Origin of the sequence: Marinobacterium sp. MBR-111, assembly GCF_040547585.1 — a bacterium.
In the GTDB taxonomy this organism is placed as follows: Bacteria; Pseudomonadota; Gammaproteobacteria; order Pseudomonadales; family Balneatricaceae; genus Marinobacterium; species Marinobacterium iners.
This window is the reverse complement of sequence record NZ_JBEPQA010000011.1, coordinates 1-115343: the sequence shown is the minus strand read 5'-3', so window position 1 is coordinate 115343 and position 115343 is coordinate 1. Positions and strand designations below refer to the sequence as shown.

At 54.1% G+C, this 115343-nt stretch carries 101 protein-coding genes, 4 tRNA genes, 1 other RNA gene and 1 pseudogene (1 of these 107 running past the window's edge); 68 read left to right on the top strand and 39 right to left on the bottom strand.

The features are described 5' to 3' along the window. From ABIE61_RS09955 to ABIE61_RS09925, 7 genes are all read right to left on the bottom strand, one after another. A protein-coding gene (locus ABIE61_RS09955) for a type I restriction endonuclease subunit R (RefSeq protein ID WP_354409009.1) crosses the window boundary here: on the bottom strand, window positions 1-2310 show its 5' portion. It extends 840 nt beyond the left edge of the window; 2310 of the gene's 3150 nt are visible here — the first part of the coding sequence; its start codon is at window positions 2308-2310; its stop codon lies beyond the left edge, outside the window. A gap of 242 nt (window positions 2311-2552) precedes the next feature. Next, window positions 2553-3911, bottom strand: a complete 1359-nt coding sequence (locus ABIE61_RS09950; RefSeq protein WP_354409006.1) for a restriction endonuclease subunit S — start codon at window positions 3909-3911, stop codon at window positions 2553-2555. Then, on the bottom strand, window positions 3908-4210 hold the full coding sequence (locus ABIE61_RS09945; RefSeq protein ID WP_354409003.1) for a hypothetical protein: 303 nt from the start codon (window positions 4208-4210) through the stop codon (window positions 3908-3910). The genes ABIE61_RS09950 and ABIE61_RS09945 overlap by 4 nt, the downstream gene beginning before the upstream one ends. Further along, window positions 4207-6132 carry an ATP-binding protein gene (locus ABIE61_RS09940; RefSeq protein WP_354409000.1) on the bottom strand — a complete coding sequence of 642 codons (1926 nt, stop codon included), beginning with the start codon at window positions 6130-6132 and terminating at the stop codon, window positions 4207-4209. The genes ABIE61_RS09945 and ABIE61_RS09940 overlap by 4 nt, the downstream gene beginning before the upstream one ends. Continuing rightward, on the bottom strand, window positions 6129-8144 hold the full coding sequence (locus ABIE61_RS09935; protein ID WP_354408997.1) for a type I restriction-modification system subunit M: 2016 nt from the start codon (window positions 8142-8144) through the stop codon (window positions 6129-6131). Before ABIE61_RS09935 ends, ABIE61_RS09940 begins: the two co-directional genes overlap by 4 nt. 133 nt (window positions 8145-8277) lie before the next feature. Further along, window positions 8278-8401: non-coding RNA, RtT sRNA (locus ABIE61_RS09930), on the bottom strand. Between the two features lie 46 nt (window positions 8402-8447). Continuing rightward, window positions 8448-8524, bottom strand: a tRNA-Arg gene (locus ABIE61_RS09925). A 288-nt stretch (window positions 8525-8812) separates the two neighbouring features. Between ABIE61_RS09925 and ABIE61_RS09920 the strand changes: the two genes are divergently transcribed. The 5 genes from ABIE61_RS09920 to ABIE61_RS09900 all read left to right on the top strand — a co-directional run bounded on the left by ABIE61_RS09920 (window position 8813) and on the right by ABIE61_RS09900 (window position 14214). After that, window positions 8813-9250, top strand: a complete 438-nt coding sequence (locus ABIE61_RS09920; RefSeq protein ID WP_242530064.1) for a c-type cytochrome — start codon at window positions 8813-8815, stop codon at window positions 9248-9250. Between the two features lie 101 nt (window positions 9251-9351). Continuing rightward, on the top strand, window positions 9352-10203 hold the full coding sequence (locus ABIE61_RS09915; protein WP_354408994.1) for a DNA ligase: 852 nt from the start codon (window positions 9352-9354) through the stop codon (window positions 10201-10203). Window positions 10204-10298: 95 nt separating this feature from the next. Next, on the top strand, window positions 10299-11195 hold the full coding sequence (locus ABIE61_RS09910) for a phosphate/phosphite/phosphonate ABC transporter substrate-binding protein (protein WP_354408991.1): 897 nt from the start codon (window positions 10299-10301) through the stop codon (window positions 11193-11195). Continuing rightward, window positions 11192-13324 carry a putative bifunctional diguanylate cyclase/phosphodiesterase gene (locus ABIE61_RS09905; protein WP_354408989.1) on the top strand — a complete coding sequence of 711 codons (2133 nt, stop codon included), beginning with the start codon at window positions 11192-11194 and terminating at the stop codon, window positions 13322-13324. The genes ABIE61_RS09910 and ABIE61_RS09905 overlap by 4 nt, the downstream gene beginning before the upstream one ends. After that, window positions 13303-14214: a hypothetical protein gene (locus tag ABIE61_RS09900; protein ID WP_354408987.1), complete on the top strand. Its 912-nt coding sequence runs from the start codon at window positions 13303-13305 to the stop codon at window positions 14212-14214. The genes ABIE61_RS09905 and ABIE61_RS09900 overlap by 22 nt, the downstream gene beginning before the upstream one ends. A 21-nt stretch (window positions 14215-14235) precedes the next feature. Here ABIE61_RS09900 and hisF read toward each other — a convergent pair whose 3' ends face one another. Genes hisF through hisB form a run of 4 tightly spaced genes read right to left on the bottom strand, consistent with a single transcriptional unit; the run spans window position 14236 to window position 17059 of the window. Further along, the gene (hisF, locus tag ABIE61_RS09895) at window positions 14236-15009 is read right to left on the bottom strand and encodes an imidazole glycerol phosphate synthase subunit HisF (RefSeq protein ID WP_091827487.1); all 774 of its coding nucleotides are present in this window, start codon (window positions 15007-15009) and stop codon (window positions 14236-14238) included. Window positions 15010-15020: 11 nt separating this feature from the next. After that, on the bottom strand, window positions 15021-15761 hold the full coding sequence (gene hisA / locus ABIE61_RS09890; protein WP_354408985.1) for a 1-(5-phosphoribosyl)-5-[(5-phosphoribosylamino)methylideneamino]imidazole-4-carboxamide isomerase: 741 nt from the start codon (window positions 15759-15761) through the stop codon (window positions 15021-15023). Between the two features lie 53 nt (window positions 15762-15814). Then, complete coding sequence (gene hisH, locus ABIE61_RS09885) at window positions 15815-16462, bottom strand: imidazole glycerol phosphate synthase subunit HisH (protein ID WP_354408983.1); 648 nt, start codon at window positions 16460-16462, stop codon at window positions 15815-15817. Between the two features lie 3 nt (window positions 16463-16465). After that, window positions 16466-17059: an imidazoleglycerol-phosphate dehydratase HisB gene (gene hisB / locus ABIE61_RS09880; RefSeq protein WP_354408982.1), complete on the bottom strand. Its 594-nt coding sequence runs from the start codon at window positions 17057-17059 to the stop codon at window positions 16466-16468. Window positions 17060-17208: 149 nt separating this feature from the next. On the opposite strand from hisB, the gene ABIE61_RS09875 reads away from it, so the two are divergent. From ABIE61_RS09875 to ABIE61_RS09860, 4 genes are all read left to right on the top strand, one after another. Next, a complete protein-coding gene (locus ABIE61_RS09875; RefSeq protein ID WP_354408980.1) occupies window positions 17209-19365 on the top strand; it encodes an AsmA family protein in 2157 nt (718 codons plus the stop codon). Further along, window positions 19362-20405, top strand: coding sequence for an A/G-specific adenine glycosylase (gene mutY, locus ABIE61_RS09870; RefSeq protein WP_354408977.1), 1044 nt, complete (start codon window positions 19362-19364; stop codon window positions 20403-20405). The genes ABIE61_RS09875 and mutY overlap by 4 nt, the downstream gene beginning before the upstream one ends. 15 nt (window positions 20406-20420) lie before the next feature. Then, window positions 20421-20693: an oxidative damage protection protein gene (locus tag ABIE61_RS09865; protein ID WP_354408975.1), complete on the top strand. Its 273-nt coding sequence runs from the start codon at window positions 20421-20423 to the stop codon at window positions 20691-20693. Window positions 20694-20748: 55 nt separating this feature from the next. After that, window positions 20749-20824: transfer RNA gene (locus ABIE61_RS09860), tRNA-Phe, on the top strand. Between the two features lie 65 nt (window positions 20825-20889). Here the strand turns inward: ABIE61_RS09860 and ABIE61_RS09855 are convergent. Further along, window positions 20890-23244, bottom strand: a complete 2355-nt coding sequence (locus ABIE61_RS09855) for an EAL domain-containing protein (protein ID WP_354408972.1) — start codon at window positions 23242-23244, stop codon at window positions 20890-20892. 200 nt (window positions 23245-23444) lie between these two features. Between ABIE61_RS09855 and ABIE61_RS09850 the strand changes: the two genes are divergently transcribed. The 7 genes from ABIE61_RS09850 to ABIE61_RS09820 all read left to right on the top strand — a co-directional run bounded on the left by ABIE61_RS09850 (window position 23445) and on the right by ABIE61_RS09820 (window position 30119). Then, a complete protein-coding gene (locus tag ABIE61_RS09850) occupies window positions 23445-24068 on the top strand; it encodes a cation efflux transmembrane domain-containing protein (protein WP_354408969.1) in 624 nt (207 codons plus the stop codon). Between the two features lie 459 nt (window positions 24069-24527). After that, window positions 24528-25976 (top strand): COG3014 family protein, encoded by a 1449-nt coding sequence (locus ABIE61_RS09845; protein ID WP_354408967.1) that lies wholly within the window; start codon window positions 24528-24530, stop codon window positions 25974-25976. An 18-nt stretch (window positions 25977-25994) separates the two neighbouring features. Further along, the gene (locus tag ABIE61_RS09840) at window positions 25995-26411 is read left to right on the top strand and encodes a DUF1425 domain-containing protein (RefSeq protein ID WP_354408964.1); all 417 of its coding nucleotides are present in this window, start codon (window positions 25995-25997) and stop codon (window positions 26409-26411) included. Next, entirely contained in the window at window positions 26408-27031 is a 624-nt protein-coding gene (lpoB, locus tag ABIE61_RS09835; RefSeq protein ID WP_354408962.1) for a penicillin-binding protein activator LpoB, read from the top strand. The genes ABIE61_RS09840 and lpoB overlap by 4 nt, the downstream gene beginning before the upstream one ends. Window positions 27032-27052: 21 nt before the next feature. Continuing rightward, a complete protein-coding gene (locus tag ABIE61_RS09830; protein ID WP_354408959.1) occupies window positions 27053-28477 on the top strand; it encodes a DUF6844 domain-containing protein in 1425 nt (474 codons plus the stop codon). A 10-nt stretch (window positions 28478-28487) separates the two neighbouring features. Beyond that, window positions 28488-29681 (top strand): hypothetical protein, encoded by a 1194-nt coding sequence (locus ABIE61_RS09825; protein ID WP_354408956.1) that lies wholly within the window; start codon window positions 28488-28490, stop codon window positions 29679-29681. 306 nt (window positions 29682-29987) lie between these two features. Beyond that, a complete protein-coding gene (locus ABIE61_RS09820; protein WP_302847906.1) occupies window positions 29988-30119 on the top strand; it encodes a hypothetical protein in 132 nt (43 codons plus the stop codon). A gap of 103 nt (window positions 30120-30222) precedes the next feature. Here ABIE61_RS09820 and ABIE61_RS09815 read toward each other — a convergent pair. The 3 genes from ABIE61_RS09815 to znuA form a co-directional block, all read right to left on the bottom strand. Beyond that, window positions 30223-30309, bottom strand: a tRNA-Leu gene (locus ABIE61_RS09815). Window positions 30310-30384: 75 nt separating this feature from the next. Then, window positions 30385-30471, bottom strand: a tRNA-Leu gene (locus ABIE61_RS09810). A gap of 60 nt (window positions 30472-30531) precedes the next feature. Then, window positions 30532-31500 carry a zinc ABC transporter substrate-binding protein ZnuA gene (znuA, locus tag ABIE61_RS09805; protein WP_354408953.1) on the bottom strand — a complete coding sequence of 323 codons (969 nt, stop codon included), beginning with the start codon at window positions 31498-31500 and terminating at the stop codon, window positions 30532-30534. A 68-nt stretch (window positions 31501-31568) separates the two neighbouring features. On the opposite strand from znuA, the gene ABIE61_RS09800 reads away from it, so the two are divergent. Genes ABIE61_RS09800 through ABIE61_RS09780 form a run of 5 tightly spaced genes read left to right on the top strand, consistent with a single transcriptional unit; the run spans window position 31569 to window position 36138 of the window. Then, entirely contained in the window at window positions 31569-32066 is a 498-nt protein-coding gene (locus ABIE61_RS09800) for a Fur family transcriptional regulator (protein WP_354408950.1), read from the top strand. Continuing rightward, entirely contained in the window at window positions 32059-32847 is a 789-nt protein-coding gene (znuC, locus tag ABIE61_RS09795) for a zinc ABC transporter ATP-binding protein ZnuC (RefSeq protein WP_354408947.1), read from the top strand. Before ABIE61_RS09800 ends, znuC begins: the two co-directional genes overlap by 8 nt. Continuing rightward, window positions 32786-33637, top strand: a complete 852-nt coding sequence (znuB, locus tag ABIE61_RS09790) for a zinc ABC transporter permease subunit ZnuB (RefSeq protein ID WP_502915050.1) — start codon at window positions 32786-32788, stop codon at window positions 33635-33637. The genes znuC and znuB overlap by 62 nt, the downstream gene beginning before the upstream one ends. Further along, window positions 33634-34971 carry an MATE family efflux transporter gene (locus ABIE61_RS09785; protein ID WP_354408944.1) on the top strand — a complete coding sequence of 446 codons (1338 nt, stop codon included), beginning with the start codon at window positions 33634-33636 and terminating at the stop codon, window positions 34969-34971. Before znuB ends, ABIE61_RS09785 begins: the two co-directional genes overlap by 4 nt. Before the next feature lie 60 nt (window positions 34972-35031). Further along, complete coding sequence (locus ABIE61_RS09780; RefSeq protein ID WP_354408941.1) at window positions 35032-36138, top strand: PQQ-dependent sugar dehydrogenase; 1107 nt, start codon at window positions 35032-35034, stop codon at window positions 36136-36138. Window positions 36139-36156: 18 nt separating this feature from the next. On the opposite strand, the gene ABIE61_RS09775 is transcribed toward ABIE61_RS09780, so the two are convergent. Genes ABIE61_RS09775 through prlC form a run of 3 tightly spaced genes read right to left on the bottom strand, consistent with a single transcriptional unit; the run spans window position 36157 to window position 39056 of the window. Next, window positions 36157-36720: a DNA-3-methyladenine glycosylase I gene (locus ABIE61_RS09775; protein ID WP_354408938.1), complete on the bottom strand. Its 564-nt coding sequence runs from the start codon at window positions 36718-36720 to the stop codon at window positions 36157-36159. An 18-nt stretch (window positions 36721-36738) separates the two neighbouring features. After that, window positions 36739-37014, bottom strand: coding sequence for a YheV family putative zinc ribbon protein (locus tag ABIE61_RS09770; protein ID WP_091827500.1), 276 nt, complete (start codon window positions 37012-37014; stop codon window positions 36739-36741). Window positions 37015-37025: 11 nt separating this feature from the next. Then, a complete protein-coding gene (gene prlC / locus ABIE61_RS09765; RefSeq protein ID WP_354408935.1) occupies window positions 37026-39056 on the bottom strand; it encodes an oligopeptidase A in 2031 nt (676 codons plus the stop codon). 116 nt (window positions 39057-39172) lie between these two features. Here prlC and ABIE61_RS09760 point away from each other — a divergent pair, with 116 nt between their 5' ends. Further along, window positions 39173-39712 (top strand): gamma carbonic anhydrase family protein, encoded by a 540-nt coding sequence (locus ABIE61_RS09760; RefSeq protein ID WP_206837696.1) that lies wholly within the window; start codon window positions 39173-39175, stop codon window positions 39710-39712. A 6-nt stretch (window positions 39713-39718) separates the two neighbouring features. On the opposite strand, the gene ABIE61_RS09755 is transcribed toward ABIE61_RS09760, so the two are convergent. The 7 genes from ABIE61_RS09755 to ABIE61_RS09725 all read right to left on the bottom strand — a co-directional run bounded on the left by ABIE61_RS09755 (window position 39719) and on the right by ABIE61_RS09725 (window position 47975). Further along, the gene (locus ABIE61_RS09755; protein ID WP_091827504.1) at window positions 39719-42091 is read right to left on the bottom strand and encodes a Lon protease family protein; all 2373 of its coding nucleotides are present in this window, start codon (window positions 42089-42091) and stop codon (window positions 39719-39721) included. Between the two features lie 89 nt (window positions 42092-42180). Further along, window positions 42181-43011 carry a shikimate dehydrogenase gene (gene aroE, locus ABIE61_RS09750; RefSeq protein ID WP_354408931.1) on the bottom strand — a complete coding sequence of 277 codons (831 nt, stop codon included), beginning with the start codon at window positions 43009-43011 and terminating at the stop codon, window positions 42181-42183. Window position 43012: 1 nt separating this feature from the next. After that, window positions 43013-43927, bottom strand: coding sequence for an oxygen-dependent coproporphyrinogen oxidase (gene hemF / locus ABIE61_RS09745; RefSeq protein WP_354408928.1), 915 nt, complete (start codon window positions 43925-43927; stop codon window positions 43013-43015). 187 nt (window positions 43928-44114) lie between these two features. Next, window positions 44115-45179 (bottom strand): 5-(carboxyamino)imidazole ribonucleotide synthase, encoded by a 1065-nt coding sequence (purK, locus tag ABIE61_RS09740; protein ID WP_354408925.1) that lies wholly within the window; start codon window positions 45177-45179, stop codon window positions 44115-44117. A gap of 3 nt (window positions 45180-45182) precedes the next feature. After that, a complete protein-coding gene (gene purE / locus ABIE61_RS09735) occupies window positions 45183-45671 on the bottom strand; it encodes a 5-(carboxyamino)imidazole ribonucleotide mutase (RefSeq protein WP_354408923.1) in 489 nt (162 codons plus the stop codon). A 138-nt stretch (window positions 45672-45809) separates the two neighbouring features. Next, window positions 45810-46922, bottom strand: coding sequence for a DNA-processing protein DprA (gene dprA / locus ABIE61_RS09730; protein ID WP_354408920.1), 1113 nt, complete (start codon window positions 46920-46922; stop codon window positions 45810-45812). A gap of 12 nt (window positions 46923-46934) precedes the next feature. Further along, a complete protein-coding gene (locus ABIE61_RS09725; RefSeq protein ID WP_091827510.1) occupies window positions 46935-47975 on the bottom strand; it encodes a LysM peptidoglycan-binding domain-containing protein in 1041 nt (346 codons plus the stop codon). 162 nt (window positions 47976-48137) lie between these two features. Here ABIE61_RS09725 and def point away from each other — a divergent pair, with 162 nt between their 5' ends. The 5 genes from def (at window position 48138) to ABIE61_RS09700 (ending at window position 53824) form a co-directional block, all read left to right on the top strand. Beyond that, complete coding sequence (gene def / locus ABIE61_RS09720; RefSeq protein ID WP_091827511.1) at window positions 48138-48653, top strand: peptide deformylase; 516 nt, start codon at window positions 48138-48140, stop codon at window positions 48651-48653. 62 nt (window positions 48654-48715) lie between these two features. Next, the gene (gene fmt, locus ABIE61_RS09715; protein WP_206837680.1) at window positions 48716-49669 is read left to right on the top strand and encodes a methionyl-tRNA formyltransferase; all 954 of its coding nucleotides are present in this window, start codon (window positions 48716-48718) and stop codon (window positions 49667-49669) included. Then, entirely contained in the window at window positions 49662-50990 is a 1329-nt protein-coding gene (gene rsmB, locus ABIE61_RS09710; protein WP_354408915.1) for a 16S rRNA (cytosine(967)-C(5))-methyltransferase RsmB, read from the top strand. The genes fmt and rsmB overlap by 8 nt, the downstream gene beginning before the upstream one ends. Next, window positions 50987-52366: a Trk system potassium transporter TrkA gene (trkA, locus tag ABIE61_RS09705; protein ID WP_206837675.1), complete on the top strand. Its 1380-nt coding sequence runs from the start codon at window positions 50987-50989 to the stop codon at window positions 52364-52366. The genes rsmB and trkA overlap by 4 nt, the downstream gene beginning before the upstream one ends. 9 nt (window positions 52367-52375) lie before the next feature. After that, the gene (locus ABIE61_RS09700) at window positions 52376-53824 is read left to right on the top strand and encodes a TrkH family potassium uptake protein (protein ID WP_354408911.1); all 1449 of its coding nucleotides are present in this window, start codon (window positions 52376-52378) and stop codon (window positions 53822-53824) included. Here ABIE61_RS09700 and ABIE61_RS09695 read toward each other — a convergent pair whose 3' ends face one another. Continuing rightward, the gene (locus ABIE61_RS09695; protein WP_354408908.1) at window positions 53825-54721 is read right to left on the bottom strand and encodes a lysophospholipid acyltransferase family protein; all 897 of its coding nucleotides are present in this window, start codon (window positions 54719-54721) and stop codon (window positions 53825-53827) included. A gap of 176 nt (window positions 54722-54897) precedes the next feature. On the opposite strand from ABIE61_RS09695, the gene glyQ reads away from it, so the two are divergent. The 3 genes from glyQ to ABIE61_RS09680 all read left to right on the top strand — a co-directional run bounded on the left by glyQ (window position 54898) and on the right by ABIE61_RS09680 (window position 61082). After that, window positions 54898-55863, top strand: coding sequence for a glycine--tRNA ligase subunit alpha (glyQ, locus tag ABIE61_RS09690; RefSeq protein WP_091827515.1), 966 nt, complete (start codon window positions 54898-54900; stop codon window positions 55861-55863). After that, a complete protein-coding gene (gene glyS / locus ABIE61_RS09685; protein WP_354408905.1) occupies window positions 55863-57911 on the top strand; it encodes a glycine--tRNA ligase subunit beta in 2049 nt (682 codons plus the stop codon). The genes glyQ and glyS overlap by 1 nt, the downstream gene beginning before the upstream one ends. Before the next feature lie 2244 nt (window positions 57912-60155). After that, window positions 60156-61082: a DUF6216 family protein gene (locus ABIE61_RS09680; protein WP_354408902.1), complete on the top strand. Its 927-nt coding sequence runs from the start codon at window positions 60156-60158 to the stop codon at window positions 61080-61082. Here the strand turns inward: ABIE61_RS09680 and ABIE61_RS09675 are convergent. From ABIE61_RS09675 to ABIE61_RS09645, 7 genes and pseudogenes are all read right to left on the bottom strand, one after another. Then, a complete protein-coding gene (locus ABIE61_RS09675; RefSeq protein WP_354409019.1) occupies window positions 61020-62282 on the bottom strand; it encodes a hypothetical protein in 1263 nt (420 codons plus the stop codon). The genes ABIE61_RS09680 and ABIE61_RS09675 overlap by 63 nt on opposite strands. 216 nt (window positions 62283-62498) lie before the next feature. Next, window positions 62499-62861, bottom strand: a pseudogene (locus ABIE61_RS09670) (TniQ family protein); the annotation flags it as partial. Between the two features lie 13 nt (window positions 62862-62874). Next, window positions 62875-63804: a TniQ family protein gene (locus tag ABIE61_RS09665; protein ID WP_354408899.1), complete on the bottom strand. Its 930-nt coding sequence runs from the start codon at window positions 63802-63804 to the stop codon at window positions 62875-62877. Next, on the bottom strand, window positions 63795-64775 hold the full coding sequence (locus ABIE61_RS09660; protein ID WP_354408896.1) for a TniB family NTP-binding protein: 981 nt from the start codon (window positions 64773-64775) through the stop codon (window positions 63795-63797). The genes ABIE61_RS09665 and ABIE61_RS09660 overlap by 10 nt, the downstream gene beginning before the upstream one ends. Further along, complete coding sequence (locus tag ABIE61_RS09655) at window positions 64768-66726, bottom strand: TnsB C-terminal domain-containing protein (protein ID WP_354408894.1); 1959 nt, start codon at window positions 66724-66726, stop codon at window positions 64768-64770. Before ABIE61_RS09655 ends, ABIE61_RS09660 begins: the two co-directional genes overlap by 8 nt. Then, a complete protein-coding gene (locus ABIE61_RS09650) occupies window positions 66680-67429 on the bottom strand; it encodes a TnsA endonuclease N-terminal domain-containing protein (protein ID WP_354408893.1) in 750 nt (249 codons plus the stop codon). Before ABIE61_RS09650 ends, ABIE61_RS09655 begins: the two co-directional genes overlap by 47 nt. Before the next feature lie 164 nt (window positions 67430-67593). After that, window positions 67594-67977 (bottom strand): helix-turn-helix domain-containing protein, encoded by a 384-nt coding sequence (locus tag ABIE61_RS09645; protein WP_354408891.1) that lies wholly within the window; start codon window positions 67975-67977, stop codon window positions 67594-67596. A gap of 188 nt (window positions 67978-68165) precedes the next feature. Between ABIE61_RS09645 and ABIE61_RS09640 the strand changes: the two genes are divergently transcribed. The 4 genes from ABIE61_RS09640 to ABIE61_RS09625 are packed head-to-tail and all read left to right on the top strand — an operon-like array spanning window position 68166 to window position 72924. Beyond that, complete coding sequence (locus tag ABIE61_RS09640; protein ID WP_354408888.1) at window positions 68166-69050, top strand: phosphoribosyltransferase-like protein; 885 nt, start codon at window positions 68166-68168, stop codon at window positions 69048-69050. Beyond that, window positions 69037-70923 carry an ORC-CDC6 family AAA ATPase gene (locus tag ABIE61_RS09635; RefSeq protein WP_354408886.1) on the top strand — a complete coding sequence of 629 codons (1887 nt, stop codon included), beginning with the start codon at window positions 69037-69039 and terminating at the stop codon, window positions 70921-70923. Before ABIE61_RS09640 ends, ABIE61_RS09635 begins: the two co-directional genes overlap by 14 nt. Further along, on the top strand, window positions 70920-71855 hold the full coding sequence (locus tag ABIE61_RS09630) for a hypothetical protein (protein ID WP_354408883.1): 936 nt from the start codon (window positions 70920-70922) through the stop codon (window positions 71853-71855). Before ABIE61_RS09635 ends, ABIE61_RS09630 begins: the two co-directional genes overlap by 4 nt. Before the next feature lie 4 nt (window positions 71856-71859). Further along, the gene (locus tag ABIE61_RS09625) at window positions 71860-72924 is read left to right on the top strand and encodes an N-6 DNA methylase (protein WP_354408880.1); all 1065 of its coding nucleotides are present in this window, start codon (window positions 71860-71862) and stop codon (window positions 72922-72924) included. 100 nt (window positions 72925-73024) lie between these two features. On the opposite strand, the gene gyrB is transcribed toward ABIE61_RS09625, so the two are convergent. Genes gyrB through dnaA form a run of 4 tightly spaced genes read right to left on the bottom strand, consistent with a single transcriptional unit; the run spans window position 73025 to window position 79330 of the window. Then, complete coding sequence (gene gyrB, locus ABIE61_RS09620; protein ID WP_354408877.1) at window positions 73025-75445, bottom strand: DNA topoisomerase (ATP-hydrolyzing) subunit B; 2421 nt, start codon at window positions 75443-75445, stop codon at window positions 73025-73027. After that, entirely contained in the window at window positions 75442-76551 is a 1110-nt protein-coding gene (gene recF / locus ABIE61_RS09615; RefSeq protein WP_354408874.1) for a DNA replication/repair protein RecF, read from the bottom strand. Before recF ends, gyrB begins: the two co-directional genes overlap by 4 nt. Before the next feature lie 41 nt (window positions 76552-76592). After that, complete coding sequence (dnaN, locus tag ABIE61_RS09610; protein WP_354408871.1) at window positions 76593-77696, bottom strand: DNA polymerase III subunit beta; 1104 nt, start codon at window positions 77694-77696, stop codon at window positions 76593-76595. Between the two features lie 29 nt (window positions 77697-77725). After that, window positions 77726-79330 carry a chromosomal replication initiator protein DnaA gene (gene dnaA, locus ABIE61_RS09605; protein WP_354408868.1) on the bottom strand — a complete coding sequence of 535 codons (1605 nt, stop codon included), beginning with the start codon at window positions 79328-79330 and terminating at the stop codon, window positions 77726-77728. 501 nt (window positions 79331-79831) lie between these two features. On the opposite strand from dnaA, the gene rpmH reads away from it, so the two are divergent. From rpmH to ABIE61_RS09490, 23 genes are all read left to right on the top strand, one after another. Continuing rightward, entirely contained in the window at window positions 79832-79966 is a 135-nt protein-coding gene (gene rpmH, locus ABIE61_RS09600; protein ID WP_091827522.1) for a 50S ribosomal protein L34, read from the top strand. Between the two features lie 30 nt (window positions 79967-79996). Next, window positions 79997-80362, top strand: a complete 366-nt coding sequence (gene rnpA, locus ABIE61_RS09595; protein ID WP_091827523.1) for a ribonuclease P protein component — start codon at window positions 79997-79999, stop codon at window positions 80360-80362. Window positions 80363-80383: 21 nt separating this feature from the next. After that, complete coding sequence (gene yidC / locus ABIE61_RS09590; RefSeq protein ID WP_354408865.1) at window positions 80384-82060, top strand: membrane protein insertase YidC; 1677 nt, start codon at window positions 80384-80386, stop codon at window positions 82058-82060. Between the two features lie 69 nt (window positions 82061-82129). Beyond that, on the top strand, window positions 82130-83497 hold the full coding sequence (gene mnmE, locus ABIE61_RS09585) for a tRNA uridine-5-carboxymethylaminomethyl(34) synthesis GTPase MnmE (protein WP_354408862.1): 1368 nt from the start codon (window positions 82130-82132) through the stop codon (window positions 83495-83497). 85 nt (window positions 83498-83582) lie between these two features. Next, window positions 83583-84230, top strand: coding sequence for a hypothetical protein (locus ABIE61_RS09580; RefSeq protein WP_354408859.1), 648 nt, complete (start codon window positions 83583-83585; stop codon window positions 84228-84230). Window positions 84231-84437: 207 nt separating this feature from the next. Beyond that, on the top strand, window positions 84438-85385 hold the full coding sequence (locus tag ABIE61_RS09575; protein WP_354408857.1) for a hypothetical protein: 948 nt from the start codon (window positions 84438-84440) through the stop codon (window positions 85383-85385). A gap of 119 nt (window positions 85386-85504) precedes the next feature. Then, the gene (locus tag ABIE61_RS09570) at window positions 85505-86086 is read left to right on the top strand and encodes a hypothetical protein (protein WP_354408855.1); all 582 of its coding nucleotides are present in this window, start codon (window positions 85505-85507) and stop codon (window positions 86084-86086) included. 14 nt (window positions 86087-86100) lie between these two features. Continuing rightward, window positions 86101-86289, top strand: coding sequence for a hypothetical protein (locus ABIE61_RS09565; protein ID WP_091827885.1), 189 nt, complete (start codon window positions 86101-86103; stop codon window positions 86287-86289). 96 nt (window positions 86290-86385) lie between these two features. After that, entirely contained in the window at window positions 86386-86967 is a 582-nt protein-coding gene (locus tag ABIE61_RS09560; protein ID WP_354408852.1) for a cytochrome b, read from the top strand. After that, window positions 86960-87538 (top strand): YceI family protein, encoded by a 579-nt coding sequence (locus ABIE61_RS09555; protein ID WP_354408849.1) that lies wholly within the window; start codon window positions 86960-86962, stop codon window positions 87536-87538. The genes ABIE61_RS09560 and ABIE61_RS09555 overlap by 8 nt, the downstream gene beginning before the upstream one ends. Before the next feature lie 870 nt (window positions 87539-88408). Continuing rightward, on the top strand, window positions 88409-90304 hold the full coding sequence (mnmG, locus tag ABIE61_RS09550) for a tRNA uridine-5-carboxymethylaminomethyl(34) synthesis enzyme MnmG (RefSeq protein ID WP_354408847.1): 1896 nt from the start codon (window positions 88409-88411) through the stop codon (window positions 90302-90304). After that, a complete protein-coding gene (rsmG, locus tag ABIE61_RS09545) occupies window positions 90304-90927 on the top strand; it encodes a 16S rRNA (guanine(527)-N(7))-methyltransferase RsmG (RefSeq protein WP_354408845.1) in 624 nt (207 codons plus the stop codon). Before mnmG ends, rsmG begins: the two co-directional genes overlap by 1 nt. Window positions 90928-90929: 2 nt before the next feature. Continuing rightward, window positions 90930-91742, top strand: a complete 813-nt coding sequence (locus ABIE61_RS09540; RefSeq protein WP_091827881.1) for a ParA family protein — start codon at window positions 90930-90932, stop codon at window positions 91740-91742. Further along, on the top strand, window positions 91742-92635 hold the full coding sequence (locus tag ABIE61_RS09535; protein ID WP_354409013.1) for a ParB/RepB/Spo0J family partition protein: 894 nt from the start codon (window positions 91742-91744) through the stop codon (window positions 92633-92635). The genes ABIE61_RS09540 and ABIE61_RS09535 overlap by 1 nt, the downstream gene beginning before the upstream one ends. 142 nt (window positions 92636-92777) lie before the next feature. Continuing rightward, complete coding sequence (locus tag ABIE61_RS09530) at window positions 92778-93203, top strand: ATP synthase subunit I (protein ID WP_354408843.1); 426 nt, start codon at window positions 92778-92780, stop codon at window positions 93201-93203. Between the two features lie 24 nt (window positions 93204-93227). Continuing rightward, complete coding sequence (atpB, locus tag ABIE61_RS09525; protein WP_091827879.1) at window positions 93228-94049, top strand: F0F1 ATP synthase subunit A; 822 nt, start codon at window positions 93228-93230, stop codon at window positions 94047-94049. An 85-nt stretch (window positions 94050-94134) separates the two neighbouring features. After that, complete coding sequence (gene atpE, locus ABIE61_RS09520; RefSeq protein WP_091827878.1) at window positions 94135-94362, top strand: F0F1 ATP synthase subunit C; 228 nt, start codon at window positions 94135-94137, stop codon at window positions 94360-94362. Between the two features lie 72 nt (window positions 94363-94434). Beyond that, complete coding sequence (locus ABIE61_RS09515) at window positions 94435-94905, top strand: F0F1 ATP synthase subunit B (RefSeq protein WP_091827877.1); 471 nt, start codon at window positions 94435-94437, stop codon at window positions 94903-94905. A gap of 12 nt (window positions 94906-94917) precedes the next feature. Then, window positions 94918-95454, top strand: a complete 537-nt coding sequence (locus tag ABIE61_RS09510; RefSeq protein ID WP_091827876.1) for a F0F1 ATP synthase subunit delta — start codon at window positions 94918-94920, stop codon at window positions 95452-95454. A gap of 15 nt (window positions 95455-95469) precedes the next feature. Beyond that, window positions 95470-97014 (top strand): F0F1 ATP synthase subunit alpha, encoded by a 1545-nt coding sequence (atpA, locus tag ABIE61_RS09505; RefSeq protein WP_354408838.1) that lies wholly within the window; start codon window positions 95470-95472, stop codon window positions 97012-97014. Window positions 97015-97088: 74 nt separating this feature from the next. Beyond that, window positions 97089-97952, top strand: a complete 864-nt coding sequence (gene atpG, locus ABIE61_RS09500; protein WP_091827874.1) for a F0F1 ATP synthase subunit gamma — start codon at window positions 97089-97091, stop codon at window positions 97950-97952. 37 nt (window positions 97953-97989) lie between these two features. Then, complete coding sequence (gene atpD, locus ABIE61_RS09495; RefSeq protein ID WP_091827873.1) at window positions 97990-99387, top strand: F0F1 ATP synthase subunit beta; 1398 nt, start codon at window positions 97990-97992, stop codon at window positions 99385-99387. A 33-nt stretch (window positions 99388-99420) separates the two neighbouring features. Beyond that, window positions 99421-99846, top strand: coding sequence for a F0F1 ATP synthase subunit epsilon (locus ABIE61_RS09490; protein ID WP_091827872.1), 426 nt, complete (start codon window positions 99421-99423; stop codon window positions 99844-99846). Between the two features lie 66 nt (window positions 99847-99912). Here ABIE61_RS09490 and ABIE61_RS09485 read toward each other — a convergent pair whose 3' ends face one another. Beyond that, on the bottom strand, window positions 99913-100437 hold the full coding sequence (locus ABIE61_RS09485; RefSeq protein WP_354408835.1) for a flagellar basal body L-ring protein FlgH: 525 nt from the start codon (window positions 100435-100437) through the stop codon (window positions 99913-99915). 92 nt (window positions 100438-100529) lie between these two features. Next, window positions 100530-101270 carry a TrmB family transcriptional regulator gene (locus tag ABIE61_RS09480; RefSeq protein ID WP_091827871.1) on the bottom strand — a complete coding sequence of 247 codons (741 nt, stop codon included), beginning with the start codon at window positions 101268-101270 and terminating at the stop codon, window positions 100530-100532. Between the two features lie 123 nt (window positions 101271-101393). Here ABIE61_RS09480 and glmU point away from each other — a divergent pair, with 123 nt between their 5' ends. The 11 genes from glmU (at window position 101394) to ABIE61_RS09425 (ending at window position 115175) form a co-directional block, all read left to right on the top strand. After that, window positions 101394-102761 carry a bifunctional UDP-N-acetylglucosamine diphosphorylase/glucosamine-1-phosphate N-acetyltransferase GlmU gene (gene glmU, locus ABIE61_RS09475; RefSeq protein ID WP_354408833.1) on the top strand — a complete coding sequence of 456 codons (1368 nt, stop codon included), beginning with the start codon at window positions 101394-101396 and terminating at the stop codon, window positions 102759-102761. Window positions 102762-102763: 2 nt separating this feature from the next. Beyond that, the gene (gene glmS / locus ABIE61_RS09470; protein WP_354408830.1) at window positions 102764-104590 is read left to right on the top strand and encodes a glutamine--fructose-6-phosphate transaminase (isomerizing); all 1827 of its coding nucleotides are present in this window, start codon (window positions 102764-102766) and stop codon (window positions 104588-104590) included. A gap of 126 nt (window positions 104591-104716) precedes the next feature. Then, the gene (locus ABIE61_RS09465; protein ID WP_027853441.1) at window positions 104717-105544 is read left to right on the top strand and encodes a heteromeric transposase endonuclease subunit TnsA; all 828 of its coding nucleotides are present in this window, start codon (window positions 104717-104719) and stop codon (window positions 105542-105544) included. Further along, window positions 105534-107600: a TnsB C-terminal domain-containing protein gene (locus ABIE61_RS09460; RefSeq protein ID WP_232912178.1), complete on the top strand. Its 2067-nt coding sequence runs from the start codon at window positions 105534-105536 to the stop codon at window positions 107598-107600. The genes ABIE61_RS09465 and ABIE61_RS09460 overlap by 11 nt, the downstream gene beginning before the upstream one ends. Then, on the top strand, window positions 107593-109173 hold the full coding sequence (locus tag ABIE61_RS09455; protein ID WP_027853439.1) for an ATP-binding protein: 1581 nt from the start codon (window positions 107593-107595) through the stop codon (window positions 109171-109173). Before ABIE61_RS09460 ends, ABIE61_RS09455 begins: the two co-directional genes overlap by 8 nt. A gap of 110 nt (window positions 109174-109283) precedes the next feature. After that, window positions 109284-110312 carry an IS630 family transposase gene (locus ABIE61_RS09450; RefSeq protein WP_054645368.1) on the top strand — a complete coding sequence of 343 codons (1029 nt, stop codon included), beginning with the start codon at window positions 109284-109286 and terminating at the stop codon, window positions 110310-110312. Between the two features lie 469 nt (window positions 110313-110781). Then, window positions 110782-111600, top strand: a complete 819-nt coding sequence (gene phnC, locus ABIE61_RS09445; protein WP_020833797.1) for a phosphonate ABC transporter ATP-binding protein — start codon at window positions 110782-110784, stop codon at window positions 111598-111600. Continuing rightward, a complete protein-coding gene (phnD, locus tag ABIE61_RS09440; protein ID WP_058579628.1) occupies window positions 111597-112460 on the top strand; it encodes a phosphate/phosphite/phosphonate ABC transporter substrate-binding protein in 864 nt (287 codons plus the stop codon). The genes phnC and phnD overlap by 4 nt, the downstream gene beginning before the upstream one ends. 10 nt (window positions 112461-112470) lie before the next feature. Then, window positions 112471-113301: a phosphonate ABC transporter, permease protein PhnE gene (phnE, locus tag ABIE61_RS09435; protein ID WP_020833798.1), complete on the top strand. Its 831-nt coding sequence runs from the start codon at window positions 112471-112473 to the stop codon at window positions 113299-113301. A gap of 9 nt (window positions 113302-113310) precedes the next feature. Continuing rightward, window positions 113311-114321: a phosphonate dehydrogenase gene (locus ABIE61_RS09430; RefSeq protein ID WP_011783502.1), complete on the top strand. Its 1011-nt coding sequence runs from the start codon at window positions 113311-113313 to the stop codon at window positions 114319-114321. Then, a complete protein-coding gene (locus ABIE61_RS09425; RefSeq protein ID WP_011783503.1) occupies window positions 114315-115175 on the top strand; it encodes a LysR family transcriptional regulator in 861 nt (286 codons plus the stop codon). Before ABIE61_RS09430 ends, ABIE61_RS09425 begins: the two co-directional genes overlap by 7 nt. Window positions 115176-115343 lie beyond the last annotated feature (168 nt).

Below are 115343 nucleotides of genomic sequence, written 5' to 3'. Positions count from 1 at the left end.
AAAGGCTTCCACTTCATGCCACTGGAGGATGCTGTTCTCCAGCAGCTTGTGCTGCAGGTCATAGACCAGGTTCGGGTCCGAGGTTTGATCGAGCTGGGCGGTTTCAAAGTATTTCTGGAACTCGGCCAGCACCTCCTGCGGGTCGTTGGTGAAGTCCAGCACATAGGTGGTGTCCTTACCCGGATAGGTGCGGTTGAGCCGTGACAGAGTCTGGATGCAGTCTACGCCGGTCAGTTTCTTGTCCACGTACATGGCGCAGAGCTTGGGCTGGTCGAAACCGGTCTGGAACTTGTTCGCCACCAGCATCACCTGATAGTCGTCGGTATCGAACGCCTTGCGCATATCACGCCCCTTGAGGTCGGGGTTCATGTTGCGCTCGGTGAAGGGCTCGGGGCCGCTTTCCAGATCGTTGACCTCGCCGGAGAAGGCCACCATCGCCTGTATCCGTTCATAGCCCTGATCCCGAACGTATTTATCGAACGCCAGCTTGTAGCGCACCGCTTCCATGCGGCTGCCGGTGACCACCATCGCCTTGGCTTCACCTGCCAGCAGGTGCATCACGTTCTCGCGGAAGTGCTCGATGATCACCTGCACCTTCTGACCGATGTTGTGCGGGTGCAGGCGCACCCAGCGTGACAGGCGGGTTTTGGCTTTCTTGCTGTCCACCTCCTGATCGGCTTCCTGCTGCATCGCCAGCTTGTAGGCCAGCGCGTAACTGGTGTAGTTGCGCAGCACATCGAGGATAAAGCCCTCTTCTATCGCCTGGCGCATGGAGTACACATGGAAGGGATGGGGCGGGTTGTCATCGCTGATCGGCATGCTCGGATCTTCGGGGCGGCCGAACAGCTCCAGCGTTTTGGCCTTGGGCGTGGCGGTAAAGGCGAAATAGCTGATCTTGTCGGAACCGCCACGGGCCGCCAGCGTGGCGTTCATCACGTCTTCGGCAGACAGTTCATCCTCGTCCTTCAGCTGTTCGGCCATCAACACCTCACGCAGCTGGCGCGCGGTGCTGCCGGTCTGGCTGGAGTGGGCTTCATCGGCGATCACGGCAAAGGTGCGCTCCTGCAGGCCGGTGCTTTCCTGTATCGCCTTGAGCACATGGGGGAAGGTCTGGATGGTGACGATGATGATCGGCGTGCCCCGGCTCAGGGCATCAGCCAGCTGAGCCGACTTGCTGCCGTCGCCTTCTTCGCGGTTGATGCGGCTGACCACACCGGACTTGTGCTCAAACTGGGAGATGGTTTCCTGCAACTGGCTGTCCAGCACGGTGCGGTCGGTAATCACGATCACCGAGTTGAACACCTTGTTGCCCTCGGCATCGCACAGGCTGGAGGCTTGATGCGCCAGCCAGGCGATGGAGTTGGACTTGCCGGAGCCAGCCGAATGCTGGATCAGGTACTTTTGGCCGGTGCCTTCCATGCGCACGGTATTGAGCAGGGTCTGCACTACCGCCCACTGGTGGTAACGCGGGAAGATCATGGTCTCTTTGGTATGGAGATGGCCCAGCTCGTCGAACACCTCTTTCGACTCCAGGTGCACAAAGCGATGCAGCAACTTGAGCCAGTTGTCGGGCTGGAACACCTCGTTCCACAGATACTCGGTGGCGTAGCCATCGGCTGGCTGATCGTTACCGGCACCACCGGCTGCCGTGCCTCGGTTGAAGGGCAGGAAGAAGGTATCCTTGCCCGCCAGCTTGGTGGTCATCGCCACTTCAAACTGATTCACGGCAAAGTGCACCAGCGCCCCACGCTTGAACTTCAGCAGCGGTTCGTCCTTGCCGTTGGTTTTCGGCTTGCGGTCATAGCGGTACTGCTTCTTGGCGTTTTCAAGGCTCTGCTTGAAACAGGATTTCAGTTCCAGCGTGGCTACCGGCAGGCCATTGACGAACAGGGTCAGGTCGATGCGGCCATCGTAGCCGTGCGGGCTGTAGATCAGCTCCGGCACCACACGCAGTCGGTTGGCGGCATAACGCTGCTCCAACTCGGGATTGAGGCTGTTGTCCGGCTTGAAAGTGGCGACCTTGAGGCGCACGCCACGATCTTCGATCTGGTTACGCAGCAGCCAGAGAGTGCCCTTGCGGCTCAGACTGCGCTCGGCAGCGTTGAGCAAGTGATGCTCCGATTCGCGGCCATAGATTTTGCAGAACTTGGCCCAGGCATCGGGCTGGGTTTCCTGCACATAGGCGATCAGGTCGTCCGGGTAGAGGGCGCGTTTGCGGTCATACTGGCTCGACTGTCCCACCTGCCAGCCCTGTGCCTGCAGGGCGGCGATGATGTCGTTCTGAAATGCCAGTTCGCGGCTGTCAGCCATGACGGTTCCTCTTCCATGTATCGGTTTTTGATTGTTTTTTATTACTCTGTACTGATCATCACAGTGGCTTCAGCCAGCTTTGCGATGGCGCGTCTGCCCGGATTCCGTGTGCCGACACGCCGTAAATCCGTCCCTGGAGGCTCCACGGCGCCATCCATGGCGCCGAGGGTCGGCCCCCGGAACACCGTGCAGGCGCTGATGTTTGAGTGCTGCCCTTTGGATGCATCGACTGAATGCCTTGGTTAAACATGGTAGCGCCCGGCTTGCTCGGCGGCCATAGGCAGATCGGGTTCACCGGATTGGGTGCTGGTGTTTGGCTGCCAGTTGCGTACATCGATTTTTCCGGTGACGGCGGCGGATATTAGGGCGGTGCGGCGTTCCTGGAGTAGGCCAACCGCCTCTTCAGCTTTGGATACTCCTTGTTGCAGCTGCTTTATTTTCTGAAATGCCCAATGAACGATTGCCCTTTGCTCAGCCAGAGGGGGGAAACTCGCTGACAGAGATCGAACATCATCCATTCCAATGGTCTTTATAGTCGCACCGAATGTGTAGCGTTCAAACTCTTTCTCCATGCCGTAGAACACTAGCAGGAGATACTCGGGTAATAGCTTCTGGCTTTTGCACAACCACGCAATGAGATGCTGAGAAACGGCCATCGGCCTTGTTGTTATGGCGCTTAACCCGATGGAGGCATCACGGGTAAAGACAACTGCTTGAGCAGGCAATAGACGGGCCGATGAGTTAGCTATACCAAGCTCATTAACCTTGTAAGCAGTGTCATCGATGTAGTCCACCACTTTCAGCGTCTTAGAGTCATTCAGTGAAACCCAGGGAATGTCACAATCAGTCCAGTACTCAGCCTTTTTCTTGTCTGGAGTATGTCCACTTTCGATCTTCGCGTAGTTCTTGATTCTGGATACTTTCCAATGCTCCGGCACCTGCCCCAGCCACTCTATGCCGGAGTCTTTCATCGGCATATGGGGGTCAAGGCCCTTGGTGACGGCATGGGAGATCACAGCCTGCCGCTTTTCCTTCAGCAACTCGATCAGCCGCTGCTGCTTTTCGATCAGCCGGTCGATACGGGCAGTTTCGTGGTCGAGGAAGGCGGCGATGGTGCGTTGTTCAATCAAGCTAGGGCGAGAGCAGGTAAGGTTTCCCATGAACTCCCAGCTGGCTCTGGGCATTTTTGCGCCGTAGGTTGATCCATCAACAATGGATATAAACTCCCTTGTGAGCATCTGGTACTGAAGGTAGCGACTGTCATTATGTAAAGGCCGCAACACGTGGAAATCACCCACTGCTTCCCCTTCAGATTGCGCTAGAAGCACTTTCGCCAAGTAAGGACGTAACTTGCCAAACAAAAGATCACCCGCAATAAACCTGGTCCCATCGCCTTGAAATTCACTATCTGTTACCTGCAACTTACCTGTCCAGCTCTCAATATTTTCCAGACCTAAAGGGTTTCGACGATCAGTAGCTTTCTCCGTTACGATGGGAGCAAGGTACTTTAATCTGACGCCACCCCAATTTGTTGGTAGCTTACCCAACCACTCAACCCCCGAATCCTTATACTCCGGATACGCCTGATATTTACCGCTCATGCCCGATCTCCTTTCAGTGCGTTCAGGGGATAAAAATTCCGACCTGATGGGCGTTTGCTTCGGCTGGAAGTGACCTGACGATGAGCTTTAGGCAGATGTGACAGCAGGGCTGCAGAAATAAAAAACCCGCACGATTTGAGCATACCAACCGGGGAGGGCATAGGCTTGGCGGATGTATTAACCGGGAAAGAGTAACCCGCCGGTTTGAGGGTGCTGCAGGCAGCATAGCCTTGGCGGGTGTTGTTGTAGAGCATTCTGGCCTGCAAGGTGCGGAAAGTAAACGGTCGAGTAGTCATCATGAGTCTACCTCTGCCAGCAGTCGTCGGCCCTTATCGCTTATGAAGTAGGCCTGATGTGGATGGTTTTTAACGCTTGGATAGCGTCGTTCGATCCATCCCTCGTTCAGCATTGGCATAAGATAGTGACTCATCAAATACTTTTTATTCCGGCCTCCCAGCAGTGCTGCCAATTGTTCAGCTGTATAGGCTTGATGGACGCACAAGCGGAGTACCAACTTACGAACCTGTTCGCTGGGTGGGCGCTGCCCGAGCTGCGGCAACATTTGAGCCAATTGATCAGGTAAGCCGGCAAAGAGGTTGTCAGGTTGAGCCTCGAGGTTGTCAGGTTGAGCCTCGAGGTTGTCAGGTTGAGCCTCGAGGTTGTCAGGTTGAGCCTCGAGGTTGTCAGGTTCGCAGGTTGGTGTTGTATGACATGTCGGAAATACCGGTCCTGGAAGGTAATAAGTGGCCGAACCTTTCCCACCTTGAGCCAGCAAGCCAAGCTGTCGGAGTTTGGCCAGTTGCTGGCTGGCTGCAAGTGGGTCGATCACGTTGATATCCCGGAAGGCGGCGTTATCAATGGCACCTTGCTCACGTACGAACAACAGTGCCATTTTTTGCCCATCCGTCAGCTCAAGTGCCTTGAACTGTTCCAGCCATTGCAAATCACCATCTGAAAGAAAGTGATGGAACAAAAAGGTACCACGAAAGGTATCCGCCCCTCGGCGCGAAGCAAACAGGGGTGCGCTCAAACCGGCTTCTTTGAGCAGTCGACGCATGACGCGGATGCCGGTCCCTTTGGTTTCAGCAAAATTCAGTTCATACAACACCTGCGCCAGCACCGGGTTACGCAAGCGGGAGCGTGACTCGCCCAGCTCGTCTTCCGGCTTGAGTGAAAACCCCGGGTTGCTGATCTCGATACGATTGCTGTAGCGGATAATTTGAATGGGTTCATGCAGATGGTAGTCACGGTGCATCAGGGCGTTGACGACCATTTCACGTACCACTCGCTGTGGCAGCAGTGGAATGTCCTGACGTTGTAATTGCCCCTCGGGAAGATAAAAGCGCTTGGGCAGATCATCCAGTATGGCGGCCTCAGCTCGGGGGATCAGTCGTAACAGTGGAGCACGCATATCAATGCTGTCGTAACGATGATCCGGGTCTTCGACCCACTCTTTACCCGGAACACGGATATAGTCAACTCGATGGACAGGCAGCAAGCGGCGCAGTGATAGTGTTTTGCCCAACAGCAATAAGCCCGCCAGGTTGGGTACCCAGCCCTGCTCGGTCTTTTCCACCAGATGCAAAGCACGCAGCATCTCTTCATCACTGGCTTGCAGCTCTTCCGCACCAGGCCTGATGTCCGCACGCCGCTGGCGATACAGGGCGATCATGTCGGGATCTATATCATCCCATTCCGCCCCCGGCAGTATTGTCTGATCATAACTGCGACCATTTTTGGCTCGAATCAGTGGTTCCAGTTCGGACTCATGGCATTCATAGTCACCATTGATACCTCGCCGCCATGCGCCGGTCTTGCGTTTATTCTTGTTTTTGCCGCCGGGTATCCCTTTGAAGCGTATCGGCTTGGTCGCATCATCAGCTTCTTCTACTCTGATCGCTACCAGCATATTTCCGTCAATACGGCCACTTTCCGCCTGAATGGCAATTGATGCGGTAAACTGATCTCGACAGTTGGTTTGCAGGGTGTTAAGCAGCGTATCAATATCGTTCACGCCAACAGGCACAAAGCCTGCTTCATCTTGATCGCTTTCCCTGACGCCCAGCAGCAGATAACCACCACCCAGGCCGGGCTCGTTGGCAAAGGCGCAGATGCTTTGCATGATGGAGTCACCAATACCGCCTTGCGCTTCCTTGGCTTCCAGCCGGTCGCTTTCGCCTTCTTCAATCAGCTGTAGCCACAAGGATTCAACATCAATCACGAATGCACCTCCGCCAGCAATTCCATGATCTCCCGGCTGACCTTATCAAGATCGGCATCGATCGCTTCCAGTGAGCGCGGCGGTTGGTACTGGTAGAAGTGGCGGTTGAACGGAATCTCATAGCCGACGATGCCCACCTGGCCATCCTTCTCGTCGCATTTGCTCTCGTCGATCCAGGCATCCGGCACGTGGGGCAGTACTTCGCGGGCAAAGTAATCATGAATATCTTCGCCCAGCGGCACGTTTTCGTTGTCGCGCAGGTCCGGGTTGGGCTCAGGTTCACCCTTTGTCTTGCAGACTTCCGCTTCGTCATCCTGTTCGCCGATCTGCTTGCACAGCAGTTTGAACGCTGGCGCAGGCAGTTTGATCTCACCCAGCAGCGCAGTGAGCTGCTTCTTGAACTGGGTGCGTGACAGCAGCCGGTCCTGATCGAATCGGTTCAGGGCGTCCAGAATCGCACTCTGCAGGGTACCGTCCAGCTTCTCCCAGGCTTTGTCGGCCTGCAGGGCGGCAATGCGCTCGGCATCTTTCGGGTAGAACGCCAGTTTCAGCGGACGCTCGACGGTGATGCGGCGGTAGCCGAAGTCAGTGGTGTTGAACACCTTGGCGATGCCGGAGGCTTCCAGCTCGGCGCTATCGTAACGGCTGTAGAGGCCGACGATCTTTTCCAGCGCCTCATCATTGAGCTGCTTGCGCTTGGAACCCAGTGACTTGCGCATGGGGCTGTGCAGATTGGTAGCGTTGATCAGCAGCACCTTGCCCTTGCGCTCCACCGGCTTGTGATTGGACAGCACCCAGATATAGGTGGCGATGCCGGTGTTGTAGAACATATCCGTGGGCAACGCGACGATGGTATCGAGCAGGTCATGTTCCAGCACATAGCGGCGAATCTCGCTCTCACCACTGCCCGCACCGCCGGTAAACAGCGGCGAGCCGTTGAGGATAATGCCGATGCGGCCACCGGGGTTGGTCTCTGTCTTGGGTGCCATCTTGCTGATCAGGTGAAGCAGGAACAGCAGAGAGCCATCGGACACACGGGGCAGACCCGGACCAAAGCGGCCGTTGAAGCCCTGCAGCTTGTTCTCGTCCTTGATCACTTTTTCGACCTTCTTCCAGTCCACGCCGAACGGCGGGTTGGAAAGGCAGTAATCGAAGGTGTGGCCACGCAACTGGTCGTTGGAGAGGGTGTTGCCCAACTTGATGTTGTCGATCTCCTGCCCCTTGATCAGCATATCCGCCTTACAGATGGCGTAGGACTCGGGGTTCAGTTCCTGACCGAAGGTTTTCAGGCTGGCGCGTTCGTTCAGCTCCAGCAGATACTCCATGCCGCTGGAGAGGAAGCCGCCCGTTCCCGCTGTCGGGTCGTAGATCGTTTTGATGATGCCCGGCTTGGTCAGCGCCTCGTCATCACCGCTGAACACCAGCGAGGTGGTCAGGCGCACGATGTCACGCGGGGTAAAGTGCTCACCGGCGGTATCGTTGGCACTTTCCGCAAAGCGGCGGATCAGGTCTTCGAACACCAGGCCCATCTGGTAGTTGCTCACCGCCTCCGGCGACAGGTCGAAGTGGGCGAACTCCTGCACCACGCGATACAGCAGGTCGGCCTCATCCAGCTTGTCGAGGCTGCTTTCAAAACTGAAATGCTCGAAGATCTCCCGCGCATCTTTGGAGAAGGCCCGCACGTAGCTGTCCAGGTTGTCAAAGATGTGAGTCTCGCCCAGGTGCGCCAGATCCAGCTTCGAGGTGTTGTAAAACGCCTTGTCGGCGGCATTGAGCAGCAGCTTGTGCCGTGCTTCATCCGGCATGGAGGCACTGGTTTCGGCCAGCGCCAGCACCTTGTCCTTGGTCGGCGCCAGTACGCACTCAAGGCGGCGCAGTACGGTAAACGGCAGGATGATGCGGCCATACTGCGACTGCTTGAAGTCACCGCGCAGCAGATCGGCCACGGACCAGATCAGGCCAGCCAGCGAGGCGGTGGAGGTGTTCATGGAAGCAGGGTCTTTGGGCAGCATGCGGCGATCCTTGCAACAGGTAAAAGGCCTGTTTGGTTGACGGTTGATTTGGCTATGGGCGAAATCATATCAACAAATCGAGCGACATGGGTGCAGCGGGCAGTGAAGCAGAGCAGAGAAGAAAGGTAAAAAATGGCGCGCCTGGAGGGATTACTCGGCTATGCCTCGCCCTGCGGGTCGTTGCCTTCGGCAACGCGGTCTCGCTTCGCTCGGCTCGAACCCATCGGGGGTTCTCACCCTCCAGGCGATAAGGCTCTGTTTGAAGCTGTAGAGAAACTGGAAGGGTGTTGCAATAAGAAAAAATGGCGCGCCTGGAGGGATTCGAACCCCCGACCAACAGGATCGGAACCTGCTACTCTATCCAGCTGAGCTACAGGCGCGTAATAGAAGTGTTTGCGGGCCATATAGTACGGATCAGAACCGTGTTTGCCAAGTGAATTCTAACGCCTCTGCAGCCCGCCGGGTGATCCTTGCGACTAAAAGGCAGGTATAAAGTGGCGCGGGAATGCTTCAACTCAATTTCCGTATGGGCTTTTTTGCCGGTATAATCCCGGGTCAGATTTTTGTGTGCGCAGTCATGTCTGCATCAGGTCCTGCCGCTACGGCATCTTCGACCATCAGCCAGGCATCGCTGCCCAGCCAACTTACCAAGTGATGAGGTCGTGACTGTGAATAAATTTGCTGCAAAAGCTGCATCTGCACTCTGCGCGTTTGGTCTGGGCATGGCCCTGACTGTATCGGTTCAGGCTGCTACTCCTGCTGAAGAACAAATCATCGAGCGCATCAAGCCTGTCGGTTCAGTTTGCGTTGAAGGTGACGAGAACTGTGGCGGTGCTGCAGCTGTTGCCGCAGCTGGCAGTTCTGCCGGTGGCCGCTCTGGTGAAGATGTGTACAAGGCCAGCTGTGCAGCCTGTCACGGCACCGGTGTACTGGGCGCGCCCAAGTTTGGCACCAATGAGCTGCAGCTGCGCCTTGACGAAAAGGGCATGGAAACCCTGCTGACTCACGCTCTTAATGGTTTCAATGCCATGCCACCGCGCGGCACCTGCTCTAGCTGCTCCGACGAAGAGATTCAGGCCAGCATCGACTACATGCTGGAAAACTGATACCTCTCGAGTACTTGTTTTGGACAGGGGCTGCTTCGGCGGCCCTTGTTGTTTCTGGTCGGCACGGATAGCCGACCCAATCTGACTCAAGGATGACACTCATGTTCAAACCCGCATCAGCCTTGTTGCTGCTTGGGCTTCCTTTCGCCCTGCAGGCAGCCCCGGCTTCTTCGCACACTCCCATGCTTGCCACCTCAATTGGTCCTGACGTAGTGCAACCTGAAAGTTTGCATGACTGGCTGGTCAGTGAAAAATATGATGGTGTGCGTGCCTACTGGGATGGTCGTCAGCTCTACAGCCGCAGTGGCTATCCGATCAACCCGCCCGCCACAATTACGCAGAACTGGCCCAACACGCCACTGGAAGGCGAGTTATGGATTGGCTATGGCCGTTACAGCGAGGTAGCAGCCCTGATCAATCGCCACCAGACAACCGCTGATGACTGGAAGAATGTGCGCTTCATGCTGTTTGATCTTCCGCACTGGCCCGGCAATTTCCGCCAGCGCTTAACCCGGCTTGAGGCCCTGATTTCGACAACTGAAGCCGACAACCTCGTGACAATTCGCCAGCACAGCGGGTTGGACCAGCCGGCTCTGGAACGATTGCTGGACGCAACGATCAGCCGCGGTGGTGAAGGACTGATGCTGCACCGGGCCAGTGCCTTGTATCAATTCAGCCGCAGCACTGATCTGCGCAAGCTGAAACGGCACCAGGATGCCGAAGCCGTTGTAGTGGCTCACCTGCCGGGCAAGGGCAAATACTCAGGCATGCTGGGTGCCTTGCTGGTCGAGCTGGAGGATGGCCGTCGTTTTCGCCTCGGTACCGGCTTCAGTGATACCGAACGGGCCGAGCCGCCTCCCATTGGCAGTCAGGTCACCTTCCGTTATAACGGGTTGACCACGCATGGGCTGCCACGGTTTGCCCGTTTTCTGCGAATACGTCGATCGGAATGACATCACTCAAGCTCAGGGTATGCCTGGATATGGTTTTCATTCACGGGGTAACGTAGGATCAGTGTCTGTAAGCCCGACCTCTGAATGCGATAGCCATGACTCTTTCCAACCTGACCACCTTCCCCTTACGGCTGGGCAGCACTCTGCTTTTGCTGTTGCTCAGTCTGCCGCTGACTGCACAAACACTGGTGCTGGCCCAGATCAGCGATCGGCCCAAAAAGGATTTTCGCCAGCTGCGACCGATGGTGCAGTTCATGGCAAAAGCACTTGAGGCAGAGGGCTTCAGCCGTGGTGAAGTGCGCCTGTTTCCCGACTATGAACAGTTGAGTGCCGCCATCAGAGCCGGCGAGGTTCACTGGGTGACTGAAACACCGCTGACCGCTGCCCGCCTGGTGCAGGCAGATCTGGCGACGCCACTGCTGCGTAAATGGAAACGGGGCCAGCGTTCCTACCAGAGCCTGATCTATGTGCGTGCTGACAGTGATATCAACACACTGCAACAACTGAAAGGCAAAACAATCGCATTGGAGCACCGGGACTCTTTCAGCAGCTACCTGCTGCCCCTGATGGCGTTACAGGCGGAAGGGCTCCAGCCCGTCGAGCTGGACAAGCCCGGCCAGCCCACTCCTGCCGATCAGGTCGGTTACCTGTTCAGCCGCAATGAGAAGAACAACATTCTTTGGGTAGATAAGGGGGTCACGACAGCAGGCAGCGTGAACGATGGTGACTGGACAACAGCCGGCCGCCTGCCTGCCGGTTTGACCGAGAAGATGCGAATTATCCACCGCTCGGAACATTATCCACGCGCATATGAACTGGTAACGTCTGCGCTGGCCCCTGCTGCTGCCGAAGCATTGGCACAACAGCTGCTGACACTTGATGACGCGCACCGCTCACTACTGCAGCGCTATGAGCAGACCCGTCGCTTTGAACCTGCCAGCCAACAGGACCTGGATCTGCTGCAACAGCTCTCTACCGGAATAGCACCATGAAGCCACTGCGTTCACTGGCTGATCGACTGACACTCAGTTTTGCACTCGTTGCCTGTGTGCTCGTTACGATTTTGATGCTGACCCTGCTGTCGGCATTCGGGCGTTTTAATCAGTTCACAACAGAAAGCGGCCAGCGTCATCTGTCCGAGGTGCTTAAAACTCAGCTGGAACAGGATGCTGCCCTGCTGACCGATACGCTCAGCGCTCAGCTGGATATCCCGTTGTATCATCTGGACCTGACCGAAATCGGCAAGCAACTGCGGCAGGTACAGGCCCAGCCGGGACTTGATTACGTACTCCTGTTCGACCATGAGCTGAAACTGGTACACGACGGCTCCGAAGCAGTGGCCGACTACGGTCGTCCACTGGAAAGCATCGACCAGGTGCCGGGCGATGCTGAACAAGCCTGGGTGGACAGCACCCTGCACCTGTTCAAGCCGATACAGGTCTCCAACCAGACCATCGGCCAGCTGGCACTGGCGGTGGACTTTACCCGCGCGCTTGAGAATCTAACCGCACACAGCAATGCAATCTCGTCAGAGGCTGCTCAGAAGCAGCGGCAGCTGGCTGGCCAGCTGGTGATGGGGTCTGTAATCCTGTTGCTGCTTGCGCTGCTGTTTACCTGGCTGTTCTGTCGCCGTCTGTTCCGCCCGCTGCGTCAGTTGGCGGATAAAAGCCTGCGCTACGGCGAAGGTGACAAAAGCATCAGCTTCAGACTGGAACAAACAGATGAACTGGGGCAGTTGGGCAATGCATTGGAGCAGATGCGGCGCAGCCTGGAACAAAGCCATCATCAAACTACCCAGCTGGCCTATCTGGACAACCTGACACAACTGCCCAACCGCCACTGGTTCCAGCAATCACTGGAACGGCTGCTGCAGTATTCGGAGCGCAACGGGCAGCGGCTGGGTGTTGTCTTTATCGATCTGGACCACTTCAAGGAAGTGAACGATACCGCCGGTCACGACATGGGCGACCTGCTGCTGTTCGAAGCCGCAGCGCGGTTACGCAACTTGTTGCTGGAGCTGGATATCTGCGATCCGGAAACCGGTGAAGTACTGCTGGCACGCCTTGGCGGCGACGAATTCGTAACGCTTTATCCCGCACCCGAGCGCAGTGACCAGGTTGCCGAGCTGGCGGGCAAGGTCGCCGCGACCCTGGACCAGCCATTCCTGATCGATGGGCGCTACTTCAACATATCGAGCAGTATCGGCATTACCCTGTATCCCGATGACGGCGCCAGCAGCAGTGAAATTCTGAAAAATGCCGATATCGCCATGTACGCGGCCAAGCAGAGCGGCCGCAACCAGTACGCCTTCTTCTCGCCACAGATGAACCAGGAACTGTACGAGCGACTGGAAATACTGCAGGGCGTTCGTACGGCACTGGCAGAGTCCCAGTTTCATCTTGAGTACCAGCCGGTGATTGATCTGCGCAACGGCCGTATTCGAGCCGCTGAAGCCCTGCTGCGCTGGAATCACCCCGAACAAGGGTTAATTTCACCGGCACGTTTTATCCCGTTGATTGAAGACTCGGATCTGATGGAGCCGGTTACCCGTTGGGTCGCTCACCAGGCCATTCATGATCTGCTTGAGCTGCAGGCGCTTTACCCAGGTTTCGCCATCTCGATCAACATCTCCGGTGCCGCACTGCATCAGGCCAGTACTCGAACATTCCTGACTGAACTGATCCAGGCGCGGGGCGTACCGCCGCACTGCCTGAGCATTGAACTGACCGAAACCAGCATGATTCGTCATCTGGATGACTGCCGCGATACCCTCACGCAGTGGAAAGATGCCGGCATCAACATCTGGATCGATGATTTCGGTACCGGCTACTCCTCATTGAGTTACCTGCATCAACTGCCGATTGATGGTCTCAAGATTGATCGCAGCTTTATCCGTGAGCTGAGACCCGAATCTGATCACTCGCTGGTGGAGTCGATCGTGACTCTGGCGCGCAGCATGAAGCTGAAGACCGTTGCCGAGGGGATCGAAACCGACTCCCAACTGGCGTGCATCACTGCATTGGGCAGCCACTATGGTCAGGGCTTTGGCCTCTATCGCCCCATGCGCTATTCATCTCTGAAACCGCTGCTGGAACAACAATGCACCGAAACCTCCTCCTGAGCGGCCTGCTGCTTGGCAGCCCGGCACTGGCCATGGACATTGAGCTGAAAACCGATCTGGAATACAGCCGCAGCCCCGAAACCCGTGAAATCCAGTACAAGAAAAGCGGTGCCTTTGATGAACTGGACGTAAATCGCAAAACCCGCTGGGAAAGCAAAACCCTGCTCATACTGGGGTTTTGGCAAGGTGAGCGCTGGACGTGGCAGGGTCGAATGGGGATGAACTACCGCCGCACACAGGACATGAGCCTTGAGTTTCGTGAAGATGGCTCACTCAAGAACGACAAGAGTCGAACCGAGTGGCGTACCACTCCCGTTATCGGCGCCGGTTTTCGTTACGACATCGGACGTGCCCTGGGTGGTTATAACTGGACGCTTGATGGTTACCACGACCGCTTTATAGACGTTTCTTACAAGGCCACCAGCGTTGCTCCCGATGCCAACCAGCGCAGCGGTCGTGGTACCGGCCATGAGTCGAAACTGCTGTTGCACGGCGAATACATGACGCCGGTCAGCAGCCTGTTTTTGCAGCCCCGGCTGGAAGTAAAGCATCAATATTTCAGCCAGTGGCATGACAGTGCCCGTGAGCGTGACGAAGCAGCAGAACAGGAGCTGCAGTATGAGGCCAGCCTCTGGCTGAGCTGGATTCCGCCATTGGATGGCTGGGAGCTGACTCTGGGCCCTACCTGGCAGCGGGAAGACAAGGCAGAACGGGATACGGACAGCCACCAGTGGAGCTGGGAAGACGAGGAACGCTGGCTGGGGCAGGTCAGGCTGGAGTACGAAGCCCCTGTGCCCGGGTTTGAATTCGAGTTCAAGATCGAGCGCCATCTGAACGGTCCCGACCGACGCGAAATGAAGTACCAGGCCGAGCTCAGCTACGAATTCTGAGCCCGGCCGGCCTTAGCCTGTTTACAGACGCACTTCAATCCCGTGCTGGCGCATGTACTCCTTCGCCTGCGGGATGGTGTACTCGTTGAAATGGAAGATAGAGGCCGCCAGAACGGCATCGGCCTTGCCCAGAGTGCAGCCTTCCACCAGATGGTCCAGATTGCCAACGCCACCCGACGCAATGACCGGCACATGCACAGCCTCGCTGATGGCACGGGTCACGCCAAGATCATACCCGCTCTTGACACCGTCCTGATCCATTGAAGTGAGCAGAATCTCGCCGGCACCATAGTCGACCATTTTCCTTGCCCATTCCACTGCATCCAGTCCGGTCGGCTTGCGGCCGCCGTGGGTGAAGATCTCCCAGCGGTCGGGTTCGCCCGGCTGGCTGACCTTCTTGGCATCGATCGCCACCACGATGCATTGGCTGCCAAATCTTTCCGCCGCTTCACGCACGAAGTCGGGGTTGGTCACCGCCGCGCTGTTGATCGACACCTTGTCGGCACCCGCATTGAGCATGGTGCGGATATCCTCGCAGGTGCGAATGCCGCCGCCTACAGTCAGCGGAATGAACACCTGAGACGCCATCTTCTCCACGGTATGCACCATGGTGTCGCGGCCTTCATGGGTGGCGGTAATGTCGAGGAAGGTGATCTCGTCCGCACCCTGTTCATCGTAGCGCTTGGCTACTTCCACCGGGTCACCGGCATCACGAATGTCGAGGAACTTGACCCCTTTCACCACGCGGCCGTTTTCAACGTCGAGGCAGGGAATGATGCGTTTTGCCAGAGCCATCTCGTGTCCTCTTACTTGGCAGTCAGCTGATCGCTCAGCGTCTGGGCCTCGGCCACGTCCAGCGTGCCTTCATAGATGGCACGGCCGGTAATAGCGCCCAGAATACCCTGATCAGCGACTGCTGCCAGTGCCTTGATGTCGTCGATGTTGGTCACACCACCGGAGGCGATTACCGGAATACCGGCTTCACGCGCCAGCTCTACCGTGGCGTCCACGTTCACGCCCTGCATCATGCCGTCACGGCTGATGTCGGTGTAGACAATGGCACTGACACCATCGTTCTTGAAGCGCTTGGCAAGATCAACCGCTTTCACGTCGGTAACTTCCGCCCAGCCATCGATCGCCACATAGCCATCCTGTGCGTCCAGTCCCACAATGATGTGGCCCGGGAACCGCTTGCACATTTCAGTGACGAACTCCGGCTCTTTCACCGCCTTGGTGCCGATGATGACGTACTGTACACCAGCATCCAGATAGGCCTGAATGATCTCGGCGGAACGAATTCCTCCGCCGATCTGGATCGGCAGGTCCGGGTAGGCCTCCGCGATCTTCTTCACGATCTCGCCATTGACCGGCTCACCGGCAAAGGCGCCGTTCAGATCGACCAGGTGCAGGCGACGACAGCCGGCGCCCACCCACTTGGCGGCCATATCGACCGGGTTGTCGGAAAATACGGTGGAGTCGTCCATGCGCCCCTGACGCAAACGAACACAGGCACCATCTTTAAGGTCAATCGCGGGAATAATCAGCATATCGGCTCAGATCCAGAATAAATCAGTCAAAAGTTGTCGTGCGAATGTATGGCTCAGGGGCGGCCGTCCCAGTTGAGGAAGTTCTGCAGCAGCTGCAGCCCCACCTTCTGGCTTTTCTCGGGATGGAACTGCACCGCAAGCACGTTATCGCGCGCGATCGCCACGTCAAAGTCGACACCGTAGTTACAGGTGGCAGCAACCAGTTCTCGCTGCTTCGCCTTTACATAGTAGCTGTGCACGAAGTAGAAACGGCTGCCGTCCTCGATATTGGCCCACAGCGGGTGATCCATCGTCTGATAGACCTGATTCCAGCCCATATGTGGCACTTTCAAGCGCTCGCCATCAGCATCCTTAAGGTCGTTACCGAAGAAGTTGACCCGGCCCTCAAACTCGCCCAAGCAATCAACACCGTTGTTTTCCTCGGAAAACTCCATCAACGCCTGATAGCCGACGCAGATGCCCAGAAACGGCTTGCCGGACGCAATCGCTTCACGCACTTCGGCATCAACACCCAGGCGGCGAATCTCGGCCATGCAGTCGCGGATCGCACCCACACCGGGCAACAGCACACGATCGGCACTGCGCACCTGTTCCGGGTCGGCGGTCACGCGCACTTCAACGCCGGGCTGCACATGTTCCAGCGCCTTGGCAACCGAGTGCAGATTGCCCATGCCGTAGTCGATGACAGCGATACTGCTCATGGCTTACAGGCACCCCTTGGTAGACGGCATGATCCCTTCGCCGCGCGGATCGAACTCCAGCGCCATGCGCAGGGCGCGGCCGAACGCCTTAAAGATGGTCTCAGCCTGGTGGTGGGTATTCTTGCCGCGCAGGTTATCAATATGCAGCGTTACCTGAGCATGGTTAACGAAACCGTGGAAGAATTCGCTGAACAGGTCCACGTCGAACCCACCCACGCGGCCCCGCGTGAAATCCACATGCATTTCCAGGCCGGGACGACCGGAGAAATCGATCACCACGCGCGACAGGGCCTCATCCAGCGGTACGTAGGCATGGCCGTAACGACGAATGCCTTTCTTGTCGCCCACCGCCTGTTTGAATGCCTGACCGAGGGTGATGCCGATATCTTCCACGGTGTGATGGTCATCGATATGCAGATCGCCGATGGCGCTTATTTCAAGGTCGATCAGGCCATGCCGGGCGATCTGATCCAGCATGTGATCCAGAAAAGGCACACCGGTATCCACATCCAGCTGCCCGGTGCCATCAAGGTTGATTGCAACACTGATCTGGGTCTCCAGCGTGTTGCGGGTTACCTGGGCTTTGCGCTCGGCCATCTTTCTCTCCGCCATGGTTTTACCAAAACGATCATTATACATTCAACCGTCGCTGAACGGCAGGTTCATTGCCTACTGACAGAATCTGGCGTTCAGTTCCGCTATACTCAGACTCAGTCTAAATCCCCGGGGAAACACAGGGCCACTTTATGAAAGCAATCAAGTTGATAGCTGTAATCTTCCTGCTGATCATTGCCCTGCTGGTGGCGGCCGCCATCGCAGTGGTGACGCTGGTTAACCCCAACGATTACAAATCACAGATTCGTGATGCGGCGTTGAAGCAGGCCGGCATTGAACTGGATATTGCCGGTGATATCGGCTGGTCTTTTTACCCCTGGCTGGCACTTGAACTGAACAGTGTAGGTGTGGGCTATCCCGAAAAACCAGCACTGGGTCGGCTTGAACGTGCTGAGATTTCAGTCAGCATTCCAGCTTTGCTGAGCGGGCAGCTGCAGATGAACCGTATTCTGGTCGACGGTCTGCAACTGGAGCTGGTGCAGTCGGCCGAGGACAACAACTGGACTGCAGATACTGAGGCCCTGGCAGCCGCTTCTGAGGCTGGAGAGACCGCGGCAGAAACCAAGCCTGCAACGCCGGCCGATGGGGGCAAGACGCTGGCGATCGATATCGAGGCGATTGAGCTGCGCAACGCGGCCCTGACTTTTACCGACCAGACCAGTGACAGCCGCATCGAGCTGAGTGACCTTAACCTGTCCACTGGGCGCGTCAGCCAGGACAGGGCATTTCCACTTGAGCTGAGTTTTGCCCTGCAACAGTTTGCAGCCAACGAACTGCAGCTGAGCACCCAAGCCAATCTGACTACCGATATCACTCTGGACCTGGCACAGAACCACTACCGTCTGGACAATCTCAATTCCACCCTGAAACTGATTGGGGGCGCGGCTGTTCCCGCCGTCCTTGAGTTTGCGCTGGCAGCCAACATTGATGCCCGCATCAATGAGCAGCAGGTGGACATCAGCAACCTTAGCCTTAAAGCTGATCCACTGATACTGAGCGGTAACATCAAACTGCGCAATTTCAGTCAGCCTGAACTCAGCGGCGCTCTACAGAGTAACAGTTTCAGCCCGAAACAGTTGCTGACCCAACTCGGTCAGAACACGCCGGAAACGTCCGACAGCAACGCTCTGACCAGCGCATCCTTCAAGGCGACTCTCGGTGGCCCTGCCGGTACGGTACAGCTTAAACCGTTTTCTGTGCAGCTGGACGATACCCAACTCGACGGTGAAGCCAGTTTTGTACTCGCTTCTCAGGTGATCGCACTCAAGCTCAGGGGTAACTCTCTGGATGCAGATCGATACCTGCCACCGGCAACCGGCTCAGCCGCCAAAGAGTCGGACGGCACCGGCAACCGCTCAACGGCTCTCAGTGCTGGCTGGCCCAAAGACGAGATCACTCCGCTGGAGCCCCTGCGCGCGCTTAACCTCAGTGCCGACCTTGATCTGGAGAGTCTGAAGGTCAACGGCATCAACATGAGCAACCTCGGCCTGAGTACGAGCGCTGACAATGGCCTGATTCGTCTGACCCGTTTCAAGACCGATGTATTTGAAGGGCAGATCAACGCTACCGCTCGCATCGACGCTCGCAAGACACCGCTGCAACTGAGTGTCAGCAAGCAGATCAACGGTATACAGATCGGCTCTGTGTTGCAGACACTGGCCGACACCGATGTAATGGCCGGCAAGCTCAATGCAAAGGCAGAACTCAGCATGAGTGGACAATCAATCCACGCCTGGATCAACTCCCTCAACGGTACTGCCAATCTGGGCATGGCCGAAGGTCTGATCAAGGGGATTGATGCCGCTCAGTCCATGTGCCAGGGCATCAACAATCTGTCGGCGCTGTGGATCAACGCCGAACAGGTCGACAAAACCACGCCCTTTGCCGATCTGGGCGCCAGCTTCAACATCCGCAACGGTGTGGTCAGCAATCAGGATCTCAAGGCCCAGTTGGATGCGATGGCACTGGCAGGAAGTGGCAGTATCAATCTGCCACAGCAGACACTGGACTATCGAGTGGGCCTGACCATTGAAGACAACCTGTTCAACCAAAGCTGCTCGGTCAATGACCGCCTGGAAGGCGTCGAGGTGCCGGTAAACTGCAAGGGCGGCTTTTACGATGAGCCTGCCAAGTTATGCCGCCTTGATACCAGCTTCATTTCCGACATCATCAAGGCAGAAGCCCGTCGCAAGATTGAAGAAAAAGTCGGTCCTCAGGTGGAAGACAAGCTGAAGGAGAAACTGGGCGAAGAGGGTGCAGGCGTGCTCAAGGGGCTGTTTGGCCAATGACAGCAGAGCAGTTCCACTCAGCCGTGCTGGAATGGTTTGACCGGCACGGCCGCCATGACCTGCCTTGGCAGGCCGAAAAAACCGCTTATTTCACCTGGATCTCCGAGATCATGCTTCAGCAGACTCAGGTGAAAACGGTGATTCCCTATTTTCAACGCTTTGTGGAGCGCTTCCCGACTGTGCATGAGCTGGCAGATGCCGACCAGGATGAGGTGCTGCACCTCTGGACAGGTCTTGGCTATTACGCCCGTGCGCGCAACCTGCACAAGACCGCCCGCATCGTCAGCCGTGAGCTGGGCGGCGAATTCCCGCATACGGTTACAGAGATGGAACAACTGCCTGGCATCGGTCGCTCCACCGCCGGGGCCATAGTCTCGATCTCGACCGGCAGGCGCGCCGCCATCCTCGATGGCAACGTCAAGCGGGTACTGGCACGCTTTTACGCCGTGGAAGGCTGGCCCGGCACCCCCTCGGTGATGAAGGAGCTTTGGGCCTATGCCGAGCACAATACCCCGCATCAGCGGGTGGGCGACTACACTCAGGCGATGATGGACCTGGGCGCAACGCTTTGCACCCGCAGCAAGCCGAGTTGTCTGCTCTGTCCGCTGCAACAGAGCTGTGAGGCCCGAGCGCTGAATCTGACTGACCGTTTGCCGTCCCCTCGGCCGAAGAAAGTGTTACCAGTGAAACAGACGCTGATGCTGCTGATCCGCAATGAAGAGGGCGAAATCCTGCTGCAGCAGCGCCCGCCCAGCGGTATCTGGGGTGGCCTTTGGAGCCTGCCTGAAGTGGCCGACCTGCGCGATGCCCCCACAACACTTGGTATCGCGTTGGATGATGCTGCGACACAGGTACTGGAACCGCTGCGACATACCTTCAGCCACTACCATCTGGATATCACTCCGGCCCGGGTTGCACTTAAAGACCCCACAAACTCTGTCATGGAAGGCCCGCCTGCACTCTGGTATAACGTGGACCATCCTGCAAATATCGGGCTGGCCGCACCGGTCAAGCGCCTGCTTGAACGTTACGCCAGCTGAAATCGGAGACAGCATATGACACGCACGGTTTTCTGCCGCAAGTACAAACAGGAACTGGAAGGTCTGGAACGCGCGCCCTATCCGGGTGAGCTGGGACAGCAGATCTATGACAACGTATCGAAAAAGGCCTGGCAGGAGTGGACCGATCATCAGACCATGCTGATCAACGAGAAGCACCTGAGCCTTATGGACCCGGAAAGCCGCAAGTATCTGCAGCAGGAGATGGAAAAGTTTCTCTCCGGTGAAGAATATGACAAGGCTGATGGCTACGTGCCGCCGGAAAAATAATTCCACCTGCGGGGCTTGACCACCTTAAGGCTTTCCGGTTTAATACGCCCCCGTTGCCCAGATAGCTCAGTCGGTAGAGCAGGGGATTGAAAATCCCCGTGTCGGCGGTTCGATTCCGTCTCTGGGCACCAAAATTCAACAAAAGAGCCCCGCGAAAGCGGGGCTTTTTTGTATCTGCCTGTTTTATCTGTCTATCTCAGCGTCTCGTCACCGGAGCCCGAAGCTGTTGCACGGACGTACTGCGTCCGCAATAGGTCTGCTGCACCAACTCCTTGGGCACACTCACCATCAACTCGGACGAGGGCATACCGATAAGGGCGCCCTGTGAGAAGCTGATCCCAAGCCTCAACACCTCCATCTGAATTTCAGGCGAGTGTACAAACTCCGCCACGGTCTCAATCTTCATACTGCGTGCAAGGCCGACAATCCCGCGGGTAACTCGACGCGCATTGGTGTCACTGTCCAGGTTGCGGATCAGGCTGGCATCAATTTTTATCAGGTCCACCTGCAGCTGCAGCAGATGCTCGAAGTTGGAATAGCCTGTACCGAAGTCATCGATGGCAATGCGACAGCCACGCTGCTTGGCCTGATCGACAAACTCTTTCACCTGATCGTAATTGTCGATACTGTCCGATTCCAGAATTTCGAATATAACCCTCGGCCCCACGCCTGTTTCATCCAGTTTTTCAAGAATGAAGCCGGTCAACTCGATATCCTGCAGGTCACCGTAAGCCAGATTAATCGAAAATTGCAGCGGCGAGTCCTGAAAACGGGCAAAGCAGCGTTCCACCATGATCCGGGTTATATGACGGTCAAGCCGCAGCTTTCCGGCCACTCCCAGAAAGTGCCCGGGGCTGGCCGGGTTGCCTTCGGCGTCCAGCATGCGCACCAGACATTCATACTTGTCGATACGACCGGTGGTATTGTTCAGTATCGGCTGATACCAGGCTACCAGCCGCTCACTGTCCAGCGCCTCACGCAGTTTCCCAGCCCAGATCTGATTGTGTTCAAACTGCTGCTCCAGCGGCTGTGAACCATCATATACACGATAATGCAGCCCCTGCTGACGTGCTTCTCGTAACGCTTCCTTGGCGTGAATGAACAGACTGTGCTGACGCGGAGCATCGTACCAGGGCACCGCTGCACTCAGGGTTGCACTGAGGTTGATCTGGTGGTTTTGCCAAAACACCGGAGCCTGACGCAGGCAGCGCAGCAACGCCTCCAGCTCAGCTTCAATCAGTTCCGGTTTACGCCGTGGTGCCTGAATCGCAAACTCATCTCCGCTGAGGCGGTAAAGCCGGGCTCCACGCCATTCCATGCTACTGATATACCCTTCAAGCCGCAGTGCAACCTCTTTCAGGATATAGTCACCGCAGGCATCACCAAACAGGCCATTGATCTCCCGGAATCGGTCCAGGTTGACCAGTATCAGTGTCACACCACTTTCGTAATGCAGCTCCTGTAACAGACGAGCGCGGTTAGGCAGTCCGGTCAATTCATCGGTGTAAGAGGCTTTCAGCTCGCGCAGAGGAGCAGTGGCCTTGAACAGAATGGGCGCCGACAGCAGCAGGATCGCCAGCCCCCCCAACAACAGAATACGGTTACTGTTTTTCTGCAGTGGCAACAGTACCGCGCTCATTTCATCTCTTGGTACCGCTGCCGTCAGGCGCAGGCCGGCACGGGTGGTAGCGTAATACAGCTCCAGTTGCTGCCCTGCTATCCGGTAGGAATCATGTTGCATGGCGGCGCCCGCCGTTTCGAACATAAGATACTGTTCGACCTGGTCCAGTATGGCGCCCGCCTGTGCTTCGTCCAGCGGCGTAGCCTGACGCCGGTCATGCCCTGAACTGAGCCAGATTCGCGCACCGGAAGCGATATCAGCACTGTTCAGCAAGGTCAGCAGGTTTTGGAGTTGCCAGTCTGTGCTCAAAACGCCCACTACACGGGAGCCTTCCAGTACGGGCATGACCAGGCTTATGACAGGCTCGCCACTGAGTGGGTGGGTATACATGGGGGTCCACCAGTAACGAGCAGAACTCACATTCTCGGTTAGCAGTGGCTTCCAGTGTTCCTTGCGCAGCTCCAGCCCTGCCTGCGCAGACGCAGTCTGCGCACCGTCCTCGATACGATAGACCTGAGCACCACCGAGCACGCCATCACTGCTCACTCCATACCAGAGCCCAACTCCAGCCAGTTCAGATCGCTCCAGCAAAAGCTGCATCAGTTCAGTTTGCTGGCGGGGAGTGGAGCTGGTTTTCAGACGCTGCCCAATGCGTACCAGCCTCAGGGAGTCCTGTTCTATTTGCTGCAGGCGGCTATTGACCCGATCAAGGCTGTTGGTAAAGGCAACTTCGATCTGACGCTGATGAAATTCAGCCAGCGTTCGCTGAGAATATTCCAGATTGAGGCGGGTAATCACCCAAAGTCCGACAATAAAGAGCCCGACCAGTGACAACAGCCCCCAGATAATTGACTGCTTGAGGGGTGCTGTCGCACGCGGTCGTCTGGCCAGCAGGCGGGCCTTGGCTCGATTACTACTGCCGAAAGTCATCTCGGGTCTCCAATCCCTGGGGCCAGCAAACGAGCTGCTGCTGTCCCTGTGGCAAAGTGCTGGTTACCATTATGCAACATACCAGTGCCATCGGCACCTTGCTTGGGTCAATGAACCCATGGAAACATGTTATTAAAGAGCAACGCAATAAATCAGCAAGCTACTATTCTTTACCCTACAGAACCAATACGAGTGATCCAATGAGCTGCCAATGCGAACAGAATGCCGCTTTTGATGGTGCCACCTCTACCTATCGACGGGCACTCTGGTGGGTCGTTTTGATCAATGCCGGTATGTTTCTGATCGAAGTCAGTGGTGGCTGGCTGTCTGGCTCAAAGGCGCTGCAGGCAGACGCGCTCGACTTTCTGGGCGATACCCTAACCTATCTGATCAGCCTGCTGGTAATCGGCAAGGCCTTGCGTCTGCGCAGCAAAGTCGCCCTGTTCAAGGGCCTGACACTTGGTCTGATGGGACTTTGGGTGTTGGGATCGACCCTCTATCGCGTCTTTTTCATGCTGACACCTGAGCCGATGTTAATGGGGAGCATTGCCACGCTTGCCTTCTGCGCCAACCTGCTGTCAGTTGTGATTCTGATGAAGTATCGAGATGGCGATGCAAACGTACGCTCAGTCTGGCTGTGCAGCCGCAATGATGCCATCGGCAACCTGTTTGTATTGGCTGCAGCACTGGGAGTTTGGGGTACCGCCAGTGGCTGGCCCGACCTGTTGGTCGCTCTGATAATGGCGAGCCTGTTCCTGCACTCGTCATTCCTGATTATTCGTCAGGCCCTGCGTGAACTGCGAACAGGTTACACACATAACTGAGATATCCAGCCGCTCCTGTGCACAAAAGATCACGAGCACTCTGTCTCCTGAAAGGCCTGTGGATCAAAGCGCTAGATTGTTATCCCCAGTATCGCTGCACAGAGGTGTTAACAACCTTGGTACGGTTTTATGACAACCTGCCACAACCGCCGCCATATAGGGGTTGTGAAAAACTGGTTGTTCACTGTCCAGTTTGCCGAACAACCTGTGCCATACACATTTTACCCACAGAACGACCGATTTCAGGGCTCATATGGATTACGTGGACGCCTTCAGGAAAAGCTGTGCGCAACTTTATTTCTGTGGGCAAATATGCTCTGGATCTATATCAATACTCTGTTACCAGACACCAACAAAAGGGTTCAATCAACTTGGTTTAACTGCTAAATTCCCCAACAAATTTGCCGGCACAAAGTGTCCGGCCACAGGATTTCGGTTTCAGGGAACAAGGAGTACAGAATGCGAAACCACCCTCACCGGCTCAAGGGACTGGTGCTGGCATGCGGCCTGCTCACGCTTGCCGGGTGTCAAACGCTTTCCAGCAAACAAAGCCTCGACAGTTACAACCAGCAGTTTGCCAATGGGCAGTTCCGTGAAGCGGCTGACTTTGCACTCAAATTCGGCGGCATCAATGAACAGGGCGAGAGCAAGAATCTGCTCTGGTCTCTCCAGGCCGGCTCCGCCCTCAGCGCCAGCGGGCAGTTTGAATTCAGCACACGCGTATTCGACCATGCCGAAAACCTGATGAAGGATGAGGACACCGAAAGCCTCGGTCGCAAAGGCCTGGAAAAGGTTGCCGCCAACCTAGTCAACAACAACCTCAACCGCTACAGCCCTACCGTCTATGACGGCGTTATGGTCAACACCTACAAGGCGCTGAATAACATCTTTCTGCAGGACATGCAGAATGCACGTATCGAATTCAACCGCGCTGCCGACCGACAGCGACGCGCCGAAGAAACCTTCAAATCCCGCATAGCCGAGCAGAAGGAGAAAATGGCAGAGGCCGAAGAGCAGGCGAATACCAACGATGGCCAACCTGCACCGGTAGACTTCAGCAAAAGCCGCAAGGCGTCTGAAAACACCATCTACGAAAACTTCCCCGAATTGAAGGAGTGGCAGGCATACCCCAATTTCGTCAATCCCTACACTGACTATCTGCACGGGCTCTATTTCATGCTGGCAAGCGCTGACCGCGAAGATTACGGCAAGGCACGCCAGTCACTCCGCCGCGTGGCTGGTATGAGTTCTGCCAACTCAGCCGTCAAGACTGACCTGATGGTGATCGACAACCTGCGCCGAGGCAAATGGAGCAAGGGGAGACTGAATCCTGCGGTGTGGGTCATCTTCGAGAACGGTGAAGGGCCGATGGTTGATGAAACCCTGATCCCGTTGCCGCTGTTCCTGCTCAACGATCAGGTTGAGTACTCCCAGATTGCACTGCCCAGGCTACAGACACGCAGTCAGGCGTATCCCTATCTTGAAGTCTATGCCGGTGGTAAATCTCAGGGCAAAACCGAGCACCTGGCCAGCATAGATCGCGTCATTCAAACCGAATTCAAACGTGAATTCCCGCTCAAGGTGACCGAGGCGATTGCCAGCACCCTGACCAAGGCCTTCATTCAGTATCAGGCACGCAAGGAAGGCGGGCTGGCCGGCAGTATTCTGGCCGGTGTTTATCAGGCCGCGACGACCCGTGCCGACACCCGCAGCTGGAGCAGCCTGCCGAAGGAGGTTCAGGTTGCCCGACTGCGCAAGCCTGCTGACGGCAAGCTGCAGCTCAAGGCTCCCGGCCTTGTGGCTCCCATCGAGGTTGAGCTGCCGGACAATCAGTTCACGCTGATTTACGTAAGAGCAACAGCTCCGGGCAGCACGCCCATCTACCAGATTGCCGGATTTGACGCCTGATAAGACAAGGATGCACGGATGAAAAAAACACTGACCGGCCTGCTGCTCACGGCAGGCCTTCTGGCAGGCTGCCAGACCCAGCCCCAACAACCTGTTGAATGGCCCCAGCTGACCATCGGCCCAAAGGCACGCAGTTACCTGCAGATTGAAGCGGTTCCCGAAGGCGTTGCCTCCGGCAATCTGCTGCGCGCCGGGGTACGGCTGTATAACCGCAGCCAGTCCGAACAGACTCTGCGCTACCGCTTCAGCTGGACCGATGCCAATGGCTTCGAGCTGCCCGGCATGGCTTCACGCTGGGAGCAACGCATACTGCGCCCGGGTGAGCCTGTCTCTCTTGACCGGGTCGCACCCGGTCCGGCCGCCCTGTCTTACCGCATCTACCTGTTTGATATCAATACTGGCACTGCCACTCATACACAAGGAATTGAACGATGAGCCATCCCAAACGCAATATGCTGATCAAGGCACTGGGCCTGACCCTGGTACTGGGCGTCGCCGCCGGCTGTACGCCGCAGACCCAACTGCTGCCATCCGGCAGTGCCAACGAACCGATCACCATGGGACTCAGTGGCAGCGACTTTGAACAGGCCGCTTCCGATGCGGTTCAGTCCATGCTCAGCTCCGGCGCGGTTGATCGCAATGATGGCAAAAAGAACATCATGGTGGTATCGACCGTTTTGAACGACACCATGCAGCGTATCGATACCGATCAGCTGGTGAAGAAGATCCGTGTTGACCTCCTGCGTAGCGGCAAGGTTCTGACCACCACCGCCATCGGTCTCAATGGTGCCGAAGACAAGATGACCCAGGCCTATTCCGAGCTGAGCCAGTCACGCAAGATCGACCGCAGCACTCTGGTGCAGCAGCGACTGACCGCCCCCAACATGAGTCTCTCCGGCAAGATCATCCAGCGCAATAACCGCGTTGATCGTAACAAGCAGCTGGTCGAATATTACTTCCAGCTGACCCTGACCGATCTGGCCAACGGCCTGGCAGTCTGGGAAGGCGAAACCCCGATCCGCAAGCTTGGCAGCGCCAAGGGCACCTCCTGGTAATCAATGTAAGGGACTACAAAGATGAAAAAACTTTTCGTACAGACCGGGCTGGCGCTGGCCATTGCTACCGCCATGACACCCTTGGTGCATGCAGAGGAAAACATGGCCCCTGTGGCGGCAGAAACCGCCATCCTGAGTGATCAGGATGCAGATGCCGTTGCGGTTCAAATCGCCAACAGTGCCGCACCTGAAGTACTGGACCCAGGCCTGAAACTTGAGCAATTGATCGAAGACTTTGAATACTCCGATGCCGGTCAGGCGTTCCGCAGCCGCCCCGGCATGTTCTATACCACCGCCACTGCCTGGGTGATGGGAACACCGGAAAGCCGCGACTGGGGCAATGCGCGCGTCATGGCCTACAAGGAAGCGCTGCTGAAGGCTCAGGCCAAGTACATCGAGTCACTGGGTGTCAGCATCATGGCCGAGAGCATGACCAAGCTCTACAAGGACCCGACCCAGATGCCGCAGTTTTCACCAGAGGAACTGCGCGCGCCCAACAAACTGCTGGAGATGCTCGACAAGGCAGTCGCTGTCACTGGCGGCAAGCTGGATAATGAACTGCGCGAACTGGGTATTGATCCTGAAGAGTTCAACGCCGCTCCGCGTGAAAAAAAGGCGCTTTTGTTTGAGCGTTCGGTCAGTGAGCGCACTGTCACACGTGCCCGACAGAGCCTGACCGGCGTAATTCCGGTGAAGAGCTGGGAAGCCTATGACGAAAATGGCAACCATGCCGTTGCGGTCGCCATTGTTGCATCCGAGCGTTTCCGTCAGTTTGTATATGATGTGACCCACAGCAAGGGCGACCTGGCGCCGGATCCCTCCAAGGCGCTGGCGACGCCGTTGATCGACATGCTCAGAAAAGACCGCGGTGCGCTGTTGAACGATTTTGGCATTCGCCGCATGTATGACGAGCAGGGCTATCCAGTGCTGGTTTCCTTTGGCCAGTCCAGTAACCCCTATCGTGGTTCAGAACCGCAGAGACGAGCCGATGAGCGCGAGCTGTCCTATGCCGCTGCGCGTGCTGATGCCTATGCCAATTTTGCCTACCTGTTCAACTCGACAGGCAGTTCTGAGCAAAGCACTGGCCGCAGCATGAAGCGCCAAACACTGGGACTGGTGCGCGCCGAGGGCCGTGAAGTAACTGAGTCCGAACAGGAAACAATGGCGTTCGTCCAGACCATTGATCGGGAAATCAGCGCCAAGGGCAGTGTTTCCAACCTGCCGGGAACACGGGAACTGTTCCGCTGGACGGCCACCCATCCCATGCACGGTCATGAGATCAACGGCGTCGTGTATCTCTGGCATCCCCTGGTGGAGCAGAATGCGCGCCAGCTGCGTGACTTCAAGCCCACACGCAACAGCCAGTCCGGTCAGGCCAATGAACGTCCCGCCAACCAGGCCGGCAGCAGCCAGAGCCGCAACCTGATGTCCGCTGACGACTTCTGAAGGAGGAACCATGCGTAATCTGATCAGAACACTGCTCACCAGCAGCCTGCTGGCAATGAGTGTACTGGCCTTCGCAGCAGAGCAGGTCGTGGACGCGACCGGTTATGGCGTCAATCGTAACCTTGCCATTGCCGATGCACTGGTGCAGGGGTTGCGTCAGGCGACCGGTGTAAGCATCGAAAGCCGAGAAGTGATGCAGTCTTTGGCCGGCCGCGTCAGTACCAGCGATGCCAACGGCGATGAGTCCACTACCTCGTTTGAGGTTGCCCGCCGTGGCGACCTTAGCCTGCAAACCAAGGGATTAGTGTCTCGATACGACATTCTGGATCTACAGCAGGAACCGGATGGTAGTTTCCGAGCTGATGTCAGTGTCCACATCCTGAAGTACGAAAAACCGGGCCTGCCGGCTGACAGCCGTCGCACATTGGCTGTAATGCCGTTTCACAGTGACAAACGCAGCTTCTCACTGCTGGGCGACAATACCCCGGCCAGCCGCGTTGAAGCCGAGTTGCGCAACCGTATTCTGGATCAATTCACGCAGTCCCGTCGCATGAACGTACTGGATCGTGAATTCGGTGCCGAATTCCAGGAAGAAAAAGCACTCTGGCTCAGCGATGACGCAGCGCTGGCTGAAAAGGCCAAAGCCGGCAACGTTCTGGGAGCTGACTACATCGTCGTTGGTAACATTCGCAACGTACGCAGCACAAAGCACGTCAAGACGCTGCAGTTGACCGGCGAAACCATCGTCAGTTACAGCGGCAGTGCGCAGCTGGACTACAAGATTATTCTGGCAGCTACGCGTCAGGTGAAGTGGTCTGATTCCATAAACCTGAAGTTCAGTGATGCCGATATACGAGCTATGCTGAGTAAATTTGGCTCATCGCAGGCGGGCATTACCGCGCAGCTGGCCGATGAGCTGGCACAGAAGGCACTGGCCAATATCTACCCGATGCGAGTTGTTGCCGTCAAAGGTAAGACCGTTGTGCTGAACCAGGGCGGCAAAACTTTGCAACAGGGCGACCGATTGGACGTGTACTTCTTGGGAGAGGAGTTGTTTGATCCGTACACCAAGGAGTCCCTCGGCCAGATGGAGGAGAAAATCGCTGTAGTGGAAGTGGTTAGAGTCAATGCCAAAACGACCTACGCTAAGGTCGTGGATGGCGATGCCGAACTAATCGAGCCTGAATTTATCGTGCGCCGCTGACTTTCAGTATACTCAACCGACATAAGGTGGCTTTGGCCACCTTTTTTATAGACAAAATATACGCTCAGGCACCAACACCGAGATATTTAAGCTGTCAAAAAAGTCGGCACTGCCATAGGAATGCCATAAATGACATACAAATCTGCCTGTACGATTCTGATAACCCGCCCTCAATCGTTGCTAACATACTGAAAATTATCACTTATATGGAGATTAGTCAGGTTGGCACCGGGTTTGCTATACCCATTATAGATACAGGGTAAACGATACGCTCTGTAGTGAATCGATCTTAAAGGGGTATTTGCCATGAGTTATGCACATGAAGAGAAAGGCGTAGAAGTAGTCGGAGTGGTACCGTCAATCGCCATGGTACTGGCAGGGTTGGTCGTGGCTATTTTTCCGGCACTGGTGCAATTGTACTTGCTGGTGGCCAACTGAAAACATTGAAACAAAACAACAGAAAGCCCTGATGACATATGATGTTGTCGGGGTTTTTGTTTATCTGTGGTTTCATCCCGGATGATCAGGAACCTGATCGGGATGGTGCAGATGGGGAGACTCGAACTCCCACGCCCGTGAAGGCACTAGCACCTGAAGCTAGCGTGTCTACCAATTCCACCACATCTGCATTGGGTGAGACGTTTTAATGTGCGTTACCACTCAAATTTCGCTTTCGAAGAGCCTTCCATCCTGAGATAAAAGGTGGTGCAGATGGGGAGACTCGAACTCCCACGCCCGTGAAGGCACTAGCACCTGAAGCTAGCGTGTCTACCAATTCCACCACATCTGCTTCGAAAGTGGGGCGCATTATATAGCGCCCCATTGGGCTTGTGAAGCCCGTCTGCGATTTTTAGTCCGCTTTTTTTGCCAGACAGCTACGAAAGCTGTCGCTCAGGCTCTGCAGATAATCCAGATAACCCTCAGCACTGACGTTGATCGAACGAGCCAGTGGATCAAGCTCGCCCTGAGCAACCGGCAAGCCGCTGATGATTGCGTCCACTACCGCACTGGTAAACTGGGGTTCGCTGAATACACAGACCGCTTTCGCTGCTTCAAGCTGCTGCCTGATCTCGGCCAAATGGCGTGCGCCGGGTTTGCGTGCAGGATCTACCGTGAAGTAACCCAGCTGCTTCAGACCATAGTGTTCAACGAAGCCTGAATAGGCATCGTGGAATACAAAGAACCCAGCATCACCATAAGGAGCCAACTCGTCTGCAATGGCACGCTCCTTTTGCTTCAGTGCACTGGCAAAGGCCTCATAGTTCTGTTGCAATTGAACCGAGTGCTGAGGCAGTGCCTGCTGCAGTGCAGGCAGTAACTGCTGTGCAATCTCCAGCCCGTTCATCGGATCCAACCAGATGTGCGGATCATTGCCTGCACCGTGATCGTGGTGCTCTTCGGCATGATCATCGGCCACATGATTTTCTTGCTCATGTTCGTGCTCATCATGATGGTCATGATCGGAAGGCTCAGCCTCCTGATGCAGGTGCGCCTCAAGATCGGGACGCAGTGTTACAATCTCTGCATCGGTTCGGGCAAGAGGGCGCACCATGAACTGCTCAAGTCCGGGGCCAACCCAGATCACGACTTTCGCATCCATCAGCTTACGCATGTCTGATGGCTTGAGGGCGTAATGGTGGGGTGAACCCTCGGCCGGCAGCAACACCTCCGGGCTGGTTACACCTTCGGTCAGGGCAGCTGTTATCAACTGCAGCGGCTTGATACTGGTAACAACCTCGGATGCTTGAACCACGGGCGCCAGCGCCAGGGCAGAAAGCAGGGTCAGTGTCCGCAGGGGGCGGGCAGAATTATGCAGCATGGTGTAAAGTCTCCTCAGGATGCTTTATAGGTTATAATATAACACATTGAATCGGATGTACTCACGTCATGACGACTGACTCGCTTGCCTTCGCGGCCGATCATAATCACCAGCACTGCATCGACCAGGCACTTACCCTCGCTCGGCAGATTTGCCGCGAGCGACGCCAGCGTCTGACACCGATCCGTGAGCTGGTATTGAAGCTGATCTGGCAAAGCCACCAGCCGCTGGGCGCGTACGAGCTGCTGCCGGCACTGGCCGAGGCAGGCTTCAACTCGGCACCGCCCACCGTATACCGCGCACTGGAGTTTTTGCAGCAGCAGGGGCTGGTCCACCGGATTGCGTCACTGAACGCATTTGTCGGTTGCCCTCACCCGGAACATCCTCATCAAGGCAGCTTCCTCATCTGTCGACGTTGCGGCGCAACCTCTGAGCTGGACTCAGCCTCGATTCATGCTGCACTTGAACAAAGTGCAGCTGCGCTTGGGTTCCAGGTCGAGCAGGAAACCGTCGAAGTCACCGGCCTTTGTCCCAATTGCCAGCGGCAGGAGCACTTACATGGCTGAACACGGGCCGGACCTGGTCAAGCTTGATCAGGTCAGCGTACAGTTCAATCGCCAGCCGGCGCTGCAGAATATCAATCTGCACCTGCATGATAACTGCATCACAACACTGATCGGCCCCAACGGGGCTGGCAAGACCACACTGGTACGGGTCATCCTGGGTTTGATCAAACCTTCAAGTGGCAATGTTTGGCAAAAACCACATCTCAAGATCGGCTATATGCCGCAGAAACTGCATATCGACCGCACTTTGCCTCTGTCGGTCGAGCGCTTTCTCAGTATTCCTAAACGGGTAGATCAGAGCCTGATGCTCCAAGCTTTGGAAGATGTCGGCGCGGCCTATCTGCTTAAACATTCCATCCACAATCTTTCTGGTGGTGAGACCCAGCGCGTGTTGCTGGCGCGAGCGTTGCTGCGTGATCCCGAGTTGCTGGTGCTGGATGAGCCTGTTCAGGGCGTGGATATTAACGGCCAGCTGGAGTTGTATCGGCTGATCTCCGATATACGCAAACAGCGCCAATGCGGGGTACTGATGATTTCACATGACCTGCATCTGGTGATGGCCTCTACCGACCATGTCGTCTGCCTCAATCATCATATCTGTTGCTCCGGCAACCCCGAGCACGTCAGCAACGACCCGTCGTTTCTCGAACTGTTCGGCCCGGCACAGGCGAGTGCTCTGGCACTTTATAATCATCACCATGGCCACAAGCATGATGTCCATGGCGATATCATCGTTGACCATCCGCAACCGGATGAATGCAGTGGACATCATTGTGGCTGATTTTCTGATCCTCGCACTGGCCGGCGGCATCGGCATTGCCGCATTGGCAGGCCCGCTGGGTGCCTTTGTAGTCTGGCGCCGCATGGCTTATTTCGGCGATACCCTCGCGCACTCAGCCCTGATGGGTATTGCGCTGGGATTCCTGTTTGATATCAACCTGAATCTGGCGGTCGTTGCCTGCTGTGTATTGCTGGCGGTGCTGCTGGTGTCTCTGCAACGCCAGCATCTGGTTGCCACCGATACCCTGCTGGGCATCATGGCACACAGTGCTCTGTCGCTGGGTCTGGTCGCGGTGGCACTGCTGGATAACGTACGCATTGACTTGATGGAGTATCTGTTCGGTGACCTGCTGGCGATCGCACCGGCCGATCTCTGGTGGATTTACGGCGGTGGTGCCGTAGTAATACTGCTGTTGTGGCGGCTCTGGAACCCCTTGCTGGCGATCACCATCAATGAAGAACTGGCGCAGGTGGAGGGGGTCCCTGTGGCGCGGGTACGTCTGGGCCTGATGCTGCTGATTGCGGTGGTGATCGCGGTTGCAATGAAGCTGGTGGGCATCCTGCTGATCACCTCGCTGCTGATCATACCGGCTGCAGCCGCTCGGCGCCTGGCCAACACCCCTGAGCAGATGGCACTGTTTGCGTCGCTGCTGGGGATGCTGGCGGTAGTCGGTGGGATCAGTGCTTCCTGGTTCTGGGATACGCCCGCCGGGCCATCGGTCGTGGTCACGGCGCTAGTCGAGTTTCTGATTCTCTATTCACTGCCGATGCGCTCGCTGCAGGGCAGATGAGCATGGCGCAGCACTGGCTGGATCGCGCCACCCACCGGCGGGTCTGGTCACTGGCCTGGCCCATGATGCTGTCCAACATCACGGTGCCGCTGCTGGGCCTGGTGGATACCGCCGTGATCGGCCATCTGCCCGAACCCCATCATCTGGGTGCCGTTGCGCTGGGCGGCATGATCTTCTCCATTCTTTATTGGGCATTCGGATTTTTGCGCATGGGTACCACCGGCATGGTGGCGCAGGCCCATGGCCGCGAGGATGGCGACCGGCTGCGCACGCTGCTGGGGCAGTCGCTGGTACTGGGCGCATGTATCGGGCTGCTGATCCTGCTGCTGCGCACGCCGCTGACCACACTGGCGCTGCAGCTGATGGGCCCCGAGCAGGATGTATTGACCGAAGCCACCCGTTATACCGAAATACGGGCCTTTGGCGCACCTGCGGTGCTGTGTAACTTCGCTCTGCTGGGCTGGTTTGTGGGCATGCAGAATACCCGCATCGCCCTGATTCTGCTGACAAGCACCAACCTGCTCAATATGCTGCTGGACCTGCTGTTCGTGTTCGGGCTGGGCATGAAAGCGGACGGGGTTGCACTCGCCACGGTGCTGGCCGAATATTTCAGCCTGTTGCTTGGGTTATGGTTCTGTCGCCGCCTGCTGCTCAAAACCGCGGGGCAGTGGCTCTGGCCTCAGCTACGGCGCCTGCGCGACTACAAGGCACTGATTCAGGTAAACCGTTATCTGTTTATACGCACGGTTAGCCTGCTGCTGACCTTTGCCTTCTTTACTGCCCAGGGCGCCCAGCAAGGTACGGCGATACTCTCCGCCAACGCCGTTCTGCTGAACTTCCTGTTGCTGATCTCCAATGCACTGGACGGATTTGCCCATGCCACGGAAGCGCTGATCGGGCGCGCCGTGGGCAGGCGTGACCCAAGTGAATTCAGACGCATCCTCGGCTGCACCGCCTTCTGGTCACTGCTCAGTGCGATTATGCTGACGCTGGTGTTCTGGCTCGGCGGCAACACGATTATTCATCTGCTGACCGATATCGCCGAGGTGCGCGAGCTGGCCGGGCGCTATCTGCCCTGGGTCGTCATCCTGCCACTGATCGGTTGCTGGAGCTTTCTGCTGGATGGTCTGTTCATAGGCACCACTCAGGTCAAGGCGATGCAGGACACCATGCTGTTTTCGGTGTTTTGCGTATTCGCCCCCATCTGGTGGATAGCCCAGCCCATGGGCAATCACGGCCTCTGGCTGGCCTTCATCTCCCTGTTTGCAGCCCGCGGCCTCAGCGGTGGCTGGGTGTTCTGGCGCATGCAGCGGCGCAATGTCTGGTTTAGCTGAACTGGCAAAATCAGGGCGTGGCAACCAGACTTATCCCGAACACAGGCAGGGGAGAACAGGATGCGCATCACACTGACCACAACACTGTTGGCACTGAGCCTGCCGCTGGCTGCCGCGCCGCTGGAGCAACTCAAACTGCCAGAGGGCTATAGAATCGAGGTCGCCGCTGAGGTACCCAACGCCCGGCAGCTGGCACTGAGCCCCGATGGCACACTGTTTGTCAGCACACGGCGCGATGGACGGGTGTTTGCGCTGCAGGATCTGGACGGCGATCAGCGCTATGAAACCCGCCATACTCTGCTGGAACGCAGACGCCTGCCCAACGGCATCAGCTTTGTAGATGGCGATCTGTATGTGGCCGAACTGACTCAGCTGATCCAGCTTGTTGATGTGGAGTCACGACTGGAGCAGCCGCTCAAGCCCGAGGTTATACTGGATGGCCTCCCCGATATCACCCACCACGGCTGGAAGTATCTGAAGCAGGGGCCGGATGGGGCTTTCTACTTCACGCTGGGCGCTCCCTGCAATGTATGTCTGCAATCGGACCCTCAGTTTGCCAGCATCATGCGTTTTGATCCTGCCACCGGCGAGGCCGCACCCTGGGCTCGAGGGGTACGCAACACAGTGGGATTTGACTGGCATCCCGAAGATGGCAGCCTCTGGTTTACCGACAACGGACGCGACCATATGGGCGATAATCTGCCTGATGACGAGCTGAACCGAGCCGACCGCGCCGGGCTACATTTCGGTTTTCCCTTTGTACATGCCGACGGAGTTTCAGACCCGGAGTTCGGCAAGGGCGCCAATGCCATCAATGCAGAGCCGCCGGTGGCGCTGCTGGGCCCCCATGTCGCGGCGCTGGGCATGAGCTTTTACCACCACAGGGATGGGGCCTTCGATAACGCGTTCCCCGATACCCCCAATACCACCGCCTTTATTGCCCTGCATGGCTCCTGGAATCGCTCCAGCAAGATCGGCTATGAGGTGATTCGGGTGGATACAGAAGGGGAAGAGGTGACGCAGATTCAGACCTTTATCAGTGGCTGGCTGCAGGGTGAGCAGGACTGGGGACGTCCGGTGGATGTGCTGGTGCGGCCACAGGGTGATCTGCTGATCTCCGATGACAAGGCCGGGCTGGTGTATCGGGTCTGGTATCAGACCCAGTAACGTTTCTACCGCGGGGCACTACAGTTCAATGTGTCCGGCCAGCTCTCGACAAGCCTTCTGGCGAGGGCAGTGTAGTAAGTGGTCATTCACCAACCCCACTGCCTGCATATAGGCATAAGCGATGGTGGGGCCGAAAAAGCGTATGCCTTCACGCTTCAGATCTTTCGCCAGCTGCACCGACAGGGCAGTCTGGGCCGGAATCTGCTCCATCCGTTCAAAACCGGGCTGGATCGGCTGGCCCTCAACATAGCGCCACAGAAAGCGGGCAAAGCTGCCGTGGTGCGCCTGCAGGCGAAGAAAGACTCTGGCATTGTTGATTGAGGCTTCGACTTTAGCACGGTTACGGATGAGACCGGGATCCGCCAGCATCGCGGCCACTTCCGTTTCACCGAAACGGGCCACCCGCTCGGGATCAAAATCACAATAGTGACGCCGGTAACCCTCGCGTTTCTCCAGAACGGTGCGCCAGCTCAGACCCGCCTGAGCCGATTCCAGTACCAGAAACTCGAACAACACCCGATCATCCGTCTGCGGCACACCCCATTCATGGTCATGATAGGCATGCTCAAGCGGACTTTGCATCGCCCAGCCGCGGGCGTGTCAGTGGTCACGGCGCAGGCCGCCCGCGTCAAGAATTCGGATCGGCTGCGGACTGTCATCCGCTTTGGAGGCTGGTGCCCGGTCCGAGCGCTCCCCGCTGACGCGGGTTTCAATCTGCTCAGGGTCAGGGCGACCATCCAGTCTCAGGGAGTCGGAAAAGCCGCACTTCACGCACTCGCGGTATTCTCGCTCGTCATCGCGGTACATTCTGACCGTATCCATCTCGCCACAGCGTGGACAGACCGCACCGGCAATAAAACGCTTGCTTACACTCATTTTTCAACCTCTCAGCGAATACCGGAGTGGCGCAGCAGGGCATCCACACTGGGTTCCCGACCACGGAAGGCCACAAACAGATCCATCGGATCACCCGAACCACCCTGTTCCAGAATTTCCTGACGGAAGGCGGCGCCGGTTTCCGCATTGAAGATGCCTTCCTCCTCGAAACGGGAGAAGGCATCGGCCGACAGTACCTCGGCCCACTTGTAACTGTAGTAGCCTGCGGCATAACCACCGGCAAAGATGTGACTGAAACTGTGCTGGAAGCGGTTTTCTGCCGGCGGACGGATCACCGATACCTGGTCCCGTACCCGGCTCAGCAGCGCCTGAATATCGGTTTTGCCCGGCTGGTATTCATGATGCAGACGGAAATCAAACAGTGAGAATTCCAGCTGGCGCAGCATCATCATCGCCGACTGGAAATGCTTGGCGGCCAGCATTTTGTCCAGCAGTGACTGCGGCAACGGCTCACCGGCTTCATGATGACCGGAGATCAGCGCCAGCGCTTCCGGCTCCCAGCACCAGTTTTCCATAAACTGACTCGGCAACTCCACTGCATCCCAGGCGACACCGTTGATGCCGCTGATATCCGCCTCTTCCATCTGCGTCAGCATATGGTGCAGGCCATGGCCGAACTCATGGAACAGGGTCGTCACTTCATCATGGGTCAGCAGCGCCGGCTGGCCAGGCAGGGGCGGAGTGAAGTTGCACACCAGATAGGCCACCGGCAGCTGCAACTGGCTGTCACTCAGACGTCGACGCACACGGCAGTCATCCATCCAGGCACCGCCGCGCTTGCCGCTGCGGGCAAAGGGGTCCAGGTAGCAGTAGGCAAAGGGCTCGCCGTTGCGCTTGAGTGCAAACAGGCGCGCATCGTCGTGCCAGCTGTCGAAGCTCGACTGCTCTTCAACGTCCAGATCAAACAGGCGCCCGGCGATGGTGAACATGCCATCCAGCACTTTCGGCAGCGGGAAGTAGGGACGCAACTCCTGCTGAGAGATGTCATAGCGCGCTTGTTTCAGCTTCTCACCATAGTAGGTGACATCCCAGGCCATCAGCTCTTCAATGCCATCACGTTCCTGGGCAAAGGCTTGCAGCTCGGCCAGCTCACGCTCGGCAATCGGGCGAGTTTCCGTGGCCAGATCTTCGAGGAAGGTCACCACCTGTTGCGGTGACTGCGCCATTTTGGTCGCCAGCGAGTAATCGGCATAGGTGTCAAAGCCCAGCAGCTGCGCCAACTCGTGGCGCAGATCCAGAATTTCCTGCATCACCGCCGAGTTGTCCCATTCACCGGCCTTCGGCCCCTGATCGGATGCGCGGGTGCTGTAGGCACGGTACAGCTCTTCGCGCAGACTGCGACTGTCGGCAAAGGCCATCACGGCGTAGTAGGCGGGGAAGTCCAGCGTGATCACCCAGCCTTCAAGCTCTTTCACCTTCGCCGCCTCTTTGGCGGCGGCAACGGCATGATCCGGCAGCCCGGCCAGCTCCGCTTCATCATCGACCTGCTTCCACCAGCCCTGGGTGGCATCGAGCACGTTCTCGGAAAAACGGGTGGTCAGCTCAGACAGGCGCTGCTGCAGCTCTGCATAGCGCTTCTGCTGGGCTTCCGGCAGGGCAATACCGGACAGGCGGAAGTCCCGCAGAGCATTATCGATCACCTTTTTGCGTGACTTGCTCAACTGCGGGTAGGCATCACTCTGTGCCAGAGATTCGAACGCCTTGAACAGTCCCTGATGCTGGCCCAACTCGGTCCAGTACTCGGACAGTTTCGGCAGACAGGCGTTGTACGCCTCACGCCAGGCATCCGAGTTCATCACGCCGTTCAGGTGCGATACCGGTGACCAAGCCTGTGCCAACTCATCGTTGAGTTGCTCCAGCTCAGCCACCAGCGACCAGTCATTGCGCTCCGGGTCGGCAGTCAACGCCGCGATGCGTTCGCGATTGCGCGTCAGTAGTTCATCGACAGCGGGCACGGCATGCTCGGGCTGGATACGGCTGAACGGGGGCAGCAGGTGGGTCTCAAGCAGCGGGTTGGACATCGGTGTCTCCATCGGTTGCGGCCTTTCAGCGGTTGTACGTCTGCAGGCGTTCAAAAGTGCACTTTGCTATACAATGGGGGCCACAGAGCCTTATTTCAATCGATTCAGGAGCGGTTATGAATATACGCCCTTATCAGGGGATGACACCAAAACTAGGCGAGCGGGTGTTTGTCGATCCCAGCGCGGTTGTACTGGGTGACGTGGAGATCGGTGACGACAGCTCGGTCTGGCCGCTGGTGGTGATTCGCGGTGACATGCACCGCATCCGCATTGGTCGCTGCAGCAGCATTCAGGATGGTTCGGTACTGCATATCACACACGCAGGCCCCTACAACCCTGATGGCTTTCCGCTGATTATCGGTGATCATGTCACCGTCGGTCATCAGGCGATGCTGCACGGCTGCACCATCGGCAACCGTGTACTGGTGGGTATGGGCGCCATGATCATGGACGGCGCCGTGGTAGAGGATGAAGTAATCGTGGGTGCCGGCAGCCTGGTGCCACCGGGCAAGACGCTGAAAAGCGGCTATCTCTACGTGGGCCGTCCGGCCAAGCCCCAGCGCGAGTTGACGGAACAGGAGCGCGCGTTCTTCACCTATACCGCCGAGAACTACTCACGCCTGAAAGACAAGCACCGCGCGGAGGACTGGGCCTGACACTTGTCAGGCCTTGGCCTTGGCGATCTCCCGCAGCCGCTTCACCACCTGCGCATTGATGCTGCGCTGGGTGAAGTGGCCGTCTTCCTTACGCACACCGGCGGTGCGACCCATCAGGATCTCCAGGCACTCATCCACGCTGGCCACGGCGTAGATGTGGAACATGCCATCTTCCACCGCCTTGACCACCTCGGCCTTGAGCATCAGGTGACGCACATTGGCCTTGGGAATGACACAGCCCTGCCACCCGGTGAGCCCACGGGTTTTGCAGAGGTGGAAAAAGCCCTCGATCTTCTCGTTCACCCCGCCAATCGCCTGTACCTCGCCATACTGGTTGATGGAGCCGGTAACCGCATATTGCTGGCGAATCGGGATATGGGTCAGGGCAGAGATCAGGGTACAGATCTCTGCCAGTGAGGCGCTGTCGCCGTCCACATAACCGTAGGACTGCTCCATCGCCAGGCTTGCCGAAACCGCCAGCGGAAAATCACTGGCGTAGGTGTGTCCCAGAAAACCCGAAAGTATCAGAACACCTTTGGAATGGATCGGCTGGCCCAGTGTCACCTCACGTTCAATATCGATAATACCCTTGCTTCCGGGATGCACCGTGGCGGTAATGCGCGCCGGGCTGCCGAAGGAGACGTCGCCTACCTGCAGCACCGTCAGGCCGTTCGATTTGCCAATCGCCTCACCCTCGGTATCGATCAGCACCGTTTCATTGAGAATACTTTCCAGAATTTTCTCTGACAGCCTGCCGGTGCGGCGCTCCTTGGCCTCCAGCGCCAGCTCAACATGTTCGGCATTGATCAAGGCATCATTCTGTTCGCGACGGCGAAAATCCGACTCGCAGAGCAGGTCAACCAACTCCCCCACATGGGCCGACAGCAACTCCTGATCACCCGCCAAGCGAGAGCTGTGTTCAACAAGGCGTGCCACTGCGCGCCGAGTCAGGGGCGCAAGGCTTTCTTCCTGCGCCAGCGTTTTCATCAGCCGCGCATACTGACGGATGGAGTGGGGGGTACGGTGCACATCCTCGTCAAAGTCCACCACCACGCGGAACATCTTCTCGAAGTCGTGATCCAGTTCCTGCAGCAAATAGTAGGTTTCACGTTCACCTACCAGTACCACCTTCACCTTGAGTGACGCTGGCTGCGGACTCAGCGTGATCGCGCTGATGCCGGTATATTCGCTGATCGGGTTTTCGATGCGAATCTCATGAGACTTGAGGGCACGCTTAAGCGCACTGTAAACGAATGGCTGTTCCAACAGCTTCTCCGCTTCCAGTACCAGATAGCCGCCATTGGCGCGATGTAATGCCCCCGAGCGGATAAGGGTGTAGTTGGTGACCATCGAGCCCATTTCGCTGACGTATTCCACCCGACCAAACAGATTCTCGTAGCTGGGATGCGCCTCAAATACTACTGGTGCACCCTTGGTTTTGTGGTTATCGACCAGCAGGTTCAGGCCATAGTTCTGTTCCAGATATTCCCGACGCATGGCATCGGTCTTGGCTTCAAGCGGGCTGTCATCGCCCACCAGATCACCCGAGTTACGGATCAGATCACGCTCTATGTGGTTCAGGTAATCCACAATGCTGTTGATATTGGCGTACTTGTCTCGCAGCGGCTGAACAAGCGGCTGCACGGCCTGTCGTGCAGTTTCTCGGTCCAGCACTTTCATCTGTTCGGCCGCGGTACGGCGCCAGACCGGTAGACCGGTCAGGCTGTCATTCAGCATCTCTTCCAGTTCTGAGATATGAGCCTGGATCGCATCCCGATCTTCTTCAGGCAACTGCGAGAACACCGCTTCATCCATCGCCTGCCCATTGCTGACCGGAGTAAAGCCTACCGTTGCACCATCCCGGTAGACAGCAATGCTGTATTCGCGCCCCTTGCGTTCCACCTGATTGAGGGCGTCGTCGTAATGGCGATTGAACTCGCGCTCAATCTGGCTTTTCATACGCTGGTAAGCGGGGTTTTCAAATGCGGCCGGCAGCTCGGTCAGCACGGTATCCAGCAGCTGACGAATGTCGCGCTTAAGCTGGGAAGCCCGTCCGGCGGGCAGTTCAAGCACGACAGGGTAGCGGTTGTCATTCAGGTTGTTGATGTAACACCAGTCGCTGGGCTTGCTCTGCTTTTTGGCCGAGCTTTTCAGGCTGTCCATGGCAAAGGAGAAACGCCCCGTATGCGGATTGCCCATTACGAACAGGTTATAACCCGGCCGCTGCATACCGATGCCAAAGGCCATCGCTTCGATGGCGCGGTCCTGTCCGAAAAAGCCGGTGAAGGGCTCCAGTGACTCGGTGGTTTTGAAAGGAAGGAGTTCGGGATCGCAGTTGCGATAGAGCGCCTCGGGCGCCAGGGGCAGATGCTTGTCCATGCGCGCACTCCGCAGACAGAGAATGTTTCTCTGTTATACCGCCTCACAATTGATTGATGCAAGGCGGTTGCGGGAAAAGGCTTTGAAATTCAGTGGGCTGTCAGAGACTCGCGCAGCGCCTGAATAACAGGAGACGTATCGGGACGCACACCGCGCCAGATCAGGAAGGCTTCAGCGGCCTGCTCGACCAGCATCCCAAGACCGTCCATGACCCGGCCCGCGCCTTGGGCCTGTGCCCAACGACAGAACGGAGTGGGCTCGGCGCCATACATCATGTCATAGCAGGCTGTGTGAGCACTTACTGTCGCTTCGGGAACCGGTGGCAGCTTTCCCTGCAGGCTGGCAGAGGTGCCGTTGATGATCAGGTCAAAGGCGGTTGCCGGAATGGCATCAAAACCACAGCCTGTTACACCGGCGGCCGAATCAAACAGCTGCGCCAATGCTTCGGCTCGGGCAGGGGTGCGGTTGGCGATCAGGATAGAGCCAGCACCCGCGGCCAGCAGCGGCTGAAGTACGCCGCGAACGGCGCCACCCGCACCGAGGATCAGCACCCGAGCCCCCTCAAGGTCGACTTCATTATTGTCGGCCAGATCACGCACCAGACCGATGCCATCGGTGTTGTCACCGGCAAGGCGACCATCTTCGAGGCGATACAGGGTGTTAACCGCGCCCGCCAGCTCAGCGCGTTCACTGCGCCACTGCGCCAGCGCCCAGGCCCGTTCCTTGAACGGCACCGTGATATTCAATCCCTTGCCATTGCCCTGCAAAAAATCCTCAACAGCCGCCTCAAGCGCATCCTCATTAATATGCTCGGCGCTGTAGCTCAGATCCTGTGCCGTTTGCTGCGCGAAACGAGCATGAATCTGAGGTGATTTGCTGTGGGCTATCGGATTGCCAAACACGGCATAGCGGTCGGTCATGTTATACATCCAGCCAGTTGCGCGGTTTCAGGTAACGTTCATACAGCACGGCTTCCTCGGTGTCAGGCTCAGGCTGCCAGTTGTAGTCCCAACGCACCTCCGGCGGCAACGACATCAGGATAGACTCGGTGCGACCTCCAGACTGTAACCCGAAGAGAGTTCCACGGTCGTATACGAGGTTGAACTCCACATAGCGTCCACGTCGATGCAACTGAAAATCACGCTGCCGCTCGCCATATGGCATATCCTTGCGTTTTTCGATGATCGGCACGATCGCCGGTACATAGGCATCGCCGATGGCACGCATCAAGCCAAAACTGTCGTCAAAGCCAAGCTCATTAAGGTCATCAAAAAACAGACCGCCGATACCACGTGGCTCCTGACGGTGCTTGAGGTAAAAATAGTCATCACACCACTGCTTGAAACGCGGATAGATATCGTCACCGAAAGGAGCACAGGCGTCGTGCGCGACCTGATGCCAGTGTCGACAGTCATCGTCGTTGCCGTAATAGGGAGTCAGATCGAAGCCACCGCCAAACCACCAGACCGGTGCTTCTCCTTCCTTTTCGGCAATAAAAAAGCGCACGTTGGCATGGGAAGTGGGTACATAGGGGTTGTGAGGATGGATGACCAGTGACACACCCATCGCCTCGAAGCTGCGACCGGCCAACTCTGGACGGTGAGCCGTTGCTGAGCCCGGCAACGCCTTGCCATAAACGTGAGAAAAATTGACCCCGCCTTTTTCAATCACGCCGCCCTGACTGATTACTCGACTGCGACCACCGCCGCCTTCGGCACGTTCCCAGCTGTCCTCAACGAACCGCGTCTTGCCATCAGCCTGCTCCAAAGCAGCACAGATACGCTCCTGCAGATCGAGCAGATAACGTTTTACTTCTTGGGTATCAGGGACGGACATATATAATCTCCATTCTCAAGAAAGTAAGTATTTACTTCCGCTATAGAGCTTTAAATTTAGAGTTTCATCGTAATAAAAAGACTGAGTAGGCAAAAGAAAGGGCGCACGCCTTATTAAAAAATACCCGCAGGCGTAGTCAATACTCACTTCGCCCACGGGACTCTCTAGAGCAGCCTGGATGAATAGCTCAATTTGCCAGCTGAGCCAATGCCCATTCGGCAACCACGCTGTCTTCTGCATCCAGATGAGCACCCAGCGCCTGCAGGCTTTCAGCAAGAGTAGGCGCATCAGGCCGACAGATGTTGACGTGACCTACCTTACGTCCCGGACGGATCTCCTTGCCGTACCAGTGTACATGCGCACCCTGTACGTTCAGCCATTCAGGCTTCCAGTTGCGACCCAGCAGGTTGTACATAACCGAGACACCACTGACTTCGGGGGTAATCAGCGGCAACCCTGCCAGTGCGCGCAGGTGCAGCTCAAACTGGCTGATGCTGGCGCCTTCCTGAGTCCAGTGACCGGAGTTGTGTACCCTGGGCGCCAACTCGTTGACCAGCAGCTTGCCGTCCACTACAAAACACTCCATCGCCATCACACCGATGTAGCCTTCGTCATCCATGATGCGACCCAGCCAGGCTTCGGCATCACGCTGCTGTTCGGCGGGTATGGGCAGGCCGGCAATGCTGGCACGCAAAATGCCATCCTGGTGCCAGTTGCAGGTAAGGGGATAAAACACCTTTTCACCAGCGGCATTGCGGGCACCGACCAGTGAAACCTCATGGCTGAACGGAATCATCGCCTCGGCAATGCACTCACCCGCCCACTCAGCTTCGGGCTGATCGCCTTTCTGCCAACGCCACTGACCACGGCCGTCATAGCCACCGCGGCGGCGTTTAACGATAACGCGTTCGCCCACCGACTCCAGCTGTGCCTGCAGATCATCGCCTTCGAGGGACAGCCAGGAGGAGGTCGGGACCTGCAGACGATCGAGCAGCGACTTCTGCCGCTGACGGTCGACCACCATGTGCAGAGCAACCTTATTACGAAAGTTGGGGTGCTGTTTAAGCTGCAAGCCGCTGACGCTGTCAGACCAGTGTTCGATCTCAACCGTGATCACATCATCCGCACGCAGTTCCAGCTGCACGTCAGCGTTGGGATCAACCGGCATCACTTCCAGTTGCATGGGTGCACCGGCCTGCTGCAACATCTGGCCCAACTGGCCGTTACCGGCTACGACGATTCGTGGCAGCATCACTCAACCTCGCGGATCGGGATTATCAAGTACGGTTTGCGTCTGAGCCTGACGCCAGTCTGCCAGGCGCTGTCCCAGCGCGGAATCTCGAGTCGCCAGAATCTGGGCAGCCAGAAGACCGGCATTGAAGGCACCGGCGCCACCGATGGCCAGAGTACCGACCGGAACGCCACGCGGCATCTGCACAATCGACAGCAGGCTGTCCTGACCACTGAGCGCCTTGCTCTGAACCGGAACACCCAGCACCGGCACGAGCGTCTTGGCAGCAATCATCCCGGGCAGGTGTGCAGCGCCACCCGCACCTGCAATGATCACCTCAATACCATTGGCAGCCGCGGTTTCGGCAAAGCGGAACATTTTGTCAGGGGTGCGATGGGCTGACACCACTTCTGTGTGATACTCGACACCCAGGGTGTCCAGAATTGTTGCCGCCTCTTCCATGGTGGGCCAGTCTGAACGTGATCCCATCACGATCGCCACTTTTGCGCTCATCGGTTATCTACTCCCGTCATCACTCTGACAGCACCGGCCGCCTGGCGGCTCCGGTACAATCCGGTCGGGTTTTCCGGCCGGACCGGAAAACGGAAAGGCGGAATTATAGCAAGCACTGAGGCAAAATTCCCCACTGGATCAGCGGATACGACACACCCGCGAGGCGGTCAGTTCTATCAGACCTTCCAGTTGCAGCTGCATCAGCAGCGCCTGCAGGCGAGGCAGGGGCAAATCAGACTGGCCGGCCAGCGTATCCAGCCAGATCGGTTCCCAAGGAATTTTTTGCAACAGCTGCTGCAACTCAGGTGCCAATGGCGCGCTTTGCGAAGAAGCCTGATGACGAGTCGGCTCTTGTACCAACAGCCCCAGAATACTGCCCACCTGTTCAACCACGTGGTCAATCGTTTCAACCAGCGTGGCTCCCTCCCGAATCAGCGCGTGGCAGCCACGGCTCAGCGGGTTGTGGATAGAGCCCGGGATGGCAAACACTTCGCGCCCCTGTTCCAGGGCTTGTCGCGCGGTGATCAGGGAACCGCTGCGCAACGCAGCCTCCACCACCAGCGTACCGATTGACAGGCCACTGATAATTCGATTTCGACGTGGGAAGTGCCCCGGCAGCGGTGCTGTTCCTGGCGGGTATTCCGAAACCAGCACACCGCCAGTAGCCAGAATCTGCTCTGACAGCCGTTGATGGCGCCGCGGATAGATGCGATCGACCCCGGTCCCGAGTACGGCAACGGTGGCACTATCAACATCCAAACATGCCTGATGTGCCGCCGCATCAATCCCCAGTGCAAGGCCGCTACAGGCGATGACACCGGACTGCGCAAGTGCGGAGGCAAAATCATATGCCAGTTGTACGCCACTTCGACTGGCATGCCGACTGCCGACAATGCCCAACTGCGGCGCATTCAGTGCTGCCACTTCCCCCTTGATCCACAGTACCAGCGGTGGGTCTGGAATAGCCGCCAACAACTCGGGGTAATCGGCGTGGCTGAACCCCAACACCTTAATGCCCAGTGTATCAGCCTGCTGCAAGAGCTGATCCGCCTCAGTGAATCGGGCGCCTTGATATTGGAACTGGTGTATCGCCTCGAGCGTATCGCGGCGTAACCGAATGGTGGAGGGCAGGGCGATTTCGGCTCTGAGCAGCCGTGTGATGCAGACACCTTCCTGGCGGAGTCGCGCCAGCGTTGCCGGGCCAATACCCGGCAGTTGGCTGGCAGCGATCCACTCCCTTGGATCGCTCATAACTACTGTTCCTTAACGTCCCGGGGCGCGCAACTCGTCGCCGACAGAGATCACATTGGTCGCCTTGAGTACCAGACCGTAGCTGACACGCTCGAACGCCTTGAACACCATCAGCTCACCGGCACGCTCTGCCGGCAGCGCAACAACTTCTTCCGTCACCGGATCCTTAACCAGCTCGCCTTTTTTGTAAACCGCGAATACATGGCCAGGCTCAACACCATCCGCTGCACCGAAGCTCAGTGCCACGGCGTCAAATTGACCAACCTTAGCGACACCACCCAGTACATCAATGATAACAGCGTCGGTCAGATCAGGGCCCGGTTGAGGGTGGAAGATTGACTGAATTCGCTCTTCTCCACTGGGCAGCAGGCGATCCAGTTTACGCACCTCTTCACGGCTGTTACGAAGATCCAGTGTCAGGATGTCCTCATCTCGAGATGTAATCTGCGCATCTGCCACCTTGTACAGCTCGAAACCCAAGAACTCACCGGTTACAGGATGATGGTATTCACGCGCCGGACGATAAAGGCTCTGGATCTGGATATTTTCATCCACAGGTATGCCACGGGCGTACACGCGATCACCTGCCCCGGCGATAATGCTCTCGTTGCGACCACCGATAACATAGGGAGCTGTTTCAACCACATCCTGCTCTGTCACAATATTGTCGTTCAGGAAGCTTGCGATATCGCGCAGCGGAATTGCCGGAATCGGCTGATCCAGAGGCTGAACCCTAACCTGCGGGCTCAGTTTGCGAACACCGCGCCTGACGCCCAGTCGCGGCTGGCCATCAACCCATGTCAGGTAAACCACATCACCAGGATAGATCAGATGAGGGTTGTCAATCTGCGGGTTAACATCCCACACCTCGGGCCAGCGCCAGGGGCTCTGCAGAAACCGGCCTGAAATATGCCAAAGGGTATCTCCCTTGACTACAACGTATTCTGTCGGGTGCCCATCCTGGAGCTGTATCCGGTCGGCACGTTCCGCTGCGGTCGCGACACCCGCCCATAACAGGCAGGCCCCAACCAAGCCATAAAGCAATCCTCTCATTCTTCCGCTCCCTTGTAGTTTCTGGCCCGGGCAACCCGCCACACAAGCGTGCTTGAAGGCCGCAAAGCAATGCATCAGGCAAGTTATTCAGTATAATGATGGCAGATCAAACTTTTTGCCACTAAACAGCCGGATTTTAACCTCCGACAAAGCAGATTACCTATGGCTAAGCTCAATATTCTTGAATTTCCTGATCCGCGTCTACGCACTATCGCGGAATCCGTCGAACAAGTGGATGATACGATCCGTCAACTGGTCGATGATATGTTTGAAACCATGTATGACGCCCCGGGTATCGGTCTTGCCGCCACTCAGGTAAATGTACACAAGCGTGTCGTCACCATCGATATCTCTGAAGATGGCAGTGAGCCTCTGGTGCTGATCAACCCGGAGTTCACCGTATTGCAGGATGAATTGGAGCAGATGCAGGAAGGCTGCCTCTCTGTACCCGGCTTCTACGAGGATGTTGAGCGTCCCAATCGCATCCTGCTTAAAGCGCTGGACCGTGACGGCAACCCTTATGAGCTGGAAGCGGAAGGGCTGCTGGCCGTGTGTATCCAGCACGAACTGGATCATCTCAACGGCAAGTTGTTCGTAGATTACCTGACTGCGCTCAAACGCAATCGCATTCGCGGCAAGCTGGAGAAAAAGCACCGGCTTGAAGCCCATCAGGCCTGATCCGGCCACGTGTTCTTAAACAGGTTTGCACACGCAAGCCTGTTTTTGTATGGAGCCCAACCATGAGTGATACACCGCTGCGCATCATCTTTGCCGGCACCCCCGATTTCGCCGCCAGCTGTCTGGATGCCCTGCTCAAGACCAAACACAACATTGTGGCAGTTTATACTCAGCCGGACCGCCCGGCAGGGCGTGGCCGCAAGCTGCGTCCCGGCCCGGTCAAGGCACTGGCTCAACAGCATGACCTGCCGGTATTTCAACCTCTGTCACTCAAGGACCTGGCTGAGCAACAGGCACTGCGCGAACTGAACGCAGACCTGATGGTGGTAGTGGCATACGGCTTACTGCTGCCACAGGCAGTTCTGGATGCACCACGTCTGGGTTGCATCAACGTACACGCATCTCTGCTGCCGCGCTGGCGCGGGGCCGCTCCGATTCATCGCGCCCTTCTGGCTGGTGACAACACAACCGGGATTACCATCATGCAGATGGACGCCGGCCTTGATACCGGTGACATGCTGAGCAAGGTTGAATGCCCGATTCTGGCTGACGATACCAGCGGGAGCCTGCATGATCGTCTGGCCGACCTTGGGGCGAGAGCACTGGTGGAGTGTCTCACACCTCTTGCAGCCGGCACACTTGTTCCGGAAGTGCAGGATGGCAGCCAGGCCTGCTATGCACACAAGCTGGAAAAGCAGGAAGCACAAATCGACTGGTCGCAACCTGCAGAGCTTATCGTACGCTGTGTACGTGGTTTCAACCCATGGCCGGTGGCGTATACCCGCCTTGGCGATGACAACCTTCGAGTGTGGGCCGCTACCGCGGACCTCCACGAACCTGAAGCAGCCGTACCCGGCACCATTGTCGAATCCTCTGCCGACACCGTACGCGTGGCCACCGGCAAAGGCAGTGTATTACTGACCGAACTGCAGCTGCCCGGTGGCAAGCCACAACCGATCAAAACGCTCATGAACGCCCATCAGGCACGCTTTGCTACTGGAGTTAAACTTGGCTGATTCCATCAATGTCCGAGCGCTGGCCGCCAAGGTACTGGCCCCCTTGCTGCGTCAGCATGGTTCCCTCAGCAGCCATCTGCCCGATGCCCTGCAGCACTGCCCAGAACAGGACCGAGCCCTGTTACAGCAACTCTGCTTCGGCACCATGCGAGAACTGTTCCGGCTTGAGGTGATTGCCGACAGTCTGTTGAAAAAACCCTTTCAGGACCGTGACTATGAGCTGCAGGCCCTGCTGTTAATCGGGCTATGGCAGCTGCGCCACAGCCGCATTCCAGCTCATGCCGCGCTGAACGAGACCGTCGATGCCACATCAGCACTCAATCATGACTGGGCCCGCAAGCTGATCAACGCGGTTCTGCGTCGCTACCAGCGTGAAGCTGAACAGCTTGAAGCAGGGTTTGCAGACAATCCACAGTTCCACTGGAACCACCCGCAATGGATGATCAGCAAACTGGAGCACAACTGGCCTGAACACTGGCAGGGAATTCTTGCTGCCAATGACCAGCAGGCCCCCATGACCCTCAGAGTTAATAAGCGCCAACTTACACTGGAGAGTGCAAAAAGCAAGCTGCAGGGCGCAGAGATACCCGCTCAACAGGGCCATTTCAGTGATACCGCACTGGTGCTTGAGCACGCCGTAGATGTACGCCGTATTCCCGGTTTCGATCAGGGCTGGTTCAGCGTACAGGATGAAGCCGCTCAGTTGTCGGCCGGGCTTCTGGACGCAAGAGCAGGGCAGCGCGTATTGGATGCATGCGCCGCACCTGGTGGCAAACTGTGCCACCTTCTTGAGGCCACACCTGGCCTGCAGGATGTTGTCGCCGTCGAACTGGAACCCGCACGAGCACAACGCATTACCGATAACCTTATGCGCCTGGGACTGGAGCTTGAATGCCGACTGCTGACCGCTGACGCCACCAGTCAGGACTGGTGGGACCGACAACCCTTTGACCGCATTCTGATCGATGCACCCTGCAGTGGCACCGGTGTAATTCGCCGTCACCCCGATATCAAGCTGTTGCGCCGTGGCGAAGACATTAACGCACTGGCACAGGTACAACTCAGCATCCTCAGCAACCTCTGGCCGATGCTGGCGCCAGGCGGACGCCTGGTGTACGCCACTTGCTCGGTATTCAGCCAGGAGAATGAGCGCATCATTGAGCGCTTCATCAAACAGCACCCTGAGGCATGCCATGTGCCAATTAATGCCAGCTGGGGCATATCAAGGCCTTACGGCCGCCAGCTGTTTCCTCAGCCTGGAAGCCATGATGGCTTCTATTATGCTGTTCTGACCAAAACGGAGGAGCGCATAGCCTCATGAAGATCATCATTCTGGGTGCCGGCCAGGTGGGCGGATCTCTGGCTGAACACCTTGCCAACGAAGCCAATGACATCACCGTTATTGATACGGATACAGCTCGCCTGCGTGAACTTCAGGATCGGCTTGATATTCGCACAGTAGAGGGCAAGGCTTCCTATCCATCCGTACTGGATCAGGCCGGCGCACAGGATGCCGACATGTTGATTGCGGTCACCAACAGTGACGAAGTCAATATGATCGCCTGTCAGATCGCTCGCGGACTGTTCAACATCCCGACCAAAATTGCGCGCGTACGTGAACACGATTACCTGCAGAAGGATCACGCCATCTTCAGCAGCGACAAGGGGATTCCGGTTGATGTTCTGATCAGCCCAGAAGAGCTGGTAACCCAACACATCAAGCGTATGATCCAGTACCCCGGTGCACTTCAGGTATTGGACTTTGCGGGCGGGCAGGCCCAGCTGGTAGCGGTCAAGGCCTACTATGGCGGCCCACTGGTAGGGCGTGAAATATCCTTCCTGCGTTCGCACATGCCTAATATCGATACACGTGTTGCCGCTATTTTTCGTCAGGACCACCCCATGATCCCCAAGGGGGACACCGTCATTGAAGCCGATGACGAGGTGTTCTTCATCGCGGCACGGCGCGATATCCGTGCAGTGATGAGCGAGCTACGCCGCCTGGACCGCTCCTACAAACGCATCATCATTGCCGGTGGCGGCAATATCGGCGCTCGCCTGGCAAGCTCTATTGAAAATGACTACCAGGTCAAGTTGATCGAACGCAACCTGTCACGCTGCAATCTGTTGGCACGCGACCTCAACAACACCATTGTGCTGCACGGCAGTGCCTCCGATCGTGATCTTCTGATTGAGGAAAACATCGAAGACACGGATGTGTTCTGCGCCCTGACCAACGACGATGAAGCCAACATCATGGCCTCCATGCTGGCCAAACGCCTGGGGGCACGCACTGTGATGACCCTGATCAACAATCCAGCCTATGTCGATCTGGTGCAGGGCGGCGTTATCGATATCGCCATATCACCCCAGCAAACCACCATTGGCGCACTTCTTACACATGTCCGCCGTGGTGATGTAGCAGCCGTGCATTCGCTGCGTCGCGGCGCCGCTGAAGCACTGGAAGCGGTTGCTCATGGTGACCGCAAGAGCTCCAAAGTGGTTGGGCGCGCAATTGAGGAGATCGATCTGCCACCGGGTACCACGATCGGTGCCATCATCCGTGGCAATGAAGTCTTGATCGCCCACGACGATCTGATCATCGAGAACGATGATCATGTCATTCTGTTTTTGGTCGATAAACGGCGTATTGCGGAAGTCGAGCGCCTGTTCCAGGTAGGCCTGGCTTTCTTCTGAGGCGACAGTATGCATTTTTATGTCATTTTACGGATCCTCGGCATACTGCTGATGATCTTCAGCATCACCCAGCTGCCACCCTTGGGGGTGTCGCTGTTCTATGACGATGCCACACACTGGGCATTCATCTCCGCCTTTGCCATTACGCTTGCGACCGGTTTTATCATCTGGGTACCGGTTTACACCGCCAAGCAGGAGCTCAGTATCCGTGATGGTTTTCTTGTTACCGTACTGTTCTGGACGGTGCTGGGGGTGTTCGGTTCGCTGCCACTGATGCTGGCCGAGTCACCGGGACTGACAGCGGTTGATGCCGTTTTCGAATCGATTTCAGGCCTGACGACTACAGGTGCCACCGTCATGACGGGGCTTGATAAGTTACCGCACTCCATTCTCTATTATCGCCAGCAGCTTCAATGGTTGGGTGGCATGGGGATTATCGTGCTGGCAGTTGCCATTCTCCCCATGCTGGGTATCGGGGGCATGCAGCTGTACCGCGCCGAGGCTCCGGGGCCGGTCAAGGACAACAAACTGACACCACGCATCACGGAAACCGCAAAGGCACTCTGGTATATCTACCTGTCCCTGACCATCGCCTGCGCCGCGGCATATTGGCTTGCTGGCATGACGCCGTTCGATGCCATCGGCCACAGCTTTTCCACGGTCGCCATCGGTGGCTTTTCCACCCATGACGCCAGTATTGGCCATTTCGACAGCGCCATCATCGAGTCCATCGGCATCTTTTTCATGGTGGTAGCCGGCATCAACTTTGGCCTGCACTTTTTTGCCTGGCGGCACCATACGCTGACACACTATCTGAAAGATCCCGAGGTACAGTTTTACCTGTCACTGCTCGGTCTTGTGATCCTGCTGACACTGTTTGTGCTGGTAATGACTCACACCTATCCTGCGGTAGAAGCTCTGCGCAAAGCCGCTTTCATGGTGGTTTCCGTTGCCACGACTACCGGCTATGCCACGGCAGATTTTGCTCACTGGCCTGCCATGCTACCGTTCATGCTGTTTGTATTGGCTTTCGTAGGGGGCTGTGCCAGTTCGACCGCCGGTGGCATGAAGGCGATTCGTGTCCTGTTGATACTGAAGCAGGGCTATCGTGAGATTCTGCGCCTGATTCATCCCAACGCCGTCATTCCAGTCAAGCTCGGACAGAGACCCATTCCGGATCGAATTCTACAGGCAGTGTGGGGGTTCTTTTCAGTCTATCTGATCGTATTCGTGGTCATGCTGATCGCTTTGCTGGCAACCGGGCTGGACCAGATCACCGCTTGGTCAGCCGTGGGGGCAACCCTCAACAACCTGGGCCCCGGACTGGGCGACGTATCCGCCCATTTCGGCGGACTTAACCCCACCGCAAAATGGATCCTGTGTCTGGCGATGCTGCTGGGGCGTCTTGAAGTATTCACCATGCTGGTACTGTTCACGCCTGCCTTCTGGCGCAGGTGATCAGTCGTAAAAGCGTGGCATACCTTCAGGCTGATGACTGAAGCGGCGGTACTCCCATTGGTATTGGGCGGGCAGGGCGCGAACACAGGCTTCCACTGAGCGGTTCATAGCCGTGGCAGCCTGTATCAAATCCTTGCTGTTGATCTCATGTTCAGCCCGTCGAAAATGCAGATCAAACCCCTCAGCCTGCGGCAGACGCTCGGCATAGCCACAAATTACGACCGCACCGGTCTGAGCAGCCAACTGCGGCAGCAGCTTCATAGTCAGAGCCTGATTGCCAAAAAAAGGCACATGAATTCCGCCGCTGGCCTCCGGCTCCTGATCCGGCAGAATACCCACCATCTCACCACGTCGCAGTGCCTTCATCACCATTCGCACACCCCGAGTATCAGCCGGGGCCATCCGGGTGCCCAGCCGCGCGCGCATACGCTTGATCAGGTCATCCATCAGCTTAAGTCGCGGCGGCTTATACATGGCAGTAAAGGGATAGTGGGCTGACAGCCACAGATTAAGCACCTCCCAGTTGCCCAGGTGAGGGGCTATCAGGATGACGCCCTTGCCCTGTGCAACCGCCTCACTGACGATCTCTTGGTTATGAATTTGACGTATTTTTTTCAGCGTACGCTTGGCCGGCCACAGCCAGGCCATCCCCATTTCACATAGTGAACAGCCCGTTTGCCTCAGGCTTTCATGCACCAGTTGATCCTGTGCATCCAGGTCCAGCTCAGGAAAGCAGCGGCTGATATTGCGCCGAGTCTGGAACGTCATCTTGGCCTTTTCGCCCTTGCGCCACTGCCGATTCCCGAGCCATCGCCCCAGCCCCTGAGAGGCCTTCAATGGCAGCAGGGACAGCAGCCCAAGCACCAGAACCGCCAGTATCGCCTTGACCTGTTTCAATTCGCTCTCCGTCACATTCATATACTGAGTCGATGATTATAAATCACCGGCATGGTTGATGGCGAAAATGCACGCAGATGATGTGACTGAGTCACTTATTCAGTAGCCGTGCAACAGGTCATAAAACCTGCAGATCATGTATAATTCGGCTCTAATTTCGACCACATCCAACAACAATGGTGATTTCCGTGACTGACAAGGTGACTCCAGACGTTAGCACATTCCAGGGACTGATCCTGGCCCTGCAACAATACTGGGCCGAACAGGGCTGTGTCATCGTGCAGCCACTGGACCTGGAGGTGGGCGCCGGTACTTTCCACCCCTGTACGTTCCTGCGCGCCATCGGCCCCGAGACCTGGCGTTCTGCCTACGTACAGCCAAGCCGCCGTCCAACTGATGGCCGTTATGGTGAAAACCCCAACCGCCTGCAACACTACTACCAGTTCCAGACTGTGCTCAAACCCTCTCCCGACAACATTCAGGAACTGTATCTCGGTTCACTTGAGCGACTAGGGATCGATCTGTCGATCCATGATGTGCGCTTTGTCGAAGACAACTGGGAATCACCAACGCTTGGTGCGTGGGGCCTGGGCTGGGAAGTATGGCTCAATGGTATGGAAGTAACACAGTTCACGTACTTCCAACAGGCCGGCGGCCTTGAATGCTATCCGGTCACCGGTGAAATCACCTACGGGCTTGAGCGCATTGCCATGTACCTGCAGGACGTAGACAGCATCTATGACCTGGTCTGGGCACGCTACCCGGATGGCAGCACCGTCAGTTATGGTGATGTATTCCATCAGAACGAAGTGGAGATGTCGGCTTACAACTTTGAACATGCTGATGTACCGGCGCTGTTCCGCAACTTTGACCACTACGAATCCGAATGCCAGAAATTGCTGGCTGCCGACCTGCCGCTGCCAGCCTATGAGATGGTGCTGAAGGCCTCACATACATTCAACCTGCTCGATGCTCGTCACGCCATCTCCGTTACCGAGCGCCAGCGTTATATTCTGCGTGTCCGTACGCTGGCCCGTGATGTCGCCAGTGCCTATTTCGAGAAGCGCCGCGCACTTGGTTTCCCGCTGGCCCCTGAAGCGATCCGGGCAGAAGTCCTGTCTGCCTGCGAGGAGGATAAATAATGTCTCAGCATGATTTCCTGGTTGAACTGGGCACCGAAGAGCTGCCACCCAAGGCGCTGAAAACTCTTTCTGATGCGTTCCTTAGCGGCATCACTTCAGGCCTTGATGCAGCCGGCATCACCTATACGACCGCAACACCTTTTGCGTCACCACGCCGCCTGGCCGTTCTGATCAGCAACATCCAGCCACAGCAGCCCGACCGCAGCATTGAAAAGCGCGGCCCGGCCACTCAGGCACCCGAGAAGGCCGTGCAGGGTTTTGCAGGCTCCTGCGGCGTCAGCACCGACCAACTCGAAGTGATGGAGACACCCAAAGGCAGCTACTACGTCTATCGCGGCGTGGAGAAAGGGCAGAGCACCGCTGCTCTGCTGCCTGAGATCATCAGTGAATCCCTGCACAAACTGCCCATCCCCAAACGCATGCGCTGGGGCTCTTCCCGCACCGAATTTGTACGCCCGGTCAAATGGCTTATCATGCTGTTGGGTGATGAGGTTGTTGATGCCGAAGTACTCGGCCTCAAGGCTGGACGTAAAACCCGCGGCCACCGCTTCCACTATAACCATGAGATCGAGATCATGGTGCCGGCCGACTACCAGCAGACGCTGCTGGATACCGGCAAGGTCATTGCTGACTTCGCTGCCCGCCGTGAAATAATCCGCGAACAGGTTATTCGCGAAGGCGCGCGCATCGGCGGTACAACCCAGATTGATGAGGATCTTCTGGATGAAGTGACAGCGCTGAACGAGTGGCCCGTTGCCTTGACCGGTCGTTTTGAAGAGCGCTTCCTTGACGTTCCAGCCGAAGCTCTGATCTCCTCCATGAAGGAAAATCAGAAGTACTTCCACGCGCTTGATGCCGAAGGCAAACTGATGCCTTACTTCATCACACTGGCCAACATCGAATCCAAAGACCCGCAGCAGGTTATAGAGGGTAACGAGAAAGTTATTCGCCCGCGCCTTGCAGATGCCGCATTCTTCTTTGATACCGACAAGAAGCAGCCTCTTGAGGCCCGCATCGAAAAGCTCAAGAGTGTTGTTTTCCAGCAGCAACTCGGCACCATTTATGAGAAAACCCAACGCATCGAAGGACTCGCAGCCGCCATTGCCAATCTGATTGGTGGCGACAGCCAGTATGCTCAGCGCGCTGCCTCTTTGAGCAAGTGCGACCTGATGACAGACATGGTGTTTGAATTCACTGAACTGCAGGGCCTGATGGGCTATCACTATGCACTGCATGATGGCGAAGCCGAAGAGGTCGCTCAGGCACTGGACGAGCAGTACATGCCCCGTTTCGCCGGTGACAGCCTGCCTTCGACTCGCACAGGCATTGCACTCGCCATCGCTGACCGCCTGGACACGCTGACCGGTTTGTTTGGCATTAACCAGCCGCCTACCGGCTCAAAGGATCCTTTCGCCCTGCGGCGTGCCGCCCTCGGTGTTCTGCGTATCATTGTTGAGCATAAACTCGATATGGATCTGCACGAACTGCTCAGCATCGCTGTTGCTCAGCACCAAGATCTGCCCGCTGCTGAAGGCCTAGCGGATCGGGTGCTTGATTTCATGCTCGATCGCTTCCGTGCCTGGTACGATGACCGCGGCATCAGTGCTGAAACGTTCCTTTCAGTACATGCACTTCGTCCCACCAGCCCACTGGACTTTGATCGCCGCATTGATGCCGTTAACCACTTCCGCAACCTGCCGGAAGCGGCAACACTGGCCTCTGCCAACAAGCGAGTCAGCAATATCCTGACAAAGCAGGGCGGTGACATCTCTACTGACACAAACCCTTCACTGCTGCATGAACAAGCTGAACGTGAGCTTTGTGAGCAGCTTGATGCGATTGAGCGCGAAATCACACCACTGTTTGAACGTGGTGAATACCGAAACGCACTTGAGCGCCTGGCTCAGCTGCGCCAGAGTGTCGATAACTTCTTTGATCAGGTAATGGTGATGGCGGATGATGAAGCGCTCAAACTTAATCGCCTTGCCTTGCTGGCTCGTCTGCGCCGACTATTCCTTGGCGTGGCCGACATATCACTGCTTGGATAAACTTTAGGCATAATCAAGAAACCCCGCATCGCGGGGTTTTTTTTTGCTTCGCACTTAATGTTTCACGTGGAACATGTAAGCGCCGAAACTAAAGCTGCCCCGATTAGAGTTTATACAGCTGCCTGGCAAAACATGTACAAATGGCTCGCTTCTCTATAAAAACCTGCCAAATCTTTCTTTGCGCTGTCACACAGACGACCGGATATTACCCGCACTCCACTTAACGTTTGCGCTTGCTGAGCTGCAACATTATTTCAAATACCTGGTACCAGAACATAGACAGTCGCTAGCCAGTTGTAGGTTGTATCCTAAAGCTATGCATTTATTTTACTTGACGGAATTAAGTTAAGATCCTTTTGACGTTCCATTATTGCTGCAAAAAAAACTACAGAAGCTCCCAGACCCACACAACAATGATCCAGTAGCCAGTAAATACTTTTGGTAGTTGTATCAATGATTTTCATTGGTGTTATTAAAGCTTTCACAGGCTGGTCTGCCGGTCAATGACTAATCTCTGCACAGATTCGACATTGACAACATACTTCTGATGCTGCGAGCTGAATAGGATGCCCACGTGATCCCTACGTATCACTTACAGCGTGTCAGCTGGCAATACCGATAAGGCCGCCAACCATCATCGTCTAGCCGGTCCAGGTAAAGTCGACCATGCGCTGCCTGCATTGATGCGTCAAGCCTGAACTTTCCGTGCATGGGAGATGACCCGTAACTGCGAGACTCTGGCACACCCTGAACAATCGCTTGTACTGACGGTTAAAGCACGATACAGAAGTGGCATTATCTACCTATGCAGTATGGGGGACCTCTTCGCTGCAGTGGGTAGCGATGTGATACCCGGTCTGACTGTGTCTCGTATTTGATGACAATGAATCTCTGAGCAAGGATGAGTTGCAGCGGGAAGCGGTGTTCCGTCTTGGAAGCGCCTGGGTCTAGTGCTTTTCAAGCATGGGAACAGACCGAAAGCTGCCTTAGTTTTGAGTGAATCTGGACGAAGAATAATTCTCGATCGATGATCTTCCGGCAATCGTGAACACGTGGGAGCTCTTTAGCAACCGGGAGGTCGAAACCGTCATGGGAAGGCATGGTAGCGGTGCGTTGGGAACGCTGACGTAAGTGCAACAGCCGCCTGTGCCTGATCCGCAGGATTGACGAATAGGGGGCTACAAATGCTCTCGATACAGTCATCGATATGCACATACTCTAGCCGACCATGCGCATACAATCACGCGGACAACAGCAGCGAGTTCGTCGAACACAAGACCACTACCCCAAAATAGTGTTCAAAGAACACCCTCAGGCTGCATAGAAGGGTGTCACATTCCAGAGTTAGATTAGCGCGCTGTGAAATAATTGAGGCTTTGGAACTCCATCACCACTTTGGAATTTTAGTCCATAGATAGTGACCAGGTCACATAACAAAAGCCAATCTCCCTAACAAGCCACGCTTAAGATGCGAAACCAATGTTTCACGTGAAACATAAACAATGCCTCACATTTCGTAAGATCAACATGGTGCGTTATTCAAGCTCGAATACGAAGGGCACTGATGATGAACATTATGATGTTGGTGTAGCAGCTAGGCTAAATATCTAGATGTTCACCGTAGATTTCAAACTTAATCTATCCAATAAGGATCGCAAAGCCAGAGTAACAGCAACTGAATCGGGGCACACTGATTAACGGAAGCTCAGCGTTTTTTGGTTTTTATGTCACAAAAAAAGCAGCCAATGGCTGCTTTTTTTGTGACATGATAAAAACAAAATCGAATGTCGGATCTCATTTCCTCTGAGAATCACCACTCAATAAAAACAGCCACTTATCGGCCTTCGTGCGCACGAAAAATCTCATCGATTTTGCAATGAATCTCACGAAATCTCATAACTCATGAAACGCCTTAAGTTTCAGCCAGTTATGAACACGCCTAGTGACTTGACCAACTCCAAGGAGGTTATGGCTTTTCCCGCTGAGGTTTCGGATCCGCGGCTGGCGAGCTCGGTTCCTGAAGATCTGAATCTTTACTCTGCCTCCGGCGCTTGAGCTCCTCTTTCATCCATTGGCCTGCCTGCTTCATCTCATTCCTGAGGTCTTCTATCTCTTGCTCTGTTAGGCGCTGATAACTCATCTCTAAACCTCCATAGCTCCTTCGTTCAGTAGCGATTCCGCTGAGGCTTGCTCCACGGTAGTCTATGCGATTCGAAATCGTCTAATGCAAAAGGAATTAACGTCATGGATGCGTCAACTTTCGAGTCGGTCATTGATATCCCTGGATGGTTGGGATCGCTGCTAAATACCGCGATCCCAATAGTCATCGTCCTAATCCTTCTATGTTATTTTCACTACCGAGCGGGAACGTCTTATGGCTTTGTCAGCCGGTTGTACACATTACTTGCTGGTCGTTCTGACTACCACGACGGCACTCTTGAAGATTACTGGAAGAAACATAAGGATCTCGAACGATTCAATGCTGTTTTTAACTTCAAAGCCAAATCACTGCAGGATGCTCACAGACTAATCAATTGGTTTGACGAATACGACCTCGACCATAAAAGATTCGCACGACTAAAGAGTTGGTTCGATGTCGAGAAGTTGGAGATTAGAGAAGCTACGAGAACGCAGGTTTTTATACTTTTCCTTCTCGGCGTGACTCTCGTAGCCCCGACAGTGATTTTTACAGATGCAGCGCTCAAAAATGCTGCGCTAATCAAATTCAATGATGAAACTAGATGGCTTTGGCTGGGTCACGATCAAGCTTACAGCGTGACCTACAATCCTATCCGAGACCGAAGCAAGGATTGGCGACTCACCAAGCAAAACTGCGGAAAGGAAACGTTCGACGCTGAATCTGTCGCCTCCGCGACCGGATTGAAAGCCAAGACTATTACCAGCATTTGCGACTCATTCACCAACGCTACCGATGATGAGTACATTAATGGGGTCATAGAGGGTCAAACCCTATTTTTAGCACCGGCTCTCCCGTTAGCTTACTGGGTATTAATCTCCTTCGCAGGGGTATTTAGGCGACTTTCAGTCATTGGAACCACCGTATATCTCGTCGAGAAGAAGCGAATTAAAACAGAGGCTAACGAACAATCATCCAGCTCCAACGCTCGAAATACAGAGCCCTCGCAAGAAACTTCTGAGGTTGCTAGTTAGATATACCTTCTGCCGCAGCTGCTGATCCCAAACAGCATCAACCGGCCGAATCCCCCGAGAAGCCAAGTCGCTCATCACACTGGCTGAACTCCTACCGGCTTCTCGGGCCAGATCACGCAGCAACACATACTCCGAGCGGAACTTGTCTATCGAGTGCTGGCTGACCAGCTGCCCCGACGAATGGTTGCTGGAGTATGTTTCAAGAAGACCTGTATTGGCGAGCTGGTAAGCAAACTCCTGATGAATCCCCATACGCTTCGCAGCTTCGGTTATCGAAAAGAGTTCCGAACCTGATGATTGATCCCGATACCAATCCTCGAACTGCTGACCATCGAAAGCCAATTCCCGGATTGTTGGTTCCTGGCTCGGTGCGTATGCGCTCAACGCACCCTCTCTGATCGCCTCGATGATTATCACCAACGGCTCTTTCACCCCGGCCCGAAACCGTCTCAGAGCTTGGCTCAGGGTCATAGCCTCGGGAGGTATTGAGCTGCTGTGAACAAGCGACTCCAGAAATCTGGACAGCTCCTCCTTTGAGAATGCCCAAACTCCCCTGGAGGCAGACCCTGGAGCTCTCTGGTGTGTGAAATATCCACACTGGCGTAGCTGCCCGAACTGCTTCTTGGTAACGCCAAGATAGTCGGCCGAATCCTTAGCTGTCAGCGAGTCTGCCAACCGCTCCTTGAGCCTCACCACGTCAGGCTTCCACACCAGTACCGATTCTCGCTTTGGGCCTTGTACCGTCATGCTGCGCACTTCATCGCCCTCGACAGCGCGTCTCATGTGGGATTTAGGGATCGTAAAATCTCGGCAGGCTGTTTGTAGTGCCAGCCAGGGATGCGACTGAATGGTTCGATCACCGAATAGTGAGTTCCGGCGGCTCAACGCCTTTGGCCAGTGTTGATTGAGATACTGCTCCAGCAGGTGCTTGTAGGGATCGAAGCAGCCATCATCAAAAGCCCTGTAGAACGCTTTATAGAAGCGATTCAGCCGCCGCTCTCCCTGCTCAGAGGCGTCCACCGATAACGACGTGTCGAGGAACCTGGTAAAGCCCTCGGACCCACCAAACAGTGCATCTGCTACTTGGGTCATCACGTCGGCAGCCGTATTCATTTGAAGTACCCGCGTATTGATGCCGGTTTTGCCTATGCCATCGCGACTGACAAAACGAGCAAACAACAGAATGAGCTCTGATCGCATTTGGAGATCCAGGTTGTGCCCTGCGGCTATCAAAGACCCTGACACAGAGCCTCGCTCCAACCATTCTTGCTGCCGCCTTACCGCATCAGGTGCCAGGTACAGGGCTGATTCAGATAGATCAGCGCCACACTTACACAGCTTGGTACTCCGAGACTTGAACGGCAGTGGGCTGTCACAGGCCGGACAGGTATCTCTAAGCCAACCTCCATGTTCGGCACATGCCACTGACGCTTTCAGATGCCACGCAGCCTTCCAGCGTTGCGTTTCCCTGATACAGGCCGGGCAATAACGTAAGCGACCCAGGCGGTGGCTCTGATCGATCAAACAAACCGCCGCCGAGATCGATGACGTTTCTGTCCCCCAACCAGTCCAACTCGCACCTGCGAGCAGGTCCTGGTACAAATGCAGCTCCGATAGTCTCGGTAGTTGCCCCACTGCGCACATCCAGCGGGTAGAGCCATAGCGATTCAGCTCTACCAGGCGAACCAAATAGCCTATCGGTGACTCGTCTGGGCAGCTGGCAGGATGGATCGGAGGGTATACCAGCGCACAGTCGTGACTTCTGATTGGCGCCCGCATACCCTCCTGGCCCTTACTTCGGGTCATGCGGCAACACCTGCCACTCGGCGTACTCCCATAGGTCGGCGATATCGGATGACCGGCCGTGTTCCTGGTCTAAGGCCTTTCTCAGATTCACCCAGTAGTTGAGAGCCTGGTGTTTCAGAGTGTCGAAGCACGGCTGTGGAAAGTCGATATTTAGCCGCAGAACAAGCTTCAGTATGAGTGAGGTGTAATATTCGGGACTATCTCGCTGAGACAAACGGAATAGAAAGGTCTCCAGACCACCTGGTCGAAACAGCAGCTCGGCGGCATTCACCAAATGAACCCGCGCAGTGCCGCACTGCTTAAGCTCGCGATTGAAGTTATGCACGGTGAGCTTCGGGTAGTCCAACCAGTTACACAACAAGCTAATCAGCGCGGTCCGAGCCGAGTACTCCAGACCGTGTTCCCTGGGGAATATGGAATACCCTTCCGGCACACTCCCTTCATCCAGAAACAGCTGCATCTGCTCGACGGGGCTATCGATGACCTCCACGGGCGCGTCTGCTAACCGAGCACCACAGGCACAGTGCGATAGGTTCGTTGATGCCAATGGAAGTCGGGAATAACAGCTTGGGCACCGATCAACCAGCCAAATTTGATGCTTGGTGCAGGCGCAGGACACCCAGTTTTGCCAAACGCTACGCCAATAGCCGCTCTCCCCGATGCAGAGCGGGCAATATCTGAGGTGCTGGGTATTCGCACCAACGGCACTGGTTGTTGGCTGATTACCTGCCCAATCAGCGGCTGATAGCTCAGCAACGGAGAGCACGGGAGTTTGAAGCGAGCTTCGAGACGACAGGTTCCTGAATAACCAGGCTGGGCTTTCGTACTGATTCAGTTCCGCCAGACGCTTCAAATAGCCGTAAGGCAGTTCGTCCGGGAAGCGATCTGGATGTAGTGGTGGTTTGATCAACTCCATGATTCTCCTCCTGTCTTGGAAGCCCGCACAGCAGAAGCAGGCTCAAACAGATTGAATGGCATTCCGGGGCTATCGAGCCGTTTCCAGCGGAACCCATCATGGAATGGATTCAGAGCGTCCTTGCCTTCGTGCCACACCCAATCGACAAACGCCCTCCCAAGTACGGAGCGATCGATGGCCGGCACGGAGTGCTGAGTGGCCCAGGCGTAGCTGCCCGTCATCAGGCGAACGACATAATCGATAATGCCGTTAGTGGCGAAATGGAAACGTCTCAGCAGGTCGCCATCCAGCTGCAAGGGCCTTTTTAAGCCAAGCTTTTGATCGAAGTGAGTAATCACACCGGCAAAGATCGACTGTTCATGGGGCGATTCGATGGAGAACGGATTCAACTCCAGACGCCGACCATAGCGCCGCCTTAGTTGTTCGTTTACCTGGAGAATCTGTTCACAGCGCGGAAGGCCCATTAGCACCGTCGAAACCTGGGACTGGTCTATCAACGTCTTCAACCAATCAGAGACCTCCAAAGGCGCTCTGCGGCGCCCCCGGTCGATGAAGTGCTGAAGCTCATCCACGATGATCAGGCGTACCTGTTTCTCCTTGATCAGGTTGAGAATCCGGTTTGTCTTGTCGATGGCGGAACCGCGCATAAAACAGGGCTCCCCGAGCTGGACCAGCATCGCTTCAGCCATATTGCGTATGGTTGGCTGTGACGGTGTATCCACACAGAGCACCGGCAGTAACTCGCGGTCTGACAGTGGTTCGGGGGGATACTCATCGAATATCAGTGACTTTAGCGTCGACTTGCCAGTACCGGACTGGCCAACGCACAACAGATGCTGAGGAAGCCCGACCTGAGCACTCATCTGGTAGGCATCCCGAATAGCGTCGAAAGCCACCTGGCATTGAGGATGGAAGATCACGACTTTGCGTAGTTCAGCGATTTTCTGATGGATGTTTAGGTTGTCAGTCATCGCCTTGCCCCCTCGTCACCACCTTGAAGTTCAGGGGCTCAAATAGTGACTCAGCGGTCGTATCAAGCTCCTTGGGGCGTTCCAGTGCCGGGTTTGAGCTCCAGGAAGGCGGAACAGGCATGGCGTCCCTGGCGGCTTTCTTGCGCTCGCGAATGAGCTTGTTGCGGCTCAGATCCTCGATCTTCTGCTGGAACCTGGCCTTGCTCTCCAGCAGCTCCTCCTCGTCCTGTTCATCCAGTCCGCGCTGCTTAGTGTCCTTCAGGATCTGATCGTGTTGACGAAGCGTCAGGCCTTCCGCGTACTCCGGGTTGGTACAGGGCACATGGATGTAATCACCCTGTAGCTCGTCGTAGACCCATACCGCACCCATATCCTCCGGGTCGTAACGCACTGACACGTCATATCGCTCTGTCGAGCGTATGCGCAAAAGCCCAAGTTCCGCCGAGTTATAGAACAGGTGATGAACCTGCACGCCCTGGTGGGAAAGTCGGCGGGTCGTTTCCTTGGTGAGGATCAAGTTCAGCTGTATCAGGCTCTCAGGCAACATTGGCTCCACCATACCGAGTCCAGCCCTCCACATGGCTGAAGGCATTCGATGCGTGGTTCTGTGCACCTCTTGGTGGTAGATATCGATGATCCACTCATGGATAAGCGATTTCAGATCAGCCAGAGTTATGCGTGCCATGTCGGCAGAGTTGTAGTCACCACGATGCGCGATGTTGGAGAATGTAGTGCCGGGAATACGGTGGCAGACCGCACGGTTTAACGTGCCCAGAAAGCGTTCCACGGCCCCTTTGTAGTGGGGTTGCTGTTTGGGGCAGAACTGAAGCTCAATATTGAGCTCCGCGCAGACGCGCCGCAGCTGATGGGAATGAAACTCCAGGCCGTTATCGCAGATCAGCGTGTGGGGAATCCCGTACGCTGGCCATTCATGGTGAATATCCGGGTACTGCTCTTTGACGTAGGCTTTGGACAGAATCGCGTGACGTAAGGCCCTCATCACCGAAAGTTCAGAGGGTGGCTCAAACCCGATGGAAAAGCCCAGGACCATCCGCGAGTGGCGGCAGAGCAGGAGGGTCAAAGTAGGGCGGCCATCCGCCAGGCCTGTCCGCTCGTTAATAACAATCACATCCAGAGGGGTATGATCGACTTCCACCCGCTCTAGGATGTGGTGCGTCACTGCACCGGCGCCGGTTGCCCGAAAATGCTTATCGGCGACACGCTTTCCCTCTCTGGCGGCCATCGCATCGTATTTATCGATCTGATCTACGATTCGGTAGAACTGGGCGCGGCTTGGAAATGTCAGCGGTTTTAGCCTCAGTCCATTAAGCTCGTTCATACGATGGCAGAAAGCGTCATAAACCGCTTTTACTGGTAGCCTTTCCCTAGTAAACCATAAACGCTCGACGAGGCTGTGTAGCTCACTCATCACCTCTTTGGAAAATGTTCTTCGCGGTGACGACTTTTGGACCTTTGGCGCCACCGACATTAGATCCTGTCCAGAGTCGAGCCATGTCTTCCACCACCGATAGACAGTCTTTGGATGCGGTGGGGCGGTATCGTCTATAGACTTGCTGGCTTCCGCTATGGCCGCGTTCAAACCTTTAGCGGTCGGCTTATCGCCACAGTGTTGAATAGCCGCTTTGATGTACTCGTGCTTCTTCAATACTTCCTTACGCTCGACGCCCGATAGTCGAAGGAGATCTGCCCGAGTTCTGCTCGTCCGAGATACAGTGGGAGCACTCTCTCTGCTGTTGTCCGCACTTAAACCTTGCAGAACCAGCTCCCCGGACGATAACAGCCCCACCAATTCCGGCTTGCTTTTGCGAAGTATTGCCCCGTCACACAAACGCTCCAGGTAACAGTCGCCTTCGACCAGAATCCTGTCGATTCGGTAGGGCACACTATTCAAAGTCAGGTGCAGTCCGGTATGAAAAGAGACGACTTTCATGTCCGATACCCTCCGGTAAATGCAGTGTTGTGGTAGATGAAAAAGGTGTGAAAAGATCGACGTGTAGCGCTCTCTGGGCAAGCAGCGCATAGACCAGTGGTGGCGAGTTCAGTAGCGCTGCTAACTGCTCGAAAGTGGCGGAGCCTGCAGTAGCGATCCAATGGACTACGCGCTGACGAACCTCATCTGATACCTGAATCCGTTGATGCGCTCTAAGCAGCTTCAGATTGAGCTGCAAGGTGGGGTGGTAAAGCTCTACATCGGTGATAACACCAAATTGCCGACCATTCAGCTCCCAGAATCTGGCTATCTGCTGAAGCCGCCGCTTGATATCAGCGTCTTCGAGTTTGGCGAAGGGTTTAACCTCCAGATAGATCGATCTGCCATCCTGGAAGTGAAGTTCGAAATCAGGCGTGTACCGGCGCATCTGGCCGTCGCACTCAAAGTAGACCGAAATAGGCTGCTCTCGGTAACCGACAACATCCGGCGAGAACTCGAAGAGGGCGCAGGCCTTCTGCTCAAGCTGAGATTCCCAGGCCACAAGCCGGTTGTTCTTGGTGGATGGGTAGAAACCGACAACTCTTCCGGTTGTCGGTCGAACAGGCTCCCGAGCCCGCATTTCTTTGCGCAGCGGCCCGGATTTCAGGCGTAGCTGTGCTTCCTGCCGTGTGCCGAGAGGCACAACAGTGCTTTTTGAAGACATGTGTACCCCTTACTCTTGCGAGTAACGAAGTTAAATGACTGGTTTAATGTCTAGGCGGGTCGATTGACGGGCAGGGAGCAAGCAAGGATACTTAGATTTCCGACGTCGTAAGTACTCTTACTTGCGCCATGGCGGGACAATCCACCCGGTGCGTCCCGTTATATCTACATAGCGATACCCTCCTGTGAGCCAGAACCTAGTCCCAACACCTTCCGTATGATCAGCACCTGATCTCCGCTCAGCGTTCCCAGATGGCGCTTCAGATCGTGGACCATCTCAAACTCGTCCTGCGACATGCCTTCCGGCAAACGGAACGTCATCTCGGAAAGTTCTACGGAGTGCCAAAGTCGCTCTTGCTCCTCCCGAGACAAGTTTAGATTATTGATTAGTCGCTTGAGTACAGCTGTTGACGGCGGCCCTTTGCGACCGTGTTCCAGGGTGCTGACGTAGCAAGGGTTGATCCCCATCAGGTCGGCAATCTGCTTCTGTTGTAGCCTACGGCTACGTCTGAGACTCTCGAGGTAGGTACCAAACGGCGTCATGAGCATTAGTTCTGATATGGAGCATTTATTGTTCTGATTATAGATACCGTCACTACATCGTCAACGGCGATTAAAAAATAAATCCTTTTGATATCAATATGATAGATATCGATTGTCAAAAATAGGTATTTTGATGATTTGTTGTATTGTGTATCCTGTGCCCAATAGAAGACAAAGCACTGCAAAGGATTGAAATGCGCTCAGACATTCTTATCAGAGAAGCACTGGAAAAGTGCGAAGTCCTGAAGAAAGCAAGCCTCTGGCCTAACGAATCAAGAATGCGGCCACGTGCTTGGCTGGATAATTTCGATGATGAGGACAAGAGTACTGCTGCTTATTTATTAAGCAAATTTACTTTTTACAACAATGATTTAACGGAACGCCTTTTAAAGGCCTCTTACCAATCGATAGGGGATGGGCTTCCCAAAAAACCTTCCAGCTCTGGAGGGAACCTTATAGATGCTCTCGAATCGGCAATATTAGTACCCATCTCTGGAGAGAAACCTAATCCAACTGACTCCGGCTACCTATTTTGCAGAAAAGCGCGCCAAATACTCCGAATCCCGGAAGAAAGAATAAAAAATCTCGATGAGTCGGTTGAACATGCAGCTAAAGGCGATACCGTAATACTTCTCGATGATTTTATAGGTTCCGGAGATCAGTTTTTAGAATCTTGGAAGCGTACCTATAACGGCCACTCTTTAAAGTCGTTAATCGAAAAAAATTATTTCGAAGCCATATATATAACTTTAGTTTCTACTGACTATGGTTTAAATGAAATAAAAAAAAATGCTCCCCAAGTATCTGTATGCTGTCCACATATTTTATATAAAGAATCTACTATTAGTCATATTTTGGACAAAAATGACTCAACAAGTCAAAAAGTCAAAAACCTACTAGAGAAGTATTCTCCTCGCCTAACACCTAAAGATCATTATATGTGCCATCCTCCGTATTTAAGATACGGATATAAGATGAGAGGTTTAATGCTAGGTTTTGATCACTCCATCCCCGATGCCACATTACCAATATTTTGGTCACCAGGTAATAATTGGGAGCCGTTAATTGAAAGAACATAAAAACGACGCTAGCGCTTTACAGCTTCTTTTCAATGAAAACAGAGCTGAGTGGCCAAGCGAGAAATTCAAAGAGATATTCGTAGAGCCAACGTACCTACAAAAACTCGTAAGTATGCGCCCCTGCATACTGGTGGGTGGTAGAGGCACTGGTAAAACAACTGCTCTACAATCACTTAAGTACGACTCTAGCTTAGAACGACTAAGCTCCTCCGGACTAGGTTTTGGAGATTTGGAGTACTTAGGTATTCATTTAAGAATGAATAAGAATAGAGTGCGCGCTTTTTCGAATGGTGGCATTGATATAAATTTATGGTCGAAAATATTTGCCCACTATTTTAACCTATTAGCATGTCTAGAACTGACAAAGATGACAATATGGCTTGAGGAAATAACAGGTCAGACATTACAGTCAGAATTTATAGATCAAATCCTAGTAGAGTTTGACATATCAGAAAAAATAATTAAGTCAGAAGAACTTAAAGTAAGACTACAGCGCGAAATTTCTAAGCTTCAAGTATGTGTTAATAATCCCAGTAAGCTTCAGGAAATCACACTATCAATTGCGGAATCTCCTCTTCGAGTTTTTGCTGAAGCTCTCCGAAATTCTGGATTAGCTCCCAATAAAATTATTTTTTGTTGTGTAGACGAATATGAAAACTTACTTGATTACCAACAGGGTGTAATAAATACATACATAAAGCACGCCGAGCCTCCTTTATCTTATAAACTGGGTGTCAGAAAAAACGGCTTAAGAAATCGAAACACATCCGATTCTTCAGATATGTTAAGAACACCGGATGATTATTCAGAAATAGAAATTGCAGAAGAGGGGTTCGAGTACTTTGCTAGAGCCGTTGCTGAAAAGCGATTAGAATCTGCTAAGTTAAATGGTATTAATATACCTACCAATCTTAGTGATTTTTTAGAAAACCTTAGTTTCAAAGATGAAGCGTTACTACTCGGTGCAGAAAGAGTATCGAAGGTAGTTCTATCAGAACTTCGGGAAAAAAACTCAGAATTGTTTGAAACCTTCAAGCATAAGCCTCATAGCGAAACTTATTTTCTTCAGTACTGGAAAGAAAAAGAAAATGCAGATATTCTCGACTTAGCACATGATTGGGTTGATAACGAAGTTTCTTGGAAAACCAGAATTAGCAATCATGGTTATGCAAGTTTATTCTGGCTTTCGCATGGTAACAAAGGTGCAAGAATAAAAAAATATTATTGTGGAGACAAAGTATTTATAAGCTTGCCTGCAGGAAATATACGTTATTTCCTTGAACTCATCGATAATGCAATCAACTATCAGCTTGAAGAAATAAATTATAAATTACCTTCGTCTGAATTTCGGTTATCTCCTAAATCACAAACGCTTGCAGCTAGAGATGTTGGTAAGAGAAGACTAGACCAACTTGAAGGTCTTGCTGATCGAGGAGTCCAGCTGAAGCGGCTAGTTTTAGGTATTGGTAAAGTATTCTTCGAATATGCCCGCTCTCCCTTAGGTAGAACACCAGAAACAACTTCATTTATCGTTAGTGGAGAAAGTAAGGATATTTCTAGCATCACCGAATTATTAAACGAAGGTGTTGGTCATCTAGCTTTCGAAGTCACTCCAAGGACAAAAGCTACTACAAACCTCGAATTGAAAGATGATGAGTTCCGTCTACACAGAATTTTTAGCGCCTTCTTTGAAATATCTCACCGAAAGAAAAGGAGAATTACTTTTAATTCTAAAGACTTATTAGGAATTCTTGATAACAAGCCAGCCAAAGCAATCGCATCTCTTCTTGAAGGGGAGGAGCAAGCGGACATAGAAGATTTACCAGAACAGCTTGCTTTCTTTTCCGCATTCTATAACGAGGCTGGAAAATGAATAATATAGATATCTTTCCTAAGCCCGATACAAGAACGCGTAGATTTTACGACTTGAAAATCGATGATTTACTCGAAGATGAAACAGTTTTAATTGCAAAGATCCCTACAGACAATCGTGGAATCATCCCTTTATGGGATGATTTAAAGAAAAAAAAATCTCAAAATATAATTGAGATAGAGAAGCTAAACCAAGAGAAAATAGCGTTTCATTTTAATAACAATAATTCAATTGAGGTTTTATTAACTGATACAGAAAAATTATTAAACATACTCGCTCGTAATAAAATTTTAATTGACGTTTCAGGCCTTCCTCATAATGTCTGGGCTCCAATATTAAAATGCCTATTAGAAAATAATTTTTCATTTAGAGTTCTATATACTGAAGCTGAATCCTATAGATTACATCCTAGCCCCGCTTCAGAAACTCTTTTTGACCTTAGTATTGAATATGGCGGACTAGCTCCTCTGCCAGGTTTCGCAAAGCTATCAGGGCCTGAAGATGACTCAAAATGTCTATATGTGGCCCTTTTAGGATTTGAAGGGAATCGCCCTGAACGACTCGTTCTACAATTAGACCCAGAGCCTAAAGTAGTACCTATTATTGGTGTTCCTGGATTTAAGATAGAATTCCCAGCGTTCACGGTATCATGTAACAGAAACTTGTTAGAAGAATATAGAGCATTCTCTGAGTTGAGGTTTGCGAGGGCTAGCTGTCCTTATGAAGCTTTCGAAGCATTACAGTCAATTCATAAAGACTTCCCTGATTATTACATGTATATTGCACCAGTAGGAACTAAGCCTCATGCTATCGGCGCTATCTGGTATTCCATACTTAACCCAGATACGACTGAAATCATGTACGACTTTCCAATTCATAAAAAGGAAAGGTCAGATGGAATAGGACTTATACATATTTATAACTTCTCATAGCACAATGAATATTGAACTTGATCGTTACTACACACCGTCAAATGTAGCTGACATAATTTTAGACAAAAGCTCGTTTAGCAGAGCTGACTCTTGTGTGGACTCAACCTGTGGATCTGGCAATTTGTTGAGTGCTGCCACACGACATTTTGGCACAGCAAGGTGTATTGGCCTTGATCAAGACAAACGGGCCATCGCAAAGTTACGCAAAGAAAACCCTGACTGGATTCTTTCAACCGCTAATCTTTTAAATAAGAATAGCTACATAAAAACCTTAGCATTTAACAGTTCTAGAACATGTGACCTATTGGTTTTAAATCCACCTTTTAGTCATTGTGGAAAAAAATATATTGAGATTGACTACGCTGGATCAAAACTAAGAACCAGTATAGCGATGGCCCATATAATAAAAAGCTTTGAGATTTTTAAGCCTCAAAATGGCGCTATAATAATTGTTCCAGAATCTTTACTTTATTCTGAAACAGACTCTTCAGCTAGAAAAATACTAGCTGATAAGTATCAAATGAAAGAAATTCTTGAGCTCGAATGTACAACCTTTAGAGGTGCCAGAGTGCATTCTGTCGCCATTGAAATATTATCTGGAGCCTCCACATTACTTAATAATTACAGCCCCATCCAAAAAGAAATAATTAGATCTAAGTTTATAAGAGGAAATCTTCCTGTATATAAAAAACAGGTTGATGATAACGGCACGCCATATATTCACTCTACCGACCTCAAAAATTTAATATATCCGGATAGTTTAAGTAGCCTTATTAAAGTAAAGCCACTTGGTGATAATTTAATAAAAGGCTATGTGATACTTTTTCCAAGGGTTGGTTTTCCAAAGATAGAAAATATTATTCCCATTGAAATCAAGGATAAAACACAGCTCTCTGACTGTGTACTATCTTTAGTATTTGAAAACTATTCTGATGCTTTAGAAGTAGAAAAAAGAATTAAATCAAAATGGGAAGGCTTTCTACATTTATACCGTGGCACAGGAGCCAGGTACACTACGATCTCTAGAATGATTCCATTTTTAAATTCAATTGGGATTACGACAACATAGGAAGTTATCGAATACGTGCTCTCCCATCTCACTTAAATGAGACGGGAGAGCACGTATATGAGACGTCAGATCACGTTAGATGAGATCCGACATCGAAGAATCAAACGTCCAGATTGGCTACGTTCAACGCGTTGGCTTCAATGAAGTTACGGCGCGGTTCTACTTCATCACCCATCAGAGTAGTAAACAACTGATCGGCAGCAATGGCGTCATCAATAGTCACCTGCAGCATGCGGCGTGCATTCGGGTCCATCGTGGTTTCCCAGAGCTGATCCGGGTTCATCTCGCCAAGACCCTTATAACGCTGAACAGAGTTGCCTCTGCGCGACTGCTCCAGCAGCCACTGGATACCGGCCCCCAGTTCATTGAGCGGGAAGCGACGTTCGCCACGCTGAAGGTAGGCGCCATCTTCGAACAGTGACTGCAGTTCATGACCGAGTGATACGATGGACTGGTAGTCACGAGAACGGAAAAACTCCGAATCAAGTGTATAGTCGGAATCAACCCCGTGCTGAATGATCTTGATGACCGGAAGGTAGAGGCTGTGCTCACGATCCAGCTTCAGGGTGCACTCATAGCGTTCACCACCATCTACGTAAGTAGACAGGGCTTCACAGAGCTGCTCCGACCATTGTTGTACCTGCTCGGATGATGACAACTGCTCAAGTGTCAGAGTCGGCAAGTACAGCAGTCGCTTCAATACCTCATACGGATAGACGCGACTCAATCGCTCGCACATGCGCTCGACCTGACGATAACGGGTAATCATCGACTCCAAAGCCTGACCAGAGATGGCAGGAGAGCCTTCACCCGGGAACAGGCTGGTACCGTCAAGAGCACCCTGGAGCAAGTAGTTATCAAGCGCTTCGTCATCCTTGAGGTATTGCTCCTGCTTGCCTTTCTTGATTTTGTAGAGCGGCGGCTGGGCAATATAAATATGACCGCGCTCAATCAATTCGGGCATCTGGCGGAAGAAGAAGGTGAGCAGCAGGGTACGGATATGCGAGCCATCCACGTCCGCATCCGTCATGATAATGATGCTGTGATAACGCAGCTTGTCGGCATTGAACTCTTCACGTCCGATACCACAGCCCAGTGCCGTAATCAGCGTGCCAACCTCGGCAGAGGTGAGCATCTTGTCAAAACGCGCCTTCTCGACGTTAAGGATCTTGCCCTTGAGCGGCAGGATTGCCTGCGTGCGGCGATCACGCCCCTGCTTGGCAGAGCCTCCTGCGGAATCACCCTCCACCAGGTACAGTTCAGAAAGGGCCGGGTCCTTTTCCTGACAGTCAGCCAGCTTGCCTGGCAAGCCCGCCACATCCAGCGCACCTTTACGGCGAGTCATTTCACGCGCCTTGCGGGCCGCTTCACGCGCACGCGCAGCATCGATCATCTTCTGAACAACAGCCTTAGCATCCTGCGGGTTTTCCAGCAGATAGGCATTCAGTTCAGAAGCCATCAACTGTTCAACCGCCGTTTTCACTTCGGAAGAAACCAGTTTGTCCTTGGTCTGTGACGAGAACTTGGGATCGGGAACCTTGACCGAAATAATCGCCACCAGACCTTCACGGCTGTCATCACCACTGGTGCTGACCTTGCCATTCTTGTTCAGCTGCTCAGACTCAATGTAGCTGTTGAGGCAGCGGGTCAGTGCCGCACGGAAGCCCGACAGGTGGGTACCGCCATCACGCTGCGGGATGTTATTGGCAAAGCAGTGCAGGCCTTCCTGGAAGCCGTCGTTCCATTGCATCGCCACTTCAACACCTACGCCATTTTCATGCATGGTGTTGAAATGAAAGATCTTATTGATCGGTGATTTGTTCTGGTTGAGAAACTCAACAAATGCCGCAAGGCCACCTTCATATTCAAACACTTCTTCACGGCCGCTGCGCTCATCCTTCAGGCGAATACGAACGCCTGAGTTAAGGAAGGACAATTCACGCAGGCGCTTGGCCAGGATGTCATACTGGAAGCTGATGTTGGTGAACGTCTCTTCAGACGGCTTGAAGCGTACAATCGTGCCGGTCAGGTCTGTTTCACCCACCACACGCAAGGGCACTTCGGGTACACCGTGATGATAGATCTGCTCGTGTACCTGCCCCGCACGCCGAATGGTCAGCTTAAGCTCCGAAGAAAGCGCATTCACAACAGATACGCCCACACCGTGAAGACCACCTGATACCTTGTAGGTGTTGTCGTCGAACTTGCCACCGGCGTGCAGCACCGTCATGATCACCTCAGCCGCCGATACACCTTCTTCCTTGTGAATATCAGTAGGGATGCCACGGCCGTTGTCAGACACGGTAACGCTCTCATCCGGGTGGATGATTACGGCAATCTCGGAGCAGTGACCGGCAAGCGCCTCGTCAATGCCATTGTCGACCAGCTCGAATACCATGTGATGAAGGCCGCTGCCATCATCGGTATCGCCTATGTACATGCCCGGTCGCTTTCTGACCGCATCAAGCCCCTTCAGGACCTTGATACTGGACGAGTCATAATTCTGGTTTTCACCACTCATGTTTGATCTCCTGGCGCACCCCTGTGCGTTAACGTACCGGATTCCACCCTGAACAGTGCAACATCAGTCTCAGGCTGCCAGACCCGACTCAATAGGTCCGGATCCACACAGGTGATAAAGCACTGATTGGCACTCGCCTCTAAAAATTCGCAGAACTGCCGGCAGTGACGCTCATCGAGCTCGGCCGGCAGGTCATCGATCAAGTAAATACAGGCACGGTTGTTGAGGCGATGAAACAACGCACCCTGGGCCAGCCTAAACGCACTGACCACCAGTTTTTTCTGTCCGCGTGACAGCCGATCAGCTGCATTCAGACTGCCTGTCTTGAAGCGCAGGTCAGCACGCTGCGGCCCCAACGAGGTAAAGCCCTGACGCAGATCGCGCTCAAGATTTTCAGTCAGAAGGGCTTCGAGGCCCCGCTTGCGATCCCAGCCGGGACTAAACAGCAGGCGTACCTCGACACCCTGTAACAGTGCGCTCAGGGCCTGCTCAAACCCGGGCCTGAGCTGCTCAATATAGAGCTGCCGAAGAGCCGTCATCTGCTCTGCATAGTGAACGAATTCAGCATCCCAGGTTTGCCTCACGCGAGGATCGATTTTACCACACTTCAGCAGTGAATTTCGCTGCTTGAGGATACGCCTGAAACCACGCCACAAGCGGATAAAGGCAGGATCGAAATGAAAGGTACCCCAATCAAGAAACTGTCGCCGAATACCCGGACTGCCATCAAGCAAATCGAAGGTATCACTGTTGATCACCTGTATCGGCAGAAGCTCGGCAAGAGCCGCGGCATCAAGGCTTTCACCGGCATAACGCACACGCACGTCGGCATCCAGGCTGCGCTCGACACCCAGGGGCTTCACCTGTCCGGTACCCAGCGAATCGGTTTGGGCAAACACAAGTGCACGCGTTTCTCCCTCCTGCACCAGATGACGAAACTGGTTGCCGCGAAAGGAACGGGTCAGGCCCAGAAAGTGAATCGCTTCAAGCACACTGGTTTTGCCACTGCCATTATCACCATACAGAATATTGATTCGGCTGAGCCGATCTGCAGTAACATTGGTCAGGTTACGGATGTGCTGGATACGGAGCTGTTTGAGGGGCATCGGGAGATACAGACAGGGGGCCGAAAGGCCCCCGAAAACGGTCACATGCGCATCGGCATGACGACGTAGAGCGCATTGGGTTCGTCGTAGCCGCGAATCAGCGCGCTGCTGTTGGAGTCCAGCAGAGTGAAACGCACAACATCGGAGTTAAGGATCGACAGTACATCAAGCAAGTAGTTGACGTTGAAGCCGATCTCAAGCTGTCCACTCTGATAGTCGACGGCCACGGTTTCTTCCGCTTCTTCCTGTTCCGGGTTATTGGCCATGACCTGCAAGTAACCATCAGTCAAGGTCAGGCGAACGCCGCGGTACTTTTCATTCGACAGAATGGCGATGCGACTAAAAACCTGACGCAGCTCCTGGCGGTCTCCCAGCAGCTCCTTGTCGCCATTGCGCGGAATGACGCGCTGATAGTCCGGAAACTTGCCGTCAACCAGTTTAGAGGTAAAGGTAAAGTCACCAACATTGGCACGGATATGGTTGGCCCCGATCACCAAGCGCACACTTTCGTCACCGCCTTGAAGCAGGCGTGCCAGTTCAAGAATACCCTTGCGCGGCACAATGATCTGCTGCTGAGAGCTGCTGTCGGTCTCAACCGGACATACCGAGGTGGCCAGCCGGTGGCCATCGGTGGCAACACTGCGCAGCTCGCCTTCCTTGACCTCCAGCAGCATCCCATTAAGGTAGTAACGCACATCCTGCTGCGCCATGGAAAAACCGGTCTGATCGATCAGGCGGCGCAGCGAGGACTGCGGCAACTTAAGCTCAAACGTCTCAGGGCTGTCTTCAACGTTAGGGAATTCCTGCGCCGGCAGCGTCGACAAGCTGAATCGGCTCCGCCCAGACTTGATCATCATCTTCTGGCCGCTGAGCTCGAACTCGATACGTGCGTCATCAGACAGCGATTTACAGATATCCATCAGCTTGCGTGCCGGCACGGTAACGGAACCGGCTTCTGCAGGCTCATCCAGCTGCACACGGCCCACCAGCTCGACCTCTAGGTCGGTGCCGGTCAGTGAAAGCTGATCGCCTTCGGCCGCCAACAGAATATTGGACAATACCGGCAGCGTCTGACGGCGTTCCACAACTCCCGCCACCAGCTGCAGTGGTTTAATGAGCGCTTCTCTGGATATAACAAGTCTCATGATTCTGGCTACCCTGTCAGGATCCTGTACTACGCCGTCAGATGACGCAGCAGATTTTTGTAGTCTTCGGCAATATCGGTATCGGTTTCACGCAACTCTTTGATTTTACGACATGCATGCAACACCGTCGTGTGGTCGCGACCACCGAAGGCGTTACCGATTTCGGGCAAACTATGGTTGGTCAGTTCTTTCGCCAAACTCATCGCCATCTGGCGTGGCCGCGCCACTGAGCGGCTGCGACGCTTGGAGAGCAAATCAGCCACCTTGATCTTGTAGTAGTCGGCCACAACCCGCTGAATATTATCAATACTAACCTGTTTGTCCTGTAACGCCAGCAGGTCTTTGAGTGATTCCTTGATAAAGGGAGTATTGATGGTGCTGCCCGTGAAGTGAGCATTTGCTATCACTCGTTTCAAAGCACCTTCGAGCTCACGCACATTGGAGCGAATTTTCTGTGCCAGGAAGAAAGCAGCATCGTCAGGCAAATTGACCCGCGCTTCCTGCGCCTTCTTCATCAGGATGGCCACACGGGTCTCAAGCTCCGGTGGTTCGATTGCAACGGTCAGCCCCCAGCCGAATCGTGACTTGAGCCGTTCTTCAACGCCGTGAATTTCCTTCGGATAGCGGTCGCTGGTCAGAATCATCTGCTGACCACCCTCAAGAAGGGCATTGAAGGTATGGAAGAACTCTTCTTGGGAACGCTCTTTGCCGGCAAAGAACTGAATATCATCGATCAGCAGGGCATCAACGGACCGGTAGTACCGCTTGAAGTCATTGATTGCGTTCAGCTGCAGTGCCTTGACCATGTCAGCAACAAAGCGCTCGGAGTGAAGATAGACAATACGCGCATTCGGGTTGCGCTTGAGCATTTCGGTCCCGACCGCATGCATCAAGTGGGTTTTACCCAAACCAACGCCACCATATATAAACAGCGGGTTGTAGGAACCACCCGGATTGTCTGCAACCTGTTGTGCAGCCGCCAGGGCCAACTGGTTGGACTTACCCTGCACAAACGATTCGAAAGTGAACATCGGATTAAGGTTGGACTGATGACGCACGCTGCCTTCAACTTCAACGCGACGCCCACCCATTGAGTTCATAACAAGGCCCGAATCGACCGGTTCCTGCTGATCGAAAAAGCCCATCTGGGGAGTGGGCTCATCGCTCCATTCGTCAGCGCCTGCCTGATCGTCGGCCATAACATCCGGGGATGTCGTCTGCACGGGCGCTGCGGCAGGCGCAGCAACCGCAACGGGCTGGTGCTGTGACGCAACTGGAGCAGCGGGAGGAGAGGGCGCACGCTGAACAGTCTGAGCAGCTTGCGCAGACTGACGACGGCTTCGGGTCGGGGCGGTACGATGCCGGGGTGTAGCCGCCATCGCTGCACTCTGCCCGGAGACATCCAGACGCACCTCGGTGCTCATGTCACCGGTGACTTCCGAAACCGCCTGCTGAATGCGGGCCAGAAACTTGTCCGCAACCCAGTCACGCACGAAACGGTTCGGCGCCAGCAGCAAAAGCTCCTGCGAAGCATCATCCTGAGCCCGCAAGGGCCTGATCCAGGTATTGAATTGTTGGGCAGGGAACTCCTGCTGGAGACTTCTCAGGCACTGTTCCCAAAGCTCTACCGACATCCGTTTACTCCCAACCGCTCAGGCCTTAGAGTCCCGGGGGATCACAAAAATTCGAAGAGGAACATTCTAGCGCCTAAGGCAGTGGTTATCCACAGTTATACTAGATTTTGTGTAAAAAATGCCGACCATGCGCCAAATCGGTATTTACCCCCACGCCAGCACTAAAACTGGACGCGGCGTGAACAAAAAAAGGGTTAAAAACAGCTTTGCCATGTAGTTATAAACAAAACATCCTATTGTTTTTATAGAAAATAAAGTACTTATATACAGAATTACACAACTTCATCACCAACAGGATACAGTTGCCATGGCCCGCGTCTGTTCCAGACAGTCGTTTAGGCCAGAGCCTGCATCCAGTGATCGATAGCTCGTGCAATTCACACCTCGCCCCAAAAAGTGTTTGCAAGATAACCAGCAATCCCCTAGAATTTCGCGTCTTGATTTTATACCCCGTGGATTATCAGCCACCTCACGTACATCAGTGTAAGTAGGACTGAGGCAATGAAAAGAACATTTCAACCCAGCGTTTTGAAACGCAAACGTAATCACGGTTTCCGTGCTCGCATGGCAACTGCAAATGGCCGCCAGGTTCTGAACCGTCGTCGCGCTAAAGGTCGTAAGCGTCTGTCTGCTTGATTCAGATTCTGAATAAGGTCGCATGACTGAATGACCGATTTCCGATATCCCCGCCGTCTGCGACTGCTGACGAGCGGGGATTTCTCGCGTGTATTTGACCGCGCAGATGTCAAAGTACCGGACCAGCACCTGCTGATTCTGGCCCGCCCCAATGATCTTGGTTATCCCAGGATCGGATTCGTAATCTCGAAGAAAAATGTCCGTCGGGCGGTGAAACGTAACCGCGTTCGGCGTATCATTCGCGAGTCTTTTCGCCTGCATCAGCATGAACTCCCGGCACTGGATATGATTATTCTCGCTCGCAAGGGCCTGGATACTCTTGAAGGCACTGAGTTGAATGCCGTTATCAGGCGTTGTTGGTCGCGTGCCGGCAAGAAAGCGCGAAAGCTCACATAACAAACTGATGGTTCTACCACCATGGATGTACAGCGAGTCATACTGATTGCCGCTCTGGCACTGGTATCCTACCTGATGGTATTGCAGTGGAACGAGGATTACGGTCCCTCCCACCAGCCTGAACAACAGGTCACCAGCTCTTCCGCCTATTCCACTGACCCGGCATCAGCCGTTTCAGAACTGCCACAAGCATCCGATGCTGCGGCAAGTGCGGATATTCCCCAGACCGGAACAGCTGCAGAGGGTGCCGCCCAAGCATCTGCCGCCAGCCTGATCAAGGTCCGCACTGACGTGCTCGAACTGCTGATCGACCCACGCGGTGGCGACATCATTCAGGCCGCTCTGCCACAACATCAGGGGGCACTGAATTCAACTCAGCCCTTTGTCCTGCTGGAGCAGAATGCCAACCGTACATATGTCGCTCAAAGCGGCTTGATCGGGCCCGACGGGCCTGATGCCAATGTCACGGGCAGGCCGCTTTACACCAGCGCTCAGACTGAATACACACTGGAAAACGATACCCTGACCGTGGATCTTGGCCTCACCACCGACAAGGGTGTTGAAGTGACCAAACGCTTCACCTTTTTCCAGGGTGAATACCGGGTTGGTATGGAATACCTGATCAAGAACCCGACAGAAACACCTTTCCAGGGTGTGCTCTTCGGCCAGATCAAGCGTGATGGCTCGAGTGACCCCTCACAGCAGAACAGCATGGGCATGCAGTCCTATCTGGGCGCTGTTTTCTCCACCGCCACAAACAACTACCAGAAAGTTGATTTCGGCGATATGGATGATGAGAGGTTCAATGTCTCCAGCCCTGACGGCTGGGTCGCCATGGTTCAGCACTATTTCCTCAGCGCATGGATACCGGAACCGGGCACCGAATACACCTACCAGTCCCGCAAGCTGAACGGCAATTACATTGCAGGATTCCTGTCGCCCACCTTTACAGTGTCCCCAGGACAGTCTGAAACCGTCAGCGCCACTTTCTATGCCGGCCCCAAGGATGTTGACCAGCTCAAGCTGATTGCTCCTGACCTAGACCTGACCATCGACTACGGCTGGCTGTGGTGGATTGCCTCCCCACTGTACATGCTGCTGAAGTGGATTCACTCACTGGTTGGCAACTGGGGCCTTGCGATCATTGGCATCACCATCATCGTCAAGGCTGCGCTGTTCCACCTGAACGCCAAGGCGTTCCGCTCGATGGCAAAAATGCGCAAGTTCGGCCCTGAAATGGCACGCCTGAAAGAACTCTATGGCGACGATCGTCAGAAGATGTCTCAGGAAATGATGAAGCTGTACCAGAAAGAGAAGATCAATCCGCTGGGAGGCTGCCTGCCGATTCTGGTTCAGATGCCGATCTTCATCGCTCTGTACTGGGTACTGATGGAGTCCGTCGAACTGCGTCATGCCCCTTTCTACGGCTACATTCAGGACCTGTCGCAGATGGACCCGTACTTCATTCTGCCGATTCTGATGGGCATCACCATGTTCATTCAGCAGATGCTGAACCCGACACCGCCCGACCCCATGCAGGCGAAGCTGATGAAGATGCTGCCAGTGATCTTCACCTTCTTCTTCCTCTGGTTCCCGGCAGGTCTGGTTCTGTACTGGCTGGTGAACAACATTCTGTCGATTGCCCAGCAGTGGGTCATCAACAAACAGATCGAAGCAGGCAATGCTGCCAAAGACTAAAGGCATGCTCTGCAGGTAAAATGAAAAGGCTCCCACGGGAGCCTTTTTCGTTGTGTTAAGGAGACCACCATGCTCAGCAGTGCGCAGGACACCATCGCAGCCCAGGCAACGCCCCCCGGCCGAGGCGGTGTTGGGATTATCAGACTGTCCGGGCCCGATGCGCTTACCATCGCGCAACAGCTGCTGGGCTTTACACCAAAACCCCGTTACGCCCACTACACCCCGTTCCTGGATGGACAGGGCGAACAGCTGGACCAGGGCATTGCGCTCTACTTTCCCAATCCTCACTCCTTCACTGGTGAAGATGTGGTTGAACTGCAGGGGCATGGCGGTCCGGTCATCATTGACCTTCTGCTGCAACGGGTAATCGCCCTGGGCGCACGACTGGCACGCCCCGGAGAGTTTTCCGAGCGCGCTTTCCTCAACGACAAGCTGGACCTGGCCCAGGCAGAAGCCATTGCGGATCTGATCGACAGCTCGTCAGAGCAGGCCGCCCGTTGCGCACTGCGCTCACTGCAGGGCGCATTTTCCGAGCGTGTGCATGCACTGGTGGAGTCCCTGATTCAGCTACGCATCTATGTGGAAGCCGCCATCGACTTCCCAGAAGAAGAGATCGATTTTCTTGCAGATGGCAAGGTGCAGTCAGACCTGGCACTGATCCTCAAAAATCTGCAGCAGGTGCGTCAGGAAGCACGCCAGGGCAGTCTGTTGCGCGAAGGCATGAATGTAGTCATTGCAGGGCGCCCCAATGCCGGCAAGTCCAGCCTGCTCAACGCACTGGCAGGGCGAGACACCGCCATTGTCACCGACATAGAAGGTACAACACGCGATGTGCTGCGCGAGCATATCCATATTGATGGCATGCCGCTGCATATCATCGATACCGCCGGGCTCCGCGACGCCCCTGATGCTGTCGAGCGCATCGGTATTGACCGCGCCTGGGAAGAGATCCGCCGCGCCGACCGCATTCTGATGATGGTCGACAGCAGCCATTCAGCGACCACTGATCCCTCTCAGTTATGGCCCGAGCTGGCCGATCACCTTGACGACTTCAGCCATGTCACACTGATTCGCAACAAGGCCGACCTGACCGGCGAACCGATTGGCATGCGTCAGGAAGGTGAATACAGCCTGATTTCTCTAAGTGCCAAACAGGGGCTGGGAATTGATCTGTTGCGCGAGCATCTAAAGCAGGTAATGGGTTTCAATGCCACAACGGAAGGCGGATTCATGGCACGTCGCCGTCATGTCGATGCACTGGAACGCACTCGTCAGCTGCTTGAAACCGGAGCCGAACAGCTCGAAGCGCACGGAGCCGGCGAGCTGCTGGCCGAAGATTTGCGCCAGGCACAACAAGTACTCAGCGAGATAACCGGTGAGTTCAGCTCGGATGATCTGCTCGGCAGAATCTTCAGTTCATTCTGTATCGGGAAGTAAGACCAACTATCACGAAGGGTAAACGCAAGCAACGCATCACCAAATCTGATAAAACGGCAGCTGCAACCTCAAAGGGAATATTGATATGGTAAGAAATTTTACTATTTGTTTGGTCACAATCAGTACATCTAGTTTTGCTGCGAACTTTTGCCCAGACGGAACAATCGAGACTGTAGAGCTGATCACCCAACATGAGACAACCCTGCTTCCGGGCTCCCAAGGACTCAATATTCTCGGCGAGGGACGAGGTCAGGTTAAACACTATTTCAGCGTTGGCGGCGAAGAATACATACACGAAGACAGCGAGCGTCGTATCCCTACCGGTATTTTGGAAACGGGCGGGTTTGCCTATCGATGGGCCCCATTCGAAAAAGAGACCTGGCAGGTAGATGGCTACATCTATCGCTCTTCCAAAGGTGATAAACGGGACTACAACAAGCGAAGCCAAACAGAGCCTCGCGATCATAACCCCGCGGTAGCAATCGAAGATATATCCGCCAAGACAGACAATACCGATGTATTTGCAGGCCACCGGTGCCGAGTATCAACGAAAACGATTGCGTCAGGGGCAACCGTATCCAGCTGTAGCTTAAGAATTTATGGTCGCAACACACCCATAGACTGGCAAATTGTGCATGAAGGCGGATCAAAACAGACAAAACAGACGCTGTCACTGACCCAGAAATGTGTCGACACAGCTGTCTTTGAGATCCCCGAGCGCAACTGGCAGTGATAAGATTAGGAAGCCATATACATGATAAAAAAATATCAAAATACAACTTTAATACTGACTAACTGATAATTTTTACATCAAGGTTCAGATTTAAAATTAAACCTAAAATTTGACAAGAAAAATTTTAATTAATAGTTACTATTTTTTAGTATCAACGAGGCTGCGCAAGCCGCCTGATGGACTTCTCAACTTCAAAAGGATGTGTACATGAAAATGCCTAAGTTACTCCTTTCTCTCATTTGTGCACTTGCACTAAGCGGCTGCATTGATGTCAGCCTGGATTTCGATCTGAAATCGGAACAACTCGACATTCGTACTCTGCAGGGTGCTGATACAGGAAAGCCAGGCCCCAACCCAAATAAAAATTGTGAGCAACAGGGCGGGTCACTCACTTCTCATGCAGACGGAAGCACTGTTTGCCATCATGTCACTCAATTTTCAATTGACACATGGTTGCAAGAGGGAAAAGTCAGTTTTATCGATATCGGCAGTACAGAAAAATCCAAACCTATGCCGATTGATGTAGAAACCGAAGATGAAGGTGTTATCAAACTCGCACTTGACGTCAACACTTTCATTTCCGAGTTCAATGAGGACATGTTCCCACCTGATATGCCTGCTGAAATGCAACAGGCCATGATCAAAAGTCTTAAAGAAGAAGTTGGTAGTGAGGGTTTTCATATCGCTTTCACTGGCGAACAGGTAAAGGATACCAACGGTTCTTTGTCCAATAACGGCAAAACTGTCACCTTTAATATACCGATGCTCGATATAATAGACCCCGCCAACAAGCAGTCTCCAGACACCTATACTGCGGTTATCCGGGTTGATGAAATGCCTGAAAAATTATTGGCTCCTGTCACGTTTAGCGACTCGGAAGTTCGTAAGTTCATTTCTTCAGAACTAGACGGTAAACTTCCAGTGGGATGGCAAGCCGTTGTTGTTACGGCTGAAATAGCCGAAAACAAAGTATCAATGGTCAGTGACTATATTATTAATGATACTGCTCATAGATTTATGCTACCTGACAGCACCGCTTCAGAAAATGCACTGCTCAAGTTACATAATCAGATGTCTGAAGATGGGCTGGGTTGGCGCAAAGCGAAGCTGACATTAAAGCCGGAAGGCAGCTTGCGAATCGAACCTTTGGATTGAAAAATTAAAACGGTCATATTGACTTATTGACCCTACTGAGGCTACTCAGTAGGGTACTATCCGCTATTCAGGATGAACGCCTCCGTTTTATAACGACTGATAATCAGGAAGAATTAATCATGTCCAGAAACCGTCTGAACCTTTTAGCTTTAGTCACCTTATTCATGCATTTTTTTATCGCGGTGCCATCACAGGCCGAAGAGCAGCGGGCCAAACGCCCCTTTGCTGTGACAGATGTACCCGAAGCAGGCCTTCAAATATTTGTACCCGCGCGACCACAATGGAACTGGGAAACTCAACGCCGCCGTGATACCCATGCGATAATACTCAGTACACCTGAGGACTATTATCCACCCACAAGTATTGATATTGTCAGTGTGCCTGATATCACGATCAAAAAGGAACTTTTACCTTTGATTGCACTGAAATCTTTGGCAACTGTACGCAAGAGCGCAAGTGCCATGAATCCTGAAGTCATGCGAAAAATGGAAAAAGTAACCTATGGCGACATCGTAGGTTATGAAGAGCTTCTGTCTTTGAGATCTGAAGGGGTGGATTACGAAGCGCTCAGTTTTGCCGGTATGATGCCTTCAGGACGCTCCGTAGCTTTTTTTGCTGTTACCGCTCAGGGAAAGTCAGAACACATCCATCCAATGCTGACTAAAATAATCAGTAACTTGAAACCTCTTCCCAATAATTAAAAGGAAATACACTAATGGACGCCTATGTTGTAGGGAATTTACTGGGCCGCTTGCTGATGAGTGCCGCTATTGTTTACCTTGTGCTATTTGTAGTCGGGAAGTTTGACTTCAAGTTCGCTAACAAAAAATTGAAAAGTATTGGCTCTATCTTGGCCATAATGATTCTTTTTTTGTTGGGTTTGGCTGCAAACCATACAGGGTAGAACAATCAAAAAAACTGATATATTTGCACCATTCAGACGGCTTAATTGATTCTCCTTTTAGTGTGACAATAATTGCACTGAATCAGGAGGAGAAGAATGCCAGCCCTGCGTAACACAATAGAGTCCTATGGATTGATCAGCATCCTGCTGCATTGGCTGGTTGCGTTGACAGTGTTCGGTCTTATTGCCTTGGGGCTGTGGATGGTCGAACTGAACTATTACAGCCCCTGGTACAAGCTTGCACCATTCTGGCACAAGAGTATCGGTTTAAGTCTGGCCGCTGTTCTTGTTGCACGCCTTCTGTGGCGATTGACAAACCCTCAACCCAAGACACTTCCCAGCCATCGTCGCTGGGAGGTTCGTCTTGCCCATGCCGCTCATGCTCTGCTCTACTTCATGCTGTTTGCCATTCTGATCAGTGGTTATCTGATCTCGACCGCTAAGGGCCAGGGCATCAGTGTATTTGGCTGGTTTGAACTGCCGGCACTGATCACCGGGCTTCCTGGTCAGGCCGATCGCGCAGGGGCTGTGCATTACTGGTTGGCCATGGGCGTACTTGCGTTAGTAACCCTGCACATTCTGGGTGCGCTCAAGCATCATTTCATTGATCGTGACACCACCCTCATCCGCATGTTGAGGCCGGGGTCCACTCACACCAAGGAGAATCATAATGAATAAACTGTTTGCCGGTATGGCATTGGGTTCAATGCTGTCAATGTCTGCTGTGACAGCTCAGGCAGCGGAATATGCCATTGATATCGAAGGCCAGCATGCTTTTGTCAATTTCAAGATAAGCCACCTGGGCTACAGCTGGCTGTACGGCCGCTTCAATGAGTTTGACGGTCGATTCAACTGGGATTCCGAATCACCGGAAGACAGCAGTGTGAGCGTCAATATCAATACTGCCAGCGTGGATTCAAATCATGCCGAACGTGACAAACACCTGCGCAGCGCAGACTTTCTCAATGTGGACGCTCATCCCGTTGCACGCTTTGAGTCTACTTCTGTGACTGCGTCAGAGGATGGCGCGCTGGAGATCAAGGGTAACCTGACACTGAACGGCGCGACCCGCGAAGTGATCATTGATGCCCAACATCTGGGTGAGGGTGAAGACCCCTGGGGTGGATACCGCGCAGGTTTCGAAGGCAGCACCAGCATTCGCCTGAAGGACTACAATATCGATATGGATCTTGGCCCTGCTGCACAGGAAGTCGAACTGATTTTGAGTATTGAAGGCATCCGCCAGTAAGCTCTGCACAATCAAGGCCGGCACCGTCGGCCTTTCCACCTTCATTTCCCCCTGTTTTTATCGCTTTGCAGCGGCTTTAGCGTTTCTTGCTACTTACCCACAGGCAAAGCCGAATTTTTTTTCGGTATCTTACCCACATGTGTCACTGATTCCGGGCCTAACCCTGCTGGACATTTATTGACCGGCATTGTGATAGCCTGTGCAAAACAAGGGTTGGCTTTATGATAAACCCTCGTTATCCACAATCAAAGAATTCGTAATTTACTGTTTTTAAATAGATTAATGCTTTTACTCTGTTATCATGGCATAACTTACCAATCCCATCCTGCAATAAAACCTGCTCATGTTATACATACCACACACAGACTTATCAACAGAACTATCTTAATGATATTCAGCACTTGTTTGTGTTGTCGAAATCAATTCACAGCCAACGTACAGCTTGCTCTGCTCTTAACCACATGAATATACAATTCACACCAGCCTGTCCGGAAACTGTGTTCCTGTCCCGGAACCATCTGTGCACAAACGGTGGAACAATTCAGGCTGTGGATATAGTGCTGTTTTACACACAGCTCATCCCAAGGGCGTCACCAGTCACAAGGGCAAGGGTATACAGGGTTTGAAGATGTATAACCATATGAAATACATACGAAAAACCGTACTATCAACGGAAATGTGGCTGACCATACATAACAAACAATAATCATCTTTATATATAAACCTTACTTATCCTTACTTATATATAAGAAGAAAAAGAGCTGTTCAATATTTGACCATTTCCTGCAGCACTTCAGAACGCTATACTTGTCAGCCTTTTCACCCGACCCATGCGGTCAGTTCGACAACACAATCTGTGAGGCCTGTGCAGTGGATTACCCTGACCACTTTGATGTAATCGTGATCGGCGGCGGACATGCCGGAACAGAAGCCGCTTTGGCATCCGCACGCATCGGTGCCAAAACTCTGCTTCTGACACACAACATCGAAACGCTGGGTCAGATGTCCTGTAACCCAGCCATCGGCGGGATCGGCAAGAGTCATCTGGTGAAAGAGATCGATGCGCTTGATGGGGCGATGGCACGGGCAACTGATCGAGGGGGTATCCAGTTTCGGGTACTTAATGCCCGCAAGGGGCCTGCTGTACGTGCAACACGCGCCCAGGCTGATCGTATCCTCTACAAGGCTGCCGTTCGTTCGATACTGGAGAATCAGCCTAACCTGCATATTTTCCAGCAGGCGGCTGATGACTTGATCGTGGAAGGTGAACAGGTCAGGGGGGTAGTGACTCAAACCGGCATTCGTTTTCACGCACGTTCCGTGGTTCTGACTGCAGGTACCTTCCTCGGAGGTGTTATCCATATCGGACTGGATCATCATGCCGGTGGCCGTGCCGGTGATCCGCCTTCAATCCGTTTGGCACAGCGATTACGAGAATTGCCGTTACGGGTCGATAGGCTCAAGACTGGCACACCTCCGCGCATCGATGCCCGCAGTGTCGATTTTTCCGTCATGCAGCCTCAGCCGGGTGATACTCCAACACCGGTCATGTCTTTCATGGGCAGCCGGGATGAGCACCCACAGCAGGTCAGTTGTTTCATCACCCATACCAACGCCCGTACCCATGACATTATTCGTGGCGGGTTGGACCGGTCGCCCATGTATACCGGCGTGATCGAAGGGATTGGACCTCGTTACTGCCCCTCTATCGAAGATAAGATCAATCGCTTCGCGGACAAGGATCAACACCAGGTTTTTGTTGAACCTGAAGGCCTTACTACCCATGAGCTATATCCCAACGGCATCTCCACCAGTCTGCCGTTTGATGTACAGATGGAGCTGGTTCGTTCGATTCGCGGTTTTGAACATGCACATATCACCCGACCGGGCTATGCCATCGAATATGACTTTTTCAACCCGCAGGATCTGCGTCATACGTTGGAAACAAAACATATCAGTGGTCTTTATTTTGCCGGTCAGATCAACGGAACGACCGGTTACGAAGAAGCCGGCGCTCAGGGCCTGCTGGCGGGTTACAACGCAGCAGCACGCGCACTTGAGCGCGAGCAGTGGTATCCTCGCCGCGATGAAGCCTATATCGGTGTTCTGGTCGATGATCTGATCACGCTGGGTACCTCCGAGCCCTATCGCATGTTTACCAGTCGGGCGGAATACCGTTTGATTCTGCGTGAAGACAACGCCGATCTGCGCTTGACCGAAAAGGGGCGTGAACTGGGGCTGGTCGGCGATGAACGCTGGATGCGGTTCGAGGCCAAGCGCGAAGCGATGGAGCTGGAGCTGCAACGCCTGAAAAATACTTGGGTACATCCCGCTACGGTCGAAGCAGAGCAACTCAGCAGCCGTCTGAAAAGTGAGCTGACCCGAGAATACAATCTGGCCGACCTGATCAAGCGCCCCGAGTTGGGCTACAACGACGTGGCCTGGCTCAAGGGCGAGCCGATCAATGACGCTCAGGCTGCAGAGCAGGTTGAGATCCAGCTCAAATATTCCGGCTATATCGAGCGGCAAAAGACTGAAATCGAGCAGATGCGCCGCCAGGAAAACACTCGCTTGCCGGATGATTTCGATTACAGTCAGGTCAGTGGTCTGTCCAATGAGTTGAAACTCAAGCTGGGTCAACAGCGCCCGGAAACCCTGGCACAGGCTTCACGCATTCAGGGTATGACACCTGCAGCGATTTCGTTGCTGCTGGTATATCTGAAAAAACGCCAACTCAGCCATAACAGGACACAGGTGCAACATTGATGGATCGGTATCGCCACACGCTGGAGCAGGCGCTGAAACAACTGAAACTCGACCTCAACGAAACACAAGTCGAGCGCCTGCTGGCCTATCATCAATTGCTGGTGAAGTGGAACAAGGCATACAACCTGACCGCTGTACGTGATCCGCAGGAAATGATCAGCCGTCACCTGGTGGACAGTTTGAGCATTCTGCCCTGGATTGGCTCGGGACGTCTGCTTGATGTGGGCAGTGGCCCTGGTCTGCCCGGTATTCCGCTGGCGATCTGCCGTCCCAATCTTGATGTCACCACACTGGACAGTAATGGCAAGAAGACACGGTTTCAGCAGCAGGTGCGCATCGAGTTGGGGCTGGATAATCTGACCGTTATCAACGGTCGAGTGGAACAGGTAGAGGCAGCCCCTTTCGACATGATAGTTTCACGCGCCTTTGCTTCCATTTCTGACATGCTGACACTCAGCGGGCATTTGGCCGCGCCAAGTGGAGTGTTTCTGGCGATGAAAGGACTGTATCCTGAAGCCGAACTCGAACAGATACCGGCAGGGTTTTCATTGCAGGACGTACACCGGCTTAACCTGCCGGATACCGATGGCGAGCGACACCTGCTGATCCTTGGGAGAATCTGAACGTGGCCAAGATCATCACAATCACCAATCAGAAGGGTGGTGTGGGTAAAACCACCACCTGCGTCAACCTGGCGGCATCTCTTGCCGCGACCCGCAAACGGGTACTGATGATCGATCTGGACCCCCAGGGGAATGCCACCATGGGCAGCGGCATCGACAAGCATCAACTGGAACATTCGGTGTATGAGCTCCTGACAGATCAGACCGATGCCGCCAATGCGATCATCAAGGATACCCTGTGCGGCTATCATCTGATCGGTGCCAATGGCGACCTGACGGCTGCCGAGGTTGAGCTGCTGCAGCTCCCGCGGCGTGAATTCCGGCTCAAAATGGCACTGATGCCGGTGATGGATGACTATGACTTCATCCTGATCGACAACCCGCCGTCACTCAATCTGCTGACGGTCAACGCACTGGCGGCATCATCCGGTGTGATCATTCCTATGCAGTGTGAGTACTATGCACTGGAGGGGATCAGTGCACTGGTCGGGACCATCAACAAGATTAATCAGCGCCTGAATCCGGAGCTGAAAATCGAGGGCATACTGCGCACCATGTACGATCCGCGCATGAGCCTGACGAAGGATGTATCCACTCACTTGGTGGAGTATTTCGGGGATAAGGTCTATCGCACGGTGATCCCCCGTAATGTGCGTCTGGCTGAAGCGCCAAGCCATGGTCTGCCGGCACTGCAGTATGACAAGAGCTCCCGCGGGGCTCTGGCCTATCTGGCTCTGGCTGGTGAATTGATTCGCCGTACGGATCGGGAACGCACCGCAGAGGCGGTGGTGACAACGGAACAGGAAGCTGAATGATGGTAGCGAAAAAACGGGGACTGGGACGCGGGCTGGATGCGTTGCTGTCTGATGTGGCGGCAGAAGATTCACCTTACGCGGAACAGACCGAGGCACGTCAGGCTACAGACAAGCAGGGTGACTTGCGACAGATGCCACTGGATGACATCCAGCGTGGTCGTTATCAGCCACGGCGTGATCTAGAACCGCAGGCATTGGAAGAGCTGGCAAACTCGATTCGTGCCCAGGGCGTCATGCAGCCGATTGTGGTCCGACCGGTAGCGGAGGGACGTTACGAAATCATCGCAGGTGAGAGGCGCTGGCGAGCGGCACAGATGGCGGGATTGAGCACAATTCCGGTGATTATCCGCGATGTGCCCGATGAAGCAGCCATCGCTATGGCCCTGATTGAAAACATTCAGCGTGAAAATCTCAACCCAATCGAGGAAGCGATCGCGCTGCATCGTCTGCAGACCGAGTTTGAGCTGACCCAGCAGCAAGTCGCTGATGCCGTTGGCAAGTCCCGCTCCACGATTACCAACCTGCTCCGGTTGATGAATTTGACTGATGAGGTCAAAAAAATGCTGGAGTATGGCGATATCGAAATGGGCCATGCGAGGGCATTGCTGGCACTGGAAGGGCTGGTTCAGATCAAGGCGGCAGATGAGGTCGTCACCAGAGGGCTTTCGGTACGCGAAACCGAGTTGTTGGTGAAGCGTTTTCAGCAACCCGCTGATGCCGAAGAAAAGCCGTCAAAGCAGCCAGACGAACAGCTGCAGCAGCTTGCAGGAGAGCTGTCTCAGCGTTTTTCTGTACCAGTCAAGATCAATGCGACGGCAAGCGGCAAGGGCAAGATTTCAATCAATTTCAAGTCGCGTGATGAACTCGATGCAATCCTGCAGCTGATTGGCTGACCCGCATCAGGTAATATCCAGTCGTACTGGCTTAGGGTAAGACCTTAGTGCAAATCTTCCGGGTTTCAGTTGAGAAACAGGGGGGGAATGCCTATAATCTGCCCGCTATTTGGGCACTGTTTCGGACGATACAGGATCAGGATTGAGGAAGAGTACAGCGGAGCAAGTCCCAAAAGCGGCTGTCAGTGTACGTGACAGGCGCAGCATCAAGGGATTCAAGCGAATCTTCCTGCAACAGGCCGTGTTGATACTCAGTGTATCTGTGGCCTGTTTGTTGCTCGGGGTGACACAAGCATATTCGGCCCTGCTGGGTGGTCTGCTTTACCTGATTCCGAATCTGTATTTTGCCTGGCGGGCATTTTCCAGCCAGGACGCCGATAACGCCCATCGCATCGTGATTCGTATGTATGCGAGCGAAATAGGGAAAATGATGCTGGCGGTTGCGCTGTTCAGTGCAACCTTCATGCTGGTTCAGCCTTTGAGCCCATTTCCCCTATTTGGCACCTTCATACTGCTGCAGCTATCCGGATGGATACTGCAGCTGAAGCAGTGCAGACACAGTTCCTGAAACTTTGAATGAGAGATACTGAGAATGGCAAGTGGAACAGTTACATCCTCAGAATACATTTCCCATCACTTGACCAACTTGACGTTCGGGAATCATCCCGAAAACGGTTGGAGCTTCGCGCACGGTGCGCAGGAAGCGGCAGAGATGGGTTTCTGGGCGATCAACGTCGATACAATGCTGTGGTCCGTGGGGCTGGGCCTGCTGTTTATATGGTTCTTCCGCAAGGTGGCCAAAAGTATGACAGCCGGTGTTCCTGGGGGGGCGCAGAACTTCGTTGAAACTCTGATCGAGTTCATCGATGAGAACGTCAAAAGCATCTTTCACCACAAGAATGCCGTAATTGCCCCACTGGCACTGACCATCTTCGTCTGGATTTTCCTGATGAACCTGATGGACCTGGTGCCGGTTGACTGGGTGCCTTACATCTTTGCGCAGATGGGTGTTGAGTACATGAAAATTGTACCGACCACTGACGTGAACGCTACCGGCGGCATGGCATTGAGCGTGTTTGCCCTGATTGTTTACTACAGCATCAAGCAGAAAGGTGTGAGCGGGTTCCTGGCTGAGCTTTCATTCCAGCCGCTGCCGAAAATATTTGCTCCGTTCAACCTGTTCCTTGAGCTGGTTGGTCTGCTTGCCAAACCGGTGTCACTGGCACTGCGACTGTTCGGCAACATGTACGCGGGCGAAATGATCTTCATCCTGATCGCGCTGCTGCCGTTTTGGGCGCAGTGGGTGCTGTCTGTACCCTGGGCGATCTTCCATATCCTGGTTATTACTCTGCAGGCGTTCATCTTCATGGTGCTGACAATTGTGTACCTCGCGATGGCGCATGATGATCACTGAGTTGTAACGGATAGAGTTTACTGAACAACCGATTTACCTTTGCAAAACTAACTAACTTAACCTTGAAAATAGTTGGAGAGAAAAAATGGAAGCAATGCTGTATATCGCTGCTGCGCTGATGCTGGGTCTGGGTGCTATTGGTGCTGCTATCGGCATCGGTATCCTGGGTGGCAAGTTCCTGGAAGGTGCTGCTCGTCAGCCTGAACTGGTTCCTCTGCTGCGTACTCAGTTCTTCATCGTAATGGGCCTGGTTGACGCGATCCCGATGATCGGTGTTGGTCTGGGTCTGTACGTCCTGTTCGCTGTTGCTTAATTAAGTAGTTCGAATGGCACTGCGCCCCTGCGGGGGTAACTACTTGAACAGACAACCGCGAGAGGTAATGGCGTGAATATCAATCTCACCATCATTGGTCAGGCCATTGCATTCTTCCTCTTCGTCGTATTTTGTATGAAATACGTCTGGCCACCGATTACCGGTGCCCTGGCTGAGCGTAAGAAGAAGATTGCCGAAGGGCTTGATGCGGCCGACCGTGCTAAACGTGATCTCCAGCTGGCACAGGAAAAAGCAGCTGACGGAATGCGTGCAAGCAAGGAAGAGGCAGCCGCCATCATTGAACAGGCCAACAAGCGGGCTAACCAGATCATTGAAGAAGCCAAGGAGCAGGCACGTGTCGAAGCCGACCGTGTGAAAGCATCTGCTCAGGCTGAACTCGAACAGGAAGTCAACCGTGCACGCGAAACACTGCGCGCTCAGGTGGCTACACTGGCAATTGCCGGTGCTGAAAAGATTCTGGAAGCCTCTGTTGACGAAAAAGCGCACGCTAAGCTGGTTGAGAAACTGGCAGCTGAGCTTTAAGCGAGGTTTACGATGGCTGAACTCAATACAGTCGCCCGGCCCTACACCAAAGCCGCATTCGAATATGCGCGTGAGAAGGGCAACCTCGATCAATGGTCTCAGACACTGTCACTTGTCGCCATGGCGGCCAGTGACAGCCTGATGACCCGAGTGCTGAGCAATCCGTCCCTGAGCGGCGAGCAAAAAGCTGACGTTGTACTGTCAGTGCTCGATGCCAAGGCGGATGAAGCAGGCAAGAACTTTGTTCGTCTGTTGGCCGAAAACGGCCGGCTGAGCCTGCTGCCAGAGATCTCCGTGCAGTTCGAGCGCCTGAAAGCCAATCTGGAGAAAAAGGTCGATGTTGACCTGACCACGGCTTTCCCGCTCGAAGATGCACAGCAGGAGAAACTGGCCAAGGCCCTCAGCACCAAGTTGGGTCGTGAAGTGAAGCTTACATCCCAGGTGGATAAATCCATCATCGGGGGTGTGGTTGTTCGCTCTGATGACCTTGTGATCGACGGTTCCGTTCGCGCACGACTGGCGAAACTGGCCGAAGCGATGAATTCCTGAGTGTGAGGAATAACAATGCAGCAACTGAATCCATCTGAGATCAGCGAGATTCTCAAGAAGCGCATCGAGAAACTTGATGTGTCTTCTGAAGCCCGTAACGAGGGCACCATCGTCAGCGTATCCGATGGTATTATCCTGATCCACGGTCTTGCCGACGTTATGTACGGCGAGATGATCGAATTCCCGGGCGGTGTCTACGGTATGGCACTGAACCTGGAGCGCGACTCTGTCGGCGCCGTAGTACTGGGCGACTACCAGGGTCTGGTCGAAGGCATGACCGCACGTTGTACCGGTCGTATTCTTGAAGTGCCGGTTGGTCCGGAACTGCTTGGTCGCGTTGTTGACGCGCTGGGTAACCCGATCGATGGCAAGGGGCCGGTCAATACCAAGCTCACCGACGCGGTTGAGAAGGTAGCGCCGGGTGTAATTGCACGTCAGTCCGTAGATCAGCCGGTTCAGACCGGTCTGAAAGCGATTGACGCGATGGTACCGGTTGGCCGTGGCCAGCGTGAGCTGATCATCGGTGACCGTCAGATCGGTAAGACCGCAATTGCGATCGATGCGATCATCAACCAGAAAGGTACCGGCATCAAGTGTATCTACGTTGCGATCGGACAGAAGCAGTCCACCATCGCCAACGTGGTGCGCAAGCTGGAAGAGCACGGTGCGATGGATCACACCATCGTTGTCGCTGCAGGCGCTGCTGATCCGGCTGCCATGCAGTACCTGGCACCGTACGCCGGTGCGACCATGGGTGAATACTTCCGTGACCGCGGTGAAGACGCGCTGATCGTATTTGACGACCTGACCAAGCAGGCTTGGGCATACCGTCAGATCTCTCTGCTGCTGCGTCGTCCGCCGGGCCGTGAAGCATACCCGGGTGACGTATTCTACTTGCACTCCCGTCTGCTGGAGCGTGCGTCCCGTGTAAATGCTGACTACGTTGAACAGTTCACCAAGGGTGAAGTGAAAGGCCAGACCGGTTCTCTGACCGCGCTGCCGATCATCGAAACCCAGGGTGGTGACGTATCTGCGTTTGTACCGACCAACGTAATCTCCATCACCGATGGCCAGATCTTCCTGGAAGCCAGCCTGTTCAACTCTGGCGTACGTCCTGCGATCAACGCAGGTCTGTCCGTATCCCGAGTGGGTGGCTCTGCCCAGACCAAGATCATCAAGAAGCTGGGTGGCGGTGTGCGTCTGGCACTGGCTCAGTACCGTGAGCTGGCAGCGTTCGCGCAGTTCGCTTCCGACCTGGATGATGCTACTCGTAACCAGCTGGAACACGGCCAGGCCGTAACCGAGCTGATGAAGCAGAAACAGTACTCTCCGATGTCCGTCGCCGAGATGGGTCTGAGCCTGTACGCTGCCAACGAAGGCTTCCTGAAAGGTGTCGAGCTGGACAAGATCGGTGCATTCGAAGCAGCCCTGGTCGCCTACTTCAACAGCGAACACGCTGATCTGATGGCGAAAGTGAACGAGAAAGGCGGTTACGACGACGAAATCGCGGCTCAGTTCAAGGCTGGCATCGAGAAGTTCAAGTCTACCCAAACTTGGTAATTGCTCGTCAGAGCTGGTGACCGGCCAGATACACCGGCCGGTCCAATACTGATTCAAGTTTAATAGGCGGAACTATGGCAGTCGGAAAAGAGATTAAGACGCAGATTGCGAGCATTGGCAGCACGCGCAAAATCACCAGCGCCATGGAAATGGTTGCTGCGTCGAAGATGCGTAAAGCCCAGGATCGCATGCAGTCTTCCCGTCCGTACGCCCAGAGCATCCGTGGTGTTATTCAGCACCTGGCGAAAGCCAACCCTGAATACAAGCACCTCTACATGCAGGAGCGTGAGGTCAAACGTGTCGGCTTCATTATTGTGGCATCCGACCGTGGCCTCTGTGGCGGTTTGAACGTGAATGCGTTCAAGGCAGCTGTAAGCAAAATGAAAGAGTTCCACGACAGGAATATCGAAGTCGATATCTGTGCACTGGGCTCTAAGGCAATCACCTTCTTCCGTAACTACGGCGGTAACGTCGTTGCTGCGAAGGGCGGTCTCGGCGATGCGCCGGAACTGGAACAGCTGATCGGTTCGGTCAAGGTGATGCTGGATAACTTCGACGAAGGCAAGCTGGATCAATTGTTCATCGTATCCAACGATTTCGTGAACACCATGACCCAGAAGCCTGGCGTTGAGCAGCTGCTGCCGCTGAAGGCGGAAGACGATGACAAGACGCTCAACCATCACTGGGACTATCTGTACGAACCGGACGCGAAGGAGCTGTTGAACGGCCTGCTGACGCGTTACATCGAGTCCCTGGTCTATCAGGCCGTGGTTGAGAACAACGCCTGTGAACAGGCAGCCCGAATGCTGGCGATGAAGAATGCAACCGACAACGCCGGCAACCTGATCGACGAGCTTCAACTGGTATACAACAAGGCTCGTCAGGCGGCGATTACTCAGGAAATTTCCGAGATCGTCGGTGGTGCTGCTGCTGTTTGATGCAGTGAACAGGTTTAAAAGTTAAGAGGATCCGAACATGAGTAGCGGACGTATTGTTCAGATTATCGGTGCGGTTGTAGACGTGGAATTCCCGCGTGACAACGTGCCGAAGGTTTACGACGCATTGACCGTCGAAAAAACCGGCCTGACACTGGAAGTTCAGCAGCAGCTGGGCGACGGTGTCGTACGTGCAATTGCCATGGGTCAGACTGAAGGTCTGAGCCGTGGTTTGGAAACGACCAACACTGGCGCTCCGGTATCTGTACCGGTCGGTACTGCCACCCTGGGTCGTATCATGAACGTTCTGGGTGAGCCGATCGACGAATGTGGTCCGATCGGTGAAGAAGAGCGTTACGCCATCCACCGTAAGGCGCCGTCTTACGCGGACCAGGCAGCTACTAACGAGCTGCTGGAAACCGGCATCAAGGTTATCGACCTGGTTTGCCCGTTCGCCAAGGGTGGTAAGGTCGGTCTGTTCGGTGGTGCCGGTGTAGGCAAGACCGTAAACATGATGGAGCTGATCAACAACATCGCGACTCAGCACTCCGGTCTGTCCGTATTTGCGGGCGTTGGTGAGCGTACTCGTGAGGGTAACGACTTCTACCATGAGATGCAGGAAGCTGGCGTTGTAAACGTTGAGCAGTTCGACAAGTCCAAGGTGGCGATGGTCTACGGCCAGATGAACGAGCCGCCGGGCAACCGTCTGCGTGTAGCTCTGACCGGTCTGACCATGGCGGAAAAATTCCGTGATGAAGGCCGTGACGTACTGCTGTTCGTCGACAACATCTACCGTTACACTCTGGCGGGTACCGAAGTATCGGCACTGCTGGGTCGTATGCCTTCTGCGGTAGGTTACCAGCCGACGCTGGCGGAAGAGATGGGCGTTCTGCAGGAACGTATCACCTCTACCAAGACAGGTTCCATCACGTCTATCCAGGCGGTATACGTACCGGCGGATGACTTGACTGACCCGTCTCCGGCAACCACCTTCTCCCACCTTGATGCGACTGTAGTACTGTCTCGTCAAATCGCGGAGCTGGGTATCTACCCGGCGATCGACCCGCTGGACTCCACCTCTCGTCAGCTGGATCCGCTGGTTATCGGTCAGGAACACTACGAAATCGCTCGTGGCGTTCAGCAGACCCTGCAGCGCTACAAGGAGCTGAAGGATATCATCGCGATTCTGGGTATGGACGAGCTGTCTGAAGAAGACAAGCAGACTGTATCCCGTGCGCGTAAGATTCAGCGCTTCCTGTCTCAGCCGTTCTTCGTGGCCGAAGTATTCACCGGTTCTCCGGGTAAATACGTGTCTCTGAAGGAAACCATCCGTGGCTTCGACGGCATTCTGAAAGGTGAATATGATCACCTGCCGGAACAGGCGTTCTACATGGTTGGCACCATCGACGAAGCTGTTGAGAAAGCGAAGGGCCTGTAAGTTCCGCGCGGAACCTTTTAAGAGGTAATCAAGATGGCTATGACTGTTCATTGTGACATCGTAAGTGCCGAAGAGCAGATCTTCTCCGGCCTGATCGAGTTCGTCTCCGTGACAGGTAGCCTGGGTGACCTGGGTATCTACCCGGGTCACGCTCCGCTTCTGACGGAACTGAAACCAGGCCCTGTCGAGCTGCGCAAGCAGGGCGGTGAGGAAGATGTATTCTACGTCTCCGGTGGCTTTATCGAAGTACAGCCGCATAAAGTGACAGTGCTTGCTGATACTGCACTGCGTGCGGGTGACCTGAGTGAAGCTGCCGCGCTTGAAGCCCAGAAGCATGCCGAGCATGCCATGGCTGACAAGACCGGCGAGTTCGAATACTCACGTGCTGCGGCTCAGCTGGCTGAAGCAGCGGCTCAGCTTCGCACTCTGCAGCAGATTCGTCGCAAGATTGGTAAATAACCGACCTTTCGACTGCATGCAAAAAGCAGCCTCAGGGCTGCTTTTTTTGTGTCTGAAAAACGAAATTTATTCAATACTTATGGATATAAGATTTGTAACTCCTGTTTTGATAGTGATCTCCCCACTGGCATAGAAATCTTGGCCGTGATCAGTTCCCTTAAGGTAGTAAAGTCCACCATTAATGGCAGCAGGTCGTGTCTTTTTAGAGGTATAGGTTTTTTTCTCGGATAACCAGCCCTCGGGAGATACTGGGAAAAGATTGGCAAACCCGCTTTCGAATTCACCACCAGAGCTTAGCTGAGAAACTGATACCAGTTTTACCAATGTAAGGCCTTGAGGATTTTTTTCTGTTCTCAGACTGATATTGCCAATATCTCGGCTGGTTCTGGTTGCTTTAAAGGGGTCAATTCGCTCATTTGCGATGGAATAACCTGTTGAAGAAGTTCGTCCCGACAGGGGTTGTGGTAATGTGCTTTGTATAATGCCGTTGGCAGCTGACTGGACAGCCGATTGGATATTAGCACTATTACATCCAGCCATGGCGAGGCAAGCAGGAATAGCAATTGAAGCCAACTTCAGTTTTATGTTCATCGTATATCCTTAATCCTTGATGAGAGTAAAAAAGATCCATTACCTCTTTGGTTAAAATTTTACGTAATTTGTCTTGCAGTACGCAAGTTACCTCATAACAATCCCCACAATGTATTGAATATGATCTGCTGGGCAGCGGCAACTTCACGTGAGTCGATTACCACTGCGGTAGGGTAATTGTCTGAAGCCAACGAAATAATGGCGCAGCGTGGTGGGTAAATTGCAATGTATGCCGCATCAACTGAACCCTCTGTTCGTATCCATTTACGTTCCGAGTACTCGGCGCTCTCACCTCCATCACCGATCGCAATCACCCGCACGCGAATTTTGCGGGCAACCCGCTGAGCCGTGAAGTTGGGAAATGGACGGTACAACAGGGGTCGAATCGGCTTGGAGGAAAACACCGAGTAGACACGTTCATCCTGATCACCAACACGGTTGAGAATATCGCGCAGGACCTGCTCAATCCCGGCATCCCCTTCATAAAACTCCACATTGGCGACGCTGAATTCAGGTTTAAGGTGGTGCAGTTCGGGTATCACACTGCCTTTCAGCTGATTGATCGCCTGATCAAGTTGCTGGCGTCGCTCTTGTGCCAACTGGAGTAATACTTCTGGCTCTCGCGCTGAAAAATAGCGGCGTTTGCCCTTGGGCAGGTAGGTGACGACTCCACGCTGTTGCAGGCTTTTAAGACACTCATAGGTTGTCCCGCGATTGACACCTGCGCGTTCAGCAACGGTTCGTATTGCACTGGGTCCCAATGCAAGCAAGGCCTTGTAAATGCTGACATCACGTTCACTCAGGCCGAGCTGTTCAAAAATCTGCTGGTTCATATTGTCAATTTTTGAGTGACAAAAAGGATTGATCGATTTCGAGTATACGCTAAAGTGCCTGACAACTCTTGAATCAATGGGCCCTGACAGGTGTCAGGGCCGCAAACAGACAAGTTGTGGATGATGAAAACGGATGTAGTGATTCTGGCTGCCGGACAGGGCAGTCGCATGAAATCGGCGTTGCCGAAAGTGATGCACCGATTGGCAGGAAAGCCGATGTTGCAGCATGTTATTGATCGTGCCCGTGCACTTCAGGCTGAAGCGCTGCATGTGGTGATTGGACACGGCGGTGAGCAGGTTGAACAGGCAATGAAGGGTCAGGCAGTGAGTCTTGTCTGGCAGCATGAGCAGTTGGGGACAGGCCATGCCGTGGCTCAGGCGATGCCGCAGATCGGCAACGACTCGATTGTACTGATTCTGTACGGCGATGTACCACTGACGCGTCCTGAAACGCTGCAGCAGCTGACAGATATTGCTTCACAGGGCGACCTTGGGCTGCTGACAGTGAATCTTGAAGACCCAGCCGGATATGGTCGAATCATTCGCAATGCAGTTGGCGATGTGGTGGCCATTGTTGAGCACAAGGATGCCAGCGAACAGCAAAAGCTGATCCGTGAGGTGAACACCGGTATTCTGGCGCTGCCGTCTGCGGCGCTGCATGAATGGCTGCCGCGTCTGTCTGCGAATAACGCTCAGGGCGAATACTATCTCACCGATGTGATCGCCATGGCGGCTGAAGAAGGCATGCGAGTGCGCGCCATCCAGCCGCAAGCCGAGCAGGAGGTACAGGGCGTCAATAACCGTCTGCAACTGGCTCAGCTGGAACGCTGGTTCCAGCAGCAGCAGGCCGAAATGCTGATGGCTGAAGGCGTGACCTTAGCCGACCCTGCCCGTATTGATATCCGTGGTGTGCTGAAAACCGGTCGTGACGTGCTGATCGATATCAACGCGGTGTTCGAAGGCGAGGTACTGCTGGGTGATGGTGTTGAAATTGGCCCCAACTGCCTGATCCGTAATGCGGTGATTGGGGCAGGTTGTCGTATAGAAGCCAATTCGATGATTGATGGCGCTACTGTGGGTGACAATGCGCAGATCGGCCCCTTTGCTCGGCTTCGTCCAGGTACCGAATTGGCCAAAGGCGGCAAGATAGGCAATTTTGTAGAAACCAAGAAGGCTCGTATTGGAGAGGGCTCCAAGATCAACCACCTGACCTATATCGGCGATGCCGAGATCGGTCGAGAGGTTAATGTCGGAGCCGGTACCATCACCTGTAACTATGATGGTGTTAACAAGTCCCTTACCCGTATCGGCGATGGTGCCTTTATTGGTTCCAACAGTTCGCTGGTGGCACCGGTCGATATTGGTGCTGGTGCAACCATCGGCGCTGGCTCTACCGTAACCAAAACCGTGACTGACAACCAGCTGGCGGTGGCCCGTGGCAAGCAGATCAATCTTGATAACTGGGCGCGCCCGCAGAAGAAAGGATCCTGAGCATGTGTGGAATTGTAGGCGCCATTGCAGCGCGCTCCGTGGCCGGAATTCTGCTGGAAGGTCTGCGTCGCCTTGAGTACCGTGGTTATGACTCAGCCGGTATGGCGGTGCTGGACCATGGTCAGATCAGCCGCCTGCGCCGTATTGGTAAAGTACAGGCGCTTGCTGAGGCTTGTGAGAAGCAGCCGCTGGCCGGGCATCTGGGTATCGCCCACACCCGTTGGGCGACCCACGGCAAACCCTCGGAACAGAATGCCCACCCGCACATGTCCGGCGAGCGTCTGGCGGTGGTACACAACGGCATTATCGAAAACTTCGAGCCGCTCAAACGTGAGCTGCAGCAGCAGGGCTATGTCTTCACCTCGGAAACCGATACCGAAGTGGTTGCCCACCTTCTGGATCGCGAGCTCAAACAAGGTCTGACCTTAGTGGATGGGTTGCGCCAGACGTTGAATTATCTGGAAGGCGCCTTTGCACTGGGCGTGATTCATACCGATAGCCCGAAGCAACTGCTGACCGCGCGCAAGGGCAGCCCGTTGGTGATTGGGGTTGGCATTGGCGAAAATTTCATCGCCTCCGACCAGCTTGCACTGCTGCCGGTCACCGACCGCTTCATGTTCCTTGAAGATGGTGATATTGCGGTGCTGGAGGCTGAGCGCATTCAGGTATTTAATGCCAGTGGAGACGTGGTCGAACGTGCTGTGACCACCTTCGAGCATGGCCTGGGCAATGCCGATAAGGGCGAGTTTCGCCATTTCATGCTCAAGGAAATTTACGAGCAACCGCGGGTCATGCAGGCGGTACTGGAAGGACGGACCGCCTCGGGCCACTTGCTTGAGCAGGCGTTTGGCAGTGGCGCAAGTGCAGTGTTTGATCAGGTGAAACAGGTGCAGATCGTGGCCTGCGGTACCAGCTACCATGCCGGCATGGTCGCCAAATACTGGATTGAAGATCTGGTGGGCATCCCCTGTATGGTTGAGGTGGCCAGTGAATTCCGTTACCGCCCGGTAGTGTTGCCTGAGGGGACTCTGCTGTTGACCCTGTCCCAGTCTGGTGAAACGGCCGATACCCTGGCGGCACTGCGTGAAGTAAAACAGCGTGTGCTGGCCACACTGGCAATCTGCAATGTGCCGGGCAGCTCACTGGTGCGCGAGTCTGATCTTAGCCTGATGACCAATGCCGGCCCTGAAATTGGGGTGGCGTCTACCAAGGCATTTACCTCCCAGCTGGTTGCCTTGATGCTGACCACCATTGCGTTGGGGCGTCGTCACAGCCTGACCGCTGAGCGTGAGACCGAGCTGATCGCAGCCCTGCAGCAATTGCCTGAACTGCTGCAACAGCTGCTGCAGCTGGATGGTGCGATTGAGCAGATGTCGACGCACTTTGCCGAAAAGCACCATGCATTGTTTCTTGGTCGTAACAGTCTTTATCCGGTGGCAATGGAGGGAGCTCTCAAGCTGAAAGAGATCTCTTACATTCATGCCGAGGCCTACCCGGCTGGTGAACTCAAGCATGGCCCGCTGGCGCTGGTGGATAAGGAGATGCCGGTCATCGCGGTGGCGCCTCGCAATGGCATGCTGGACAAGCTCAAGGCCAATCTACAGGAAGTACGTGCCCGAGGCGGTGAACTGTTTGTGTTTGCCGGTTGCGAGCAAAGCATCCAGCCAGAGGATGGTGTGCATGTGATCCATCTTCCCGAGATGCCAGCCATACTGGATCCGATAGCCTTTACATTGCCATTGCAATTGCTGTCATACCACGTTGCCGTACTCAAGGGTACGGATGTGGATCAGCCACGCAATCTAGCCAAATCGGTTACGGTGGAATAAGAGATACTTGTGTCACAATGAAAATATCGGTGAAAAATAAAGTTTGATCAAAGTAAATAAAGTTTGATCATTTCCCGTAAAGTCTGATACAAAACTCTCTCCTGCTTTCCCTGCTAGGAGGGAGTTGTGTCGGACGATGCCAACAAACCGTTAGATCCATCGGATCAGAAAAAGCTGAAAGCCCGAGGTCATGGCTTCGGTGCATCTTATAAGCCTTTCATCCAGATCCAGGACCTTAGCAGTTCCGGTGAAAGTGTCCGGGCCCCTGGTCGCGTGACCGGGCGTATTCACCATCTTCTTTCCGGTATTGAGTTTGCTGCCTTTAGCATCTTCGACTGGTATCACGATACAGCGGATATCAGAGAGCAATTTCCACTTCCGCTGGAGGAGACAATTCGCTTGTGCGCCGAAATGGGCATCAAGCATCCGCAAATCAGAGGAAAGCTCAAGATTGTAACTACGGATTTGCTGGTGGATTTCCGTGAGGGCCCTCCCTTGGCCATCGCAGTAAAGCCTGTCTCAGAATTGGGCAAAGCCCGGACGATAGAAAAGTTACAAATTGAAAAGGCCTATTGGGAGCAAGCTGGCGTTGGATGGAAGCTATTCACTGACCGAGAAGTATCTCCTTCTCTCAAAGAGAACCTTCAGTGGATCAGGCCTGCTCTTGCCGACATTCGCTGGGAGCAGTTCAGTAGTGAGGTAGAGGATTCCAGCTCTACAGAATTGATTACTAGGCTTGCTACCTATTCTGAGCAAAAAGCTACGAGGTGTTGTGCTCGCTTGGATGATGAATATGGGCTTGAGCCTGGTTCACATGTGCAAATGCTGCGGTATGGGGTAGCAACACGACAAATAAAAGCACCACTTCAAAAAGCATATCACGACTGGAAATGCTCAGAACTCGTTTTTGATGGCGTGGCCTCTACACAATGGAGGTTAAGTCATGCAAATTAATACAGTTCTACAAGCTCCTGTTTCAGAGCAGAGAATCCGAGTTCTGTTCACCAACCTTGAAAATTATCAGGTGATTGATGTTGATGATCAGAATGCTTGGCCGTTTACATTAACGTCAGAAGAGCTGGAAGACTTCCAGGAAACCACAGACCCTTTCCCGATCCCTTCAGTCCAGGAAGGCACATTAGCTGCGCAAAAGCGTGATGAAGCAGTATCTGCACTGAAGCCCCTACTCGAGAAGCATGAAGCTTTATTCGAGAAGAAAACGCGGAATGAACTCATAAGATTGGCGGTCGAACAATCGGGACGACCTCGCCTGTTCATTGTTCGTGCTCTTCGCCGTTTCTGGCAAAGAGGGATGTCTCCGAATGCTCTCGCACCTGACTATCAACAATGTGGAGGGAGTGGCAAGCCACGACGAAATTTGGACAAAAAGCTGGGCCGGAAGCGTTCGGTCTCACCGGGGGAAGGACTTGTCGTAACTGAGGATGTGGCGGATATATTTCGCACGGCAATTGAGACAAGCTATCTCGTAGGAAAGCCAGTGCCGATGTCAGTTGTACTCAATAAAGCCAACGGCCTCCTGCGGTCCCGTTACCCTGATATAACACCAGGTCGATTGGCGACACGGGGCCAGCTTCAATACTTCTACTCTAAGAACTATCGAAAGCATGAAGCTGAAAAACGTCGAATGCCAGCTCGGGCATACGATAAAGACATCAAACCCCTAATCAGTACGGCAGCGACCAATAATTTCGGCCCAGGAGCTCGTTACGAAATTGACGCAACCATAGTGGATCTGTATCTGGTTTCAGATGAAGACCCTGAAAAAATTGTAGGGCGTCCAGTGTTGTATCTCGTGAAGGATGTATTCAGCCGTATGATTGCAGGTATGTATATCGGCTTTGAAACACCCTCGTGGGTTACTGCAGGTATGGCTCTAGCGAATGCGTTCTGCAGCAAGGTTGAGTACTGCGCGCGTTACGGTATTGAGATTACTGATAGTGACTGGCCTGCAGTCGGTATTCCGGCCAGCATTCTGGCAGATAGAGGTGAGCTGCTTTCCCGTCAGGCTGACACACTGGTGAATCGATTTGGAATTCAACTAAGCAACACCAGAGCCTATAGAGGCGATGACAAGGGTATCTGCGAGCGGCACTTCAACACTATTCAAGCTGAGTTCAAACCCTATGTTGGCGGAGTGGTAGAGCCTGTTAATGGCAAAAAACGGACAGGGAAACGCTACGAGCTTGATGCAGAGTTGGGCCTATCTGCTTTTACGGAGATGATGATTCATCTTGTACTCCGCCATAACACCAGTCATGTCGTAAAAGACTACGATTTCGCTCCGGATATGCCGAATGATCTGGCAGCTGTTCCTATTGCGCTTTGGAACTGGGGAGTTAGCAACCGGACAGGAAAGCTGCGTACCTGTGACGAGAGGCTAGCCAGAATTAACCTGTTGCCAAACGAAACTGCAACGATTTCTGAGGTAGGTATCAAACTGCGTGGAATCAACTATACATGCCAGGAAGCGTTGAAAGCTGGATGGTTCGACCGGATCAAACAGAACCGTCCAACCAAAATTGAAGCAGCTTTTGATCCTCGAAACACCAATGAGATATTTATCAGACCAGTTGCTGGCGATGATGAGTATTGGGTCTGCGATCTTTCAGATCGTAGCCGCAGCTATCGAGGAATGACATTTGTGGAAGCGGCTCAAAAGCAATATGAGAGAAAGAGAGCACAGGCATCTGCCAAGCAGCGGGCAGACTATTCAAGTATCGACACCTTGGATGCTATCGACCATATAGTCCAACGTGAGCGAGCGAAGAAACCCTCAAAGCCATCTCTGCCAGCGAGCCGTAGGTTGATGGGCATTCGTGATAATCGGCGCGATGAGTTGGCAGCAGAACGTCAGCGTACATCATTAAGTAAGCCAGATTCTGCCAGTTCCACTGGCCATAAGGCTTTGGTTATCGATATCAAAACGCGAAGTGAACCCTGCCTGGATTATCCTGATCTGGATTCGTTCTTGGAGGATGGAGATGATTAAGCATCCCCTGGCGCATTACATCGAGGCCGAAATCCCCGACTATGCTGGGCATCCTTTGATTAATGCACTTCCGCCGATTAATTCCCCTCAGGAAACGGCTAAGAAGCTAAATCGTTATCCAACGGTTGGCGACAGTGAGAAGAAGCTGCCTGGGCACATTCGTCGCCATGCGATGATGAGGATATTGGATCAGTTCCTCTATCCGACCAAGTCGCATTTGCAACTGGAACAAATGCTCTCGAGCATGATTCGTCGGGGCTACCTGAGTCGGAACATAGCCGATGCCAGCCACCAACGTAATCTTGATACTGTTGGTTATACAGACTTCAAATCTGCCAGCCGTAATGCAGGCAATGAATCTCTGGTTAGTTCGGTGATTGGCTGCTCGGGAACAGGTAAATCGACAGCTGTAGAGGCGATTCTGAGCTGCTATCCGCAAGTGATATATCACCCTGACTATCAGCATACCCAGCTGGTTTGGCTGAAGGTTGAGTGTCCCCATGATGGTTCCGTCAGGCATCTCTGCATCAACTTTTTCAGAGCGGTTGATGATGCCCTTGGCACAGATTATCAACAGTTATTTGTAAAATCGCGCTCTTCTGCAGAGTCGATGCTAGGTGACGTAGCGAGAGTAGTTGCGCTTCATTCGGTAGGCTTGCTGGCTATCGATGAAATTCAGCACTTGGAAAAATCCAAGTCGGGAGGCTCCCAGAAAATGCTGAATTTCTTTGTCACCCTGACCAATGTGATCAAGGTGCCGGTGCTGTTTATTGGTACCCCGAAAGCACTGGATCTGTTTACACCGACCATGCGTTCAGCTCGCAGGGCTGCCCAATTTGGCAGTCTGAACTGGAACCGCTTCGAACGTTCAGACAAGCCGGAACAAGACGCGGAGTGGGAGCGTTTCATCAAAAGGCTCTGGAAGCTGCAGTGGTTTGAAGCTCCGACTCCACTCACTGAGCCGATGAAAGACTTGTTCTGGGAGTTCACCCAGGGTATCCCTCATGTAGCGGTATCGCTGTTCTATCTCTGTCAGACCCGTGCTGTCATGGCCAGACGAGAGGTGATCGATCAGCTTCTTGTAGAAAAGGTCTTCAATGAAGAGCTTTCGCTAATCCACCCTATGATTAAGGCATTGCGAAGTGGCAGAAAAGAACAAATTCTGGCCTATGCTGACTTGGACATACCAACTGATACTATTCGCGCATCTGGCATCCATGTTGCTGATCCAGAGCTTCCACATACTTCTACTGAGCCTCAACAAGCCAGCAAAGCCCAACAGTTGATCGATATGTTGATGCAAATGGGTATTGGATCGGACATAGCCCCCGTGGTGGCCGAACAAGCTATTGAAGAGAAACCGGATGAGGATCTTTTGGGTCTGGTTGCACATATTCGAGCCTTACAGGAAAAGCCTACCCCTAAGCAGGTTTCTAAGAAAGCAGTGGCCAAACCGGCCAAGCCGGTGTATCTGAAAAATGATTTGCGGCTGGTTCGACAGAGCAGTGGTACTGAGACCTATAGCAAGTTTCAGGAAATGGGCGTTGTTATCCGGCTGGACAGCTTCCTGTGATTAGATCCGACCACATGGTATCAGACTTAATATACTAATGGGTTCGAAAGTAAGCGAACATCATTTATAATGTAGGCTCCGTTCGCCAAGCTTATCGGATATTTACACACATGCGCCACGATGACGGTCGTAAACTTGATCACAAAACATTAGAAGCCATTCGCGTTCGCGCCGTTCAACGGGTCATGGATGGCGAGAGTCCAGAAGTCGTCATCAAAGCGCTGGGGATGAGCCGAGCACGAATCTATGAATGGCTGGCTGCCTACCGCGAGGGTGGCTTTGACGCGCTCAAGGCCAAGCAGATTTCCGGTCGTCCCAAGAAACTGAGCGGTGCTCAGATCCGGGAGCTGTATATCTGGATAACGACCTTTACGCCGGACCAGTTGAAGTTTGATTTTGCCCTGTGGACTCGGGGCCGAGTGCGTGAGCTCATCCGGCAAAAGTTCAACGTCCGGTTAAGCGATGTCTCGGTCGGTCGTCTGCTTCGAAACCTGGGGCTGACGCCTCAGAAACCCCTGCATCGGGCCTACCAGCAAAAGCCAGAGGCCGTGAAACAATGGAAAGAAGAGACCTACCCGGAAATTCGCAAGGAAGCAAAAAAAGTCGGCGCCACCATCTATTTCGGCGATGAAGCCAGCATTCGGTCTGATTATCACAGTGGCACCACCTGGGCACCCAGGGGTGAAACTCCGATCATCCGTAATACGGGCAGTCGCTTCAGCATCAATCTGATCTCGGCCATCTCGCCTCGCGGCGAGCTTCGCTTTAAGACCATTCAGGGCAACATGAACACCGATGCGTTTCTTGGTTTCCTCAAGGCTCTGGTGCAAGACGTTGACAAGCCGGTTTTCCTGATCCTCGATAACCACCCGGTTCATCATGCTCGTCGGGTTCGAGACTATGTTGAGAGTCTCGACGGCAAGCTCAGGTTGTTCTTCCTGCCGCCGTACTCGCCGGAGCTGAATCCTGACGAGTCTGTTTGGGGCTATATCAAATACCATCACGTCGGTAAAAAGATCATTAACAGCAAAGAACAACTTCGGAGCACTGTTTACCGGCAGCTTCGACGTTTGCAAAAATTGCCACGACTATTGAAATCGTTTTTTGGCCATCCGGATTTGGCTTATATCTCCGGGTAATGTTCGCTTACTTTATTTCGAATTAGTAAGTGCAAGGCTGTCCTTGCCCACCCTTAAGGCCACACCTTGAATTGCTGCCCGTTTCCAGATCCACCCCACCATAGTCAGCACCTGGAAGCGCGACCTATTGGAGAGCGCGTCCGACCTCCTCGAAGGCAAGAGTATAGTCGGTAAGCAATTCGATGAACTCAGCACGGACGAACTGTACCGTGAGATTCGCCGACTGACGGTGGAACGCAATTTTTGTTGCTTAAGCTCCTGGGTGGCTCGTTCCACTTTGGCTGAGCTCCATGTATTTCACAGAGCCCTTCGGAAAATCCTTGCGAACCAAAAGCACTTCATCAACCTGTCACGTCAGTGACACGACGGTGTCATCTCTCAGCTTTACCGTTCAATTGTAACTCGCAATACGGCGAGCTTATTTATTGCAAAAGGTGATCCTGTGGCGCCAACTCAATCAACCAATGTGATGCTTCGAGTCGAGAGTATGGGCGTAACCTACCCGGGAAACGTCCTCGCGCTCAAACCCACCAACGTTCACTTTCACAAGGGCGAATTCACCGTGCTACTGGGACTTTCAGGCGCGGGTAAATCCACTCTGCTTCGTTCACTGAATCACCTGGTTAAGCCCACAACCGGGAAGGTTGTGTCTGGCGAGTTTGGTGAACTGACCAACCGTAGAATCCTGCGACAGCACCGCAGCCGCACCGCCATGGTGTTCCAGCATCACCAGCTGATCGAACGATACACCGCGTTACAGAATGTGCTGACAGGCAGACTTGCGTATCACGGTACTTGGCGAAGCCTGCTTCCCCTGCCCCGGCAGGACCTGGAGTTGGCTCTGCAATGCCTCGACCGCGTAGGTCTGGCTGACAAAGCGCTTTCCCGAGTAGATCAGTTGTCCGGCGGCCAGCAGCAGCGGGTTGGAATCGCCAGAGCATTGGTGCAGCAACCATCCATGATTCTTGCCGATGAGCCCGTTGCCAGCCTGGATCCGGCCACTTCTGAAAAGGTACTCGGCCTACTGCGCGATATTTGTCAGGAAGATGGAATCACCGCGGTTATTTCCTTGCACCAATTGGAATACGCCCAGCGTTTTGCAGACCGGATCATCGGCCTTTCGAACGCTCATATCGTTTTTGACGATGCTCCTGAAAACCTGAAATCGAAACACCTGGACGAGATTTACCACCGTTCACCCAGCGTGGTAGCTGCGGAAGGCAAACCAGCCATCCATAAACCTAAGACCACCCCGATAACGACAGACGTACTGGAGATAGCACAATGAAGACAATGATTCACTCTTTGCTGGCTCTGATAATGATGCTCGGCATCCATTGGTCAGCCCATGCCGCAGATACAGACCCTGATCTTTTGAAAGTTGCCTTGCTGCCGGATGAGAACGCGTCAGAACTGATCAAGCGAAACCAACCTTTGAAGGATTACCTGGAAACCACTCTTGGTAAGGAAGTAGAACTGATTGTTACCACCGATTACTCCTCCATGATCGAAGCCATGCGTTTTGGCCGAATTGACCTGGCTTACTTTGGTCCGTTGTCCTATGTGATGGCCAAGAGTAAGAGTGACATTGAACCCTTTGCCGCCATGGTGGTAGACGGGAAGCCGACTTATCGCTCCATCATTATTGCCAATGCGGACTCTGGCGTTGGCTCCTTCGCGGATATCAAAGGCAAGAAAATGGCCTACGGTGACCGCGCATCCACTTCCAGCCACCTGATCCCCAAGACCGTACTCCTTGAGAAGGCAGAGCTCGAAGCCGGAAAGGACTATGAGGCTCATTTCGTCGGTAGCCATGACGCTGTTGCGGTTAACGTCGCCAATGGCAATGCCGACGCCGGAGGGTTGTCCGAAGTTATCTTCGAGCATGTGATGGACCTCGGTTTGATTGATCGGAGCAAGGTCAAAGTGCTGGGCTACAGCGGTGACTTTCCTCAATACCCCTGGGCCATGCGTTCGAACCTGGCCCCTGAGCTGAAGAGCAACATTCAGAAAGCCTTTCTGCAGATCGATGACCCGGAGATTCTCGACAACCTGAAGGCTGAGGGATTCGCGGCAATTACCGACGAAGATTACGATGTCATCCGCGCTATGGGTGGCCTGCTCAATCTTGATTTCGCAAAAATGTGAGGAGTGCCCCATGAACTATACAACGACGGAACCGGCGACTCTGTCGCCGGCCCCGTCGGCCTCCGTGCTGGATGAGCACGCGAAAGGCTGGCGGAAAAAACTCGGACAGTCGCTGTTAGTGCTGCTCATCATTTTTGTCGCAAGTTGGCACGTAGGGCTGCTCAATTTCAATACACTTGCCAATGGCGTGCCAGCCATAGGCACACTCATTGGCGAATCTCTTCCACCTGACTTCACCAATGTGGCCAGCTGGGTGTCGCCGTTAATCGACACGCTTGCGATGAGCATTGCCGGTACTGCCATTGCAGTAACCTTGTCTGTGCCACTGGCATTCCTGGCTGCGCGCAACACCTCTCCACATCCGGTGGTGTTCCAAGTAACTCGAACCCTTTTAAACGGTTTGCGTTCAGTCCCGGAACTGATCATGGGCATCATCTTCGTGGCTGCTGTTGGTTTTGGGGCGTTGCCTGGCGTACTGGCGCTCGGTCTTCACTCCATTGGCATGGTTGGAAAGTTTTTTGCCGAAGCGATTGAGCATGTAGATGAGGCGCCAGTGGAAGCGGCCGATGCTGCCGGCGCTACTCGCTTGCAGGTGCTCTATCACGCCGTGCTGCCACAAGTACTTCCTCAATTCGCGGACGTGTCCATTTATCGCTGGGAATACAATTTCCGTGCCTCGACCGTAATGGGCATGGTGGGTGCCGGTGGTATTGGCTTCGAATTGATGGGCTCGCTGAGAATCATGCAGTATCAGGAAGTCAGCGCCATTCTCATTGTCATCTTGTTGATGGTCACCGTCGTGGACAGTCTCAGTGGCCGCCTTCGTAAGAAATTCAAATAAGGACCATCTATGAAACCCAAGGTTGTGATAACCCATAAGATCCATGACAGTGTTCTGGATGAACTTGCCCAAGATTGCGAGCTGGTCACCAACCAATCCGGCGCCACGTTGCCCCAGGAGGAAGTGGCTGCGCGCGTTGCAGACGCTGATGCGATGATGGCGTTCATGCCAGACCGAGTTGGAGTGGAGTTCCTACAGGGGTGTCCGCGCTTGAAGGTGATTGGTGCAGCCCTGAAAGGCTATGACAACTTTGATGTGGATGCCTGCACGCGTCATGGGGTTTGGCTGACATTTGTACCGGATTTGCTAACCGTGCCTACTGCAGAGCTAACGGTCGGGCTGACGATCAGTCTCACCCGACAAGTCAAGGCGGCGGACCACTTCGTTCGATCCGGTGAATTTACTGGCTGGACACCACGCTTCTATGGGCAGGGGATCGAAGGCTCACGGATTGGTATTGTGGGTATGGGGGCCATCGGCCAAGCGGTGGCGCAGCGCCTGAACGGATGGGGAGCGGATTTAATCTATTCCCAGCCGGAACGTTTACCCGTGCAGCATGAGCAGGCACTGGGTTTGTCCCATACTCCCCTCAAGATGCTGCTGGCCCAGTCAGATATTGTGATCCTGGCACTGGCGCTCAATGAGCAAACCCTCCACACCATTAATCGCGAAACGCTAACAGGAATGAAACCGGGCGCATTCCTTATCAATCCCTGCCGTGGATCTGTGGTGGATGAGGGTAGTGTTCTGCAAGCGCTTCAATCCGGTCAGTTGGGGGGGTACGCCGCTGATGTGTTTGAGATGGAAGATTGGGCGAGAGAAGATCGTCCGAGGGAGATCGCCCAGGGGCTCAGGGCCCACCCCAACACGCTGTTTACTGCTCACATCGGATCGGCAGTCAGCCAGGTGCGTCTGGCTATCGAGCAACGCGCTGCTCGGAACATTCTGCAAGTGCTTCGGGGTGAGCGGCCGGGTGATGCGATCAATGATCCCAGTGGCCGCGAGAGCGGCCCATGCTGAATCTTGTCTGGCTGAAGAGTTTCGTGGCGGTGCTGGACCACAACGGGTTTCAGGCCGCAGCCCGCCAGTTGGACATCGCACAACCCACACTGTCCCAGCACCTTCAAAAACTCGAAAACCAACTTGGCGTTTTATTGGTCCACAGGGGGCGCTCTGGCTGTGAGCCAACCCGGGCTGCCTTAACCTTGTTGCCTTTTGCCCGAAGTCTGCTCCGGCTGGAGGAGCAGGCGAGATCTTCCATTATGGAGGCTCGACTTCGCGTTGGGGCGAGCTCCAATATTGGGATTTATATGCTCCAGCCCTACATCCGTCGTTACAAGGAGCTGGGCGTAGGGCCCGAGGTGGATGTGGTAATAGATTCCAATCCGACTATTGCACGGCATTTATCGGACGGTGAGCTGGACGTGGCGATTATGGAGTGGTGGCATGATCTACCCGGATTCCATGCTCAGGCGTGGCGTAACGAGCCCGTTGTTCTAATCGTTCCGCCTGGTCACCCGTTAGCCCGTCGAACCGATATCGACCGCGATACGCTGTCTAACATGGCTCTGATCGGCGGCGAACCCGGCACCGGCACTGGCCGGCTTTTGGCGACCTACTTCGGTGAGCATGGGCCATTTCCGACGGTATCTATGCAGCTGGGTAGCACCGAAGCCGTCAAGCAAGCGGTTAAGGTCGGACTTGGCGCATCGTTGGTGCTTGAAAGTTCTGTACGGGAGGAGGTCCAAAATGGAAGTCTGGTGGCTATTCCCGTGAGTGAGCCTGGCCTTAGCAAGGAGCTGATGGTGATTTATCCGAGCAGCCTGGACAAACACAGGCCAGTATACTCGTTTGTTGGGCATCTCTGTGAATAGCTATTGGGTCCACCTCACGCATATCTAGGGAAGCTGCGAATAAGTCCACTGCATGGGATAATGCCCGCTGTACACGATTGAGGACGCACCGATGGATCAGCAACTTACATTCGCGGACAGCGAGTTCAGCAACAAGCGCCGTCAAACCCGCAAGGAAAAGTTTCTGGG

Excerpts from the sequence above, each read along its gene's own strand:
- ABIE61_RS09450 (WP_054645368.1), top strand. The coding sequence starts at position 109,284 with ATGCGCCACGATGACGGTCGTAAACTTGATCACAAAACATTAGAAGCC.
- ABIE61_RS09850 (WP_354408969.1), top strand. The coding sequence starts at position 23,445 with ATGAGCTGCCAATGCGAACAGAATGCCGCTTTTGATGGTGCCACCTCT.
- def (WP_091827511.1), top strand. The coding sequence starts at position 48,138 with ATGGCTAAGCTCAATATTCTTGAATTTCCTGATCCGCGTCTACGCACT.
- ABIE61_RS09430 (WP_011783502.1), top strand. The coding sequence starts at position 113,311 with ATGAAACCCAAGGTTGTGATAACCCATAAGATCCATGACAGTGTTCTG.
- atpD (WP_091827873.1), top strand. The coding sequence starts at position 97,990 with ATGAGTAGCGGACGTATTGTTCAGATTATCGGTGCGGTTGTAGACGTG.
- ABIE61_RS09570 (WP_354408855.1), top strand. The coding sequence starts at position 85,505 with ATGTCCAGAAACCGTCTGAACCTTTTAGCTTTAGTCACCTTATTCATG.
- ABIE61_RS09755 (WP_091827504.1), bottom strand. The coding sequence starts at position 42,091 with ATGGACAAGCATCTGCCCCTGGCGCCCGAGGCGCTCTATCGCAACTGC.
- ABIE61_RS09640 (WP_354408888.1), top strand. The coding sequence starts at position 68,166 with ATGCGCTCAGACATTCTTATCAGAGAAGCACTGGAAAAGTGCGAAGTC.
- ABIE61_RS09905 (WP_354408989.1), top strand. The coding sequence starts at position 11,192 with ATGAAGCCACTGCGTTCACTGGCTGATCGACTGACACTCAGTTTTGCA.
- hisH (WP_354408983.1), bottom strand. The coding sequence starts at position 16,462 with ATGAGCAGTATCGCTGTCATCGACTACGGCATGGGCAATCTGCACTCG.
- ABIE61_RS09675 (WP_354409019.1), bottom strand. The coding sequence starts at position 62,282 with ATGCGATCAGAGCTCATTCTGTTGTTTGCTCGTTTTGTCAGTCGCGAT.
- ABIE61_RS09725 (WP_091827510.1), bottom strand. The coding sequence starts at position 47,975 with ATGAGAGGATTGCTTTATGGCTTGGTTGGGGCCTGCCTGTTATGGGCG.
- ABIE61_RS09945 (WP_354409003.1), bottom strand. The coding sequence starts at position 4,210 with ATGATGACTACTCGACCGTTTACTTTCCGCACCTTGCAGGCCAGAATG.
- trkA (WP_206837675.1), top strand. The coding sequence starts at position 50,987 with ATGAAGATCATCATTCTGGGTGCCGGCCAGGTGGGCGGATCTCTGGCT.
- ABIE61_RS09770 (WP_091827500.1), bottom strand. The coding sequence starts at position 37,014 with ATGAGTGTAAGCAAGCGTTTTATTGCCGGTGCGGTCTGTCCACGCTGT.
- znuC (WP_354408947.1), top strand. The coding sequence starts at position 32,059 with ATGGCTGAACACGGGCCGGACCTGGTCAAGCTTGATCAGGTCAGCGTA.
- ABIE61_RS09460 (WP_232912178.1), top strand. The coding sequence starts at position 105,534 with ATGCAAATTAATACAGTTCTACAAGCTCCTGTTTCAGAGCAGAGAATC.
- ABIE61_RS09510 (WP_091827876.1), top strand. The coding sequence starts at position 94,918 with ATGGCTGAACTCAATACAGTCGCCCGGCCCTACACCAAAGCCGCATTC.
- ABIE61_RS09845 (WP_354408967.1), top strand. The coding sequence starts at position 24,528 with ATGCGAAACCACCCTCACCGGCTCAAGGGACTGGTGCTGGCATGCGGC.
- gyrB (WP_354408877.1), bottom strand. The coding sequence starts at position 75,445 with ATGAGTGGTGAAAACCAGAATTATGACTCGTCCAGTATCAAGGTCCTG.
- glyQ (WP_091827515.1), top strand. The coding sequence starts at position 54,898 with ATGGTGATTTCCGTGACTGACAAGGTGACTCCAGACGTTAGCACATTC.
- ABIE61_RS09775 (WP_354408938.1), bottom strand. The coding sequence starts at position 36,720 with ATGCAAAGTCCGCTTGAGCATGCCTATCATGACCATGAATGGGGTGTG.
- atpA (WP_354408838.1), top strand. The coding sequence starts at position 95,470 with ATGCAGCAACTGAATCCATCTGAGATCAGCGAGATTCTCAAGAAGCGC.
- ABIE61_RS09485 (WP_354408835.1), bottom strand. The coding sequence starts at position 100,437 with ATGAACATAAAACTGAAGTTGGCTTCAATTGCTATTCCTGCTTGCCTC.
- ABIE61_RS09660 (WP_354408896.1), bottom strand. The coding sequence starts at position 64,775 with ATGACTGACAACCTAAACATCCATCAGAAAATCGCTGAACTACGCAAA.
- recF (WP_354408874.1), bottom strand. The coding sequence starts at position 76,551 with ATGCCCCTCAAACAGCTCCGTATCCAGCACATCCGTAACCTGACCAAT.
- dnaN (WP_354408871.1), bottom strand. The coding sequence starts at position 77,696 with ATGAGACTTGTTATATCCAGAGAAGCGCTCATTAAACCACTGCAGCTG.
- purK (WP_354408925.1), bottom strand. The coding sequence starts at position 45,179 with ATGCTGCCACGAATCGTCGTAGCCGGTAACGGCCAGTTGGGCCAGATG.
- ABIE61_RS09830 (WP_354408959.1), top strand. The coding sequence starts at position 27,053 with ATGAAAAAACTTTTCGTACAGACCGGGCTGGCGCTGGCCATTGCTACC.
- fmt (WP_206837680.1), top strand. The coding sequence starts at position 48,716 with ATGAGTGATACACCGCTGCGCATCATCTTTGCCGGCACCCCCGATTTC.
- hisB (WP_354408982.1), bottom strand. The coding sequence starts at position 17,059 with ATGGCCGAGCGCAAAGCCCAGGTAACCCGCAACACGCTGGAGACCCAG.
- ABIE61_RS09900 (WP_354408987.1), top strand. The coding sequence starts at position 13,303 with ATGCACCGAAACCTCCTCCTGAGCGGCCTGCTGCTTGGCAGCCCGGCA.
- ABIE61_RS09575 (WP_354408857.1), top strand. The coding sequence starts at position 84,438 with ATGAAAATGCCTAAGTTACTCCTTTCTCTCATTTGTGCACTTGCACTA.
- ABIE61_RS09875 (WP_354408980.1), top strand. The coding sequence starts at position 17,209 with ATGAAAGCAATCAAGTTGATAGCTGTAATCTTCCTGCTGATCATTGCC.
- ABIE61_RS09490 (WP_091827872.1), top strand. The coding sequence starts at position 99,421 with ATGGCTATGACTGTTCATTGTGACATCGTAAGTGCCGAAGAGCAGATC.
- atpB (WP_091827879.1), top strand. The coding sequence starts at position 93,228 with ATGGCAAGTGGAACAGTTACATCCTCAGAATACATTTCCCATCACTTG.
- ABIE61_RS09655 (WP_354408894.1), bottom strand. The coding sequence starts at position 66,726 with ATGAAAGTCGTCTCTTTTCATACCGGACTGCACCTGACTTTGAATAGT.
- znuA (WP_354408953.1), bottom strand. The coding sequence starts at position 31,500 with ATGCTGCATAATTCTGCCCGCCCCCTGCGGACACTGACCCTGCTTTCT.
- glyS (WP_354408905.1), top strand. The coding sequence starts at position 55,863 with ATGTCTCAGCATGATTTCCTGGTTGAACTGGGCACCGAAGAGCTGCCA.
- ABIE61_RS09855 (WP_354408972.1), bottom strand. The coding sequence starts at position 23,244 with ATGACTTTCGGCAGTAGTAATCGAGCCAAGGCCCGCCTGCTGGCCAGA.
- rsmG (WP_354408845.1), top strand. The coding sequence starts at position 90,304 with ATGGATCGGTATCGCCACACGCTGGAGCAGGCGCTGAAACAACTGAAA.
- ABIE61_RS09455 (WP_027853439.1), top strand. The coding sequence starts at position 107,593 with ATGATTAAGCATCCCCTGGCGCATTACATCGAGGCCGAAATCCCCGAC.
- ABIE61_RS09935 (WP_354408997.1), bottom strand. The coding sequence starts at position 8,144 with ATGCTGCCCAAAGACCCTGCTTCCATGAACACCTCCACCGCCTCGCTG.
- ABIE61_RS09630 (WP_354408883.1), top strand. The coding sequence starts at position 70,920 with ATGAATAATATAGATATCTTTCCTAAGCCCGATACAAGAACGCGTAGA.
- phnE (WP_020833798.1), top strand. The coding sequence starts at position 112,471 with ATGAACTATACAACGACGGAACCGGCGACTCTGTCGCCGGCCCCGTCG.
- purE (WP_354408923.1), bottom strand. The coding sequence starts at position 45,671 with ATGAGCGCAAAAGTGGCGATCGTGATGGGATCACGTTCAGACTGGCCC.
- dprA (WP_354408920.1), bottom strand. The coding sequence starts at position 46,922 with ATGAGCGATCCAAGGGAGTGGATCGCTGCCAGCCAACTGCCGGGTATT.
- ABIE61_RS09560 (WP_354408852.1), top strand. The coding sequence starts at position 86,386 with ATGCCAGCCCTGCGTAACACAATAGAGTCCTATGGATTGATCAGCATC.
- ABIE61_RS09800 (WP_354408950.1), top strand. The coding sequence starts at position 31,569 with ATGACGACTGACTCGCTTGCCTTCGCGGCCGATCATAATCACCAGCAC.
- ABIE61_RS09650 (WP_354408893.1), bottom strand. The coding sequence starts at position 67,429 with ATGTCTTCAAAAAGCACTGTTGTGCCTCTCGGCACACGGCAGGAAGCA.
- ABIE61_RS09665 (WP_354408899.1), bottom strand. The coding sequence starts at position 63,804 with ATGGAGTTGATCAAACCACCACTACATCCAGATCGCTTCCCGGACGAA.
- ABIE61_RS09780 (WP_354408941.1), top strand. The coding sequence starts at position 35,032 with ATGCGCATCACACTGACCACAACACTGTTGGCACTGAGCCTGCCGCTG.
- aroE (WP_354408931.1), bottom strand. The coding sequence starts at position 43,011 with ATGACCGACCGCTATGCCGTGTTTGGCAATCCGATAGCCCACAGCAAA.
- lpoB (WP_354408962.1), top strand. The coding sequence starts at position 26,408 with ATGAGCCATCCCAAACGCAATATGCTGATCAAGGCACTGGGCCTGACC.
- hisF (WP_091827487.1), bottom strand. The coding sequence starts at position 15,009 with ATGGCTCTGGCAAAACGCATCATTCCCTGCCTCGACGTTGAAAACGGC.
- atpE (WP_091827878.1), top strand. The coding sequence starts at position 94,135 with ATGGAAGCAATGCTGTATATCGCTGCTGCGCTGATGCTGGGTCTGGGT.
- atpG (WP_091827874.1), top strand. The coding sequence starts at position 97,089 with ATGGCAGTCGGAAAAGAGATTAAGACGCAGATTGCGAGCATTGGCAGC.
- glmS (WP_354408830.1), top strand. The coding sequence starts at position 102,764 with ATGTGTGGAATTGTAGGCGCCATTGCAGCGCGCTCCGTGGCCGGAATT.
- ABIE61_RS09535 (WP_354409013.1), top strand. The coding sequence starts at position 91,742 with ATGGTAGCGAAAAAACGGGGACTGGGACGCGGGCTGGATGCGTTGCTG.
- ABIE61_RS09480 (WP_091827871.1), bottom strand. The coding sequence starts at position 101,270 with ATGAACCAGCAGATTTTTGAACAGCTCGGCCTGAGTGAACGTGATGTC.
- mnmE (WP_354408862.1), top strand. The coding sequence starts at position 82,130 with ATGCTCAGCAGTGCGCAGGACACCATCGCAGCCCAGGCAACGCCCCCC.
- phnC (WP_020833797.1), top strand. The coding sequence starts at position 110,782 with ATGCTTCGAGTCGAGAGTATGGGCGTAACCTACCCGGGAAACGTCCTC.
- ABIE61_RS09910 (WP_354408991.1), top strand. The coding sequence starts at position 10,299 with ATGACTCTTTCCAACCTGACCACCTTCCCCTTACGGCTGGGCAGCACT.
- ABIE61_RS09680 (WP_354408902.1), top strand. The coding sequence starts at position 60,156 with ATGGATGCGTCAACTTTCGAGTCGGTCATTGATATCCCTGGATGGTTG.
- ABIE61_RS09555 (WP_354408849.1), top strand. The coding sequence starts at position 86,960 with ATGAATAAACTGTTTGCCGGTATGGCATTGGGTTCAATGCTGTCAATG.
- prlC (WP_354408935.1), bottom strand. The coding sequence starts at position 39,056 with ATGTCCAACCCGCTGCTTGAGACCCACCTGCTGCCCCCGTTCAGCCGT.
- ABIE61_RS09645 (WP_354408891.1), bottom strand. The coding sequence starts at position 67,977 with ATGCTCATGACGCCGTTTGGTACCTACCTCGAGAGTCTCAGACGTAGC.
- hisA (WP_354408985.1), bottom strand. The coding sequence starts at position 15,761 with ATGCTGATTATTCCCGCGATTGACCTTAAAGATGGTGCCTGTGTTCGT.
- ABIE61_RS09825 (WP_354408956.1), top strand. The coding sequence starts at position 28,488 with ATGCGTAATCTGATCAGAACACTGCTCACCAGCAGCCTGCTGGCAATG.
- mutY (WP_354408977.1), top strand. The coding sequence starts at position 19,362 with ATGACAGCAGAGCAGTTCCACTCAGCCGTGCTGGAATGGTTTGACCGG.
- ABIE61_RS09425 (WP_011783503.1), top strand. The coding sequence starts at position 114,315 with ATGCTGAATCTTGTCTGGCTGAAGAGTTTCGTGGCGGTGCTGGACCAC.
- ABIE61_RS09580 (WP_354408859.1), top strand. The coding sequence starts at position 83,583 with ATGGTAAGAAATTTTACTATTTGTTTGGTCACAATCAGTACATCTAGT.
- phnD (WP_058579628.1), top strand. The coding sequence starts at position 111,597 with ATGAAGACAATGATTCACTCTTTGCTGGCTCTGATAATGATGCTCGGC.
- ABIE61_RS09840 (WP_354408964.1), top strand. The coding sequence starts at position 25,995 with ATGAAAAAAACACTGACCGGCCTGCTGCTCACGGCAGGCCTTCTGGCA.
- ABIE61_RS09865 (WP_354408975.1), top strand. The coding sequence starts at position 20,421 with ATGACACGCACGGTTTTCTGCCGCAAGTACAAACAGGAACTGGAAGGT.
- hemF (WP_354408928.1), bottom strand. The coding sequence starts at position 43,927 with ATGTCCGTCCCTGATACCCAAGAAGTAAAACGTTATCTGCTCGATCTG.
- rpmH (WP_091827522.1), top strand. The coding sequence starts at position 79,832 with ATGAAAAGAACATTTCAACCCAGCGTTTTGAAACGCAAACGTAATCAC.
- glmU (WP_354408833.1), top strand. The coding sequence starts at position 101,394 with ATGAAAACGGATGTAGTGATTCTGGCTGCCGGACAGGGCAGTCGCATG.
- rnpA (WP_091827523.1), top strand. The coding sequence starts at position 79,997 with ATGACCGATTTCCGATATCCCCGCCGTCTGCGACTGCTGACGAGCGGG.
- yidC (WP_354408865.1), top strand. The coding sequence starts at position 80,384 with ATGGATGTACAGCGAGTCATACTGATTGCCGCTCTGGCACTGGTATCC.
- ABIE61_RS09785 (WP_354408944.1), top strand. The coding sequence starts at position 33,634 with ATGAGCATGGCGCAGCACTGGCTGGATCGCGCCACCCACCGGCGGGTC.
- ABIE61_RS09700 (WP_354408911.1), top strand. The coding sequence starts at position 52,376 with ATGCATTTTTATGTCATTTTACGGATCCTCGGCATACTGCTGATGATC.
- znuB (WP_502915050.1), top strand. The coding sequence starts at position 32,786 with ATGGCGATATCATCGTTGACCATCCGCAACCGGATGAATGCAGTGGAC.
- ABIE61_RS09950 (WP_354409006.1), bottom strand. The coding sequence starts at position 3,911 with ATGAGCGGTAAATATCAGGCGTATCCGGAGTATAAGGATTCGGGGGTT.
- ABIE61_RS09565 (WP_091827885.1), top strand. The coding sequence starts at position 86,101 with ATGGACGCCTATGTTGTAGGGAATTTACTGGGCCGCTTGCTGATGAGT.
- ABIE61_RS09915 (WP_354408994.1), top strand. The coding sequence starts at position 9,352 with ATGTTCAAACCCGCATCAGCCTTGTTGCTGCTTGGGCTTCCTTTCGCC.
- ABIE61_RS09625 (WP_354408880.1), top strand. The coding sequence starts at position 71,860 with ATGAATATTGAACTTGATCGTTACTACACACCGTCAAATGTAGCTGAC.
- dnaA (WP_354408868.1), bottom strand. The coding sequence starts at position 79,330 with ATGTCGGTAGAGCTTTGGGAACAGTGCCTGAGAAGTCTCCAGCAGGAG.
- ABIE61_RS09820 (WP_302847906.1), top strand. The coding sequence starts at position 29,988 with ATGAGTTATGCACATGAAGAGAAAGGCGTAGAAGTAGTCGGAGTGGTA.
- ABIE61_RS09760 (WP_206837696.1), top strand. The coding sequence starts at position 39,173 with ATGAATATACGCCCTTATCAGGGGATGACACCAAAACTAGGCGAGCGG.